90 protein-coding genes (1 of these 90 running past the window's edge) are annotated in these 96,654 nt (G+C 71.7%); 23 read left to right on the top strand and 67 right to left on the bottom strand.

Annotation, left to right across the window (positions count from 1 at the left end; genetic code table 11):
• Positions 1 to 357: 357 nt before the first annotated feature.
• The 9 genes from MRBLMI1_RS09700 to argC all read right to left on the bottom strand — a co-directional run bounded on the left by MRBLMI1_RS09700 (position 358) and on the right by argC (position 10,380).
• A complete protein-coding gene (locus MRBLMI1_RS09700; protein ID WP_367730809.1) occupies positions 358 to 1,185 on the bottom strand; it encodes a DUF4184 family protein in 828 nt (275 codons plus the stop codon).
• Position 1,186: 1 nt separating this feature from the next.
• Positions 1,187 to 2,500: a tyrosine--tRNA ligase gene (gene tyrS, locus MRBLMI1_RS09695; RefSeq protein ID WP_367730806.1), complete on the bottom strand. Its 1,314-nt coding sequence runs from the start codon at positions 2,498 to 2,500 to the stop codon at positions 1,187 to 1,189.
• 68 nt (positions 2,501 to 2,568) lie between these two features.
• Positions 2,569 to 3,999, bottom strand: coding sequence for an argininosuccinate lyase (gene argH, locus MRBLMI1_RS09690; protein WP_367730763.1), 1,431 nt, complete (start codon positions 3,997 to 3,999; stop codon positions 2,569 to 2,571).
• Positions 3,996 to 5,135 (bottom strand): heparan-alpha-glucosaminide N-acetyltransferase domain-containing protein, encoded by a 1,140-nt coding sequence (locus MRBLMI1_RS09685; RefSeq protein ID WP_367730761.1) that lies wholly within the window; start codon positions 5,133 to 5,135, stop codon positions 3,996 to 3,998. The genes argH and MRBLMI1_RS09685 overlap by 4 nt, the downstream gene beginning before the upstream one ends.
• The gene (gene argF / locus MRBLMI1_RS09680; RefSeq protein WP_367730759.1) at positions 5,114 to 6,037 is read right to left on the bottom strand and encodes an ornithine carbamoyltransferase; all 924 of its coding nucleotides are present in this window, start codon (positions 6,035 to 6,037) and stop codon (positions 5,114 to 5,116) included. The genes MRBLMI1_RS09685 and argF overlap by 22 nt, the downstream gene beginning before the upstream one ends.
• A complete protein-coding gene (locus MRBLMI1_RS09675; RefSeq protein WP_367730757.1) occupies positions 6,034 to 7,281 on the bottom strand; it encodes an acetylornithine transaminase in 1,248 nt (415 codons plus the stop codon). The genes argF and MRBLMI1_RS09675 overlap by 4 nt, the downstream gene beginning before the upstream one ends.
• Positions 7,278 to 8,180, bottom strand: coding sequence for an acetylglutamate kinase (gene argB / locus MRBLMI1_RS09670; protein WP_367730755.1), 903 nt, complete (start codon positions 8,178 to 8,180; stop codon positions 7,278 to 7,280). The genes MRBLMI1_RS09675 and argB overlap by 4 nt, the downstream gene beginning before the upstream one ends.
• The gene (gene argJ, locus MRBLMI1_RS09665) at positions 8,177 to 9,334 is read right to left on the bottom strand and encodes a bifunctional glutamate N-acetyltransferase/amino-acid acetyltransferase ArgJ (RefSeq protein WP_367730738.1); all 1,158 of its coding nucleotides are present in this window, start codon (positions 9,332 to 9,334) and stop codon (positions 8,177 to 8,179) included. Before argJ ends, argB begins: the two co-directional genes overlap by 4 nt.
• Positions 9,331 to 10,380: an N-acetyl-gamma-glutamyl-phosphate reductase gene (argC, locus tag MRBLMI1_RS09660; protein WP_367730736.1), complete on the bottom strand. Its 1,050-nt coding sequence runs from the start codon at positions 10,378 to 10,380 to the stop codon at positions 9,331 to 9,333. The genes argJ and argC overlap by 4 nt, the downstream gene beginning before the upstream one ends.
• A 741-nt stretch (positions 10,381 to 11,121) precedes the next feature.
• On the opposite strand from argC, the gene MRBLMI1_RS09655 reads away from it, so the two are divergent.
• The 3 genes from MRBLMI1_RS09655 to MRBLMI1_RS09645 all read left to right on the top strand — a co-directional run bounded on the left by MRBLMI1_RS09655 (position 11,122) and on the right by MRBLMI1_RS09645 (position 14,575).
• Positions 11,122 to 12,693 carry a hypothetical protein gene (locus MRBLMI1_RS09655; protein ID WP_367730734.1) on the top strand — a complete coding sequence of 524 codons (1,572 nt, stop codon included), beginning with the start codon at positions 11,122 to 11,124 and terminating at the stop codon, positions 12,691 to 12,693.
• 116 nt (positions 12,694 to 12,809) lie between these two features.
• Entirely contained in the window at positions 12,810 to 13,526 is a 717-nt protein-coding gene (locus MRBLMI1_RS09650; RefSeq protein WP_367730731.1) for a DUF5819 family protein, read from the top strand.
• Positions 13,523 to 14,575 (top strand): HTTM domain-containing protein, encoded by a 1,053-nt coding sequence (locus MRBLMI1_RS09645; RefSeq protein ID WP_367730729.1) that lies wholly within the window; start codon positions 13,523 to 13,525, stop codon positions 14,573 to 14,575. Before MRBLMI1_RS09650 ends, MRBLMI1_RS09645 begins: the two co-directional genes overlap by 4 nt.
• A 63-nt stretch (positions 14,576 to 14,638) precedes the next feature.
• On the opposite strand, the gene pheT is transcribed toward MRBLMI1_RS09645, so the two are convergent.
• The 10 genes from pheT to infC form a co-directional block, all read right to left on the bottom strand.
• On the bottom strand, positions 14,639 to 17,149 hold the full coding sequence (pheT, locus tag MRBLMI1_RS09640; RefSeq protein WP_367730727.1) for a phenylalanine--tRNA ligase subunit beta: 2,511 nt from the start codon (positions 17,147 to 17,149) through the stop codon (positions 14,639 to 14,641).
• The gene (gene pheS, locus MRBLMI1_RS09635) at positions 17,149 to 18,189 is read right to left on the bottom strand and encodes a phenylalanine--tRNA ligase subunit alpha (RefSeq protein WP_367730671.1); all 1,041 of its coding nucleotides are present in this window, start codon (positions 18,187 to 18,189) and stop codon (positions 17,149 to 17,151) included. The genes pheT and pheS overlap by 1 nt, the downstream gene beginning before the upstream one ends.
• 51 nt (positions 18,190 to 18,240) lie before the next feature.
• Entirely contained in the window at positions 18,241 to 19,158 is a 918-nt protein-coding gene (locus tag MRBLMI1_RS09630) for an amino acid ABC transporter permease (protein WP_367730669.1), read from the bottom strand.
• Complete coding sequence (locus tag MRBLMI1_RS09625; RefSeq protein WP_367730667.1) at positions 19,155 to 19,802, bottom strand: amino acid ABC transporter permease; 648 nt, start codon at positions 19,800 to 19,802, stop codon at positions 19,155 to 19,157. The genes MRBLMI1_RS09630 and MRBLMI1_RS09625 overlap by 4 nt, the downstream gene beginning before the upstream one ends.
• 60 nt (positions 19,803 to 19,862) lie before the next feature.
• Positions 19,863 to 20,765, bottom strand: a complete 903-nt coding sequence (locus MRBLMI1_RS09620) for a glutamate ABC transporter substrate-binding protein (RefSeq protein WP_367730665.1) — start codon at positions 20,763 to 20,765, stop codon at positions 19,863 to 19,865.
• A gap of 131 nt (positions 20,766 to 20,896) precedes the next feature.
• The gene (locus tag MRBLMI1_RS09615) at positions 20,897 to 21,661 is read right to left on the bottom strand and encodes an amino acid ABC transporter ATP-binding protein (protein ID WP_414685847.1); all 765 of its coding nucleotides are present in this window, start codon (positions 21,659 to 21,661) and stop codon (positions 20,897 to 20,899) included.
• Positions 21,662 to 21,736: 75 nt separating this feature from the next.
• Positions 21,737 to 22,534 (bottom strand): TrmH family RNA methyltransferase, encoded by a 798-nt coding sequence (locus MRBLMI1_RS09610; RefSeq protein ID WP_367730658.1) that lies wholly within the window; start codon positions 22,532 to 22,534, stop codon positions 21,737 to 21,739.
• Positions 22,535 to 22,638: 104 nt separating this feature from the next.
• Positions 22,639 to 23,022: a 50S ribosomal protein L20 gene (rplT, locus tag MRBLMI1_RS09605; protein ID WP_063257942.1), complete on the bottom strand. Its 384-nt coding sequence runs from the start codon at positions 23,020 to 23,022 to the stop codon at positions 22,639 to 22,641.
• 29 nt (positions 23,023 to 23,051) lie between these two features.
• Positions 23,052 to 23,246, bottom strand: a complete 195-nt coding sequence (gene rpmI, locus MRBLMI1_RS09600) for a 50S ribosomal protein L35 (protein ID WP_013583375.1) — start codon at positions 23,244 to 23,246, stop codon at positions 23,052 to 23,054.
• Positions 23,247 to 23,293: 47 nt separating this feature from the next.
• Complete coding sequence (gene infC / locus MRBLMI1_RS09595) at positions 23,294 to 23,962, bottom strand: translation initiation factor IF-3 (RefSeq protein WP_367730980.1); 669 nt, start codon at positions 23,960 to 23,962, stop codon at positions 23,294 to 23,296.
• 200 nt (positions 23,963 to 24,162) lie between these two features.
• Between infC and MRBLMI1_RS09590 the strand changes: the two genes are divergently transcribed.
• Positions 24,163 to 24,585, top strand: coding sequence for a DUF1844 domain-containing protein (locus tag MRBLMI1_RS09590; RefSeq protein WP_387055929.1), 423 nt, complete (start codon positions 24,163 to 24,165; stop codon positions 24,583 to 24,585).
• A gap of 148 nt (positions 24,586 to 24,733) precedes the next feature.
• Here MRBLMI1_RS09590 and MRBLMI1_RS09585 read toward each other — a convergent pair whose 3' ends face one another.
• From MRBLMI1_RS09585 to MRBLMI1_RS09560, 6 genes are read right to left on the bottom strand one after another with little or no spacing between them, the layout of a single operon-like run.
• A complete protein-coding gene (locus MRBLMI1_RS09585; protein WP_367730654.1) occupies positions 24,734 to 25,528 on the bottom strand; it encodes an SseB family protein in 795 nt (264 codons plus the stop codon).
• On the bottom strand, positions 25,512 to 26,258 hold the full coding sequence (gene priA / locus MRBLMI1_RS09580) for a bifunctional 1-(5-phosphoribosyl)-5-((5-phosphoribosylamino)methylideneamino)imidazole-4-carboxamide isomerase/phosphoribosylanthranilate isomerase PriA (RefSeq protein WP_367730652.1): 747 nt from the start codon (positions 26,256 to 26,258) through the stop codon (positions 25,512 to 25,514). The genes MRBLMI1_RS09585 and priA overlap by 17 nt, the downstream gene beginning before the upstream one ends.
• 46 nt (positions 26,259 to 26,304) lie before the next feature.
• Positions 26,305 to 26,952 (bottom strand): imidazole glycerol phosphate synthase subunit HisH, encoded by a 648-nt coding sequence (gene hisH, locus MRBLMI1_RS09575; protein WP_367730646.1) that lies wholly within the window; start codon positions 26,950 to 26,952, stop codon positions 26,305 to 26,307.
• Positions 26,949 to 27,563: an imidazoleglycerol-phosphate dehydratase HisB gene (gene hisB / locus MRBLMI1_RS09570; protein WP_367730644.1), complete on the bottom strand. Its 615-nt coding sequence runs from the start codon at positions 27,561 to 27,563 to the stop codon at positions 26,949 to 26,951. Before hisB ends, hisH begins: the two co-directional genes overlap by 4 nt.
• Positions 27,560 to 28,654 (bottom strand): histidinol-phosphate transaminase, encoded by a 1,095-nt coding sequence (locus tag MRBLMI1_RS09565; RefSeq protein ID WP_367730642.1) that lies wholly within the window; start codon positions 28,652 to 28,654, stop codon positions 27,560 to 27,562. Before MRBLMI1_RS09565 ends, hisB begins: the two co-directional genes overlap by 4 nt.
• A gap of 38 nt (positions 28,655 to 28,692) precedes the next feature.
• Entirely contained in the window at positions 28,693 to 29,043 is a 351-nt protein-coding gene (locus MRBLMI1_RS09560; RefSeq protein ID WP_367730640.1) for a LysM peptidoglycan-binding domain-containing protein, read from the bottom strand.
• Between the two features lie 260 nt (positions 29,044 to 29,303).
• Here MRBLMI1_RS09560 and lexA point away from each other — a divergent pair, with 260 nt between their 5' ends.
• Both lexA and MRBLMI1_RS09550 read left to right on the top strand, forming a co-directional pair.
• Positions 29,304 to 29,993, top strand: a complete 690-nt coding sequence (lexA, locus tag MRBLMI1_RS09555) for a transcriptional repressor LexA (protein WP_367730638.1) — start codon at positions 29,304 to 29,306, stop codon at positions 29,991 to 29,993.
• 180 nt (positions 29,994 to 30,173) lie between these two features.
• Entirely contained in the window at positions 30,174 to 32,081 is a 1,908-nt protein-coding gene (locus MRBLMI1_RS09550) for a prolyl oligopeptidase family serine peptidase (RefSeq protein WP_367730636.1), read from the top strand.
• A gap of 57 nt (positions 32,082 to 32,138) precedes the next feature.
• Here the strand turns inward: MRBLMI1_RS09550 and hflX are convergent, their stop codons facing one another.
• Complete coding sequence (gene hflX / locus MRBLMI1_RS09545) at positions 32,139 to 33,656, bottom strand: GTPase HflX (RefSeq protein WP_367730634.1); 1,518 nt, start codon at positions 33,654 to 33,656, stop codon at positions 32,139 to 32,141.
• Between the two features lie 87 nt (positions 33,657 to 33,743).
• Here hflX and MRBLMI1_RS09540 point away from each other — a divergent pair, with 87 nt between their 5' ends.
• Positions 33,744 to 34,388: a class I SAM-dependent methyltransferase gene (locus MRBLMI1_RS09540; protein ID WP_367730632.1), complete on the top strand. Its 645-nt coding sequence runs from the start codon at positions 33,744 to 33,746 to the stop codon at positions 34,386 to 34,388.
• A gap of 3 nt (positions 34,389 to 34,391) precedes the next feature.
• On the opposite strand, the gene dapF is transcribed toward MRBLMI1_RS09540, so the two are convergent.
• Genes dapF through miaB form a run of 4 tightly spaced genes read right to left on the bottom strand, consistent with a single transcriptional unit; the run spans position 34,392 to position 38,235 of the window.
• Complete coding sequence (dapF, locus tag MRBLMI1_RS09535) at positions 34,392 to 35,246, bottom strand: diaminopimelate epimerase (protein ID WP_367730630.1); 855 nt, start codon at positions 35,244 to 35,246, stop codon at positions 34,392 to 34,394.
• A gap of 33 nt (positions 35,247 to 35,279) precedes the next feature.
• Entirely contained in the window at positions 35,280 to 35,729 is a 450-nt protein-coding gene (locus MRBLMI1_RS09530) for a GNAT family acetyltransferase (protein WP_367730628.1), read from the bottom strand.
• Positions 35,726 to 36,688, bottom strand: coding sequence for a tRNA (adenosine(37)-N6)-dimethylallyltransferase MiaA (gene miaA, locus MRBLMI1_RS09525; RefSeq protein WP_367730976.1), 963 nt, complete (start codon positions 36,686 to 36,688; stop codon positions 35,726 to 35,728). The genes MRBLMI1_RS09530 and miaA overlap by 4 nt, the downstream gene beginning before the upstream one ends.
• Positions 36,685 to 38,235, bottom strand: a complete 1,551-nt coding sequence (gene miaB / locus MRBLMI1_RS09520) for a tRNA (N6-isopentenyl adenosine(37)-C2)-methylthiotransferase MiaB (RefSeq protein ID WP_367730626.1) — start codon at positions 38,233 to 38,235, stop codon at positions 36,685 to 36,687. The genes miaA and miaB overlap by 4 nt, the downstream gene beginning before the upstream one ends.
• A 210-nt stretch (positions 38,236 to 38,445) precedes the next feature.
• Here miaB and MRBLMI1_RS09515 point away from each other — a divergent pair, with 210 nt between their 5' ends.
• Positions 38,446 to 41,055: a helix-turn-helix transcriptional regulator gene (locus tag MRBLMI1_RS09515; RefSeq protein ID WP_367730624.1), complete on the top strand. Its 2,610-nt coding sequence runs from the start codon at positions 38,446 to 38,448 to the stop codon at positions 41,053 to 41,055.
• Between the two features lie 15 nt (positions 41,056 to 41,070).
• Here MRBLMI1_RS09515 and MRBLMI1_RS09510 read toward each other — a convergent pair whose 3' ends face one another.
• The 9 genes from MRBLMI1_RS09510 to dapA form a co-directional block, all read right to left on the bottom strand.
• Positions 41,071 to 42,024 carry a regulatory protein RecX gene (locus MRBLMI1_RS09510; RefSeq protein ID WP_367730622.1) on the bottom strand — a complete coding sequence of 318 codons (954 nt, stop codon included), beginning with the start codon at positions 42,022 to 42,024 and terminating at the stop codon, positions 41,071 to 41,073.
• 101 nt (positions 42,025 to 42,125) lie between these two features.
• Positions 42,126 to 43,175, bottom strand: coding sequence for a recombinase RecA (gene recA, locus MRBLMI1_RS09505; protein ID WP_367730617.1), 1,050 nt, complete (start codon positions 43,173 to 43,175; stop codon positions 42,126 to 42,128).
• 224 nt (positions 43,176 to 43,399) lie between these two features.
• A complete protein-coding gene (locus tag MRBLMI1_RS09500) occupies positions 43,400 to 43,624 on the bottom strand; it encodes a DUF3046 domain-containing protein (RefSeq protein ID WP_367730615.1) in 225 nt (74 codons plus the stop codon).
• 18 nt (positions 43,625 to 43,642) lie between these two features.
• Positions 43,643 to 43,951 (bottom strand): helix-turn-helix domain-containing protein, encoded by a 309-nt coding sequence (locus tag MRBLMI1_RS09495; RefSeq protein ID WP_367730595.1) that lies wholly within the window; start codon positions 43,949 to 43,951, stop codon positions 43,643 to 43,645.
• Positions 43,952 to 44,119: 168 nt separating this feature from the next.
• Positions 44,120 to 44,647 (bottom strand): CinA family protein, encoded by a 528-nt coding sequence (locus MRBLMI1_RS09490; RefSeq protein WP_367730593.1) that lies wholly within the window; start codon positions 44,645 to 44,647, stop codon positions 44,120 to 44,122.
• Complete coding sequence (gene pgsA / locus MRBLMI1_RS09485) at positions 44,644 to 45,231, bottom strand: CDP-diacylglycerol--glycerol-3-phosphate 3-phosphatidyltransferase (RefSeq protein WP_367730591.1); 588 nt, start codon at positions 45,229 to 45,231, stop codon at positions 44,644 to 44,646. The genes MRBLMI1_RS09490 and pgsA overlap by 4 nt, the downstream gene beginning before the upstream one ends.
• Positions 45,231 to 47,924: an FtsK/SpoIIIE family DNA translocase gene (locus tag MRBLMI1_RS09480; protein WP_367730589.1), complete on the bottom strand. Its 2,694-nt coding sequence runs from the start codon at positions 47,922 to 47,924 to the stop codon at positions 45,231 to 45,233. Before MRBLMI1_RS09480 ends, pgsA begins: the two co-directional genes overlap by 1 nt.
• A 207-nt stretch (positions 47,925 to 48,131) precedes the next feature.
• Positions 48,132 to 49,808, bottom strand: a complete 1,677-nt coding sequence (locus MRBLMI1_RS09475) for a ribonuclease J (protein WP_367730587.1) — start codon at positions 49,806 to 49,808, stop codon at positions 48,132 to 48,134.
• 76 nt (positions 49,809 to 49,884) lie between these two features.
• Entirely contained in the window at positions 49,885 to 50,862 is a 978-nt protein-coding gene (gene dapA, locus MRBLMI1_RS09470; RefSeq protein ID WP_367730585.1) for a 4-hydroxy-tetrahydrodipicolinate synthase, read from the bottom strand.
• A gap of 164 nt (positions 50,863 to 51,026) precedes the next feature.
• On the opposite strand from dapA, the gene MRBLMI1_RS09465 reads away from it, so the two are divergent.
• Positions 51,027 to 51,563, top strand: a complete 537-nt coding sequence (locus MRBLMI1_RS09465; RefSeq protein WP_367730583.1) for an NUDIX domain-containing protein — start codon at positions 51,027 to 51,029, stop codon at positions 51,561 to 51,563.
• Between the two features lie 39 nt (positions 51,564 to 51,602).
• Here MRBLMI1_RS09465 and MRBLMI1_RS09460 read toward each other — a convergent pair whose 3' ends face one another.
• From MRBLMI1_RS09460 to MRBLMI1_RS09450, 3 genes are read right to left on the bottom strand one after another with little or no spacing between them, the layout of a single operon-like run.
• Positions 51,603 to 52,364 carry an SDR family NAD(P)-dependent oxidoreductase gene (locus tag MRBLMI1_RS09460; protein WP_367730581.1) on the bottom strand — a complete coding sequence of 254 codons (762 nt, stop codon included), beginning with the start codon at positions 52,362 to 52,364 and terminating at the stop codon, positions 51,603 to 51,605.
• A 2-nt stretch (positions 52,365 to 52,366) separates the two neighbouring features.
• Complete coding sequence (locus tag MRBLMI1_RS09455) at positions 52,367 to 52,864, bottom strand: dihydrofolate reductase (RefSeq protein WP_367730579.1); 498 nt, start codon at positions 52,862 to 52,864, stop codon at positions 52,367 to 52,369.
• Positions 52,861 to 53,670, bottom strand: a complete 810-nt coding sequence (locus MRBLMI1_RS09450; RefSeq protein WP_367730577.1) for a thymidylate synthase — start codon at positions 53,668 to 53,670, stop codon at positions 52,861 to 52,863. The genes MRBLMI1_RS09455 and MRBLMI1_RS09450 overlap by 4 nt, the downstream gene beginning before the upstream one ends.
• A gap of 154 nt (positions 53,671 to 53,824) precedes the next feature.
• Between MRBLMI1_RS09450 and MRBLMI1_RS09445 the strand changes: the two genes are divergently transcribed.
• The 4 genes from MRBLMI1_RS09445 (at position 53,825) to MRBLMI1_RS09430 (ending at position 56,404) form a co-directional block, all read left to right on the top strand.
• On the top strand, positions 53,825 to 54,277 hold the full coding sequence (locus tag MRBLMI1_RS09445; protein ID WP_367730575.1) for a TlpA family protein disulfide reductase: 453 nt from the start codon (positions 53,825 to 53,827) through the stop codon (positions 54,275 to 54,277).
• Positions 54,270 to 54,773 carry a DUF4395 domain-containing protein gene (locus MRBLMI1_RS09440; RefSeq protein ID WP_367730573.1) on the top strand — a complete coding sequence of 168 codons (504 nt, stop codon included), beginning with the start codon at positions 54,270 to 54,272 and terminating at the stop codon, positions 54,771 to 54,773. Before MRBLMI1_RS09445 ends, MRBLMI1_RS09440 begins: the two co-directional genes overlap by 8 nt.
• Positions 54,774 to 55,071: 298 nt before the next feature.
• Positions 55,072 to 55,497: an OsmC family peroxiredoxin gene (locus MRBLMI1_RS09435; RefSeq protein WP_367730571.1), complete on the top strand. Its 426-nt coding sequence runs from the start codon at positions 55,072 to 55,074 to the stop codon at positions 55,495 to 55,497.
• Positions 55,490 to 56,404: a TIGR01777 family oxidoreductase gene (locus MRBLMI1_RS09430; RefSeq protein WP_367730569.1), complete on the top strand. Its 915-nt coding sequence runs from the start codon at positions 55,490 to 55,492 to the stop codon at positions 56,402 to 56,404. The genes MRBLMI1_RS09435 and MRBLMI1_RS09430 overlap by 8 nt, the downstream gene beginning before the upstream one ends.
• A 42-nt stretch (positions 56,405 to 56,446) precedes the next feature.
• Here MRBLMI1_RS09430 and MRBLMI1_RS09425 read toward each other — a convergent pair whose 3' ends face one another.
• Positions 56,447 to 56,899, bottom strand: a complete 453-nt coding sequence (locus tag MRBLMI1_RS09425) for a hypothetical protein (protein ID WP_367730567.1) — start codon at positions 56,897 to 56,899, stop codon at positions 56,447 to 56,449.
• The gene (gene dapB, locus MRBLMI1_RS09420) at positions 56,896 to 57,708 is read right to left on the bottom strand and encodes a 4-hydroxy-tetrahydrodipicolinate reductase (protein WP_367730565.1); all 813 of its coding nucleotides are present in this window, start codon (positions 57,706 to 57,708) and stop codon (positions 56,896 to 56,898) included. Before dapB ends, MRBLMI1_RS09425 begins: the two co-directional genes overlap by 4 nt.
• Before the next feature lie 77 nt (positions 57,709 to 57,785).
• Between dapB and MRBLMI1_RS09415 the strand changes: the two genes are divergently transcribed.
• On the top strand, positions 57,786 to 58,262 hold the full coding sequence (locus tag MRBLMI1_RS09415) for a GNAT family N-acetyltransferase (RefSeq protein ID WP_367730563.1): 477 nt from the start codon (positions 57,786 to 57,788) through the stop codon (positions 58,260 to 58,262).
• Between the two features lie 46 nt (positions 58,263 to 58,308).
• Here MRBLMI1_RS09415 and MRBLMI1_RS09410 read toward each other — a convergent pair whose 3' ends face one another.
• The 5 genes from MRBLMI1_RS09410 to MRBLMI1_RS09390 form a co-directional block, all read right to left on the bottom strand.
• Positions 58,309 to 58,488: a hypothetical protein gene (locus tag MRBLMI1_RS09410; protein WP_367730561.1), complete on the bottom strand. Its 180-nt coding sequence runs from the start codon at positions 58,486 to 58,488 to the stop codon at positions 58,309 to 58,311.
• A gap of 717 nt (positions 58,489 to 59,205) precedes the next feature.
• Positions 59,206 to 59,808 (bottom strand): histidine phosphatase family protein, encoded by a 603-nt coding sequence (locus MRBLMI1_RS09405; RefSeq protein WP_367730559.1) that lies wholly within the window; start codon positions 59,806 to 59,808, stop codon positions 59,206 to 59,208.
• Positions 59,809 to 59,944: 136 nt separating this feature from the next.
• A complete protein-coding gene (locus MRBLMI1_RS09400; protein ID WP_367730556.1) occupies positions 59,945 to 60,970 on the bottom strand; it encodes an aldo/keto reductase in 1,026 nt (341 codons plus the stop codon).
• A 238-nt stretch (positions 60,971 to 61,208) separates the two neighbouring features.
• Positions 61,209 to 63,497, bottom strand: a complete 2,289-nt coding sequence (locus tag MRBLMI1_RS09395; protein WP_367730553.1) for a polyribonucleotide nucleotidyltransferase — start codon at positions 63,495 to 63,497, stop codon at positions 61,209 to 61,211.
• Between the two features lie 312 nt (positions 63,498 to 63,809).
• A complete protein-coding gene (locus MRBLMI1_RS09390; RefSeq protein ID WP_367730551.1) occupies positions 63,810 to 65,774 on the bottom strand; it encodes a GDSL-type esterase/lipase family protein in 1,965 nt (654 codons plus the stop codon).
• A gap of 122 nt (positions 65,775 to 65,896) precedes the next feature.
• On the opposite strand from MRBLMI1_RS09390, the gene MRBLMI1_RS09385 reads away from it, so the two are divergent.
• Entirely contained in the window at positions 65,897 to 66,502 is a 606-nt protein-coding gene (locus MRBLMI1_RS09385) for a DedA family protein (protein WP_367730494.1), read from the top strand.
• Between the two features lie 141 nt (positions 66,503 to 66,643).
• On the opposite strand, the gene MRBLMI1_RS09380 is transcribed toward MRBLMI1_RS09385, so the two are convergent.
• Entirely contained in the window at positions 66,644 to 67,411 is a 768-nt protein-coding gene (locus MRBLMI1_RS09380) for a fructosamine kinase family protein (protein WP_367730492.1), read from the bottom strand.
• A 46-nt stretch (positions 67,412 to 67,457) separates the two neighbouring features.
• Here MRBLMI1_RS09380 and MRBLMI1_RS09375 point away from each other — a divergent pair, with 46 nt between their 5' ends.
• A complete protein-coding gene (locus MRBLMI1_RS09375; RefSeq protein WP_367730490.1) occupies positions 67,458 to 68,240 on the top strand; it encodes a DNA/RNA non-specific endonuclease in 783 nt (260 codons plus the stop codon).
• A 232-nt stretch (positions 68,241 to 68,472) separates the two neighbouring features.
• On the opposite strand, the gene MRBLMI1_RS09370 is transcribed toward MRBLMI1_RS09375, so the two are convergent.
• A complete protein-coding gene (locus MRBLMI1_RS09370; RefSeq protein WP_367730488.1) occupies positions 68,473 to 69,117 on the bottom strand; it encodes a CE1759 family FMN reductase in 645 nt (214 codons plus the stop codon).
• 1 nt (position 69,118) lies between these two features.
• Positions 69,119 to 70,324 carry an LLM class flavin-dependent oxidoreductase gene (locus tag MRBLMI1_RS09365; RefSeq protein ID WP_367730974.1) on the bottom strand — a complete coding sequence of 402 codons (1,206 nt, stop codon included), beginning with the start codon at positions 70,322 to 70,324 and terminating at the stop codon, positions 69,119 to 69,121.
• Positions 70,325 to 70,488: 164 nt separating this feature from the next.
• On the opposite strand from MRBLMI1_RS09365, the gene MRBLMI1_RS09360 reads away from it, so the two are divergent.
• Positions 70,489 to 71,571 (top strand): acyltransferase family protein, encoded by a 1,083-nt coding sequence (locus tag MRBLMI1_RS09360; RefSeq protein WP_367730486.1) that lies wholly within the window; start codon positions 70,489 to 70,491, stop codon positions 71,569 to 71,571.
• Between the two features lie 172 nt (positions 71,572 to 71,743).
• On the opposite strand, the gene efeB is transcribed toward MRBLMI1_RS09360, so the two are convergent.
• Genes efeB through efeU form a run of 3 tightly spaced genes read right to left on the bottom strand, consistent with a single transcriptional unit; the run spans position 71,744 to position 75,305 of the window.
• Positions 71,744 to 73,042: an iron uptake transporter deferrochelatase/peroxidase subunit gene (gene efeB, locus MRBLMI1_RS09355; protein ID WP_367730484.1), complete on the bottom strand. Its 1,299-nt coding sequence runs from the start codon at positions 73,040 to 73,042 to the stop codon at positions 71,744 to 71,746.
• Entirely contained in the window at positions 73,039 to 74,268 is a 1,230-nt protein-coding gene (efeO, locus tag MRBLMI1_RS09350) for an iron uptake system protein EfeO (RefSeq protein ID WP_367730482.1), read from the bottom strand. Before efeO ends, efeB begins: the two co-directional genes overlap by 4 nt.
• Complete coding sequence (gene efeU, locus MRBLMI1_RS09345) at positions 74,265 to 75,305, bottom strand: iron uptake transporter permease EfeU (protein ID WP_367730480.1); 1,041 nt, start codon at positions 75,303 to 75,305, stop codon at positions 74,265 to 74,267. Before efeU ends, efeO begins: the two co-directional genes overlap by 4 nt.
• A 303-nt stretch (positions 75,306 to 75,608) precedes the next feature.
• On the opposite strand from efeU, the gene MRBLMI1_RS09340 reads away from it, so the two are divergent.
• On the top strand, positions 75,609 to 76,625 hold the full coding sequence (locus tag MRBLMI1_RS09340) for an isopenicillin N synthase family dioxygenase (RefSeq protein WP_367730478.1): 1,017 nt from the start codon (positions 75,609 to 75,611) through the stop codon (positions 76,623 to 76,625).
• A gap of 144 nt (positions 76,626 to 76,769) precedes the next feature.
• On the opposite strand, the gene rpsO is transcribed toward MRBLMI1_RS09340, so the two are convergent.
• Positions 76,770 to 77,039 carry a 30S ribosomal protein S15 gene (gene rpsO / locus MRBLMI1_RS09335; protein ID WP_071642334.1) on the bottom strand — a complete coding sequence of 90 codons (270 nt, stop codon included), beginning with the start codon at positions 77,037 to 77,039 and terminating at the stop codon, positions 76,770 to 76,772.
• Positions 77,040 to 77,200: 161 nt separating this feature from the next.
• Between rpsO and MRBLMI1_RS09330 the strand changes: the two genes are divergently transcribed.
• The gene (locus MRBLMI1_RS09330; protein ID WP_367730475.1) at positions 77,201 to 78,517 is read left to right on the top strand and encodes an MFS transporter; all 1,317 of its coding nucleotides are present in this window, start codon (positions 77,201 to 77,203) and stop codon (positions 78,515 to 78,517) included.
• Between the two features lie 93 nt (positions 78,518 to 78,610).
• Positions 78,611 to 79,522, top strand: coding sequence for a DMT family transporter (locus MRBLMI1_RS09325; RefSeq protein ID WP_367730473.1), 912 nt, complete (start codon positions 78,611 to 78,613; stop codon positions 79,520 to 79,522).
• 439 nt (positions 79,523 to 79,961) lie between these two features.
• On the opposite strand, the gene MRBLMI1_RS09320 is transcribed toward MRBLMI1_RS09325, so the two are convergent.
• From MRBLMI1_RS09320 to MRBLMI1_RS09310, 3 genes are all read right to left on the bottom strand, one after another.
• The gene (locus MRBLMI1_RS09320) at positions 79,962 to 80,522 is read right to left on the bottom strand and encodes a YceI family protein (protein WP_367730430.1); all 561 of its coding nucleotides are present in this window, start codon (positions 80,520 to 80,522) and stop codon (positions 79,962 to 79,964) included.
• A gap of 146 nt (positions 80,523 to 80,668) precedes the next feature.
• On the bottom strand, positions 80,669 to 81,034 hold the full coding sequence (locus MRBLMI1_RS09315) for an FKBP-type peptidyl-prolyl cis-trans isomerase (RefSeq protein WP_367730428.1): 366 nt from the start codon (positions 81,032 to 81,034) through the stop codon (positions 80,669 to 80,671).
• A gap of 167 nt (positions 81,035 to 81,201) precedes the next feature.
• Positions 81,202 to 82,362: a PrsW family intramembrane metalloprotease gene (locus MRBLMI1_RS09310; RefSeq protein ID WP_367730426.1), complete on the bottom strand. Its 1,161-nt coding sequence runs from the start codon at positions 82,360 to 82,362 to the stop codon at positions 81,202 to 81,204.
• 84 nt (positions 82,363 to 82,446) lie between these two features.
• On the opposite strand from MRBLMI1_RS09310, the gene MRBLMI1_RS09305 reads away from it, so the two are divergent.
• The gene (locus tag MRBLMI1_RS09305) at positions 82,447 to 83,313 is read left to right on the top strand and encodes a fumarylacetoacetate hydrolase family protein (protein WP_367730424.1); all 867 of its coding nucleotides are present in this window, start codon (positions 82,447 to 82,449) and stop codon (positions 83,311 to 83,313) included.
• Between the two features lie 76 nt (positions 83,314 to 83,389).
• Here the strand turns inward: MRBLMI1_RS09305 and MRBLMI1_RS09300 are convergent, their stop codons facing one another.
• From MRBLMI1_RS09300 to MRBLMI1_RS09285, 4 genes are all read right to left on the bottom strand, one after another.
• The gene (locus tag MRBLMI1_RS09300) at positions 83,390 to 84,856 is read right to left on the bottom strand and encodes an aspartate ammonia-lyase (protein ID WP_367730422.1); all 1,467 of its coding nucleotides are present in this window, start codon (positions 84,854 to 84,856) and stop codon (positions 83,390 to 83,392) included.
• 192 nt (positions 84,857 to 85,048) lie between these two features.
• The gene (locus tag MRBLMI1_RS09295; RefSeq protein WP_367730420.1) at positions 85,049 to 85,948 is read right to left on the bottom strand and encodes a phosphodiesterase; all 900 of its coding nucleotides are present in this window, start codon (positions 85,946 to 85,948) and stop codon (positions 85,049 to 85,051) included.
• Positions 85,949 to 85,979: 31 nt separating this feature from the next.
• Positions 85,980 to 86,309 (bottom strand): peptidase, encoded by a 330-nt coding sequence (locus MRBLMI1_RS09290; RefSeq protein WP_367730418.1) that lies wholly within the window; start codon positions 86,307 to 86,309, stop codon positions 85,980 to 85,982.
• Entirely contained in the window at positions 86,306 to 87,535 is a 1,230-nt protein-coding gene (locus tag MRBLMI1_RS09285) for an inorganic phosphate transporter (RefSeq protein WP_367730416.1), read from the bottom strand. Before MRBLMI1_RS09285 ends, MRBLMI1_RS09290 begins: the two co-directional genes overlap by 4 nt.
• 232 nt (positions 87,536 to 87,767) lie before the next feature.
• Here MRBLMI1_RS09285 and MRBLMI1_RS09280 point away from each other — a divergent pair, with 232 nt between their 5' ends.
• On the top strand, positions 87,768 to 89,882 hold the full coding sequence (locus MRBLMI1_RS09280) for a S9 family peptidase (RefSeq protein ID WP_367730414.1): 2,115 nt from the start codon (positions 87,768 to 87,770) through the stop codon (positions 89,880 to 89,882).
• Between the two features lie 380 nt (positions 89,883 to 90,262).
• Positions 90,263 to 91,156 carry a hypothetical protein gene (locus MRBLMI1_RS09275; RefSeq protein ID WP_367730412.1) on the top strand — a complete coding sequence of 298 codons (894 nt, stop codon included), beginning with the start codon at positions 90,263 to 90,265 and terminating at the stop codon, positions 91,154 to 91,156.
• A 250-nt stretch (positions 91,157 to 91,406) separates the two neighbouring features.
• Here MRBLMI1_RS09275 and MRBLMI1_RS09270 read toward each other — a convergent pair whose 3' ends face one another.
• The 4 genes from MRBLMI1_RS09270 to MRBLMI1_RS09255 all read right to left on the bottom strand — a co-directional run.
• Positions 91,407 to 92,435 (bottom strand): 6-phosphofructokinase, encoded by a 1,029-nt coding sequence (locus MRBLMI1_RS09270; protein ID WP_367730410.1) that lies wholly within the window; start codon positions 92,433 to 92,435, stop codon positions 91,407 to 91,409.
• Between the two features lie 387 nt (positions 92,436 to 92,822).
• Positions 92,823 to 94,985 (bottom strand): DEAD/DEAH box helicase, encoded by a 2,163-nt coding sequence (locus MRBLMI1_RS09265; RefSeq protein WP_367730408.1) that lies wholly within the window; start codon positions 94,983 to 94,985, stop codon positions 92,823 to 92,825.
• A 162-nt stretch (positions 94,986 to 95,147) separates the two neighbouring features.
• Positions 95,148 to 95,780, bottom strand: a complete 633-nt coding sequence (locus MRBLMI1_RS09260) for a hypothetical protein (protein ID WP_367730406.1) — start codon at positions 95,778 to 95,780, stop codon at positions 95,148 to 95,150.
• A 55-nt stretch (positions 95,781 to 95,835) separates the two neighbouring features.
• Positions 95,836 to 96,654, bottom strand: the 3' portion of a protein-coding gene (locus MRBLMI1_RS09255; RefSeq protein WP_367730404.1) for a heavy metal translocating P-type ATPase. Its footprint extends 1,611 nt past the window's final position; 819 of the gene's 2,430 nt are visible here — the last part of the coding sequence; the start codon falls outside the window, past its right edge; it ends in the stop codon at positions 95,836 to 95,838.

Genomic DNA, 96,654 nt, shown 5'->3' with positions numbered 1-96,654 from the left:
CGCAGTCCGAAGACCGACGAGGAATAAATTGGCATTTGACAAGTGCACGCTGTTGAGTTCTCAAGGAACGGACGCACCCACAGAAACGATCTCTCGACCTACCCGTGAGGCAACTTCACTACCTTATATGCCGCACTCGATCTGTCAAGTCAACATCGAGCCGCTCTGACGAGCAGGAGAGTCGAGGACAAGTGCCGAGTGGCGGGTTCCTCATCGTAGACCTTCGAGCCGAAGCTCTCAAGTGCTGTGATGGGGACTCGTTCACCGCTTGAGAGGACGCGGGGCCTTCCGGCCGCTCCGCTCTCCCCTGTGGGGCGAACAAGTAATACTTTACGTGCGTCCCCACGGTCTGGCCAATCAGGCCCGATCCCGGGCGTGTCGCAACCCGGATTCCGCGTCTTTCCGCGGTAGTGTCCTCCGTCGGCGCTCTTGCAGGACGATGCAGGCGAGGAGGCTGGCGACGCCCCACACGGCGCAGGCCTGCGGCAGGGTCGCATAGGCCAGATGCGCCGGAGTGAACTCCCCGTCGAACGGGCCGAGCGTCACGAGGCCCACGACCGACGCGACGATCAGAGCGGCCGGCAGCGACGCCCACCACACGACGCGCGCCGCCGACGGCAGCACACGGGAGACCGCGCGCGGACGACGCCGCGCGAGCCAGACCGCACCGGCGACGGCGAGGATCACCAACCCGACGGCGCTCGAACCGTGCTGCAGCCACTTGATGCCGAGCAACGGTCCCCACTGCTCCTCGAGCACCGGGAACAGGTCGGTCCCCGCGCGGCCCTCGTGCGTGAACACGTCCCACACGATGTGAGAGAGCACGCCGATCGCGAGCGACAGCACGAGCAGCAGGAGACCGCGCACTCCCCCGGCGAACGTCTCCCGCGCACCGGCACGCGCTCCCCCCTCCCACTCGCTGGGGAGACGGCTCGCGACGACGCCCGGGACGAACTCGGTCACCGCGGGTCGCAGCACGCACCGCCACGCGAGCAGCAGCACGAGGGCGATGGTCACGGTGAGCGGCATCCAGACCGGGTCGTGCGTCATGCCGTAATGCGGCACCATGCCGCGGAGGAACAGCGGCAGGTCGGGGGTCATCGCCCCGACCGCGATCGTCGCCGGCACCAGCGGCGTCCGCACGAAGGGGAGTGCGACGACCGCGTGGCTCGGCGTGAACGGCATGTCAGCCCAGGAAGATCCCGGCGAGGGTCTTCTTTCCTCGACGCAGGACGGACACCCCGCCCGGCAGCGTCCCTTCGACGACCGCGTCGTCGGCGGCGACCTTGGCGCCGTCCAGCGACACCCCGCCCTGTCCGATCGCCCGGCGCGCCTCGCTCAGGCTGGTGACCAGACCGCTCGCCAGCAGGGCCTCGACCACGGTGCTGCCCGCGGGGACCGTCGCGTTCGGCAGCTCCTCCAGCGCGTCCCGGAGGACAGCGGCATCCAGGCTCCTCGGATCCCCCTGGCCGAACAGCGCCTCCGTCGCGGCGATGACCGCGTCGGCCGCGTCGATGCCGTGCACCGTCGTGACGACCTCGCGAGCCAGGCGCTTCTGCGCGGCGCGGCGGAAGGGCTCCTCTTCGACGAGGCGGGCGTAGCCGTCGATCTCGTCCTTGGCGAGGAAGGTGAAGACCTTCAGGCGGGAGATCACGTCGCGGTCGTCGGTGTTCAGCCAGAACTGGTACATCGTCCACGGGCTGCACATCTCGGCATCCAGCCAGATCGCGTTGCCTTCGCTCTTGCCGAACTTCGTACCGTCGCTGTTCGTGATCAGCGGGGTGCCGATGGCGTGCACCGAGGTGCCCTCGACCTTCCGCACCAGGTCGGTGCCGCTGGTGAGATTGCCCCATTGGTCGCTGCCGCCGGTCTGCAGCATGCAGCCGTAGGCGCGATGCAGCTCGAGGTAGTCCATCCCCTGGAGGATCTGGTAGCTGAACTCCGTGTAGCTGATGCCGGCCTCGGAGTTCAGGCGGGCGCTGACCGCGTCCTTCTTGAGCATCGTGCCGACGCGGAAGTGCTTGCCGATCTCGCGCAGGAAGTCGATGGCGCTGAGCGGCGCCGTCCAGTCGAGGTTGTTGACCATGCGCGCGGCGTTGTCGCCCTCGAAGTCGAGGAAGCGCTCGACCTGCGCGCGCAGCCGGTCCACCCAGGCGCCGACGGTCTCGGGGGTGTTGAGCGTGCGCTCCGCGGTCGGACGCGGATCGCCGATGAGGCCCGTCGATCCGCCGACGAGACCCAGGGGACGGTGACCGGCCAGCTGCAGACGGCGCATGGTGAGCAGCTGCACGAGGTTGCCCAGGTGCAGGCTCGGAGCGGTCGGGTCGAAGCCGCAGTAGAACACGATCGGGTCGCCCCCGAGCATCTCGCGCAGCTCGGCCTCGTCGGTCGAGACGTGCACGAGGCCGCGCCACTGCAGCTCGTCCCAGACGTTCTCGAACGACGGGTCGTTGGCGGGGGCGAGGGCGCTCACGGGCGCGGCGTCGATCGGGGCGGACACCCCTTCAGGCTATCAGCGGGCCGGCGGCGCACCCGGCCCGCGGGGCTCGCGCGCCGGGCGCGGCGTCGTCAGACGCCGACCGCGCGCGCTGCGGTCTGGGCGCGGTGCACGAGCTCGGTGCGCTGCTCCCGCACGCGATCCGGCGCGGTTCCTCCGGCGCCGGTGCGGCTGGCCACCGAGCCCTCGACCGACAGGACCTCACGGACCTGCGGGGTGAGCAGGGACGAGACCGAGACGAGCAGGTCGTCGTCGGCGTCCTCCAGCCCGATGCCGCGCTCCTCGCAGGCGCGGACGAGGGCGCCGGAGATCTCATGCGCGTCCCGGAACGCGACGCCCTGACGCACGAGCCACTCGGCGACGTCCGTCGCCAAGGAGAACCCCTGCGGGGCGAGCTCCGCCATGCGCTCGGTGTGGAAGCGCAGCGTCGAGATCATCCCCGAGAACGCGGGGAGCACGAGCTCCAGCGTGCGGACGGAGTCGAAGACCGGCTCCTTGTCCTCCTGGAGGTCGCGGTTGTACGCCAGCGGCAGGCCCTTCAGGGTCGCGAGGAGCCCGGAGAGGTTGCCGATGAGACGGCCGGCCTTGCCGCGGGCCAGCTCCGCGATGTCGGGGTTCTTCTTCTGGGGCATGATGCTCGAGCCCGTCGAGTAGGCGTCGTCGAGGGTGACGAAGCCGAACTCCCGGGTGTTCCAGAGGATGACGTCCTCGGACAGACGCGACAGGTCGACGCCGATCATCGCGGCGATGAAGGCGAACTCCGCGACGACGTCGCGGGAGGCGGTGCCGTCGAGCGAGTTCTCGGCCGGACGCGCCAGACCGAGACGGTCCGCCACGAGCTGCGGGTCGAGACCGAGCGTCGCTCCGGCGAGCGCTCCCCCGCCGTACGGCGAGACCGAGGCGCGGACGGTCCAGTCCCGCAGCCGCTCCAGGCCGCGGGTGAAGGCCCAGCCGTACGCCTGCAGGTGGTGGGCGAGGAGCACGGGCTGCGCGTGCTGCAGGTGGGTGCGGCCCGGCATGACGGCGTCCTCGTGGGCGGACGACTGGGCGACGAGCGCGTCGATGAGACGCAGCAGCTCGCGGGAGATGGTCCGGGCGTGGTCGAGCAGGTACAGGCGCACCAGCGTCGCGATCTGGTCGTTGCGGCTGCGTCCCGCGCGCAGCTTGCCGCCGAGGGCGGGTCCCACCGTCTCGATGAGGACGCGCTCGAGCGCACCGTGGACGTCCTCGTCGCCGGGCGCGGCGACCAGCGTGCCGGCGCGCAGGCGAGCGGCGAGGTCGTCCAGGCCGTCGCGCATCGCGGCGGCCTCGTCGGCGGTCAGGTAGCCCGCCGCCTGCAGGGCGGCCGCGTGCGCGTGCGAGCCGGCGATGTCGTACAGCGCGAGGTCCCAGTCGAAGTGGGTGGAACGGCTCAACGCCGCCAGCTCGGGAGACGGTCCGCCCGAGAAGCGGGCGCCCCAGAGGGCGCCCTCGTTCGTGCCGTGTCCGGTCTCGCTGCTCATTGCTCCAGCCTATCGACGCTGCGCGGCTGCTCCCGGCGGGCCCCGGGTCCGACGACGAAGCGGACCGCCGCGTCGATGAGCCTCTCCAGGGGTCCTCGCCCGAGGAGCAGCGCCCACGCCGTGCATCCCAGCACGAGTCCGATGGTGAGCGGCCAGAACAGTCCGGCATCCCGGATGCCGTAGAGGTCGGTCGTGTCCCCGAGCACGACCAGCGCGACGACGGCCCACACGAGGAGCTGGGCGACGTAGGCCGTCAGCGGCATCGACCCCACGGCCCGCAACGGCAGGGCGATCCACCGGAGCGGGGTGCGGCAGACGAGGAGGCAGACGCCGATGACGGCGACGGCGAAGCCGCCCGATCCGACGACCTCCCACAGACCCGACGAGTGATCGAGCGCCGTCCACACCTCGGCCATGTAGACGCTCTGCAGGGCGAAGGCCGTGGTCGCCGCGGGCACGGTGTAGCCGATCACGGCGAGGACAGCCCCCGAAACCGCCAGCACGGCGGGGGCCCGGATGCCGCGGAGGTCGAGGCGGCCGACGCCCATTCCGGCGAGGAGGAACGCGATCCAGACGGTGAAGGGGTACGCCCAGCCCACGCCGAGGAAGAGCTCGACGCCGAGCGCGCCGGACCAGATCGGAGCGGCATCCAGGAACGGCTGCACCCACGGCATGACGAGGCCGAACGCAGCGGCGGCGAGGAACAGCGGTCCCGCCGACCACCCGAGGAAGGGCAGGGCCAGGAGGAAGAGCACGGCGTACGCCGGGAGGATCACGTAGACGGGCACGCCCGTCGTGATGAGCAGGATGCCGATGACCCACAGCACTGCGGCCCGCACGGCCAGACGTGCGGCCGCGCGGGGCCGGTCGGCGGACGGCAGCGGCCGGGGGCCGCCCGTGACGAGGGCGATCGACACTCCGGCGAGCGTCGCGAAGAGGATCGAGGACCGCCCGTTGACGATGTCGAGCCAGGTCGAGGGGTCGCCCGGGTCGAACAACTCGATCGTGAGCAGGTGTGCGGCGAGCATGCCGAGCACCGCGAGCCCGCGCGCGAGGTCGATGCCCGTGAGCCGTCCGGGGCCGTCGAGTCGCCGCCACGCGCGGCGGGCCGGGGTCACGACTGGCGCAGCAGCCACACCAGCAGCGCCTTCTGCGCGTGCAGGCGGTTCTCGGCCTCGTCCCAGACGACGCTCTGCGGTCCGTCGATCACCTCGGCGTCGACTTCGTAGCCACGGTCGGCGGGCAGGCAGTGGATGAAGATCGCGTCGTCGTCAGCCTGCGACATCAGCTGCGTCGTGACCTTGAACCCGCCCAGGTCGCGGATGCGCGCGATCTTCTCCTCCTCCTTGCCCATCGACACCCAGGTGTCGGTGACGACGACGTCGGCTCCGGATGCCGCCGCCTCGGGGTCGTCGCTGAGGGTGATCGACCCGCCGGTCTCGGCGGCGATCCGCTCGGCATCGGCGATGACGTCGACGCGCGGGGCGTAGTCGGCCGGGGCGGCGACGCGCACGTGCATGCCCGCGGTGACGCCGGCCAGGACGTACGAGTGCGCCATGTTGCTCCGCCCGTCGCCGAAGAACGACAGCGTGAGGCCCTTCAGCTCGCCCTTGTGCTCGCGGATCGTGAGCAGGTCGGCGAGCAGCTGGCAGGGGTGGAATTCGTCGCTCAGCGCGTTGACGACCGGGACCCGGGTGCCCCGCGCCATCTCCTCCAGGCCGGCCTGGGCATAGGTGCGCCACACGATGGCGGCGACCTGGCGCTCGAGCACGCGCGCGGTGTCGGAGGGCGTCTCCTTGCCGCCGAGCTGGCTGTTGGCGGTGGAGATGATCAGCGGCGAGCCGCCGAGGTCCGCGATGCCCACGGCGAAGGACACGCGCGTACGGGTGGAGGACTTGTCGAAGATCACCGCGACCGTCTGCGGACCCGCGAGCGGCTTCTGCGCCCAGCGGTCCTTCTTGAGCTCGATCGCGAGGTCGAGGATCTCGGCCTGCTCGGCCGGGGTCAGATCGTCGTCGCGCAGAAGGTGGCGGGTCACGCGGGGGCTCCTTCGAGGATGAGGGCATCGGAGACGGTGGCGAGCGCGGCACCGAACAGGTCGAGGAAGGCGGACACCTCGGCATCCCCGATCGTCAGGGGCGGGGCGATGCGGATCGTGGTGTCGTTCGCCGCGTTGACGATGAGCCCGTGCTGCTGGGCGGCGGCCACGACGGCCTTCGCCACCGGGCTGGTGAGCGCGATGCCGAGCAGCAGGCCGCGGCCGCGGACGCCGGCGACGAGCGGGGAGCCGATCGCGGCGATGCCGTCGCGGAGCTGGGTCTCGCGGTGCGCGGCGTTCTGGACGAGCCCGGCGTCCTCGATCTCCTGCAGCACGGCGCCGCCGACGCCGGTGCCGAGGGCGTTGCCGCCGAAGGTGGAGCCGTGGGTGCCGGGGAAGAACAGGTCGCTCGCCGCGCCGAACGTGATGAGCGCACCGATCGGGAAGCCGCCGCCGATGCCCTTGGCCACCGTGATGGCATCCGGAACGATCCCGGCGTGTTGGAACCCGAACCACGCGCCCGTGCGACCGGCGCCGGTCTGGATCTCGTCGACGATGAGCAGCGCGCCGTGGCGTGCGGTCAGCTCGCGGGCCGCCTGGAGGTACCCCTCCGGCAGCTCGACGACGCCGGCCTCGCCCTGGATGGGCTCGACCAGGAGGGCGGCGACCTTCTCGTCCACGGCGGCCTCGAGGGCCTCGACGGTGGCGTCGATGTGCTCGACGCCCGGCACCATGGGCAGGAAGTCGGCCTGAAGCGCGGGCTTGCCCGTCAGGGCGAGGGCGCCCATGGTGCGGCCGTGGAAGCCGCCCTTCAGGGTCAGGATGCGGGTGCGGTCGGTTCCACGACCGTGCAGCCGCGCCAGCTTGAGCGCGGCCTCGTTCGCCTCGGCGCCGGAGTTGCCGAAGTACACCCGGCCGGACTCCCCCGTCCCGGCGAGGCGCTTCAGACGCGCCGCCATCGCCAGCTGCGGCGGCGTCGCGAAGTAGTTGGACACGTGCGCGAGAGTCGCCGCCTGCGCGCTGATCGCCTCCACGAAGACCGGGTGCGCGTGGCCGAGGGCGTTCACGGCGATGCCCGCGAGGAAGTCCAGGTACTTCGTGCCCTGGTCGTCCCAGACGTACGCGCCCTCACCGCGGACGAACAGCGCCATGCGGTCGCCGAAGCTGCGGACCAGGTCGCGGCCGGCGTCCTCCTGCCAGGTGGCGCGCTGCGCCGTGGGTTCCTGAGTCGTGTCCGCGTTCACGCGACCACCTCCGTTCCGATTCCCTTGTTGGTGAAAAGTTCGACGAGCACCGAGTGCGGCACGCGTCCGTCGATGATGGCCGCGGTCGGCACTCCCCCGTCGACGGCGTCGAGGCACGCCTGCATCTTGGGGATCATGCCCGACTCGAGCGTCGGCAGCATCGCGCGCAGCTCCGTCGAGGTCAGGTGCGACACGAGCGAGTCGCGGTTGGGCCAGTCGGCGTAGAGCCCCGGCACATCGGTCAGCACGACGAGCTTCTTCGCATCGAGCGCCGTGGCGAGCGCCGCAGCAGCGGCATCCGCGTTCACGTTCAACGACGAGCCCGGGTGGTCCAGGTCGGGAGCGATGCTCGACACGATCGGCACGCGTCCGGCGGCGAGATGGTCGAGCACCGGCTGCGGGTCGACGGTCACCACGTCGCCGACGCGACCGAGGTCGTGCTCGACCCCGTCGACGACGACACCGCGGCGGCGGCCGCCGAAGAGACCTGCGTCCTCTCCGCTCAGGCCCGTCGCCAGGGGTCCGTGAGCGTTCACCTTGGCGACCAGCTGCGGGTTGATCTGACCGGTGAGGACCATGCGCACGACGCCGATGGCCTCGGTCGAGGTGACCCGGTAGCCGCCCCGGAACTCGCTGGGGATGTCCAGCCGGTCCAGCATGGACGAGATCTGCGGGCCTCCGCCGTGGACGACCACGGGCTTCACCCCGACGTACCGGAGGTAGGCGATGTCGGCGGCGAAGGCGTCCTGCAGCTCCTCGCTGACCATGGCGTTGCCGCCGTACTTCACCACCACGACCTGGTCGCGGTACTTGCGCACCCACGGCAGCGACTCGACGAGAGTCACCGCCCGCTCGCTCGCGGCGGTGGGATCGGTGTCCTGAAGATCGACGTGGGTCATGAGGAGTAGGCGCTGTTCTCGTGGACGTAGTCGTGCGTGAGGTCGTTGGTGCGGATGGTCGCCGCGGCGTCGCCGACGCGCAGGTCGATGACGAGGTCGGTCGCCCGCGGGGTCAGGTCGACGTCCTCGCGGGGCCGGTCCGGGCCGCCGGCGGTGCACACGCGGACGCCGTTCATCCACACGTCCACGTCGTACGGGTCGAACGCGGCGTCCGTGGTGCCGATCGCGGCGAGCACGCGGCCCCAGTTCGGGTCGTTGCCGAAGATCGCGGCCTTGAAGAGGTTGTTCCGGGCGACCGAGCGGCCCACCTCGACGGCGTCGTCCTCGGTCGCGGCGTTCACCACGCGGATCGTGATGTCGTGGCTCGCGCCCTCCGCGTCGCCCTGCAGCTGGGCGGCCAGGCCGTCGCATACCGAGACGAGCGCGGCCGTGAAGACCTCGGGATCGACCTGGATGCCACTGGCCCCGCTCGCGAGGAGGGTGACCTGGTCGTTGGTCGACATGCAGCCGTCGGAGTCGAGCCGATCGAAGCTGACGCGCGTCGCCGCGCGCAACGCGGCATCGGCCTGGGCGGCATCCATCACGACGTCCGTGGTGAGGACGACGAGCATCGTCGCCAGCCCCGGGGCGAGCATGCCCGCGCCCTTGGCCATGCCGCCGATGCTCCAGCCGTCGCCGGCGTGGACGACGCGCTTGGGGCGGGAGTCCGTCGTCATGATGGCCAGCGAGGCGTCCTCCCCGCCGTCCGCGGACAGCTGGGCGACGCCCTTCTCGACGCCGTCGAGCACCTTGGCGCGGAAGACCTCGTCGCCCGTGCCGATGAGACCCGTCGAGCACACCACGACGTCCCCCGCGCCGACGCCGAGGAGATCGGCGGCGCGCTCGGCCGTCTGATGCGTGGTCTGGAACCCGAAGCTGCCGGTGAAGCAGTTGGCGCCGCCCGAGTTCAGGACGACCGCCTCGACCACGCCGTCGCGGACGACCTGCTCCGACCACAGGATCGGGTTGGCCTTCGCGCGGTTGGAGGTGAACACCGCGGCGCCGACCTTGAGCGGTCCGCGGTTGACGACGACGGCGACGTCGCGCGCACCCGTCGACTTCAGCCCGACGGCGACCCCGGCCGCTTCGAATCCTGCGGGGGCGGTGACGCTCACGGGGCGACTCCATTCACGGGGAGGGCGGTGGTCTCGGCGCGGCCGAGCGCGATGTTCATCGATTGGACGGCGGCGCCGGCGGTTCCCTTGACGAGATTGTCGACGGCGGCGACGACGACCACGCGGTTCGCCGCGCGGTCGATCGCGAGTCCCATCAGCGCGGTGTTCGCGCCGAGGACGTCCGCCGTGCGCGGGAACTGCCCCTCCGGGAGGACGTGCACGAACGGCTCGTCCCCGTACGCGGCCTCCCAGGCCTCCCGGATCTGCTCGTCGGTCGCCCCGGGCCGGATGGGCGCGCTGGAGGTCGCCAGGATCCCTCGCGCCATCGGCACGAGCACGGGGGTGAAGGAGATCCGGATGCCATCGGCCTCGGCCCCCGCCGCCGCCAGAGCCTGGCGGATCTCGGGGATGTGGCGATGTGTACCGCCGACGGCATATGGGTTCGCGGTCCCCAGGATCTCGCTCGCGAGGAGGTTCGTCTTCGCGGCCTTCCCGGCCCCGCTGGGGCCGACGGCCAGGACCGAGACGATGTCTCCCGGGTCGATGACTCCCGCCGCGACGCCCGGGGCGAGGCTGAGCGACACGGTGGACGCGTTGCACCCGGGGGCCGCGATGCGCGATGCCCCACGGAGCAGCTCGCGCTGCTTCGTCGATCCCGTCGGCAGCTCGGGGACCCCATACGCCCATGGCTCCGCGTGGTCCCCGCCGTAGAACGCCGCCCAGTCCGCGGACGAGGTGAGCCGGTGGTCCGCGCCGGCGTCGATCACGAGGGCCGTGTCGGCGAGCGCGTCGGTGTACTGCGCCGACTGGCCGTGCGGCAGGGCGAGGAAGACCACGTCGTGGTCCGCCAGGGCCTCCGGCGTGGTGGCCTCGAGCTGCAGGTGCGCGAGCGAGCGCAGGTGCGGGTGATGCGCGATGAGCGGCTGACCGGCATTGGAGTGCGCGGTGGCTGTGCGGATCTCGACATCGGGATGGTCGGCGAGGAGGCGGAGGATCTCGCCGCCCGCATAGCCGGAAGCGCCGGAGACGGCGACCGAGAGGGTCATGTTTCCACCTTAGGAGTCGGGGCTGTGGCTGAACTCAGCGTGAACCGGGGCGGCGACGCCCGTATGCCCCACCTGCGGCGGGTTACCAGGTCGCCGAGACTCGGCGTGCGACCCGACGTCGACGCACGGCAACGGTGCTCACGGAGAGCCCCTCGTTGCGGGTGACGGTCGACGACATGGGCCGAGGTTATCCGCCCGCGAGGAGGCACCGCAAATCACGGGGCGTGTCGCCGGAGTCGGACCGATGCTCAAGATTGGCGCAGGAAACCCCTCATGTCCCCCAAATGGGGGACACGGTACGCCTATGCTGGAGACCTGCCCTCATCGCCGGGCACTTCCGACTGCCCCCCTTATCCGGCGATGAGGGCAGATCCATGCCCGCGTCGGTCTGCTCTCCGGGGCGCAACCGGCCGGCGCGCCGGCTCGCCGGTGGGGCGAGGTGCTGCGGCGGCGGTCGTGTCCCACGCGCTCGTCCAGCACTCCTCCGTGTCCGCGGCCGCGGACGCGCACACGGACGCGCACACGCCCGTCTGCGCGCGTTCCGCGCGGGAGCGCGCGATAATTGCAAACGGGCGATGCCGATGTCAAGTGGGCCGGGGGGTTCAGGTCGTTTCCCTACTTTCGTCACCACGGTGCATCTAGGGGGGCCTAGACAACCGGGGGAAAGCAGTGCTTCGCACTACTCATCGAGATGCGCGCAGTCAGGGACCGCGCGGCATCCTGTTCCGAACTCTCGCCATCGTGGCGCTGGGTTCACTGGCCGCTTTCGGCGCGCCGCTCAGCGCGTCGGCCACGACGGACGCGGTCGCCGAGAGCACGACGCAGACGTCGACGGACGGCGGTCACACGGACGGTTCTTCGGGCGGCGGACACAGCGACGCGTCCGCCGACGGGACCAGCCACGACGGCAGCCACACCGACGGGACCAGCCACGACGGCACCACCGATGGCAGCCACCACGATGGTTCCACGGAGGCCAAGGACAACCACGACGGCACGAGCCACGACGGCTCGACCGAGGCCAAGGACAACCACGACGGCACCTCGGACGCGAAGGACGTCAAGGACTCCACCGACGCCAAGGACAACCACGACGGCTCCACCGACGCCAAGGACGTCAAGGACTCCACCGACGCGAAGGACGTCAAGGACTCGACTGACGCCAAGGACTCCCACGACGGCTCCACCGACGCCAAGGACAACCACGACGGCTCCACCGACGCCAAGGACAGCACCGACGCCAAGGACTCGACGGAGTCGAAGGACAACCACGACGGGTCCACCGACGCGAAGGACGTCAAGGACTCCACCGACGCCAAGGACAACCACGACGGCTCCACCGACGCCAAGGACGCCAAGGACTCCACCGACGCCAAGGACAGCCACGACGGCTCCACCGACGCCAAGGACGTCAAGGACAGCACCGACGCCAAGGACTCGACGGAGTCGAAGGACTCCCACGACGGGTCCACCGACGCCAAGGACGTCAAGGACTCCACCGACGCCAAGGACAGCCACGACGGCTCCACCGACGCCAAGGACGTCAAGGACTCCACCGACGCCAAGGACGTCAAGGACTCCACCGACGCCAAGGACGTCAAGGACTCCACCGACGCCAAGGACGTCAAGGACTCCACCGACGCCACGGACGCCAAGGACTCCACCGACGCCAAGGACGCCAAGGACTCAACCGACGCCACGGACGTCAAGGACTCCACCGACGCCACGGACGCCAAGGACTCCACCGACGCCACGGACGCCAAGGACTCCACCGACGCCACGGACGCCACCGACGCCAAGGACGCCAAGGACGCCAAGGACAGCACCGGCGCCAAGGACGCCGCTGACGCGAAGGACTCGACCGACGCGCAGGACGCCACGGACTCCACCGACGCGACCGACGGGACGACCGACGCCACTGACGCGACCGAGACGCCCCGACTGGTGGGCGTGACGTTCGCGGCGGCTGCTCCGGCACCGGCACCCGCCCCGGCGGCGCCGACCGCTCTCGCGGCGACCGGCAGCGACGCGGCGATCACGGGCGGCCCGCTGAGCCTGCTGGCCGGCGCCCTGCTCCTCGGTGGACTGTTCCTCCTCGTGCAGCGGCGTCGATCCGCGGCGGTCGCCTCGACCGGCGCGCAGCGCACCGCTCCGCGGGACGAGGCCGATGCGGCGAGCGTCCGCACCGAGCGACGGTCCGCTCCGGCGGCATCCGTCCTCGCACCCCCGCTCAACGCGGAGGAGATGACGCGGATTCGTCGTCGCGATGACGGCCGGAGGGCCGGAACCGACCCCGGGGCCTCGAACGGCTGACGATGTCCTCACGCAGATCCGGGGCCGGTCGCGCACCGCGGCCGGCCCCGGCGAAGCGCCCCACCGCGATCGAAACGCCTCGCCGGCTCGCGCCGACGATCGCGACGATCGCGGCCGTGGGCGTCATCGGTGCCTACGTCTTCGTCAGCGCGACGTTCACGATTCCCGACGCGCCCGCCCGGGCGGCCGTCGCGGACGGCTTCGCGCCCTACTTCTCCCAGCGGTGGGACGTGTTCGCCCCGAAGATCCTCCGCGTCAACAGCGCGATGCAGATGCAGGCGCAGTGGCGCGACGACGACGGCGAGCTCGTCACCGGGGACTGGATCGACGTCACGGACATGGAGTTCGCCGCCGTCCGCGGCGTCCCGGCGCCCTCCCGGGTCTCCAAGAACAGCGTCAACGCGCTCGGGGCCTATCTCGAGCGGTACGACGAGGTGAGCGAACAGCAGCAGGAACGGGTGCAGGACACCTTCATCCAGCGTGACGGCGACGGCGGTTTCGAGGCCATCCCCGACGAGGACCTGCTGGCCGAGCTGGACGAGCTGGGCGACGATCCGGATGCCGTGGTCTCGCTCATCCGTTACGACTACATGCTGACGCGGTACCTCACCGTCTTCGGCGAGGCGTACTACGACCGTCCGATCGAGCGCGTGCGGTGGCAGGCGCAGTACGACCGGCCGAACGACTTCCTGCACCGCTTCGACGACGAGCGTCAGTTCCCGCTGTCGACGACGACGTTCGGGTGGCGGCAGGCGCAGGCGCCCGATGACCCCTCGCTCATCGCCGTGTTCGACGAGGTGCAGGATCGTTACGCCGGGGAGGACCGCTCATGATCACCGGCGCTCCCCCGCGGCTCGGACGCGCGCAGCGGCTGCGGCCGGCCGCGATCCTCGGCCGCTTCCAGACGTGGATGACGTCCGCGCCGCACGCGACGATCGGCTTCTCGCTGCTGCGGATCATCTTCGGCGTCGCGATGCTGCTGGTGCTGCTGCCGAGCTTCGCCGACCGTCACTACCTGTGGGGCGCGGGCTCCTGGTGGGTCGAGCCCGAAGCACGGCGTCGTGGCTGGTGGGAGCCGTTCCGTGCGGTCTTCTCCAAGGACGACCCGGTGCTGTTCGACATCGCCTTCTTCGCGCTGATCGGCCTCGTGCTGCTGTTCATCGTCGGCGTGAAGACGCGGTGGGTGACCCCGTTCCTGCTGCTCATGTGGGTGGGACTGTCGACGAACTCGACCCTGCTGACCAACGGCGGCGACACCCTCATGCGGATCGTGCTCGTGTTCGCCCTGTTCGCGGACCTCAGCCGTCACCTCTCGGTGGACGCGTGGCTGCGTCGCCGCCGCGGCGAGCGTCCCGGTCGCTTCGCGCGGGTGACCGACCGGATGCCGCCGTGGCTGTCGCCTCTCCTCCACAACACCGCGTTGGTGCTGTGCTGCTACCAGATCCTGCTCGTCTACCTCGTGTCGTCGATCCTCAAGCTGCAGGGCGTGGAGTGGCTCGACGGGACCGCGCTCTACTACGCACTGGCGTTGACGGAGTTCCAGGTCCTCCCCTCCCTGAGCGAGGCCGCCTGGCAGGTCACACCGCTGGTGCAGCTGGGCACGTGGTTCGCCCTCACCGCCCAGCTGCTGTTCCCCCTCGCCCTGCTGTGGAAGCCGAGCCGGTACGTCGCGGTCGCCGGCCTGACGCTGACGCACCTGGGCATCGGCCTGCTCCTGGGACTGTGGCCGTTCTCGCTGGCGATGATCGCCCTCGACCTGCTGCTCGTGCGCGACGCCTCCTGGCTGCGGCTGCGCGCCGCGGTCGCCGGCGTCCGGCGACGCCTCCGGAGGCCGGGGACCGACGACGAGGTCCCCGCGCCGGGACCGCGGCTGGCGGCCTGACCGCCGCGACGGACACGAAGGGGCGCCCCCGGCCGAGCCGTGGGGCGCCCCTCTCGTCGTCCGTCAGTCGCGGATCGCGGCGCCGAAACGCTCCGCCGCCCGGGCGACGCCGGCCATCTTGGCCTCCGTCGCCTCGGCCGCGGTGAGCGTGCGGTCCGGCGCGCGGAAACGCAGCGCGAAGGTCAGGCTCTTCTGGCCCTCGCCGACACCGGTGCCGCGGTAGTCGTCCACCAGACGTGCACCCTCGAGCAGCGGCGCCCCGCCGTCGACGAGCGCGGCGCGCACCTCCCCCGCCGGCACGTCGACGGGCACGACGAGCGACACGTCCTGCGTCGCGGCCGGATACCCGGAGAGGGATGCCGCGACGACGCGGGTCTGCGCCGCCTCCAGCAGCGCGTCCAGGTCGATCTCGGCCACGAGCACGCGCCCCGGCAGGTCGGCCGCGGACGACACGGCCGGCAGCACTTCGCCGACGTAGCCGATCTCCGTGCCGGCGACGAGCACGCGCGCGGTCCGCCCGGGGTGCAGCGCCGCGCGCTGCGCCTGCACGAGCTCGATGTCGGCCCCGGCCGCGGCCGCGAGGACGCGCACGGCGTCCACGGCATCCGCCAGATCCGCGGGCACCGCCGCCTGGCCCGGCTGCTTGGCCACGAGGCTCCCCGTGAGCAGCACGGCAGCGAAACGGCGCTGCGGCGGGATGGCGGCATCCAGGGCCGTCAACGTCGCCGCGTCGGGACGCACCGCCAGCGGCGGGACGGATGCCGTGCCGTACTGCACGCCCGGGGCGGGGAGGAAGACGGTGCCGATCTCGAACAGCGCGAGGTCGGTGATGCCGCGCGAGACGTTGCGGTGCGCGACCTGCAGCAGCGCCGGCACGAGCGAGCGGCGCAGGAACGGCGCGAGGCCGTCGAGCGGGTTCGCGAGCTTGACGCTCGGCAGCTTCTCGCCCGTCGCGGACCCGTGCAGGTCGTTGTTCTCGGCGGTGGTGAAGGGGAACGACGGCGTCTCGACGAACCCGGCCGCGGCGAGGGCGTTGGCGACGCGGCGCCGTCCCTGCTGCGCCGTCGTCAGTCCCCGACCCGACGGCGGGGTGGGCAGCACCGAGGGGATCCGGTCGTACCCCTCGATGCGGGCGACCTCCTCGGCGAGCGTCCACTTGTCGGTCAGGTCGTGGCGCCAGGACGGCGGGACGACGCTCCATCCGGCCTCGCGGGCCTCGACGTGGCATCCGATCAGGCGCAGCGCGTCCTCCGTCTCGGTGTCGGTGTAGTCGACGCCGATCAGTCCGGCGACGAAGCCGTTCGGCAGGGTGATCGCGTCGCGGGAGTACTCCACGCCCAGCGATCCGCCCAGCTCGGTGTCCAGAGTGCCGCCGGCCAGCTGCACCATGAGTCCGGCGACGCGCTCGGCCGCCACGTAGGCGACGAGCGGGTCGACGCCGCGCTCGAAGCGACGCGACGCCTCGGACGGCAGCTTGTGGCGCCGGGCCGTGCGCGCGATCGACACCTGGTCGAAGGTCGCCGCCTCGATGAGGACGTTGCGGGTGTCGGGTCCCATCTCGGTGGGGCCGCCGCCCATCACGCCGGCGAGGCCGATCGGGCCCGACTCATCGGTGATGAGCAGGTCCTCGGTGTCGAGCGTGCGCACCTGGCCGTCGAGGGTCTCGAGCTTCTCGCCCTGCTCCGCGCGACGGACCGTGATGCCGCCCTGCAGGCGGTCGAGGTCGTAGCCGTGGATCGGCTGGCCGAGCTCGAGCATCACGTAGTTCGTGATGTCGATGAGCACGCCGAGCGAGCGGATCCCGGCGAGGGACAGGCGCGTGATCATCCACGGCGGCGTCGGACGCGACGGGTCGACGTCCCGGACGATGCGCGCGACGAACTCGCGGGCACCCACGCGGCCGCGGATCGGCGCACGGTCGTCGACCGCGACCGGGAATCCGGAGGGCGCCCGGGTCACGGCCTCGTCGTGACCGGCGCCCGGGTCGCGGAACGACGCGCCGGTGGCGTGGGAGTACTCCCGCGCCACACCGCGCAGCGACAGGGCGTAGCCGCGGTCGGGCGTGACGTTGATCTCGACGGCGACGTCGTCCAGGCCGAGCAGGGCGATCGCGTCGGTGCCGACGGGCGCGTCGATGCCCAGGTCGACCAGGCGCAGGATGCCGCTGTGCTCGCTGCCGAGCCCCAGCTCCTTCGCCGAGGCGATCATGCCGTCCGACACGTGACCGTAGGTCTTGCGCGCGGCGATGGGGAACGGGCCGGGGAGGACCGAGCCGGGCAGGGTCACCACGACCTTGTCGCCTTCGAAGAAGTTGCCCGCGCCGCAGACGATGCCGCGGACGCCGCCGTGCTCCGCGCCCACGTCCACCTGGCACCACCGGATGGTCTTGCCGTTGGACTGCGGCTCGGGGACGAACTCGACGACCTGGCCGACGACGATGGGGCCGGACAGCTCGAAGCGGTGCACGTCCTCCTCTTCGAAGCCGACCGACACGAGGGCGGCGAGGACGTCGTCGGGCGTGGCCTCGGCGGGGACGTCGACGTACTCCCGCAGCCAGGACAGAGGGACGCGCATCAGACCACCATTCCGAACTGCTCACTGAAGCGGACATCGCCCTCGGCCATGTCGCGCATGTCCTGCACGTCGCTGCGGAACATCAGCGTCCGCTCGATGCCCATGCCGAACGCGAAGCCCGAGTACTCCTCGGGATCGATGCCGGCGGCACGCAGCACGTTGGGGTTCACCATCCCGCAGCCGCCCCACTCGATCCAGCGCGCCCCGCCCTTGAAGGTGGGATGCCACAGGTCGAGCTCGGCGCTGGGCTCGGTGAACGGGAAGTAGTTCGCACGGAAGCGCGTCTTCGCCTCAGGGCCGAACAGCACGCGAGCCGCGTGGTCGAGCGTGCCCTTGAGGTGGGCCATCGTGATGCCCTTGTCGATCACGAGCCCCTCGAACTGCGTGAACACGGGCAGGTGCGTCGCGTCGAATTCGTCGGTGCGGTAGACCCGCCCCGGGCAGAGGACGTAGATCGGCAGGTCGCGCTCGAGCATCGACCGCACCTGGACAGGGCTCGTGTGCGTGCGCATGACGAGGTGCCGGGCGACCGGGTCGACGAAGAACGTGTCCTGCATCTGCCGCGCCGGGTGGTCCACGTCGAAGTTGAGGGCGTCGAAGTTGAACCACTCGTGCTCGAGCTCCGGCCCTTCCGCGATCTCCCAGCCCATGCCGACGAAGATGTCCGACACCTGCTCCTGGAGGAGGGAGATGGGATGCCGCGCCCCCACGCGCGCGCGCTGCGGCAGCGCCGTCACGTCGATGCGCTCGGCCTCCAGCTGCGCGGCGGTCTCCGCCTCGGCGAGCTCGGCCTCTCGGGCCGTCAGGGCCTGGTTCACACGGCCGCGGGCCTGGCCCACCAACTTGCCGAAGGCGGCCTTGTCCGCGGGGGCGACGTTGCGCAGCTGGGCGTTCAGACGCGCGAGCGGGGACTGCTCCCCCGTGTGCGCGGAACGGGCCGCTTTGAGGTCGGCGGTCGTCGCGGCGGCGGCGATCGCCGCGAGAGCGGCGTCGACGGCGGAGGCGACGGCCTCGGGCGTGATCTCGGGTGCGTCGGACACGAGATGAGAGTCTACCGACGGGCGGGGTGCTCCCCCGCCCGTCGGCGGGTGTCAGACGCTGGTGCCGTCGTGCCGACCGAGGCCGCGCTGTGCGGCGATGAGCTCTGTGTCGGTGGTCGTGCCACCGACCGGGGCTGCAGCCGCGGGCGCGCCCCCGCGCATACGCGGGGACTTGCGCAGGCGGATCTCGACGTACTTCGCGATACCGGAGAGCACGAGGCAGAGCGCGATGTAGATGACCGCGGCGATCATGCCGGCCTGCAGGATCGGACGGTCGTACTGCGCCTGCGTGCCGAGGAGGCGCGCGTAGTAGAGCAGCTCGTTGTACGTGATGATGAAGCCGAGCGCCGTGTCCTTCAGGGTGACGACCAGCTGCGCGATGATCACGGGCAGCATCGCCCGGATGGCCTGCGGCAGCAAGATGAGGCGCATGACCCCCGCCTTGCCGAGGCCGATCGCGTACCCGGCCTCGCGCTGACCGCCCGGGAGGGACTCCACGCCGGCACGGATGACCTCGGCGAGGACCGAGCCGTTGTAGATCGTCAGGGCGATGACGACGGCCCAGTAGGCCTCGACGCGGACGCCGATGACCGGGAGGCCGTAGTAGATGAGCATCATCAGGATGAGCACCGGGACGGCGCGGAACAGCTCGACGACGACGGTCGCCGGCCAGCGCACCCAGCGGTGGTCGGAGAGGCGGCCCAGCGCGAGGACGAAGCCCAGCGCGAGCGACAGGACCGCCGCCGCGGCGAAGGCGGCAAGGGTGCGCCCGGTGGCCGCGAAGATCTGCTCCCAGACCGTGCTGAAGGTGAAGATGTACCACTTCTCGGCGGAGAACTGGCCCGTGAGGATGAAGCGGTAGGTGACGAAGCCGACGACGGCGAGGATGACGAGGACCGTCACCACACCGAGGATGCGGTTGCGCAGGACGGCCCGGGGGCCGGGGACGTCGTACAGGACCGAGGTCATCGCGCGACCCTCCACTTGTTCTCGAGGTAGCGCTGCAGGAACGACAGCAGCAGCACCATGACGATGAAGATGACGGCCACCCACAGCAGCACGACGAGGGCGTTCTCTCCGCGTTCGCTCAGGTTGGCGCGGATGACGCCGAGCTCGGCGACCGAGAACCCGGCGGCGACCGTCGTGTTCTTCAGCAGGGCGATGAAGACGCTCATCATCGGGGGCACGACGGAGCGGAACGCCTGGGGCATGACGACTTGTCCCATGACCTGGCCGAAGGTCAGGCCGAGGGCGCGGGCGGCCTCGGCCTGCCCGACGGGGACGGTGTTGATCCCCGAGCGGAGGACCTCGGCGACGTAGGTCGCCGTGTAGATGCCCAGCGCCCACATGGCGAGGACCGTGTAGCCCGGGTTCGGCAGGTCGAGTGCGGGATAGCCGAAGGCGAAGAAGAAGAACACCACCGTGAGCGGGGTGTTGCGGACGGTGTTCACGTACAGCGTGCCGACCGCGCGGGCGATCGGCACCGGGGAGACGCGCATGGCTCCCACGATCGTGCCGAGCACGAGCGCGATGACGCCGCCCACCAGGAACAGCAGAAGCGTGTTCCCGAGAGCCGTCTGCCACAGATCGAGGTGATCGGTGATCACGTTCATCGGCGGGTCCTTCCGGGGAGGAGGGGCGGGTGGCCTGCGCCACCCGCCCCGTCAGTGTTCTCAGTACGCGTCGACAGCGGGCTGGTCGACGGTGATGCCGGAGGCACCGAGGTTCTTGTCGAAGATGGCCTGCCAGGTCTCGCCACCGTCGGTGAAGAGGGTGTTGATGTGCTCGCGCAGCGCGTCATCACCCTTCTCCAGGCCGACGCCGTAGCGCTCCTCGCTGAAGGGCTCGCCGACGACCTTCAGCTCACCCTCGTAGAGAGCGGCGTAGCCGATGAGGATCGCCTGGTCGGTGGTGACCGCGTCGACCTGACCGTTGAGCAGCGCCTCGACGCACGCCGAGTAGACGTCGAACTCCGTCGTGGGAACGCCGGGGAAGTTCGACTTGATGTTCTGGATCGGGGTCGAACCGGTCACCGAGCACACGTTGGTGTCCGCGGAGAGGTCGGCCTCGCCGGTGATGTCGCTGTCTTCCGCGACGAGCAGACCCTGGCCGGTCACGAAGTACGGACCGGCGAAGTCGATCTGTTCCTTGCGGGAGTCGGTGATCGAGTAGGTGCCGACGTAGTAGTCGATGTCACCGTTGACGATGGCCTGCTCGCGGTTGGCCGAGGCGATGGGCTGGAACGTGATGTCGTCCTCGCCGTAGCCGAGCGAGCCGGCGATCCAGCGGGCGATGTCGACGTCGAAGCCGGTGCGCTCACCGGTGGTGACGTCGAGGAAGCCGAGACCGGGCTGGTCCTCCTTGACGCCGACGACGACGCCGCCGCGGTCCTGGATGCGGTCGAAGGTCGGGCTGCCCTCGATCGAGACGTCGCTGGCGATCTCGAAGAGCTCCTCGTCGCTGGAGCCCTCGGAGGCTCCGGGAGCGGCGCCGGGGGTGCCGCTGTTGCAGGCCGTCAGGCCCAGCAGGCCGGCGGCGACGATGCCGACGCCCGCGAGAAAACGAGTCTTACGCATGTGATTCTCCTTGGTTACGTGTGCTGTGTGTGCTGTGCGGATATGGGTTCGGAAGCCCCGGCGACCGACCGAGCGGCGGCGGGGCGGAGCGGGAGCGGCGGCGGACCTCCTCGTTCGTCGCCGACGATGACTCAGTGCGTGATGAGCTTGGAGAGGAAGTCCTTCGCGCGGTCGGACCGCGGGCTGGTGAAGAACTGCTCCGGCGGCGCCTGCTCGACGATCTGACCGTCGGCCATGAAGACGACGCGGTTCGCCGCCTTGCGGGCGAAGCCCATCTCGTGCGTGACGACGATCATCGTCATTCCCTCGGCGGCCAGCCCGACCATGACGTCGAGGACCTCGTTGATCATCTCCGGGTCGAGGGCCGAGGTCGGCTCGTCGAACAGCATGACCTTCGGCTTCATCGCGAGGGCGCGGGCGATGGCGACGCGCTGCTGCTGACCGCCGGACAGCTGCGCGGGCAGCTTGTCGGCCTGGTGACCCACGCCGACCCGGTCCAGGAGCGCGCGCGCCTCCTTCTCGGCATCCGCCTTCTTCATCTTGCGGACCTTCATCGGTCCGAGCGTGACGTTCTCGAGGATCGTCAGGTGCGCGAAGAGGTTGAACGACTGGAACACCATGCCCACGTCGGCGCGCAGCGCGGCCAGGCCCTTCCCCTCTTTGGGAAGCTCCTTGCCGTCGATCGTGATGACGCCGCTGGTGATGGTCTCGAGGCGGTTGATCGTGCGGCACAGCGTCGACTTGCCGGAGCCGGACGGGCCGATGACGACGACGACCTCGCCGCGGTCGACCGTGAGGTCGATGTCCTTCAGAGCCTGGAACTGCCCGTAGTGCTTCTGCACATCGGAGATGACGACCAAGGGCTCGGAGCCCGTGGGGGGAACGGGTGTGGACATGCACTCACCCTACGAGAGGGGCACCGCCGCAACCACATCGGAACGCACGCCTTAACCGTTCCGTAACAGCCCGCCTCAGCCGGCGCGCTGCGCGAACGCGGTCTCGTAGAGGCAGACGCTGGCGGCCGTCGCGAGGTTCAGCGACTCCGCCCGCCCGTAGATCGGCAGGCGCAGCGCCTGGTCGGCGTGCGACAGCGCGGCCTCGTCCAGACCCCGCGCCTCGTTCCCGAACAGCCAGGCCGTCGGCTCCGCGAGACGGTCCCGGGATGCCACGAAGTCGTCGCCGTCGACGTCCGCGGCGACGACGCGGAGACCGGCATCGTGGATGCGCTCGACGACGTGGGCGAGCTCGAGGTCCACCGCGACGGGCACGTGGAACAGGGACCCGGTCGTGGAGCGGACGACCTTCGGGTTGTAGGGGTCGACCGTGCGGCCCGTGAGGATGACGGCGTCGGCCCCGGCCGCGTCGGCGGCGCGGATGATCGTCCCCAGGTTGCCGGGATCGCGCACCTCCTCGCAGATCGCGATGAGGCGCGGCTCCCCCGCGAGGATGTCCTTCAGGGCGGTGGGCGCCTGCCGGGCGACGGCCACGATCCCCTGCGGGGTGACGGTGTCGGCCATGGCATCCAGGACCGCCTCCGTCGTGAACTGCAGGTCGACGCCCGCCTCCTCGGCAGCCTCGCGGACGTCGGCGTGCTTCTCGAGCGCCGTCGGGGTGCCGTAGAGCTCGAGGACGGTGCCGGGCGCCCACGCGAGCGCCTCGCGCGCGGCCTGCGGGCCTTCGAGCAGGAACAGTCCGGTCTCTTGACGCGCCGCCCGCTTGCTCAGCTTCGCGACGGCGCGCACGCGCGGGGATCGGGGGTTCTCGAGCACGCGATCAGTGTAGGTCGGGCGCGGGCCGCGGCCCGGTCGCCGCGCTCGGGAACGCCGAACGGGCGCCCTCCGAAGAGGACGCCCGTTCGTGATGAGGACGCGTGTTACGCGGTCTTCGCAGCGTTGACGTCGCTGGGCAGCGCAGCCTTCGCGGTCGCGACGAGCGACGCGAACACGGCCGGCTCGTTGACGGCCAGCTCGGCGAGCATGCGACGGTCGACCTGGACACCCGCGAGGCCGAGGCCCTGGATGAAGCGGTTGTACGTCAGGCCGTTCTGGCGGCTCGCGGCGTTGATGCGCTGGATCCACAGACGACGGAAGTCGCCCTTGCGCTTGCGACGGTCGCGGTAGGCGTAGACGAGGGAGTGGGTGACCTGCTCCTTCGCCTTGCGGTACAGGCGCGAACGCTGACCCCGGTAACCGGAGGCGCGCTCGAGGATGACGCGACGCTTCTTGTGGGCGTTTACTGCCCGCTTGACTCTAGCCATTTCTCATTCTTCCTAACGTGCGTCGGCGCTCAGAGACCGAGGAGCTTCTTGGCGACCTTCGAGTCGCCCTTGGCCAGGACCTGCTCCTGGTTCAGGCGACGGGTGCGCTTGGAGGCCTTGCCCTCAAGGTTGTGCCGCATGCCAGCCTGCTGCTTCATGAGCTTGCCGCTACCGGTCAACTTGAAACGCTTCTTGGCGCCCGAGTGGGTCTTCTGCTTCGGCATGTCTCTTCCTTCGTTGTGTGTCCCGCCCGGGCGGGAGTCGTGGGGCCTTACTCGGCAGGGGCCGAGGAGGGCTCGTCCGGAGCGGCCGCATCTCCGCGAGACGCGCTGCGGGCCGCTTCGCGGTTCGCCGCGCGCTGCGCGTTCTGCTCGGTCTTCACTTCGGACTTGTTCTTGTGAGGGGCGACCACCATGACCATGTTGCGACCGTCGATCGTGGGGTTCGACTCCACGGTGCCGAGCTCGGCCACGTCCTCCGCGAACTTGCGCAGCAGACGCACACCCTGCTCGGGACGCGACTGCTCGCGACCGCGGAACAGGATCATGGCCTTCACCTTGTCGCCGGCCTGGAGGAAGCCCTCGGCGCGCTTGAGCTTGGTGATGTAGTCGTGCGCCTCGATCTTCAGACGGAACCGGACCTCCTTGAGGACGGTGTTCGCCTGGTTACGACGCGCTTCCTTGGCCTTCTGAGCGGCCTCGTACTTGAACTTGCCGTAATCCATGATCTTGACCACGGGCGGCTTGGAGCTCGGAGCGACCTCGACCAGGTCGAGGTCCGCTTCCTGGGCCAGGCGCAGCGCAGCTTCGATTCGGACGATGCCGACCTGCTCGCCGTTGGGTCCGACGAGACGGACCTCCGGGACTCGGATGCGCTCGTTGGTGCGGGGATCGCTGATGCGGGACTCCTCTTGTCTTCGTTGATGGCCGCCGCGATCCATTGGGACCACGGGCGAAGAGAAGTCACACCACCCGGCACGGTGCTGTCAGCACCGGCTTCTGCACCCTGACGACCCCGTGCGAGACGGAGCGGAGTGCGGGAACCCGGTAGCCTGGAGCGGCAAGCGCGGGTGGGATGAAATCCTCTTTCGTTCGGAGCAGAACACTCCGAAGCCCGCCATAGTCTAGCAGAGAGATACACGTGGACACGATCCCCTCCGACCCGCACGACCACGACGCCGCGAACGGCTCCGGTGAAGACGCCGAACGCCTGGCCCGCTGGGAGGAGCAGGAGCGCGTCTCCGCCTCCGCGACGCGCGACATCGCCGACGTGCCGGCGGTCGAGGTCATCACGACCACGGCGGTCCACCTCATGAGCGCCGCGGCGGTCAAGGTCGGCCTCGCCGACGACCCGCAGCACCAGACCGACCTCGATGAGGCCCGCAAGCTCATCAACGCCCTCGCCGGCCTGATCACCGCCGGAGCCGCCGAGATCAGCGACATGCACGCCCGGTCGCTGCGCGACGGCCTGCGCTCCCTGCAGCTCGCGTTCCGCGAGGCGTCCGTCATCCCCGACCCCATCGGCAAGGGACCGGGCGAGAAGTGGACGGGCCCCGTCACCTGATCGAGGGTCGCCGCATGCCGCCGGGGCAGGCGGGGGCACGAGGACAGGACGATCCCACGGCCGACAGCATGTCTTCGGCTCGGAGCCTGTCTCGGTGACGGTGCGGGCGGGACCGATGCCATCGGCACCTCCCCCACGACGGTCGGGGTCAGGCGTCCTGACTGCGGTGGAGCTTGACCGTCAGCGAGTCGACGAGCACCGCGACGCGGTCGTCGCCGGCCCAGCGCCGCGCGAGGCGCGCGAGGACCGCGTCCAGCTCCTCCTGCTCCAGGCCCGACATGAGCTGCAGGTGCACGACGAGCTCGGGACCGCGCAGGCGGCCGGTCGGGTCACCGGGCTGCACGGCGAGGTCCAGCACCGCCAGCTCGCCGGAGATGCTCTCCTGCAGTCCGGTGAAGACCGCCGGCGAGGTGTGGGCCGACTCCCAGGCCTCCCCCTGGGCGATGGCCCAGACCGCCGGACGGCGGAGGACGAACTCCGTCTCCGACGCGGGGTCGATGACGATCAGCTCGGTGTCCTCGTTCGCGGCGGCCAGCGCCGTGCGCCGACCGTCCGCCGGCACGGGGCGGGCCGCGGCGTCCCACCGCTGCAGCGCGTCGACCGATGTGAACACCGGCAGCACCTTGCGGCCGTCCGGGGCCGCGACCGTGACGATCGACAGCTCCTGCGTCTTGTCGACCTCCAGGCCGTGGGGGCCCACACCGTGGTCGCCCTTCTCCGCGACGAGGGGGATCAGCAGGCGCGCGTCACGGTAGGCGTCCACGACCGCGCGTGCCTCGCCGTCTCCGGTGTGGAACGCCAGCAGCGCGGACAGCAGCGCCGGGTCGGCCGATCCGTCGTCGCCGGAGTGCGGGTTCTGCTCGAAACGCCGCCCCTCCCAGGGCACGCCGGCGGAGTCCGCCCCGTGCCCGTGGCCGTGCGGTCCGTCAGCCTCCGGCGACATCCAGAGCCTCTGCGAGCGTGAACTGGCCCGCGTAGAGCGCCTTGCCGACGATGGCGCCCTCGACGCCGAGGGGGACGAGCTCGCGCAGCGCGGCGATGTCGTCGAGGCTGGACACCCCGCCCGAGGCCACGACCGGCTTGGGCGTGCGCTGGGTCAGCTCGCGCAGCAGCTCGAGGTTGGGTCCGCGCAGCGTGCCGTCCTTGGTGACGTCGGTGACGACGTAGCGGCTGCATCCGGCGTCCTCGAGGCGGTCCAGGACCGTCCACAGGTCGCCGCCGTCGCGGGTCCACCCGCGCGCCGCGAGCGTCGTCCCGCGCACGTCGAGACCGACGGCGATGGCCTCGCCGTAGCGGTTGATGACGTCGGCGGCCCACTCGGGGTTCTCCAGGGCGGCGGTGCCGAGGTTGATCCGGCTCGCACCGCTCTCGAGGGCGGCCTCCAGGGACCGGTCGTCGCGGATGCCGCCGGAGAGCTCGACCTGCACGCCGCGCACGTTCTTGATGACCTTGCGCATGACCGCCGCGTTGCTGCCGCGGCCGAAGGCGGCATCCAGGTCCACCAGGTGGATCCAGGTCGCTCCCTGACGGGCGAAGTCGAGGGCCGCGTCGACGGGGTCGCCGTAGCTGGTCTCGGTGCCCGCTTCGCCCTGGGTCAGGCGGACGGCCTTGCCGTCGGCGACGTCGACCGCGGGAAGCAGCACAAGTTCGGGCGTGGACGCGAAATCGTTCATGGCTCCTCGTGCCCGGCGGCGCGTCTCGCCTGCCCTGGGCACGAGGTCACACAGTAGTCGTGCGCAGGCCGTCGATCCAATTCGCCAGCAGGCGGATGCCCGCCTCGCCGGACTTCTCCGGGTGGAACTGCGTCGCCGCCAGCGGCCCGTTCTCGACCGCCGCGAGGAACGGCGCGCCGTAGGTGCACCAGGTCAGCGTCGGCTCCGGGAAGGGCGGGGTCACCTCGAGGGACCAGTCCTGCGCCCCGTACGAGTGCACGAAGTAGAAGCGCTCCTTCTCGATGCCCTCGAACAGGCGCGAGCCCGCGCCCGCGTCGACGGTGTTCCAGCCCATGTGCGGCAGGACCGGCGCGGCCAGCTCGGCGACCGTTCCGGGCCACTCCCCCAGTCCCGCGGTGTCCGCGCCCCGCTCGACACCGCGTTCGAACATGACCTGCATGCCGACGCAGATGCCGAGCACGGGACGACCGCCCGCGAGGCGTCGGTCGATGATCTCGCCGCCCCGGCTGGCATCCAGGGCCCCCATCACGGCGCTGAAGGCGCCGACACCGGGGACGAGGAGACCGTCGGCGTCCATGAGCAGGGCGCGGTCGCTGGTCAGGCGCGCGTCGGCGCCGGCCTCGATGAGCGCCTTGACCGCCGAGTGGACGTTGCCCGACCCGTAGTCGAAGACCGCGACGACCGGACGGCTCACAGGGCCCCCTTGGTGCTCGGGATGCCGTCGACGAGCGGATCCAGCGCCTTCGCCTGGCGGAAGGCGCGGGCGAGCGCCTTGTACTCGGCCTCCGCGATGTGGTGCGGGTCCCGGCCACCGAGAACGCGGACGTGCACCGTGAGACCGCCGTGGATCGAGATGGCCTCGAAGGAGTGGCGCACGAGCGAGCCGGTGAAGTGGCCGCCGATCAGGTGGTGCTCGAAGCCGGCGGGCTCACCGGTGTGGACGAGGTAGGGACGGCCGCTGATGTCGACGACCGCCTGCGCCAGCGCCTCGTCGAGGGGCACGAGCGCATCGCCGTAGCGGGCGATGCCGGACTTGTCGCCGAGCGCCTGACGGATCGCCTGGCCGAGCACGATGGAGACGTCCTCCACGGTGTGGTGGGCGTCGATGTGGGTGTCGCCGGTCGCCCGGACCCGCAGGTCGGTCAGCGAGTGCTTCGCGAACGCGGTCAGCATGTGGTCGAAGAACGGCACGCTCGTCGAGATCTCGCTGTGGCCACGGCCGTCCAGGTCGAGCTCGAGCTCGACGTGGGACTCGCTGGTCTCACGCGAGATCGAGGCGGAACGGGGCGAGGCGGAGCCGGTCATGCCCGCGATCCTACCGAGGCCAGCGCGTCCAGGAACGCGGTGGTCTCGTCCGCCATACCGGCGGTGACGCGCAGGTGGTGCGGGATGCCGACGTCGCGGATGAGCACACCGCGGTCGTACAGGCCCTTCCACGTCGCGGCCGGATCGTCGACTCCGCCGAAGAGGACGAAATTGGTCCACGACTCGTGCGCGACGTAGCCCAGGGCCGACACGGTCGCGGAGATCCGGTCGCGCTGCGCGACGATCTCATCGACCATCGACAGCATCGTCTCGGCGTGCGCGAGAGCGGCGGTGGCGGCCGCCTGCGTCAGAGCGGACAGGTGATAGGGCAGCCGAACGAGGCGGAGCGCGTCGACGACCGCCGGGTCCGCGGCGAGATAGCCCACGCGCGCCCCGGCGAAGGCGAACGCCTTGCTCATGGTGCGCGAGACGACCAGACGCGGGCGGTCCGGGAGGAGCGACACGGCGGACGGCTCGTCGCGCGGGGCGAACTCCTCGTACGCCTCGTCCACGATGACGATGCCGTCGGTCGCGGCGTACACCGCTTCGACGACGTCGAGACGCAGCGGCGTTCCCGTGGGGTTGTTCGGCGCGCAGAGGAAGACGATGTCGGGCCGCTCGCGGTCGACCTGCTCCGCCGCCGACTCCGCGGTGAGGGAGAAGTCGTGCTCGCGCGTCCCGGCGATCCAGGTGGCGCCGGTCGAGCGGGTGAGCAGCGGGTACATCGAGTAAGTCGGCGCGAACCCCATGGCCGTCCGCCCGGGACCGCCGAACGCCTGCAACAGGTGCTGGAGGACCTCGTTCGAGCCGTTCGCCGCCCAGATCTGCTCACGGTCGAGGCCGTGCCCGAGGTAGTCCGCGAACGACTCGCGCAGCGCGGTGAACTCGCGGTCGGGGTAGCGGTTGACGTCGCGGAGCGCACGGGCGACGGCGTCGAGGATGTCGTCGGCCACCTCGGAGGGCACCGGATGCGTGTTCTCGTTGACGTTGAGGGCCACGGGAAGGGCGGCCTGGGGCGCTCCGTAGGGGGTCATGCCCCGGAGATCGTCGCGAAGGGGGAGGTCGTCGAGCCGAACAGTCACCTCACCCATCGTAGGCGGCGGCGCGGCCGTCAGCGTCGGCGCCCCGCTCAGCGCTGGACGGTGTACTCGGACGGGATCGCGATGCGCTGACCGGCCGACACGACGCCGTTCTCGAGCGCGTTCAGGCGGGTGATCTCCGCGACCACGTCGCGAGGATCGGCGCCCGGGGCCACGTCCTCGGCGATCGACCAGAGGGTCTCGCCGCTCATGACAGTGACCTCGGTGAACGAGCCCGCCGGTGCGCCGCTGTCGAGCGAGGCGAGTGCCGCTCCCCCGCCCAGCGCGGCCACCGTCAGCGCGATGAGCACCGGCAGCGCGGCCAGGAAGGCCACGACGCGGCGACCGCGGACGGTCAGGCGCAGGCGGGTGGTCGGTGCGGGGGCGGCGATGCTGGTCATGGTGTGCTCCTTGAGGGGGAGAGATTCGCACCCCGCCCTCGGCCGGGAGGACGGTGGTGCGAATCTGTATTCCGAATCTATCTTCGATACAGTTCGAGTGTCAACACCGCTTCGCTCGGAATCCAATCGAACGCGACACGCGCGCGGTCCACAGGATTCGCCTCTCTGAGCGGATACGGTTTCGACACGGAGACCTCACCACGAACCTCCGACATTCGAATTTCCGCCGCATGCCCCGTGCGGCGCGAGGGGAGCAGACGATGACCGACGCGACGACCGCGGGCGGGCGCGACAGGCCGCAGACCCGTCGGCGCAAGAACCTCAGCGACAAGCAGCTGGCGATCCTCGAGGTCATCCAGCGCTCGATCGCGCGGTACGGCTACCCGCCGAGCATGCGCGAGATCGGCGACGCCGTGGGGCTGAAGTCGCTGTCGAGCGTCACCCACCAGCTCAACCAGCTCGAGCTCAGCGGATACCTCCGCCGCGACCCGGGCAAGACCCGCGCGATGGAGGTGCTGATCGACCTCCCCGGCGCCGCCGCCGAGAACCCCGCCGACACCGCGCCCGCCCTCGGCGACGCCGCCCTCGTGCCGCTCGTCGGGCGCATCGCCGCCGGCGTGCCCATCACGGCCGACCAGCAGGTCGAGGAGATCTTCCCCCTCCCCCGCCAGCTCGTGGGCAAGGGCGAGCTGTTCATGCTCAAGGTGTCCGGCGACTCGATGATCGACGCCGCCATCTGCGACGGCGACTGGGTCGTCGTCCGCTCGCAGGCCACCGCCGAGAACGGCGAGATCGTCGCCGCCATGCTCGACGGCGAGGCCACCGTCAAGACGTTCCGCCGCCGCGACGGCCACACGTGGCTGCTCCCCCGCAACTCGGCGTTCGAGCCGATCCTCGGCGACGAGGCCGTGGTGCTCGGACGCGTGGTGGCGGTGCTGCGCGCGGTCTGACCGCGAGCCGACACGACAGAGGGCCGGATGCCGCCGGGAGGGGTGGCATCCGGCCCTTCGTCATGTCGCCGGGCGCGCGGAATCGGAGGACGGCCGCGGAATCGGACCAGACGCGGCCCCCGGTCCGAATCCGGCGCCGTCATCCGACGGCGCGCCCCGCGCTTTTCGTAGGCTGGGCCGATGGACACGCTCCCCTACGGTTCCTGGCCCTCCCCCGTCACCGCCGAGGCGGTCTCGCGCGCGACGCCGCGCGTGGACGGCGCACGACTCGTCGGCGACGAGGTGTGGTGGGGCGAGTCGGTCCCCGCCGAGGGCGGCCGCGTGGCCGTCAAGCGCCGCCGGGCCGACGGCGTCGTCGACACGATCCTCCCCGCCCCCGCGAACGCACGGTCCTCGGTACACGAGTACGGCGGCGGCGCCTGGACCGCCTCCGACGACGGAGAGCTGTTCTACGTCGAGAAGACCGACCAGCGGGTGTACGGGCTCCGCCCCGGTGCGGAGGCGCGTCCGCTCACGCCGGCGTCCGACACGGACCGCCACGGCGGCCTGACGTGGCAGCACGGCGCCCTGCTCGCGGTGCGCGAGCGGCACGGCGACGGGCGCGTGCCCGACCGGGCGATCGTCCGCATCCCCACCGACGGCTCCGGCGCGGAGGACGCCGACGCGGTCGCGACGCTCGCCGCGGGCAGCACCTTCCTCGCGCAGCCCGCCCTGTCGCCCGACGGCTCCCGTCTCGCGTGGATCGCGTGGGACCATCCCGACATGCCGTGGGATGCCACGCGCCTGCGCGTCGCGGACCTCTCGACGGGCGAGGTGCGCGACCTCGCCGGCGGCGAGCGTCGCGCTCCCCTGCAGCCGGTGTGGCTGGCCGACGACGAGCTGCTCTACGCCGACGACCCGGACGGGCGCTGGAACCTCGTCCGGCACCGTCTCGACGGCGCGCCGCAGCCGGTGGCGCCCGCGGACGCCGACACCGGCGGCGGACTCTGGGTGCTCGGCACGCGGTGGTTCGATGCGACGGCCGACGGCCGCATCGTGGCCGTGCGCACGAACGGCGCCGACGACGTCGTCGAGATCGCCCCCAGCGGCATCCGTCCCCTCCCTCTGCCCGTGGTCGCGGGGGCCGCCGTCGAGCACGCCCGCGACGCCCGCGTGCTGGTGTCGGGGGCGGACGCGCACGGACGGTCCGGCCTGTGGCTGATCGACCTCGACGCCCCGGAGTCCGTCCTGCCGGTGGCCGGCGGCGACGCCGCCTGGGGGGACGAATGGATGCCGCCCGCCCGCGCCCTCGTCACCGAGGGGCCGCACGGCCCGGTGCACGCGTTCGCCTACGCGCCGACGAACCCGGGCGTCGTCGCCCCCGCCGACGAGCGCCCGCCCTACGTGGTCCTCGTCCACGGCGGCCCCACCTCGCACGTGGGACCCGCGCCGTCCGCGAAGACCGCCTTCTTCACCAGCCGCGGCATCGGCGTGCTCGACGTCAACTACGGCGGGTCCACCGGGTACGGCCGCGCCTACCGGGACCGCCTCAAGGGCCAGTGGGGCGTGGTCGACGTGGACGACGTCGCCGTCGCCGCATCGGCCCTGTCGGAGGCCGGACTGGCCGACCCCGGCCGCATCGCCATCGCGGGCGGCTCCGCGGGCGGGTGGACGGTGCTGGCCGCGGTGACCACCACCGACGTCTTCGCCGCCGGGATCTCGCGCTACGGCGTGGGTGACGCCCGCGCCCTCGCCGAGGACACGCACGACTTCGAGGCGCGCTACCTCGACGGGCTCATCGGTCCGCTGCCCGCCGCGGAGGACGTCTACCTCGAGCGCTCCCCGCTGAGCCACCCGGAGCGGTTCCGTGTCCCGCTCCTCATCCTGCAGGGGTCCGAGGACCGGGTCGTCCCGCCGTCGCAGGCGGAGGCCATCCGGGACGCCCTCGTCGCCCACGGCGTGCCGCACGCGTACGTGCTCTACGAGGGCGAGGGGCACGGGTTCCGCCGCGCGGAGACCGTGGTCGACTCGCTGCAGCGCGAGCTCGCCTTCCTCGGCGCCGTCTTCGGCTTCGCGACGCCCGGCGTGCCGGCTCTCGTCCTCGACTGATCCCGGATGCCACGGACCCCCGCCGATGCGTGATCGACGGGGGTCCGTGGTCTCGGGTCAGGCCGCGAAGGGCTCCAGCTCCGCCGCGAGGCGGGCGCCCACGTGGGCGTGGAGGAAGGTGCCCTGCTCGCGGTGCTCCTGCGCCACGATGAGGCCGGTCTCGTGCACCGCGGAGACGAGGTCGCCGCGGTCGTAGGGCACGACCGCCTGCACCTCGACCGCGGGGAGCGGCAGGGCCTCCTCGACGGCCGCGCGCAGCTCGTCGATGCCCTCGCCGGTGCGCGACGACACGAACAGCGCCTGCGGCGCGAGTCCGCGCAGCACGAGCCGGTCGTCGGGGGCGAGCAGGTCGGCCTTGTTGAACACGACGATCTCGTGGCCGAAGTCCGCGTCCACGTCGCCCATCACGTCACGCACCGTCGACAGCTGCGCCGCCGGGTCCGGGTGCGACGCGTCCACCACGTGCAGGATGACGTCGGCGCCGCCGACCTCCTCCAGCGTGGAGCGGAACGCCTCGACGAGCTGGTGCGGCAGATTGCGCACGAACCCGACGGTGTCGGTCAGCGTGTACACGCGGCCGTCGCTCGTCTCGGAGCGCCGGACGGTGGCATCCAGGGTCGCGAACAAGGCGTTCTCGACGAGCACGCCCGCACTGGTCAGCCGGTTCAGCAGACTCGACTTGCCGGCGTTGGTGTACCCGGCGATCGCGACGGACGGGATCGTGTGGCGCTTGCGCTCGGCGCGCTTGGCCTCGCGAGCGGGCGCGAAGTCGCGCAGCTGCTTGCGCAGGAGCGCCATCTTCGTGCGGATGCGACGACGATCGAGCTCGATCTTCGTCTCACCCGGTCCGCGCGAGCCCATGCCCGCACCGCCCGCGCCGACCTGTCCACCGGCCTGACGCGACATCGAGTCACCCCATCCGCGCAGTCGCGGAAGGAGGTACTCGAGCTGGGCGAGCTCGACCTGCGCCTTGCCCTCGCGGCTCTTCGCGTGCTGGCTGAAGATGTCGAGGATCACCGTGGTGCGGTCGATGACCTTCACCTTGACGACATCCTCCAGCGCGCGGCGCTGGCTGGGCGCGAGCTCAGTGTCGGCGATGACGGTGTCGGCGCCGACGGCCGCGACGATGTCGCGCAGCTCCTGGGCCTTGCCGCGGCCGACGTACGTCGCCGGATCGGGGTGCGGACGGCGCTGGAGGACGCCGTCGAGCACCCGTGCACCGGCCGTCTCGGCCAGGGCGGACAGCTCGCGCAGCGAGTTCTCGGCATCCGTCTGCTCCCCCTGCGGGTGGACGCCGACGAGCACGACGTTCTCCAGGCGAAGCTGGCGGTACTCGACCTCGGTGACGTCCTCGAGCTCCGTGGACAGCCCCGGGACGCGGCGCAGCGCCGCGCGCTCCTCGCGATCCCACTGGTCGCCGTCGGTCTCGCCGCCGTACGCGGTGGTGGCATCCTGGAGCGCCTGGGCAGCACCGAAGACCCGGACCCCGCGATGCGCATCGGCGCGCGAGAGCACGCGGTCCACCGGGTCCACCGGCGACGCGTCCGTGCTCAGGGGTGTGGTCTGATCGGTCATGTGTTCCTTTCGTCCGCGGGCGTCCCGCGGCATGTTGGCACTTTAGCTCCCCCGGCATCCGGGGTCGCCGTCGGCTACGCTTTCGGCATGGGGAGCGACCACTACTTCAGCGCGTCGCCGTCGAGTCCCGAACAGCTCCGCCGTCTGCGCGTCGCCCTCGCCGGGCGCGACCTCGAGGTCACCACCGCCGGCGGCGTCTTCAGTCCGGATCGTCTGGATGCCGGGACGTCGGTGCTGCTGGCGAACACACCTCCCCCGCCCGCCGGTGGAGACCTGCTCGACCTGGGATGCGGGTGGGGTCCGATCTCACTGACGCTGGCGATGGACGCACCGCACGCCACCGTCTGGGCCGTCGACGTCAATGAGAGGGCGCTGGACCTCGTGAGGCGCAACGCGGAGCGTCACGGCCTCGAGAACATCAACGCCGTCCGGCCCGAGGATGTTCCCGACGACGTCGTCTTCCGCACGATCCGGTCCAACCCGCCGATCCGCGTGGGCAAGAACGAGCTGCACGGCATGCTCGAGCACTGGATCCCCCGGCTCGCGGAGCGCTCCGACGGCTGGTTCGTCGTCCAGCGGAACCTGGGGTCGGACTCGCTGCAGCGATGGCTCGCGACGACGTTCCCCGACGGCTTCGGCGTCACGCGGGCCGCGACCGGCCGCGGCTACCGCGTCCTGCGCGTGCGCCGCCACGGCTCGCCGCCGAGCGGGCCGATCGACGTCGTGTCCTGAGCCTCAGGCGAGGGCGACCTCGCCGGTGAAGACGAGGGATGCCGGACCGGAGAGGTAGACGCGACCCTCCGACACGCGCACGCCGAGCGTGCCGCCGGGGGTGTCGACGATCCAGGAGTCCGGGGCGGCCGAGCCCGCCCAGTGCCGGACGGCCAGCGCCGCGGCGGCGACGCCGGTGCCGCAGCTGAGGGTCTCGCCGACGCCGCGCTCGAACACCCGCAGGCTGATCGCACCGACGCCCTCGCGGACGAGGGGGTCGGCCGGGACGACGAACTCGACGTTCGCGCCGTGGCGGGGAGCCGGGTCGAGGACCGGCTGGAAGGTGAGGTCGAGGCCGTCGAGCTCCGCCTCGGACGACAGTGCGACGACGACGTGCGGGTTGCCGACGTCCACGCCCACGCCGGGACGGGCGACGGGGAGTCCCTTCGCACGGACGAGGGTCTCCTCGGCCTCGATCGCGAACGGTCCCAGGTCGACCTCGTAGCCGCGCTCGCTCCGGGTGAGCGTCTTGATGCCGGCGCGGGTGCCGATACGGAGGCCGCCGTCCAGCGAGGCGAGTCCGGTGTCGCTGAGGTAGCGGGCGAAGACGCGGGTGCCGTTGCCGCACATCTCGGCCGCGGAGCCGTCGGCGTTGCGGTAGTCCATGAACCATTCGGCGCCGGCCGCGGCGGCATCCGCCCCCTCCGCGATCGCCGTGGAGCGCACCACGCGGAGCAGGCCGTCCCCGCCGATGCCGAAGTGGCGGTCGCAGAGGGCCGCGACCTGGCCGTCGGCGAGGTCGAGCTCGCCGTCCGGGTCCGCGATCACCACGAAGTCGTTGCCCGTGCCGTGGCCCTTGGTGAACGCGAGAGTCGCCATGCCCTCCAGTCTAGGCAGGACCGCCGAGGGCGCTCACGCGAGGGCGGGCGGTCCGCCGGGACCGTCGACGATGAGCCGACGGCCCGTCGCCCAGATCTCGAACGGCTCGTACCCGAGCGCGTCGTAGAAGCCGCGGGCGCCGGCGTTGTCGGGGCGCACCATGAGCTGCACCTTGGGGCAGCCCATCGCCTCGAGCAGCCGCTCCGCCTCCGCGACGAGGCGGCGACCGATGCCCTGCCCGCGGTGCGACTCCGCGGCGGCCAGGTAATACAGCCATCCGCGGTGCCCGTCGTACCCGGCCATGACGCTGCCGACGACGGCATCGCGATCGACGGCGACGAGGAACAGCTCCGGCTGCACGATGAGCTTCCGTCGGATGTCGGCGCGGGGGTCGTTCCAGGGCCGGGTCAGCCCCGCCTCCTCCCACAGCGCCACCACGGCGTCCTCGTCGGCGGCCGCGAAGGCCCGGATCTCGACGGTCATCGCGTCTCTCCCTCCGCGGATGCCAGGTCGACGGCATCCACTCTCCGCGCATCGACCCAGCGGGCCCAGGCATACCGCCGGAACCACGACACCTGACGGCGCGCGTACCGCCGGGTGAGCGCCTGCGTCTCGGCCACGGCCTCGTCGCGCGTGAGGTCGCCGCGCAGCTGACCGAGGGCCTGCGCGTACCCGATGGCCCGGCTGGCCGTCACGCCCCGCTCGAGCCCCTGGGCGCGCAGCTGCGCGACCTCCTCGAGAAGGCCGTCCGCCCACATCCGCTCGACCCTCGCGTCGAGCAGCGGGACGAGCTCCTCGCGGTCGATCGCGGTCGCCACGATGGTCGTCTCCGGATGCCAGAGCGACGGCGCCGCGGGAAGCGCACCGCCGTGCGTCTCGCCGCCCTGCGCCAGGACTTCGAGCGCGCGGACGACGCGGCGGCCGTTGCGGGGGTCGATGCGTTCCGCGGCGGCCGGGTCGGCCTCACGGAGCCGTGCGAAGAGAAGGCCCGCGCCGTGCTGCTCGAGCTCGGCCTCGAGCTCGGCGCGCAGCCTCTCGTCGCGAGGCGGGAAACGGAAGTCCCACAGCACGCTGGACACGTACAGTCCCGAGCCGCCGACGAGGATCGCGTCGGCGCCGCGGCTGTGGATCCCGGCGATCGTCGAGCGCGCCTCGTCCTGGTACCAGGCGACGGCGGCCTCGTCGGTCACGTCGAGCGCGTCGAAGAGGTGGTGCGGGATGCCGCGCCGTCCGGCATCCAGGATCTTCGCGGTCCCGATGTCCATTCCGCGGTACAGCTGCATCGCGTCGGCGTTCACGACCTCGGCCGCGCGGCCCCGCTCCGCCAGCGCCTCGGCCAGGTCGAGGGAGAGACCGGTCTTGCCGGTCCCCGTGGCACCGACGACGGCCCAGAGGCGCGGGGCGCTGGTCCGTTCCGTGGCCGCGGCCGCGACCACCGTCAGACGCCGACGCGCAGCGTGGGCAGGCCGAGGGAGACCGCGCGCGGCGCCCCCGCCTCTCCCGCCGGCGCCGGGACACCGCAGGACTCCGCCTGCGAGCGGTCCCAGGCGTCACCCGCGCGCGTCCGACGGATGCGCAGCGGCGCACCGTCCGGGGCGTCGGCGAGGAGGTGGAAGGGAGCGGCGTGCGTGACCGTGACCGACACGACGTCGCCGGGACGCGGCAGCGGCGAGCCCGCCGGGACCTCGAAGTGCACGAGACGGTTGTCCTCCGCGCGCCCGGTCAGCCGGTGCGTCTCGGCATCCTTCTTGCCCTCGCCCGTGGAGACGAGCACCTCGAGGGACCGGCCGAGCTGTCTCTGGTTCTCCTCGGCGGAGATACGGTCCTGCAGGGCCACCAGACGCTCGAAGCGCTCCTGGACCACGGCCTTCGGCACCTGGTCGGGCATGGTGGCCGCCGGGGTGCCCTCGCGGATGGAGTACTGGAACGTGAAGGCGCTCGAGAATCGGGACGCCTCGACGACGCGCAGCGTCTCCTCGAAGTCGGCGTCGGTCTCGCCCGGGAACCCGACGATGATGTCGGTCGTGATGGCGGCGTTCGGGATGCGCTCGCGCACCCGGTCCAGGATGCCGAGGAACCGGTCGCTGCGGTACGACCGTCGCATGGCCTTGAGGATGCGGTCGGACCCCGACTGCAACGGCATGTGCAGCTGCGGCATGACCGCGGGGGTCTCGGCCATGGCGGCGATGACGTCGTCGGTGAAGGCCGCGGGGTGCGGGCTCGTGAAGCGGATCCGCTCGAGACCCGGGATCTCCCCCGCCGCGCGGAGCAGCTTGCCGAAGGCGAGGCGGTCGCCGAACTCCACGCCGTAGGAGTTGACGTTCTGCCCGAGCAGGGTGACCTCGATCGCCCCGTCCTCGACGAGGAGGCGGATCTCGTTCAGGATGTCGCCGGGGCGGCGGTCCTTCTCCTTGCCACGGAGGCTCGGCACGATGCAGAAGGTGCAGGTGTTGTTGCAGCCGACCGAGATCGACACCCACCCGCTGTGGACGGAGTCGCGCTTCGTCGGCAGCGTGGAGGGGAAGACCTCGAGCGACTCGAGGATCTCCAGCTCGGCCTCGCCGTTGTGCCGCGCCCGCTCCAGCATGCCGGGCAGCGAGCCCATGTTGTGGGTGCCGAACACGACGTCGACCCAGGGCGCCTTCTGCTGGACGGCGTCCTTGTCCATCTGGGCGAGGCAGCCGCCGACGGCGATCTGCATGCCCTCGTGCTTGTCCTTGCGGGACTTCAGGTGCCCCAGCGTCCCGTACAGCTTGCCGGCGGCGTTGTCGCGCACCGCGCAGGTGTTGATGACCACGACGTCGGCCTCGACGCCGGCGTCGGCGCGGACGTACCCGGCGCTCTCGAGCGAGCCGGAGAGGCGCTCCGAGTCGTGGACGTTCATCTGGCAGCCGAACGTGCGCACCTCGTAGGTGCGCGATCGACCGTCGGCGGCCTGGGCGGCGAGGGACGGCGCGATCAGCGTCGGGGTGGAAAGAGGGGTCGTCATGATGCGAGCCATTCTAGGCGCCGCCGTCCGCGACGACCCCGGCGGAGCCCCCCAGGTGTGGACGGGATGCCGCCCCGCAGGGGTGTCGTGAACAGGTTGATTCCGTGCGCGCCACGGCCGGACGCGACCTGACGCCGCCGCTTATCCTGACGAAGCGCATCCCCCCATGCGCATCGTTCGCGTGCCCGCGAGCATCGACGAAGGGACCCTGTGAGAGACGAGCGCGCCTGGACCTGGTCCGATCCGCTCGTCGGCGATGACCGGGACGCGGCGGCCTCGGCGGCCCGACTCCTCTCCGGCACCTCTCTCGTCCTGGCCGGGCCGCGCGGCAGCGGTCGCAGCCACCTCGTCCGGGCGATCATGACCGAGCTGCGCTCCCGCGGGGTGTCCCCCGCCGTGGTCCGCCCGTCCGCGATCCTGGGCGACGTCCCCCTCGCCGCCCTCGACTCGTCCGGGGATCCGCGCATCACGGCGCTCCGCGCCGGCGAGGCCGCACCCGAGCCGGCGCCCATCGTCGTCGTGGACGACGCCCAGCTCCTCGATCACGCCTCGGCGACCGCCCTTGCACGAGCCGTCAGCGGCGGCCGGGCGGTTCTGCTCCTGTCGGTCATGGTTCCCCGGGCCCGGGCCCGGCACGCACCCGCCGGCGACACGGGCGTGGGCCGCGTCATGATGCGGCTGTGGCTGGACGGCTTCGCCGACCGGGACGACCTGCGCGAGATGACCACGGAGGACGCCGAGCGCCTGCTCTCCCTCTTCCCGGGTTCGGCCACGCTCGACGCCGCGACCACCGCCGGCCTGGTCTGGCGGGCGGACGGCTCGCGACGTCTGCTGCGCGAGCTCGTCGCGGAGGCCGTGCAGGCCGCCTCCGCCGGTCGGGACCCTCTGCTCGCGGTCCGCGAGCCCCCCGCGCACAGCAGGCTCGCGGGCGCGGTGGAGCTGCACGTCGCCGACCTTTCCGACGACTCCCGCAGGACCCTCGCCTTCCTCTGCCGCGTTCCCCACATCTCGATGGTGGATGCCACCCGCTTCCTGCCCCAGGACGTCCTGGAATCCCTGCTGGCGTCCGGTCTGCTGTACGCCGACGACAGTCCGGCCCGGCGTCTTACGGCCAACGAGTTGCTCGCCAGGGAATCCGCCCGGCAGCTGGGCGCGGAGCGCGTGGACGCCCTCGTGGAGCGGGCCGGCACGCGGATGCTGCGGGAGAGCGAAGAGTGGTGGAGCACGCCCATCTCCGTCGCCGTGGCCGACCGGTGGCACCGGGGCGAGTCGACCTCCCCCGAGATGGACGACATCCCGGCGGCGGTGCGCGCGCGCGTCGCCCTCGACGCCGCCCGGGCCGCCAACGACGCGGGGGACGTGGCGCGCGCCCTCGCGCACGTCGCTCGCGGGCAGCGGGCGGCGGACACCCCCGACCTCCGCGTCGAGCGTCTGTTCGCCACGGCCGTCCTCGACCCGCGCGACGGCGACGCCTTCGCGGATGTGGACGAGCAGACCCTCGCCCCCGTGACGCGGCGGCGCCTGCACCGGCTCCGCGCCGTGCTGGCCGACCGCGGCTTCTCCGCGCCGCTGCTGTCGGCGTCGGACGCGGGCACGGATGCCGAGGTGGAGGATGTGCTCGCCCGGGCCGCGCGGCACGGCGAGCAGCTGGACTGGATCTCCGCCGCGGCGGACGCGACCCTCGCCACCCGGCTGGAGGCCGCACCGGCCACCCGGCTGCGCGCCCTCGCGGCCGCGGGCATGGCGGAGACGTTCCTCGGGCGGTGGACGGTTGCCCAGTCCCACTTCCGCGCCGTGGAACGCCTGCTGGACGCCCGGACGCGTACGACGAACCTGGGCACTCTGGACCGGCTCGGCGCCATCCTGGTGCTGCTGTCGAGCGCCCAGCTGGCGGGGGCGGACGGCGGCGGAGCCGCTCAGAGGCTGCTGGCGGAGCGGATCGTCGCCGCCCGCGAGGGCGACGGTGTCGGCCTCACCGTCGCGGGGATCGCCGCCGCGATCGCCGACACGAACCTCGATCGTCCGGCGCGCGCGCTCCTGGAGCTCGAGACCGCGCTCGGTCGCGGACCGCGCACCCTGACCGGACCCGATCTCGCCCTCGTCGAGCTCGGCGTCGCCGAGGCGCTCGCGACGGCCGGCCGGGTCGAGGACGCGCGGCTGGTCTTCGACCGCGTCGAGGTCGGGGACGCCCCGCAGCTGCAGCACGCGCGCGCCTCGGTGGAGGCGACGCTGCTGATCGCCGAGGGCCGCCGGGCGGAGGCTGTCGGGCGCGCCCGCGACGCCGCGACGCTGACGCGAGGCCGGGCGGTCCCCCCGATGCGACTGAGGGATCTTTTCACGCTGCTCGTTCTCGGGGAGCTGTCGGACGCCGAGCGCGCCGAGCTCGAGCTCCTCGCCGCCGACAGCGAGCTGCCGCTCGCGGCTGTGACCCGCGAGCGCATCGCGGCGTGGGACGGCTCCGGTCCGGACCGCGACCCCCGCGAGGAGCTCCGCCTGCACCCGCACTGGGTGCCGACGGAGGCCACGGCGACGGGCGGACCGATCGGTCGGCTGTCACCGGTTCCCCTCTCCGCGGCGGGGGCGGCCGCGGGCGGCGGTCTCGAGCTCACCCGCCGGGAGCGGGAGATCGCACTGCTCGTCGACCAGGGACTGAACAATCGTGAGATCGCGGAGCGCCTTTATCTCTCCGTCCGCACGGTCGAGTCGCACGTCTATCAGGCTCGACAGAAGGTGGAAGCCAGCTCCCGCTCCGACCTGGGGCGGATCGTCGCCCGGGCCGACGCGTCACGGGGCGCCGACCCGTCGCGGTCGCGCATGTGACGCGAGCCGCGCGGCTCAGTCCTCGTCGGGGGTGAAGCGGACGCCGGTGGCGGGACGCGCCGACGGACGAGCACGCCCGATCCCCGCCTCGGCCAGAGCGGCTCGCGCGGCGTTGAGAGAGACGGAGGACGGGTATCCCCGTCTGGACAGCTGTCCGGCGAGTCGACGCAACGCCGTCTCGTAGTCCTGACCGGTCATGGCCCGCGCTTTGCCCCGTGCGAACTCGAGGGCGCGATCGTCGTCGTCGTCCGGGAGGGCGTCCACCGCGGCATCCGCCACGTCGCGCGGGATCCCCCGCTTGAGCATCGTCTGGACGACCGCGCGTCGGCCCTGTCCCTTGCGCTCCACCCCGGAGAGGGCGAGCTGCTCGGCGAGCGCTCCGTCGTCCAAGTAGCCGAGGTCGACGAAACGGTCGATCAGCTCGGTGACGAGGGCGTCGTCGACGCCCTCCACGCCGCGCAGGGCCATACGCGACTCCGACAGCGAGAGCGATCGCGTCCGCAGCTTGCGCAGCAGGACCGCCTCCGCACGGTCGCGGACCTCGTCTGGACTGGGCGCGTCCTCGTGCGCCGCCGCCGTCGCATCGCGGAATCGGGCACGGCTCTCCGCATGACGGTCCTCGTCCGTCGGCTGGGGCAGCGCACGGATCGAGGGTCCTCCCCCGGCGGAGGGGTGGTCCGCCCGCGCCGGCGAACGCAGCCACGTGGTGTGCCAGGTCGAACGCTCATCGGCGTCGGCGACATCGGACACCGGGTCGGCGCCGTCCGCGTCCCCGCCGGCGTCCCCGTCCTCGTCGGACCCGACCACCGTCGCCGTCGCCGTCCGCGCCGCCGTGCGGGCCGGGCCCGCATCGCCCGCGATGTCGTCGCCCCGGTCCCGGTCGCCGCCCTCCCGGACGGCCGCGTCGTCGTCGCCGTCCGGGTGGAGGCCACGGCGCCGGGCGGCACCCGCACCGAACAACGGGATCACCGGGGCGAGGCCGTCGTCGCCTCGACCGGCGCCTTCCCGACCCGCGGCGGGGCGGTCCTGCGCCCCGCCGCGGTCAGATCCTCGTCCGTCGCCGTCGACCATCAGGCCGGGCGACGAGCCGCCAGCTCGTCCGCGGCGGGAGCCGCCGCCGGCGCCCCGCCGATGCCGAGCTTCGTCTTGATCTTCGACTCGATGTCGGCGGCGATGTCGGGGTTCTTCAGCAGGAAGTTGCGCGCGTTCTCCTTGCCCTGGCCGAGCTGCTCGCCCTCGTAGGTGTACCAGGCCCCGGACTTCTTGACGATCGCGTGCTCGACGCCGAAGTCGATCAGGCTGCCCTCTCGGGAGATGCCGACGCCGTAGAGGATGTCGAACTCCGCCTGCTTGAAGGGCGGCGCCATCTTGTTCTTCACGACCTTGACGCGGGTGCGGTTGCCCACGGCCTCTGTACCGTCCTTGAGCGTCTCGATACGGCGGATGTCGAGGCGCACCGAGGCGTAGAACTTGAGCGCCTTACCGCCGGCGGTGGTCTCGGGCGATCCGAAGAACACGCCGATCTTCTCGCGCAGCTGGTTGATGAAGATGGCGGTGGTCTTGGTGGTGTTCAGTCCACCGGTGAGCTTGCGGAGGGCCTGCGACATCAGACGCGCCTGCAGACCGACGTGCGAGTCGCCCATCTCGCCCTTGATCTCCGCCTCCGGCACCAGGGCCGCGACGGAGTCGATGACGACGAGGTCGATCGCACCCGAGCGGATCAGCATGTCCGCGATCTCGAGGGCCTGCTCGCCGGTGTCGGGCTGCGACACCAGCAGGGCGTCGATGTCGACGCCGAGCTTCTTGGCGTACTCGGGGTCGAGCGCGTGCTCGGCGTCGATGAAGGCGGCGATACCGCCCGCGCGCTGCGCGTTCGCGATGGCGTGGAGCGTCAGCGTGGTCTTACCGGAGGACTCGGGACCGTAGATCTCGATGATGCGACCGCGCGGCAGGCCGCCGATGCCGAGCGCAACATCGAGGGCGACCGAGCCGGTGGGGATGGTCTCGATCGGTGCGCGGTCGTCGCTGCCCAGTCGCATGACCGAGCCCTTTCCGAACTGCCGGTCGATCTGGGCGAGGGCCGATTCGAGGGCCTTCTCGCGCTCTGCGGGTGAGGGCATGACGTGCTCCTAATGCTCGCGTTCCGTCGCCTATAGGCTGTCGCGCTCCCCATCGACGATGAGGATGCCCGACAAGGCGTTCAGGGTGTCGTTCGACGCTGCCCACGTTACGGAGGGCCTCCGACATCGACGCCGGCGCACCCCCGTTCCGGGGACAGGTTCGCAAGAAACCCTGTTGTGAAGGAGACTACGCCGAAATCGAACGGATATTCGACGACACGCCGTCAGCGCTGACGCGGCTCGATCCGCCCCACACCGTAGCGGCGCTCGAGCGGGACGTCCGTCTCCTGACAGAGCGCCAGCCAGACGTCGCGGGGCTCGACGCCGGCCGCGAGGGCTTCGGCACTCGTCCGCCCCCCGACGGCCGACAGGACGAGATCGGAGACCAGGTAGCCGCCTCGAGCCCCGAACTCGTCCGTGACGGCGCGATCGAATTCGCTACGACGCATCGGTCGGCAGGCCGCCGATCAATGGAGCGAGAGCTCGGGCTCGACCGCCGCGACGAGCTCGTCGGGAACGACATCGGGGAAGGTCTGCAGGCCCTCGAGGACCGAGAGCCGGTCGCCGACCTCGCGCATGATCGTGGAGATGGGAACGTCCAGCGCCTCGGCAACGGACGCCAGGATCTCGCTCGATGCTTCCTTCTGACCGCGCTCGACCTCGCTGAGGTACCCCAGCGCGACGCTCGCGCGGCTGGCGACCTGACGGAGGGTGCGCCCCTTCTGCTGACGAAGGTCACGCAGGACTTCGCCGATCTCTTGACGAACCAGGATCATTTGGGCCCCTCCTCACTGCTGATTCCTGTGCTGTCCGGGTGGACAACGGTACAACACCGATACGGTCACCCTAATGCCGCGCGCTGGGCAGAGGATGGGAATCGCCTACTCGAACCGGAATGTGTCATCATTCATTCCCGCACGTCGCCCCGCGGCATCCGGAGCCCGTCACAAGGCCATGAGAGCGCGCCGGAGGGCGATGTGAGCGGTCTCCCGGCGGATGCGATCCCGATCCCCCTGGATGACGAGGGAGTCCACGCGCGTACCCAGCGGCGTGGCCACGGCGATGTGCACCGTGCCGACGGGTTGGCCGTCCTGCTCGTCCGGACCGGCGACCCCCGTCGTCGCGATCCCCATGTCGGCGGCGCGCCCGTCCCTCCCGAGGACGTCGCGCACCCCGCGCGCCATCTGCCGCGCCACACGGGGGTGGACGGCGCCGTGCGCCTCGAGCAGCGCCGGATCGACGCCGAGCACGCTGTTCTTGACGTCGGTGGCATACGCGACGACCCCTCCCCGCAGCACCCGCGAGGCCCCGGGCACATCCACGAGAGTGGAGACCACCAGGCCTCCGGTCAGGGACTCCGCGACCGCGACGGTCCAGTTGAGCTCGGCGAGCCGGTCGATGAGCAGCGCCGCCGTCTCGCGGGGATCGCGGACGAGCGTCTGTTCGAGATCGTCGGGCACGCCGTCGATCATGAGGCCCGGCGCTTCCGGCGCGCCCCGCGCACCTCGCTCACGATGTAGTCGATCCCGGACGCGATGGTGAGCACGACCGCGATCGTCATGGTGACGACGCCGGCCCACCAGACGCCCGAACGCCAGGTGTCCGCGTCGACGAGGGCGTCCAGCGGCAGGAGCGCGATGGACAACGCGACCGCCTGCGCGACCGTCTTGAGCTTGCCCATCCATGCCGCGGCCAGCACGTGGTCGCTCACGACCATCAGGCGGTACACGGTGATCCCGATCTCCCGGACCAGGACCACGACCGTGATCACCCACGGCAGCTCGCCGAGGAGGGAGAGCCCGATGAACGCCAGCCCCGTCAGCGCCTTGTCGGCGATGGGGTCCAGGAGCTTTCCGAGGTCGCTCACGATGTCGTACTTGCGCGCGATGTAGCCGTCGATGCCGTCCGTCGCGATCGCCACGATGAAGAGGATCGCCGCCGCCCAGCGCAGACCGCCGTCCGCGCCCCCGTCGGCGAGGAGCAGCCAGAGGAAGACGGGAGCGCAGAGGATGCGCGCGATGGTGATCGCGTTGGGCAGCTGCCGCGGGACCGCCATCAGTCGCGTCCCGTCAGCTGCCAGGCGTCCTCGCTGCCGTCGTCGTCCTCGACGACCGGCAGCCCGTCGTATTGCGCGGCGACCGCGTCGGGACCGTACCGGTCGTCGGCCGCGGACGGCGCCGCCGGCTCGTCCTCCCCGCGCATGCGCGCGAGCACGGACGGGAGCTGCTCGTTGGTCACCAGCACGTCGCGGGCCTTGGAGCCCTCGGACGGTCCGACGATCTCGCGCGACTCCAGCAGGTCCATGAGACGGCCGGCCTTGGCGAAGCCGACCCGCAGCTTGCGCTGCAGCATCGACGTCGAGCCGAACTGCGTCGACACGACCAGCTCGGCCGCCGCGAGCAGCAGCTCGAGGTCGTCGCCGATGTCTGCGTCGATCTCCTTCTTCTCCGCCGCCGCCTGCACGTCGGAGCGGTACTCCGGACGGGCCTGCTGGGTGACGTGCGCGACGACCTTCTCGATCTCCTGCTCGCTCACCCAGGCGCCCTGCACGCGCAGCGACTTCGACGCGCCCATCGGGAGGAACAGCCCGTCGCCCTGCCCGATGAGGCGGTCCGCGCCCGGCTGGTCCAGGATGACCCGGGAGTCGGTGACGCTCGTCACCGCGAAGGCCAGTCGCGACGGGACGTTCGCCTTGATCAGGCCCGTGACGACGTCGACCGACGGCCGCTGGGTCGCCAGGACCAGATGGATGCCGCTGGCGCGCGCGAGCTGCGTGATGCGGACGATCGAGTCCTCGACGTCGCGCGGGGCCACCATCATGAGGTCCGCGAGCTCGTCGACGACGACCAGGAGGTACGGGTACGGCTTGAGGACCCGCTCGCTGCCGGCCGGCAGCGTGATCTCGTCGGCGACCACCGCGCGGTTGAAGTCGTCGATGTGACGGAAGCCGAACGACGCGAGGTCGTCGTACCGCATGTCCATCTCCTTCACGACCCACTGGAGCGCCTCGGCGGCCTTCTTGGGGTTCGTGATGATGGGGGTGATGAGATGCGGCACACCGGCGTACGACGTGAGCTCCACGCGCTTCGGGTCGATGAGCACCATGCGCACGTCCGAAGGCTTCGCGCGCATGAGCAGGCTCGTGATCATCGAGTTGACGAAGCTCGACTTGCCGGAGCCGGTCGAACCGGCCACCAGCAGGTGGGGCATCTTGGCCAGGTTGGCCACGACGTAGCCACCGCCGACGTCCTTGCCGACGCCGATCGTCATCGGGTGCGTCGAGCTCGTCGCGGCCGTCGACCGCAGGACGTCGCCGAGCGTGACGATCTCGCGGTCGGCGTTCGGGATCTCCACGCCGATGGCGCTCTTCCCCGGGATGGGCGCGAGGATGCGGACCTCGTTGGATGCCACGGCGTACGCGATGTTGTTCGTCAGCGCCGTGATGCGCTCGACCTTGACGCCGGGGCCGACCTCGATCTCGTACTGCGTGACGGTCGGTCCGCGCGAGAAGCCGGTGACGCGGGCGTCGACCTTGAACTGCTCGAGCACGCTCTCGATGGCGCGCACGACCGCGTCGTTCGCGGCCGACCGCTCGAGGTGCGGCGTCCCCGCGGCGAGGGAGCCGACCGCCGGCAGACGGTAGTTCGCCGAGGGCGGGACACCGTTGTTGTCCGCGCCGAGTCCCGAGATCCCGGGCAGATCGTCCTCCGCGCCCTCGTCCGCGGGCGAGTCGTCGCGCAGACCGCGGCCGGAGGCGGCGGCCATCGCCGCCGGGTCGAACGCCTCGGTGACGGCGTCGGGCGTCGGAGGGAGCGGCGGGACCGGGGGCGCGGCGGGCGCAGAACGCTCCGCCTCGACGAAGGCCGAGTCGAAGCCGCCCTGCGTCGTGCCCGGGCTCAGCAGCTCGGTGAGGTCGTCGGATCCGAGCGAGCCGTCGGCATCCTGCTCCCGACCGCTGCGGTTGCGTCGCCACCACGGCAGCGACTTCTCGGCGGGCTCGTCGTGGTCCGCCGGGAGGACCTTGGTCGCGGGGTCGGGGCGCTCGCTCTTCTCGGCGCCGAACATCCAGGCGTACAGGTCGCCGAGGCGCCGACCGATGCGGTTGGGCGGGGTCTTCGTGAGGATGAGGACGCTGAGGGCCGCCAGCAGTGAGAGTGCGATGTAGGCGCCGACGTCCTGCAGGACGGTCGCGAGCGGCTCGCCGACGATCCACCCGAAGATGCCGCCCGCCGGGCTGAGGACAGGCGGTCCCCCGTCGCTGGGCGCCGGTCGACCGCCGGCGACGTGGCAGAACCCGGACAGCGCGATGACGAACAGGCCGAATCCGATCCCGACGCGTCCGTTGTCGTGGACGGACGACGGATGCCGGAAGAGCCAGCCGGCCAGCAGGATGAGCAGGACCGGGAGCACGAAGGCGACACGGCCCACGATGAGGCCGAACGAATAGGCGCTGATCAGCGCAGCGGCATCCGTCCCGATGAAGAACCACTCCACGACCGCGCCGATGACGGCGAGGACGACGAGGAAGAACGGGAAGCCGTCACGGCGCTGCTCCCGATCCAGGGTCTCGGAGCCGAAGGCGCGGAACATCCCGCCGACGCCGTGGGCGACGGCCATCCAGGCGCGGGCGGCGACCGGCGGCTTCTCGGGCTCGTCGACGTAGCGCTTCGGCGCAGGAGCCGGGGCTTTCGATCGCGACGACCCCTTCGCGGGGGCGCGACCGCCGGACGGGGACGAGGTGCGAGCCATCCTCCCACGGTAGGCCGGACCCCGGACATTCGCGCGCGCCCACGCGGGGATGCCTCCAGACGCCCGCCCGTCGCACGGCTGAGGTGCGGGTCACGAGACGCCCGCCCCAGCGGCCCCGGAGACGCGGCTCAAGAGACGCCCGCCGAGGGACCTCCCCCGACGAGCCGGCGGCGCGGCAGGAATCGGCCCCGTCGCGCCGCCACGCGGTCACGCCTCGATGACGAGGGGGACGATCATGGGACGGCGCCGCAGGGACTGGTTGACCCAGCGCCCGATGGTGCGGCGGACGACCTGCGAGAGCGCGTGCTTGTCGCGCACGCCCGACTGCGCGGCCTCGGCGAGCGCCGCCGCGATCTTCGGCTTGACGCTCTCGAACACTGCGGCGTCCTCGGCGAAGCCGCGAGCGTGCACCTCCGGTCCGGAGACGATCTTGCCCGTCGCCGAGTCGACCACGACGATGACCGAGATGAAGCCCTCCTCGCCGAGGATGCGGCGGTCCTTCAGGTCGGCATCCGTGATCTCGCCCACCGACGAGCCGTCGACGTAGACGAAGCCGATGTCGAGCTGGCCGACGACCTCCGCGGTGCCGTCGCGCAGGTCCACGACCGTGCCGTTCTCGCCGAGGATCGTGTTCTTCTCGGGGATGCCCGTCTCCTGCGCCAGCTTCGCGTTGGCCATGAGGTGGCGATACTCGCCGTGGACCGGGAGGACGTTCTTCGGCTGCAGGATGTTGTAGCAGTAGAGCAGCTCGCCCGCGGCGGCGTGACCCGACACGTGCACCTTCGCGTTGCCCTTGTGCACGACGGTCGCGCCGAGCTTGGTGAGGCCGTCGATCACGCGGTAGATCGCGTTCTCGTTCCCGGGGATCTGACTGGATGCCAGGATGATCGTGTCGCCCTCGCCGGGCTCGATCGCGTGGTCGAGGTTGGCCATGCGGCTGAGCACCGCCATCGGCTCGCCCTGGGAGCCGGTCGACATGTAGACGATCTTGTCGTCGGGCAGGTCGCGGGCCTTCTTGTAGTCGATCAGCACACCGTCGGGCACGTTGAGGTACCCGAGGTCGGCGGCGATGCCCATGTTGCGCACCATGCTGCGTCCGAGCAGGGCCACGCGGCGGCCGTTGGCGTGCGCGGCGTCGAGGACCTGCTGCACGCGGTGCACGTGGCTCGAGAAGCTGGCCACGACGACGCGGCGGGGCGCCCGGGCGATGACCTGGTCGAGGACCGGGCCGATGCCCCGCTCCGTCGCGGTGAACCCGGGCACGTCGGCGTTCGTGGAGTCCACCAGGAAGAGGTCGACGCCCTCTTCCCCGAGCCGCGCGAAGGCGCGCAGGTCGGTGATGCGGCCGTCGAGCGGCAGCTGGTCCATCTTGAAGTCGCCGGTGGCCAGCACGAGGCCCGCCGGTGTGCGGATCGCCACCGCCAAGGCATCCGGGATCGAGTGGTTCACCGCGACGAACTCGAGGTCGAACGGTCCGACCTGCTCGCGCTGCCCCTCCTTCACGGTCAGCGTGTACGGCCGGATGCGGTGCTCCTTCAGCTTCGCCTCGATGAGCGCGAGCGTCAGTCCGGAGCCGATGAGGGGGATGTCGCTCTTCAGACGCAGCAGGTACGGCACGGCGCCGATGTGATCCTCGTGGCCGTGCGTCAGGACGACGCCGACGATGTCGTCGAGGCGGTGCTTGATGGGCTCGAAGTCCGGCAGGATCAGGTCGACCCCGGGCTGGTGCTCCTCGGGGAAGAGCACGCCGCAATCGACGACGAGCAGCTTCCCGTCGAACTCGAACACGGTCATGTTGCGTCCGACCTCGCCGAGGCCGCCGAGGGGGATGACGCGCAGAGTCCCCTTCGCGAGGGCGGGCGGGTCGTAGACGTTCGTGGGCATTGGTGCCTCCTCGGATGCCACGATGTGGCATCCCTTCGTGTGGCGTCCCTGGCCGCGGATCGGCGGACGCCGATGCTTATCTCGTGGTGCCGTGCACCTTCGGCAGGGCACCGCCGGCGGCCGCGTTGCGGTCGGGACGGAAGTTGGAGAAGTCCGCGCCGGGGACGTCGCGGACGAGGGCGAGCTCGTCCTCGATGACCGCGGCCTCCCACTCCTCCGGGCCGACGAGCGGCAGGCGCACGCGCGGGCTGCCGATGCGGCCGAGGCCGTGCAGGATGTACTTCGCCGCGACCGTGCCGGGGACGTGCGTCATGACGGCGCGCACGAGCGGCTCGAGGCTCTTGTGCGCGGCGGTGGCCGCGGCGAGGTCGCCGCGGTTCACGGCGTCGACGATCGTGCGGTACGGTCCGGCGGCGATGTTCGCCGTGACGCCGATGAGGCCGCTCGCGCCGATGGCCATGTGCGGGAGCACGTTGGCGTCGTCGCCGGAGAAGTAGAGCAGGTCGGTCTGGTTGAGCACGCGGCTGACCTCGCTGAAGTCGCCCTTGGCGTCCTTGATGGCGAGGATGTTGGGGTGCTTGGCGAGGCGCAGGATGGTCTCGTACTTGATGGGCACGCCCGTGCGACCCGGGATGTCGTAGAGGATGACCGGCAGGTCGGTCGCGTCGGCGACGAGGCGGAAGTGCGTCAGGATGCCGGCCTGGGTCGGCTTGTTGTAGTACGGCGTGACGATCATGATGCCGTCGGCGCCGGCCTTCTCGCTGGCCTTGTAGAGCTCGATCGCGTGCGCCGTCTCGTTCGAGCCGCCGCCGGTGATGATCTTGGCGCGGCCGGCCGCGACGTCCTTGCCGACCTCGACCAGACGCAGCTTCTCGGGGTCGGTGAGGGTGGAGGTCTCGCCCGTGGTCCCGGTCACGACGATGCCGTCGGCACCGGCGCTGACGACGTGGTCGATGTGCTTCTCGACGGCGGGCCAGTCCACCTCGCCGTCGGCGGTCATCGGGGTGATGAGCGCGACGAGCACCTGACCGAAGGGATTGCCGGAGTGCGTCATGGTCCCAGGTTATCGGGTCGTCGGGGTGCGACCGGGGCGCGGACCAGCGGAATCACCCGACCGGCGGGGCGGCCGCCGTTCTGCAGGACCGGTGGGGCGGAGGATGCCGCACCCCGGCACCCACGACCAGTCGACGTACCGGGCGGCCGCTCTAGGGTGAGCGCATGGCCTGGCACACCCGCGCGACGCGCACCGTCTACGAGAACCGCTGGATCCGCGTCCGCGAGGACGACGTGACCGGCCCGCACGGCGACGGCATCTACGGCGTGGTCGAGATGCAGCAGCCCGCGGTGTTCGTCATCGCCCTCGACGAGCAGGAGCGGGTCTGCCTGGTCGAGCTCGAGAGGTACACGACCGGACGCTCCCTCGAGGTACCGGCGGGCGGGACGGACGGGGAGGACCCCCTCGTCGCAGCCCGTCGCGAGCTGTTCGAGGAGACCGGCGTCGAGGCGGCGGACTGGCGCCCCCTGGGACGCATGAACGCCCTCAACGGCATCGCCGCCGCACCGGAGCACGTCTTCCTGGCCCGGGAGCTGACGATCCGGGATGCCACGGCGTCCCAGCGCGAGGAAGGGATCGACGCGGTGCGGTGGGTCCCCTTCGCCGACGTCCTCGCCCTCATCGCCGACGGTGGGATCACGGACGGCGAGTCGATCGCCGCGCTCGCCTACGCCGGCATCGCCCTGGGGCGTTTCGCCTGAGCGGGCGGTCCGACCGGGGCCGGCCGGGCGCCGGCGTTCTCAGCGCCCGCGTGATGCGGCCGCGACCACGAGGCGGTCGGGTAGCAGTCGCGACGCGGCGACGAGCACTTTGTAGCGGAGCGACGGCACGGACACCGACCGGCCCCGCGCGGCGTCGCGCAGCCCCTCCCGGACGACGTCGGCGGCATCCAGCCACATGCCCGCGGGCACCCCTTCCGCACCGGGCGGGAGACCCAGCCGCTCGTGGAAGCTCGTGTGGACGAAGCCCGGACAGACCGCGGTCGCCGTGACGCCGCGTCCGCCGTAGACGACGTTCATCCACCGGCTGAAGGAGATGAGCCAGCCCTTCGCCGCACCGTAGGTGCCGCGGGGCACGAACCCCGCCACGGACGCGACATTCACCATGCGACCGCCTCCCCGTTCGAGCATTCCCGGGAGGACCGCGTGCGTGAGGCGGAGGGCGGCCTCGACGTGCAACCGGAGGTGGCGGACCTCGTCGACCACGGGGTTCTTCTCGAAGGCGAGGTCCAGACCGAAACCGGCGTTGTTGACGAGGAGATGGACGGGTCGCCGGGCATCGCCGAGCCGCTGCTCCACCGCGGCGAGCGCGTCGGCGTCGAGCAGGTCGGCCGGCAGCACCTCCGCGCTCCCCCCTGCGGCGCGGACGGTCTGGGCGACCTCGTCGAGGGCGGAACGGTCGCGGGCGACGAGGACGACATGCGCACCCTGCGCTGCGAGCTGACGCGCGAACTCCGCTCCCAGACCGGAGCTCGCTCCGGTCACCAGCGCCGTCCGCGACACGATCAGCCCTCCCGCTCGTAAGTCTCGAAGCGGTATCGCGTTCCCGTCCGGGACGTGTGCCACCCCTCGGACGGGTCGGAGCGGACCCGGTCGAAGCCGTCCGTGCCGGGGGCGTAGGTGTCGCCGTCGATGTCGAGGTCGAGGCGCGTGACCTCGAGCACGTCGCCCCGGGCGATCGCGTCGGTGTAGAGCCGGCCCCCGCCGATCACCCAGACCGTGTCGCTCGACGCGGCGGCCAGAGCGGCGTCGAGCGAGTCGGCGCGCTCCGCACCCTCCGTCGGATAGTCGTCGGAGCGGGTGACCACGATGTTCCGCCGCCCCGGCAAGGGCCGGAAGCGCGGGGGGAGCGACTCCCAGGTGCGGCGACCCATGACGACGTCGTCGGACCCCGTGACTTCGCGGAAGTGCGCGAGATCCTCGGGGACGTGCCATGGCATCCCTCCGTCGGCGCCGATGACGCCGCCGTCGGCCTCCGCCCAGACGAGCCCGACGCGGGTCATACGGCTACGGCCGCCCGGATCGCGGGGTGGTGCTGGTAGCCCTCGACGACGATGTCGTCGTAGGTGTAGTCGAGGATCGACGCGGGCGTGCGGGCGAAGCGCAGCGTCGGGTACGGATAGGGCTCGCGGGAGAGCTGCTCCGCCACCTGCTCGCGGTGGTTGTCGTAGACGTGGCAGTCGCCGCCGGTCCAGACGAACTCGCCGGGCTCGAGGCCGGTCTGCTGGGCCACCATCAGGGTGAGCAGCGCGTAGGACGCGATGTTGAACGGCACGCCGAGGAACATGTCCGCGCTGCGCTGATAGAGCTGGCACGACAGCTTGCCGTCGGCGACGTAGAACTGGAAGAGCGCGTGGCACGGCGCGAGCGCCATGTCGGGGATGTCGGCCGGGTTCCACGCGGAAACGATCAGGCGACGCGAGTCCGGGTCGCGCCGGATCTGCTCGACGACCTGGGTGATCTGATCGATCGCCCCGCCGTCGGCGGTGGGCCAGGACCGCCACTGCACGCCGTAGACGGGCCCCAGCTCCCCCGCGGGGTCCGCCCATTCGTCCCAGATCGAGACGCCGTGCTCCTGCAGCCACGACACGTTCGATTCGCCGCGGAGGAACCACAGCAGCTCGTACACGATCGACTTGAGGTGCACGCGCTTCGTCGTGATGAGCGGGAACCCCTCGGCGAGGTCGAACCGGATCTGCCGGCCGAACACGCTCGTGGTGCCGGTACCGGTGCGGTCGGCCTTGTGCACGCCGGTCTCGAGCACGTCGCGGAGCAGGTCTTCGTACGGAGTGGGGATGTCGCGCGTCACGGCAGTCACGATACCCGCGTCTCCCCTCGCGACGACGTGTCGGACGGCGATCCGTGGACGCTCGGACGCTCCGTCGAGATGGGGAGGAGAGGACCGTCCGTCACGGGAGGACGCACGGCCCCGCATGTCCGCGGCCTGGGCTACCGTGTCGGCTGTGGACCTGCCCGTCGCTCTCGCTCTCGTCGTCGCCCTCGTGGGCGTCGCGACGGTGCTCGGCGTCCTCTTCCAGCGCTCGCAGGGCCGGCTCCGGCGACGGGATGCCACGGGGGTCGCCCCCGCGCAGGCGGTCGACCCGTCGGTGCTCGAGAGCGGCCCTCTGGGCGACGAAGCGACACTGCTGCAGTTCAGCACGGAGATGTGCGCTTGGTGTCCCGGCGTGCATCGGATGCTGTCCACCGTGGCCGACGCCCGCGACGGCGTCCGCCACCTCGACGTCGATCTCACCCACCGGCCCGATCTCGCCCGGCGCTTCCGTGTCCTGCAGACCCCGACCACCCTCGTCCTCGACCGCCGCGGCGTCGAGCGCTCCCGCTTCGGCGGACCGCCGAGCCGCGCCGCCGTCGAGGCGGAGCTGACCCGTCTCACCCAGGAGGCCCGCCATGGCTGACGCCCCTCGTATCGATGTCCGCGGCCCGAGGTTCGTGGCATCCACCACCGCCGTCCTGCTCCTGGTCGCGACCGCTCTCGCGCTCGTCGGGAGCTCGACCGGTGCCACCACCGGCTCGTTGGCGGAGCGCGCAGCCGACCCCGGCTTCCTGCTGCTGGTCGTGATCGCCGCGCTGTTCCTGTGGAGCGTCGTCTCCCCGCGCACCGCGCCGTGGGCGGTGCTGTTCCGTCGGGTCGTGCAGCCGCGCCTCTCCCCCGCCACCGAGTTCGAGGACGCCCGGCCCCCGCGCTTCGCCCAGGGCGTCGGTCTCCTCGTGACCGGCGCCGGACTGCTCCTGCATCTCGTCGGGGTGCCGTGGGCACTGCCGATCGCGGCCGCGGTGGCGTTCGTCGCCGCGTTCCTCAACGCGGTCTTCGGGCTGTGCCTGGGATGCCAGCTCTACCTGCTCCTCCAGCGCACGGGCCTCATCGGTCGCGGCCCATCCGCGGCCACCTGAACGCGCCCCACAGGTCCACGGAGCTCGACGCGCTCCCCCGTCGCGCCCCGGCCGACGGCCCGCGCAGACGGCCCCGACGGACCACGCACGGGTCCCGGTCACGCCCCGTCCGACGGCCCGCGCAGACCGCCCCCGCGGAACCACGCACGGGTCCCCGTCGAGCCAGACCGACGGCCCACGCAGACCGCCCAGGCGGAACCTGACGCGGGTCCCTGTCAAGACCCGGACGCCGTCCGGGCCCCTGGCTAGGCTGACCCCGCCGCGGCCACTCGGGTCGCGTGAACACCGGGAGGTCTGCATGTCCGTCACGAGCGAAGCCACCACCGCCTGGAAGGGCAGCCTGTTCGAGGGATCGGGCGAAGTCACCTTCACGTCGTCGGGTATCGGCACGTTCGACGTCAACTGGAAGGCGCGCAGCGAGGGCTCGAGCTCCGTCACGACGCCGGAGGAGCTGCTCGCCGGGGCCCACTCGTCGTGCTTCAGCATGGCGCTCTCGAACGCGCTGGCCGACAACGGCACCCCGCCGGAGTCCGTCGACGCCACCGCGTCCGTCACCTTCAAGCCCGGCACCGGCATCACCGGCAGCCACCTGAACGTCAACGCCGTCGTCCCCGGCATCGACGACGAGACCTTCCAGAAGATCGCCCAGGATGCCAAGGCGAACTGCCCCGTCTCGCAGGCCCTGACCGGCATAGAGATCACCCTCGAGGCCACGCTTGCCTGAGACCCCGGCCCGGCGCGTCGTCATCTCCGGCGCGTCGGGCCTCATCGGCTCCGCCCTCGTCGAGGCGCTGACGGCGGACGGCGTCGCCGTCACGTCGCTCGTCCGCCACGAGCCGCGCGGTCCGCACGAGGTGCAGTGGCTGCAGGATGCCGCTCCCCTCGATCCCGACGTCCTGGCCGGCGCCGACGCGGTGGTGTGCCTGAACGGCGCCTCCATCGGCCGTTTCCCGTGGACTCCGTCGTACAAGAGCACGCTGCTGTGGTCCCGCATCACCCCCACCCGCACGCTCGCGACGGCGATCCGCGCCCTCGGCGACGACGCTCCGGCGCTGATCAACGCCAGCGCCACCGGCTTCTACGGCTCGCGCCCCGGAGAACGGCTGACCGAGGACTCCGCCCGCGGCGAGGGCTTCCTCGCCGACATCTGCGGCGAGTGGGAGACCGCTGCGCGCACGGCCGGCGACCGGGCCCGCGTCGCCCTGCTGCGCACCGCCCCCATCGTGCACCCCGAGGGCGTGCTGAAGCCTCTCCTTCTCCTCACCAAGCTCGGCGTCTCCGGCCCCATCGGGCGGGGAACGCAGGTGTGGCCGTGGATCACGCTCGACGACGAGGTCCGCGCCATCCGTCACGTCATCGACGCCGACATCGACGGACCCGTCAACCTGACCGGGCCGACGCGGGCGACCGCGAACGACCTGGGTTTCGCCCTCGCGCGGCGCATGAACCGGCCGTACGTCCTGCGTGCGCCCGTATGGGGCATGAAGCTCGCCCTCGGACGCGACGCGACGGATGCCATCCTCATCTCCGACGCCGACGTGAAGCCGACGGTGCTCGAGGACTCCGGGTTCGACTTCCTGCACGAGACGGTCGACGACGCCGTCGCGTCCGCGGTCCCGGCGCACTCCTGATCCGGCGCGGCCCGTCGTCACCGCGACACGGGCCCGTCGGGCTCAGCCCGCGCGGCGCTCCTCGGACTCCAGACGGATCGCCCGGCGGACGGCCTCGCGTGCGCGGCGGCGGTCCGACGCGGCGTCGTAGGCGAGTCCGAGGCGGTACCACGCCCGCCAGTCGTCGGGGTGCTCCTCCGCGTCCGCCCGGTAGGCCGGGAAGATCGCGTCGCCGTCGTCCCGCGTCAGACGCCCGCTCGGCCGGACCTCGACCTCCTCGTCGGGCAGACCGCCCTCGGCATCCAGTCGTTCCCCCAGCCGCTGCGCCCGCACGCCGAACCAGAGCTCGCGGCCGATCGCCCACAACGCGATGAGCGGCAGGACGAGCAGGGCCAGCCCCATGACGACGCCCACCGTCTGCCCGCTCGCGAGCAGGACGAAGGCCCGCTGACCGGCGAGGACGATGTAAAGCAGCAGCAGCACCGTCATGACGGCGACGGCGACACGGACCCTCATGCGCGCGTGGCGCCCGCGACCTGCCCGGACACCGCGTCCTCCGCCACGGGCTCGCCCGCACGGACCGGCTGCGTGCGCACCCCGATGTCGATGAAGCTGTCCAGCCCCACGACGACTCCGGTGGCCTCCCGCGCGGCGGCGAGGGCGATGCGGATCCCCGGCGCATAGGCGGTGGCGGGGTCGATCGTGTCGTGGACGATCGTCAGCGCCTCGCCGGGCCCCGACAGCACCGTCTCCTGACGGGCGACGACCCCCGGCCGTCGCAGCGAGTGGATGGGGACGGATGCCACCTTCTGACCGCGCGCCCGCTGATCGACGTGCGGCGACTCGACGGGTCCCACCTCGGACCGGGCCGCGGCGATCAGTTCGGCCGTGCGGACGGCGGTGCCGCTCGGGGAGTCGACCTTGGTCTCGCGGTGGGCCTCGACGATCTCGATCGATGGGAAGAACGGCGCCGCCGCGGCGGCGAGGGCGCTGCCGATCACCGAGCCCAGCGAGAAGTTGGGGATGAAGACGACGCCCACGTCGGCGGCATCCACGAGGGGACGGACGAGCGCGATGCGCTCGCTGGACCATCCCGACGTGCCGACCAGCACGTTGATGCCGCGGTCGATCGCGGCGCGGACGACGTCGATCGACACGGCCGGAGTGGACGCGTCGATGACGAGGTCGGACCCGTCCATCTCGGCGAGGTCCGAGCGGGACGAGAGGACGGCGGACACCTCGTACCCGTCCTCCGCCTCCACGACCTCGCGGATCACGCCGCCGAGCTTGCCGGTCCCACCCACGATGGCCACACGCGTCGTCATGCCTCCCACCCTAGGCGGGGCGGCCCGTCCACGGCCGACGGGGCGGGCGAACGCGCCGCAGGATCTAGCATCGGAACGTGGTCTCGCTCCGTCCCTCCGCCGTCGATGCTCCCGATGCCCGCGCGCTCCTCGAGGAGTACTTCGCGCTGCGCGCCGCCATCTTCCCGGGAGGCGCCTACCGCACGGTCTTCCCGTCCCCCGAGACGTTCATCGAGCCGGCGGGCGTGTTCGTCGTGCTGGACGACGACGAGGGGCGTCCTGTCGGGTGCGGTGGCATCCGTCGGATCGCGGACGGCCCGCACGGTTCGCGCGACGAGGTGAAGCACCTGTTCGTGCGCGACGGCGGGCGCGGTCAGGGCTGGGGTCGGGCGATCCTGGAGGAGCTCGAGCGGCGCGCGCGCGAGCGCGGTGCGGCGGAGCTGGTCCTGGACACCCACCACACCCTCGAGGCGGCCGGCGGGCTCTACGCGCGATCCGGGTTCACCTCGATCGAGGCGTACAACGACAACACCAACGCGACCCGCTGGTACGCCAAGCCGCTGACCCCGCAGTGACGGAGGGCCGCCCGTTCCGGACGCGACATCTCGGCCGCCGGAGCAGTCAGCCGTCGCTCTCCGGGGCCGCGGACGCCGGGTCGTCGCTCATGATCCGCTGCGCGGCGAGATCCTCGGTCGGGTCGTACACGGGTGTGCTGCAATTCTCCGCCCCGCCGGCCACGCCCGCGGCATCCGCGATCCTGACGCCCCGGAATCGGATCGAGACGCCGGAATCGGATGCCACGGCTCCCTGCGTCCGAATCCACGACCGGCGTCCGAATCCGGCGTAGCAGCGGACCCGCGCCGGGTCGTGCCGCCGGTCCCGCTACATTGTGGGGGTGCCCTCGGAGACGCCGCGCTCTCCGGATGGCTCGCTCGCGCCATCCCACGGTGGGGGCCGGGTGGTCACGCGCGGAGAAGGGACAGCCGGCCGCGGCGATCCTCGGACCGGGCTCGATCTCTTCGCCCGGCTGCCGCGATCGGAGCAGGTGCGCATGCCGGCAGGACCTGGCATCGGCCACGATGACCTCTGACCTCCCGACGCGCACGGCGCGGGACAGCCGGTCCGACGCCCCGACGACCTCCCGTGCGGCTGTGGAACCGCCCCGACGCATCCGCTACCGCAGGACGCCGAGGTGGTGGCTGGTTCCCCCGTCCCGCGGATTCGCGTGATCCCCGACGGGGAGCGAGCGCGCCTGCGTCGTGAACGAAGGAGGGCGGATGCCGCGAGGTGACCTCGCCGAGGCCATCGCCTGGTGGCGGATCGGGACGGCGGACGGCCGCCGTGTGCTCGTCGACGCAGCCGTCGACGCCGTGGTGAACGGAGCGGCACGAGCCGCCGTGGTCCGGAATCGGACGGAGACGCCGGAATCGGATGCCACGGCTCCCTGCGTCCGAATCCACGACCCGCGTCCGAATCTGCGACCGGTGCCGCACCGGCCGCGGCTGAGCGAGAAGCGCGTCAGACCGGAAGCGGGTCGACCAGGCCGGTGCGCAGCTCGACCGGCAGGTGGGCCAGGTCGTTGTGCGAGAGCAGGGTCCAGGGACGGCCCTTCTTCTGCGCGATGACCGTCAAGCCGCAGAAGGCCTGGTTGATCGTCATCCAGCGCCAGTCCGGGGCCTGCAGCACCTCGCGGACGAACCACGAGATGACGAAGTTGTGCGTGATGAGCAGCTCGTGCACCTCGCCGGTCCGGCGGGCGAGGAACTCCGCGGTGGCGTCGGCCATCTGGGCACGACCGGCGTCGATCTCGGCCTCCGTGACGCCCCCGAAGAACGGCTCGTAGGCGGCCGGGGTCTCGGGGGTCATCCCGGTGGGGACGCAGTCGAACAGCAGCGCGGTGGGTTCCGGCGAGACGGAGGGCAGACGCTCCGCGACGGCACGCGCCGTCTGAGCCGCACGCTCCAGGGGAGAGTGCCAGACCGCGTCGAGGGGCAGTCCGGACAGGCGGTCGGCCAACAGGGCGGCCTGGCGCTGACCGCGCGGCGACAAGGGCCCGTCGGTCAGTCCGTGCTCGGCATCCTGGTGCTCCCCATGGCGCACAAGATAGATGTAGTGCGTCACATCAGCTCGCTTCGTCGTCGGAATCCGGTGCCGGTGGGCACGCTTCCCAGCCTACGTCACCCCTCCGACACGAGCCCGAAGCTCACCCGGAGCGGGTGATGCCGACCGGCGCGAGACCGGGCGGTGCCCGCGCGGGTCACTCCGCGGCGCGGGCGATGTCCGACAACTGGGAGCGGCTCAGGCGCACGCCGACGGCGCGCATGCACTCGACGACGTGCCGCGGCGCGAGCGCGTTCACGATGGGTGCGGTGACGATCTTCTGCGCGAGCAGCCAGGCCACGGCGACCGCGGCATCCGGGATCCCCAGCTCCGACCCGACCGCGTCGAGCGCGCGGAGGACGCGGGAGCCGCGACGGTTCAGGTTGGCCGCGAGCTGCGTTCCGCGGGCCGAACGGGACTGCGCGTCGCGCGTGCGCGTCTCGCCCGCGAGGAAGCCGTGCGCCAACGGGTGCGACGGCGTCACGGCCATCCCCTGAGCGCCCGCGACGAGACGCAGGTCGCCCTCGAACTCTTCGCGGCGCAGCACGTTGTAGGGCACGTCCAGGACCGTGATCCGCGGGTACCCGGCGGAGGACAGGATCCGCGCCTCGACCAGCTGCGCGGCCGTGTAGCCGTGTGCGCCGATCGCCCGGACCTTGCCCGACTCGACGAGCCATTCGCTCGTCGCGAGCGTGTCCTCGAGCATCGCGGGGTCGCCGGCCGCGGCGTCCAGCGACAGCACGTCGATGCGGTCCGTCCCGAGACGGGTGAGGGACGCCTCGACCGCGCGCACCAGGTTGACCGAGTCGAGGCCGGGATTGTCGGGGTGCCGCCCGACGCGCACCGTGAGGACGATCTCGTCCCGGGCGCGGCGGCTCCGCAGCCACGACCCGACGATGTACTCGCTGCGTCCCGCGGCGAAGCTGTCGGCGGTGTGGACGGCGTTCCCGCCCAGCTCGCCGTAGGTGTCGAGGATCTCGAACGCCGTCGTGGCGTCGACGTTCCAGCCGAACTCGCCGGCGCCCAGGAAGAGCGGGAAGACGTCGAAGCCCGTCTCGCCCAGCGGCACGCGCACGTGGGCGCCGAGCCCGGGGCCCTGCAGGGTGATGGGGGCCGAGGGGTGCGGCGCACGGTCCCGGCGCAGGCGCGGCGAGGCCGTCTCGTCGACGCCCGAGCCGCTCATGATGGGTCCCCTCGCCGTGCCGGGGTGACGTCGCGGACCTCTGCTGAGCCGCACGCCCCCCGACGCGTACTTCGAGGGTAGAGCCTCGATCGACCGCCTCCGCGCACCGGCCCGCCGAGGGGGTAAACATTCCATAACGTCTGGGGCGGTGGCATCCCTCCGCCCCCTTCAGCCCCTTCCGTCACATGCGAGATGCCCGCCCCGCACACGGCGGGACGGGCATCCGGTGACGCGGGGATCAGCCCTCGGCGGGAGCCTCCGGGCCCTCGCTCGACGCGGCCGAGCTCTGCTGGTCGGCAGGCTCCGGCGTCTCGTCGAGCACCGGCTCGAGCGACAGCTTGCCGCGGTCGTCGATCTTCGTGATGCGGACGAGGATCTTGCGACCGACCGAGAGCACGTCCTCGACATTCTCGACGCGCTTGCCACCGGCGAGCTTGCGGACCTCGCTGACGTGCAGCAGTCCGTCCTTGCCGGGGAGCAGCGAGATGAACGCACCGAAGGTCGCGATCTTGACGACCGTTCCCAGGAACTGCTCGCCCACCTCGGGGTTGGTCGGGTTGGCGATCGCGTTCACCTGGGCGCGGGCGGCCTCGGCCGAGGGGCCGTCGGTCGCGCCGATGTAGACGGTGCCGTCGTCCTCGATGGAGATCTGGGCGCCGGTCTCGTCCTGGATCGAGTTGATCGTCTTGCCCTTGGGGCCGATGAGCTCGCCGATCTTGTCGACGGGGATCTGCACGCTGATGACGCGGGGCGCGGTGGGCGCCATCTCGTCGGGGGCGTCGATCGCCGAGTTCAGGACGTTGAGGATCGTCAGACGAGCCTCCTTGGCCTGCGTGAGCGCGGCGGCCAGGACCGACGACGGGATGCCGTCGAGCTTGGTGTCGAGCTGGATCGCGGTGATGAACTCGCTCGTGCCGGCGACCTTGAAGTCCATGTCGCCGAGGGCGTCTTCAGCGCCGAGGATGTCGGTCAGCGCGGCGTAGCGCGTCTGTCCGTCGACCTCGTCGGTGACCAGGCCCATGGCGATACCGGCGACGGGGGCGCGAAGGGGCACACCCGCGTTCAGCAGCGACAGGGTCGAGGCGCACACCGAGCCCATCGACGTCGAACCGTTGGAGCCGAGGGCCTCGGACACCTGACGGATCGCGTAGGGGAACTCCTCGCGGCTGGGCAGCACCGGCACGAGCGCGCGCTCGGCGAGGAAGCCGTGCCCGATCTCGCGACGCTTGGGCGAACCCACACGGCCGGTCTCACCGGTCGAGTACGGCGGGAAGTTGTAGTGGTGCAGGTAGCGCTTGCTCGTGATGGGCGACAGCGAGTCGATCTGCTGCTCCATCTTGAGCATGTTCAGCGTGGTGACGCCCAGGATCTGGGTCTCGCCGCGCTGGAAGATCGCCGAGCCGTGGACGCGCGGGATGACCTGCACCTCGGCGTCGAGCGGGCGGATGTCCGCCAGGCCGCGACCGTCGATGCGCACGCCGTCGGAGAGGATGCGTCCGCGCACGATCTTCTTCGTGACGGACTTGTAGGCGGCCGAGAACTCGATCGGCGCGCCCGCGGGCAGCTCGCCCGCCTCGACGGCGGCGATGAGCTCGCCCTTGACGCGGTCCTTGACGGCGTCGTCGGCGTTCTGGCGCTCCTGCTTGTCGGCGATCTGGTAGACGCCGACGAGGTCGTCGTAGGCGCGACCGGCGACGAAGTCGTAGACCTCGCTGCTGTAGGCGGGGAAGACCGGGTAGGCCTGGATCTCCTTGGCCGCGGTGCGCGCGACCTCGTTCTGCGCGTTCACCAGCTGCGTCAGGAACGGCTTGGCGGCCTCGAGGCCCTCGGCCACGACCTGCTCGTTGGGCTTGGTGGCGCCGCCCTTGATGGCGTTCCAGCTGCCCTCGGTCGCCTCGGCCTCGACCATCATGATCGCGACGTCGCCGTCCGGGAGGACGCGACCGGCGACGATGAGGTCGAACACGGCCTCCTCGAGCTGCGTGACGGTCGGGAACGCGACCCACTGGTCGGCGTGCTCGCCGTGGCCCGGGATGAGCGCGAGGCGCACGCCGGCGATCGGACCCGAGAAGGGCAGACCCGAGATCTGGGTCGACAGCGACGCGGCGTTGATCGCGAGGGCGTCGTAGAACTCGCCGGGAGCGATCGAGAGCACGGTGACGACGATCTGGACCTCGTTGCGGAGACCGTCGACGAACGACGGGCGCAGCGGGCGGTCGATGAGGCGGCAGACGAGGATCGCCTCGGTGGAGGGGCGACCCTCGCGGCGGAAGAACGAGCCGGGGATCTTGCCGGCGGCGTAGGAACGCTCTTCGACGTCGACGGTCAGCGGGAAGAAGTCGAATCCTTCACGCGGGTGCTTGCCGGCGCTGGTGGCCGACAGGAGCATGGTCTCCTCGTCGAGGTAGGCGGCGACTGCGCCCTGAGCCTGCTGAGCGAGGCGTCCGGTCTCGAACCGGACGGTACGGGTGCCGAAACGGCCGTTGTCGAGAACGGCTTCGGCGGCAGTGATTTCTGGACCTTCCAAGAGGTCCCTCCTTCTTTGTTTAGGCTCGCCGTCCCGTGTGGACGACGAGCTGACATGCGAAGGAGCAGGAACAGGCAGAAAGGGCGCGCCGACGCGTCGGCACGGGATTCCCGGCGACTGGCCACCAGTAGACGACCACCCGGCGAGACGACGGGGAGTCCACCACAGGGGACCAGCGTCTGCCGGCCTGCTCCGTGAGCTCATATGGAATTGAGCGGATGCCATGGCGGCAACCCGTCCGAGCCTATCAGCGTCCGTGATCTCCGGGTGGTTCCCGCGCACGTGCGATCCGGACGGCGAGCGCGACCCACCTCACACCGCGCGGGAGCGCTCGCGATCGCCGCGCGACGGCAGCTCCACGTACGTCGCGTGCTTCGCGACGACGCCGTCGCCGGCCGTCCGCCCCCGCACCCGCCGCCACACCCACGGCAGCGCGTCCCGCGTCAGCCAGCCGGGACGCGGCTCGTCGTCGTCGGCGTGGAGGGCCTCGTCCAGTCCGAGCAGCGCGCCCGCATCGGGCACGCCGAGCGCCTCCGCCGCGCGATACGCCACGAGGCGGTGCCCGCGCGAGCGCAGGTGCACGAGGTCGTCGGCCCACACGGGGAGCTCCCCGATCTCGCGAACCGCCTCGAGATCGAGCAGCAGCGCCCCGTGCGCCCGTGCGATCCGCCGCAGCTCGGTGTTGTAGGCGGCGAACCGCCGCGCGAAGATGCGGGCCGCCGCGCGACGCGGGAGGAACGTCGTCACGAGGAGCACGTCCGCCCCGGTCCGGCGGACGGCCCGCACGGCCGACTCGACCTCGGCCGCGAGCGCGGGGATCACCGGCGCCGGGCCGACGAGGTCGTTCGCCCCGATGAGGATGGACACGAGGTCCGGCTGCAGCTCCAGCGCCGCGGGGATCTGCTCGTCGATGAGGTGCCGCACGCGACGGCTGCGCACCGCGAGGTTCGCGTACCGGAAGGGGCCGGTCTCGCTCGTGTGGGCGAGCAGCTCCGCGAGGCGGTCCGCCCAGCCGCGGTACTGCCCCGACGGCATGCGGGAGGCGTCGCACAGCCCCTCGGTGAGCGAGTCCCCGAGAGCGACGAACCTCGTCCAGCGACGGCGCGGGAGGGATGCCACGGGCGCGGCGACCCGCTCCCCACCGCGCACCAGCATGCCGTCGTCGATGGCGCGCAGGGAGGCGGCATCCCGGTAATGGTCGACGAGGTCGCGGGTGAGCGCCTCCCACGTCCGTCCGGACACGGCCTCGCGGGCCGCGCGGGCGAACGCGTCGCGCTTGGCGTCGTCGCCGACGAGGTCCGCGACCCGCGCACGGAGGTCGACCAGGTCGCCGGGCCGGTACAGCCATCCGTCGACGCTCGAGCGGACGAGGTCGACCGGTCCGCCCACCCCCGTGGCGACGACGGGGACCCCGCTGGCGAGGGCCTCCTGGATGGTCTGCCCGAACGTCTCGCTCTCCCCCGGGTGGACGAACACGTCGAAGCCGGCCATGGTCGCGGCGAGCGCGTCGCCGGAGAGGTGGCCCGTGAACAGCGCACCGGGCAGCGCCTTCTCCAGCGCGGCACGCGACGGCCCGTCGCCGACCACGACGAGGCGGGTGCCCGGCAGGTCGGCGAGCACCCGCAGGTCGTCGACCTGCTTCTCGGGCGCGAGCCGTCCGACGTAGCCGACGATCCGCTCCCCGTGCGGCGCGACCTCGGCCCGCCACGCGTCGTCGCGTCGCTCGGGCGTGAAGCGGGCGGCATCCACTCCCCGTCCCCACCGGCGGACCCGGTCGACGCCGAGGTCGTCGAGCTGGCGGACGGATGCCGACGACGGGGCCAGCGTCAGGGTCGCGCGGCGGTGCAGGCGCGCGACGTGTCCGGCGACGAGCGCCGTGGCGTGCGGGAGCCCGTACTTCTGCGCGTAGGCGACGACGTCGGTCTGGTACACCGCGACGGACGGGATCCGCAGCGCGTCGGCGGCGGCGAGCCCCTGCCAGCCGAGCACGAACGGCGAGGCGAGGTGTACGACGTCCGGGTCGAACGCGCGCAGCAGAGCGGTGAGCCGCGCCGCGCGCGCGAACACCACGCGCACCTCGGGGTACGACGGCAGCGGCACGGAGCGCAGCAGCTCGGTGCGGGCGCCGTGCAGGTCGGCGGTGACGTCGCCCGCCTTCGGGGCGATGACGAGCGTCTCGTGCCCCGCCTCGGCGAGGTGGCGCAGGACGTGGAGGACGGAGCCGGTGACCCCGTTCATGTGCGGGAGGAAGGATTCGGCCAGGAGCGCGACTCTCACGCTTCCAGAGTGGGACCACGGATGCCGCCGTGTGGCCGCATCGCACGATGTTCACCCGATGCTCGGTGCGACGTCACCGCCCGGTCGACCCCGCGTCCGCTCCCGCGGCGGAGAGTGGCGCCATGGACGTGGACGCGTGGCTGCTGACCGTCGCCGCGAGCCCGTGGGCGCTGCTCGGGATGGCCGCTCTCGTGTTCGCGGACGCCTTCCTCGTGGTGGTCCCGGGTGAGACGGCGGTCACCGCGTTCGGGGCGCTCGCCGCCGCCCACGGCGTCCCGACGCTCGGCGGGGTCATGCTCGTGGCGGCCGGCGCCGCGTTCGCCGGGGACCTGTGCTGTTACCTCCTCGGCCGGGCCGTCGGGGTCGAACGGTGGCGGTGGATGCGGGGACCGCGGGTGCGCGCGGCGCTGGACGGGGCCCGGTCCCGCCTGGAGCGCAACGCCGCGGCCGTGCTGTTCACCGCCCGGTTCGTGCCGTTCGCGCGGCTGGCGGTCAACCTCGCCGCCGGCGCGGCCCGGCTCTCCCCGCCCCGCTACCTCGGTGTCGCCGCGCTCGCCGCGACGGCGTGGGCCGCGTATCAGGCGGTCATCGGAGCGGTGGTCGCCGCGCTCGTCCCGGGCCGGGCCGGGGTGGCCGTCCTCGTGTCGATCGTGCTCGCCGTGGGCATCGGGGCGGGGATCGACGTCGTGGCGGCGCGTCGGGCGCGGCGGCGGGCGCTGCGCGGCTGAGGCGGTGGCGGGCTGCGCGCCCGGAATCGGACGGCAGCGCCGGATTCGGAGGGGAGAGCCCGTGGCATCCGATTCCGACGCCCTGGTCCGATTCCACCGCGCCCTCAGGCCGGACCCGGGATGCCACGGCCCCCGGCCCCGTCACTCCCCGGCGAGCGCGAGCGTCTGGACCGCCGCGTCGACGAGCGCGCGGCCGTACGACGGTCCGTGTCCGGCGGCGTGCACCGCCAGCGGGTGCAGCTGATGCACGGGAACGCGGTCCCGCCAGCCGTCCCGCAGGGGGTGGCGCTCCTCGTACCCGGCGAGGACGCGGTCGAGGAACGGGCACCCGAAGAGGGCGAGCATGGCGAGATCCGTCTCACGGTGTCCGCCGTGCGCGGCGGGGTCGATGAGCACGACCCCGTCCGGCGACCACAGGACGTTCCCCGCCCACAGGTCGCCGTGCAGGCGCGCCGGCGGCTCGTCGTCGTCGAACACCCCCTCGGCGATGAGCGCGCACGCGCGCTGGACGGTCCGGGCCCCGGATGCCTCGAGGTTCCCCGCCGCGACGGCGGTGGCCAGGAACGGCTCGACCCGCTGCGTCGCGTAGAACGCGCCCCAGGTCCGGGTGGGCCGTGCCGGCTGGCTGCGGCGGCCGATGAAGATGTCGCCCTCCCACCCGGGCGGCGGTGAGCCGAACGCCGCGGCACCGGCCTCATGGGTCGCGGCGAGCGCCGCGCCGAAGGCCGTCGCGGCGTCGGAGGTCGGACGGGTCTCGGCGATGCGTTCCAGTGCGATGCGGTCCTCGGTCACCTCGCCGACACGGGCGATGCGCACCCCGCCCGCCGCGGCCAGCCAGGTCAGTCCCGCCGCCTCGGCGGCGAAGAAGCCCGCGGGTGCGTCGGCGCGTGTTTTCACGTGCTGTTCCATTGCGCAAGTCTGTCCCGATGTCGGGGGTGAAGGCCACGATGGACGGATGAGCGACGGCTACGACTCGGACTTCCTCGGCATCCCCCTCCCCCTCCCCGCGCCCTCCGTCCCCGCGACGCGGCTGGACTACCCGCGGTTCTCGGTGCTCCTCGACGAGGAGCGGCGCCTCGCCGCGGTGACGGCGGTCGTCATCGACGGCGCGACCCTGCGCGACCTCCCCCGCAGCGGCGAGTGGCGGCTCGACCCGCGGGTCGACGCGGACGCGCAGGCCGGGCCCGAGGTCTACAGCCGCAACGACCTCGACCGCGGGCATCTCGTCCGTCGGCGCGATCCCGGCTGGGGGTCGACGGAGGAGGCTCGGGATGCCACCGAGGCGACGTTCTTCTACACCAACGCGGCCCCGCAGGTCGCGGGCTTCAACCAGTCCAAGGAGCTGTGGCTCGGCCTCGAGGACCACGTGCTGGAGTACGCCGAGACGACGGACCAGCGCATCTCGGTCTTCACCGCGCCGGTGCGGGGAGAGGACGACCCGCCGTACCGCGGCATCCGGGTCCCCCTCCGCTTCTGGAAGATCGCCGCGTGGCGCCAGGGCGACGCGCTCGCCGCCGCCGGCTTCGTCCTGGACCAGAGCGACCTCGTCGACACCCGGCAAGGCCTCACGGTGCCCCCGCTGGGGGCGTTCCGCACGTTCCAGGTGCCCATCGGCGGCATCGCGGACGAGACCGGGATCGACCTCGGCCCTCTCCCGACGGCCGACGTCCTCACCCGCCCGGGTCTGCGTCCGGCGGAGGTGCGGGAGCTGGCATCCCGGTCCGACATCGTGCTCTGAGGCGGGCGCGCCGACGGGAGGAGATGACGGGACCGGAGGATGCCACCGGCCCCACCCGTCCTCCCCTCCCTGCATCCCCTCCCCCCGCTGTCCGCCCCACCGGCGCCGACGGGAGGAGATGACGAGACCGGAGGATGCCACCGGCCCCACCCGTCCTCCCCTCCCTACATCCCCTCCCCCGCGAACACGACGACGCCCCGCCGGAGAACCGGCGGGGCGTCGGGGGGACGGGTCATTCGCCCGACAGACCACCCAGGAGGTGACCGAACGAGCGGCCCTCGCCGAGGTACGACGACGGGTCGAACGGGTCTGCGTCCCGCACGGGCTCGCGAACGGCGATGGCGTCCGCGAGCTCCCGGGCGCCGCGCTCGACGCGCGAGCCGAGCGGCGCGACCTCGTCGGCGTTGGCGCCCCAGTCGCTCGACGCCGCGAAGACGCCGGTCGGCACCGGGTTGGCGTGCAGGTAGGTGAACAGCGGACGGATCGCGTAGTCGATCGCGAGCGAGTGCCGGGCGGTGCCGGCGTTCGCGCCGATGAGCACGGGCGTGCCGCTCAGCGCCTGCGGGTCCAGCACGTCGATGAACGACTTGAACAGACCCGAGTAGCTCGTCGAGAAGATCGGCGTGACCGCGATCACGGCATCCGCCGAGACGACCGTGTTGATCATCTGCTCGAGGGCGGGCGGGGCGAAGCCCGTGAGCAGGTTGTCGGTCAGGTCGTGGGCGTAGTCGCGCAGCTCGAACACGTCGCTGGTCGCGTCGATGCCGCGCTCGCGCAGCTCGGCGAGAACCGCGTGCGCGAGCCGGTCGCCGAGCATGCGCGTCGACGACGGCGTGGACAGACCCGCGGTGACGACGGCGATGCGGCGGGCGGCCATGTCAGGCCCCCACTCGCGTCGCAGCGGCACCGAAGGCGCTGCCCGAGCGAGGAGCGGCGTCCTGGTACGGGCTGCCCGCGACCATGTTGTCGCCGCGGTTCGCGCCGGGGACGGCCTGACGCGGGGCGGCGCCGGCGTAGATCTTCTCGATCAGGTTGGCGTGGGTCGGCGCGTCGGGCACCTCGGCCGGACGGTTCTTCTGCAGCTCCTTGCGCAGCACCGGCACGACCTCGCCGCCGAGGATGTCGACCTGCTCGAGCACGGTCTTGGTCGGGAGGCCGGCGTGGTCGATGAGGAAGAGCTGGCGCTGGTAGTCGCCGAACGTCTCGCGCATCGCGGCGTAGCGGTCGATGATCTGCTGCGGCGAGCCGACGGTCAGCGGGGTCATCTCGCTGAAGTCCTCGAGGCTCGGGCCGTGGCCGTACACCGGCGCGTTGTCGAAGTACGGACGGAACTCGCGCACCGCGTCCTGCGAGTTCGCGCGCATGAACACCTGGCCGCCGAGGCCGACGATCGCCTGCTGGGGCGTGCCGTGGCCGTAGTGGGCGAAGCGCTCGCGGTACAGCGTGATGAGGCGCTGGTAGTGCTCCTTGGGCCAGAAGATGTTGTTCGCGAAGAAGCCGTTGCCGTAGTAGGCGGCCTGCTCGGCGATCTCGGGGGTACGGATCGAGCCGTGCCATACGAACGGGGGCACCCCGTCCAGCGGACGCGGGGTCGAGGTGAAGCCCTGCAGCGACGAGCGGAACTTGCCCTCCCAGTCGACGACGTCCTCGCGCCACAGCTTGTGCAGCAGGTCGTAGTTCTCGATGGTCAGCGGCAGGCCCTGACGGATGTCCTTGCCGAACCAGGGGTACACCGGGCCGGTGTTGCCGCGGCCGAGCATGAGGTCGGCGCGGCCGCCCGACACGTGCTGCAGCATCGCGAAGTCCTCGGCGATCTTCACCGGGTCGTTCGTGGTGATGAGCGTCGTCGACGTCGTGAGGATGAGGCGCTCGGTCTGCGCGGCGATGTACGCGAGCGTCGTCGTGGGCGAGGAGGACCAGAACGGCGGGTTGTGGTGCTCGCCGAGGGCGAAGACGTCGAGGCCGACCTCCTCGGTGTGCTTGGCGATCGTGAGCGTGTCCTTGATGCGCTGGGCCTCGCTCGGGGTCTTGCCCGTCGTCGGGTCCTGCGTGATGTCGCTGACCGTCATGACACCGAACTGCATGCCCGGCCAGTTGCTCGTCTCGTTCACGATGCGCCTCCTGTTTGTATGCATCTGAATGTACCTGATGGAACGCACGACCGCAGGGATTATTCCGCCATACCCCACCGGCATCCCCTCGCTACACCCGTCGACCCGCGGAGCGCACCGGGCTAGCGTGACCGCAGATGAGACGAATGGATGCCGCCCCCCGCACTGCTGCGACCGCGAAGACGCGTGTGCCGTTCTGGGACAACGCGCGATTCGCCGCGATCGTGCTCGTCGTGTTCGGCCACGCGATCCAGCGCCTCACCTACGATTCGGATGCCGCCGAGGCGCTCTACCTGCTCGTCTACGCGTTCCACATGCCGTTGTTCGCCCTCGTGGCGGGGTTCTTCTCCTCGTCGGCGGAGCCCACGCGGGCCAGGATGGCCCGGCTGTTCACCGATCTGCTGGCGCCGTACCTCATCTTCGAGACGCTGTGGACGGTGCTGCGGTTCCTCCTCACCGGGCGGACGAACCTCGACCCGACGCAGGCGTCCTGGACGCTGTGGTTCCTGCTGGCCCTCGCGATCTTCCGTCTCGTGCTGCCGTACCTGGCGCTCCTGCGCGGACCGGTGGTCTGGGCGGTGGCCATCTCGATCGTGACGGGATACCTGCCGAGCATCGACTCCACCTTCTCGCTGTCCCGCGCGCTCGGGCTGCTGCCGTTCTTCACCATCGGGTGGTGGCTGCGCGACCGCGACGTCGTCGAGCGGTTCGGCCTTCTCGCCGCGCGGCCGGTGTGGCTGCGGGTGGCCGCGGCGGCCGTCCTCGCGGGTGCGGGGGTCGTGGCGTTCGCCTTCGTCGACCTCTGGCGGGTCGTGCGCCTGGGCACGTGGCTGTTCTTCGTCGACCCCTATGTCGACCTCGACGCCGGGCACTGGTGGGCGGGGCTCGTGCGCCTGGGCCTCATCGTGCTCGCGCTGACGCTCATGGCGGCGTTCCTGCTCCTCGTCCCCCGCCGCGAGACCCGCTGGACGCACCTGGGGCGGTACACGATGTACGTCTACCTCCTCCACACCTTCGTGCTCTACCCGTTCCGGCAGTCCGGGGTGCTGCGCGACCTCGAGCCGGTGGGGCTGTGGCTTCCGATCATCGCCGTCGCGAGCGTCGCGATCGCCGTCGGCCTGTCGAGCCGACCGGTGCGGCGCCTCACGCGCCCGCTGGTGGAGCCGCGCCTCCCCTGGCTGTTGCGCGACCGCTCCCTCGGCGCCGGCCGCGCGGGCTGACCCCGGCGCCGGCCGCGCGGGCTGACCTTCGGCGCCGGCCGCGCGGGCTGACCCCGGCGCCGGCCAGGAGGGCTGACCCCGGTCCCCAGGAAACGCTCTCGCGCGGCGGAAACGGCGTGGCACGGCGTTTCCCTCGCGCCGGAGCGTTCACTGGACCGGAACCGACGGGAGCTCACACGCCGAGCAGCCCGGCGCCCACCGACGCCCCCGCGGCGGGAGCCGGCGGCACCGCCCACAGTCCCGAGCCGACATGGCGGAGGTACTCCCCCATGGCATCCGTCGACAGGGACCGCTGCACCGTGATGTAGCGCTCGGGGCTCTTCTGGAACGACAGGAAGAACAGCCCGGCGTTCAGCCGGCCGAGGTCGGTGGTCCCGTCGACGAAGTTGTAGCCGCGGCGCAGGAGTCGGATGCCGCCGTTCGCGTCGGGGTGAGCCAGACGCACGTGGCTGCGCGGGTCGATGCGGGGCGAGCCGGCGGCATCCGTCGCCGAGAAGTCCGGCGGCGTGAACTCGTCCCCGCCCGACAGCGGCGCCCCCTGGCCCTTGTCGCGCCCCACCACGCGGTCCTGTTCGGCGAGCCGGGTGCGGTCCCAGGTCTCGATGAGCATCGCGATCCGGCGGGCGACGAGGTACGAGCCGCCCGCCAGCCACGCCGGACCCTCGGATGCCGACACCCAGACGTTCTCGTCGAGGGCGGCACCGTCGTCGGCGAGGATGTTGGCCGTCCCGTCCTTGAACCCGAAGAGGTTCCGCGGCGTCGACTGCTCGGACGTGGTCTTCGACGTGCGTCCGAACCCGAGCTGCGACCAGCGGATCGTGGCCCGCCCGAAGGCGATGCGGCTGAGGTTGCGGATGGCATGGACCGCGACCTGCGGGTCGTCCGCGCAGGCCTGGATGCACAGGTCGCCGTCCGACCGCAGCGGATCGAGGTCGTCGCCGAGGAACGCCGGCAGTCGTTCGAGTCCGGCCGGCCGCCGACCCTCGAGTCCGAACCGTCCGTCGAAGAGCGAGGGACCGAAACCGAACGTGATGGTGAGGTTGCTGGCCGGAAGCCCGACGGCCTCGCCCGTGTCGTCCGGCGGCGCCTCCGGCGAGCCGCCCACGGCGCCGGTGGCGCTGACGTCGAGCCCCTGCATCATGCGGTTCGCCGCGTAGGTCCAGTCGGACAGGAGCTCGGCGAGGTCGTCGCGGGTGGTGCGCGCCATCATGTCGTACGCCGCGAAGTGCAGGTGATCCTGCACCGGGGTCGTGATGCCGGGCTGATGGATGCCGGACCCTCCGGCCGCGGCATCCATCGTCTGCCGTTCCCGCTCGCGCCCCAGGGCGACGCCGCCGACCAGGCCGCCCCCGGACCCGACGGCCAGACCCGCGGCACCGGCACCGATGGCGAGGCCGATCAGTCCGCGGCGGGAGAGGCCGGTGGCATCCGCCGCCCCCTCCGGAACGCTGCTCTGCTCGCTCACGGTCATTCGAGAACGGTCACCGTGAGCTGCGAGAGCGGCTCGGCCAGCGCGTTGATGAGATCGGTGAGCTGGCGCTTGTCGGCCTCGGTCAGCTGCGCGTACGGGACGAAGCCCGCGTCGGCCGAGCCGTGCGCGGCGAGCGCGGCCTCGAGGTCGGCGTACCCGGTGTCGATGCGGGCCACCAGCTCGGCTCCCTTGTCGCCCTTCGACTCCGCGAAGTCGCGCACGAGGGAGAACGCCATCTTCGAGCCCTCCACGTTCGCGGCGAAGTCGAAGAGGTCGGTCCCCGACCACCAGTCCTCCTCGCCGCTGATCTTGCCGCTGGCGACCTCGTCGAGCAGGGCGATGGCGCCGTTCGAGATGCCGGCCACGCCCTGCGTCTCCAGCGCCTGCAGGAACTCCTCGCCGTGCACGTAGTCGTACAGCTCCTGCGTGTCGGAGATGAGCTTGTCGCCGTACGTCGCGCGCTCGGCCGGGGTCGACGGCGTCCAGTCCTTCCATGCCGGCGTCTCGCCGTCCGCGTTCAGCGCGTCCTGCGCGGGGACCCACAGGTCCTTCTCGATGCGATGGAAGCCGGTCCAGTCCAGGCCCTCCGCGACCGCGTCGACCTCCCGGTAGTCGATGCGCGGGTCGAGGTCGCCGAGCGCCTCCGCGATCGGCTCGATGCGCTCGTAGAAGGCGCGCACCCGCGGGAACTGCTCGCGCGCGGCCGCGTCGTCGCCGGCCTCGTAGGCCGCGGCGAACGTCTCGACCGCGGGCAGCAGCTGTCCCGCCTGGTCCTTCACGAACGCGGCGTAGAGGTCGACCGCCTGCTGCTTCTGCTCGGCGTCCGCGCCCTCGACGGCGACGGCGTCCCCCGTCACCGAGAAGCTCGCCCGCCCCACGCCGTCGCCGACCATGCCGGGCTTGCACAAGGTGAAGTAGTCGCCCGGCTGGGCCACGACGGTGAGGTTCCGCGACGCGCCCGGGGCGATGTTCTCGACCTCGCCGACGATGCGCAGGCCGTCGGATGCCAGGAGGTAGAACTCCGTGACCTGGTCGCTCTCGTTGCTCACGTCGAAGGCGACGGTCCCGCTCGGCGCGGACGCCGCGGAGACGGCGCAGCCGTCGGCGGTCGAGGTGACCGCGAGCGCGCCGGAGGCGGCGGCATCCGTCTTGGCGACGCAGCCGGAGAGGACGAGGACGGCCGCGCCGGCCACGGCCGTGGCCGCGAGGAGGCGAGTCGAGGTCATGATGCTCCATTCGGATCAGGGGCGGAGGCCGCCGCGTCGGGCACGCGGGCGGCATCGGAGGCGGGAAGGGCCGCGTCGCGGGCGGCGGGGACACGGGCGTCGGCGGGGATCGGCGTCGGGGCGGGAGTCTCCCGGGGTGCGGACCCGCGGGGGCGGCGATGGGCGCGGACTCCGCGCACGAAGAGGGGGACGACGACGGCGAGGTACACGACCCAGGCGACGACCTGCAGCCACGTCATCGCCGGCATGAAGCCGACGGTCGCCTGCAGCAGGGCCGCGATCGGGCTGGTGGGGGCGATGCGGTCCGAGACGTCGAACGCCCACCCAAACGGGAAGCCGGCCCAGCCCGTCACGACGAGCCCCGTGGCCGGGTCGACCGGCGCCCCCGCGCGGAACGGCCCAGGGAGGGCCCCGGCCTCCTGCAGGTCGTGGACGGCGTACGCGAGGACGCCCGCCGCGACCACGACGAGGAAGCCGCCGGTCCAGGTGAAGAACCGGCCGAGGTCGAGCCGCAGCATGCCGCGCGCGATGAGCCAGCCCAGCAGGACGGCCAGGACGAGACCGAGGAGCGCGCCGACGAGCGCGACCGGCTCCGAGCCGAACGACTGCACCATCGACCACAGCAGCAGCGTCGTCTCGACGCCCTCGCGGGCCACGGACACGAAACCGATCGCGACGAGGGCCCAGACGCCGCCGCGCAGCGCCGTGTCCACGCCCCTCTCGAGGCCGGCCTTCAGCGACCGACCGGCCCGTTGCATCCAGAAGATCATCCAGGTCACCATCGCGACCGCGAGGAGCGAGAGTCCTCCGCCGAGCAGCTCCTGCGCCTCGAACGTGAGCATGTAGGCGCCGAAGGTGAAGACCGCGCCGACCGCGACCGCGAGGGCGACGGCGAGTCCCACGCCCGCCCAGAGCCGCGGAAGCGTGTCGCGACGATCGAGGCGCGTGAGGTAGGCGACGAGGATGCCGACGACGAGGGCGGCTTCGAGGCCCTCGCGGAGGCCGACGATGAACGTGGCGAAGAAGCTGGCAAGCACGGGTGATATCCGACTTTCGGGACGGGGTGGAACACCGCGGCACTGCGGGAGGTAAGGACAGCCTCACCTGACCCGGAAACGATACGCAGGATCGTGCCGCGTCCACACCCCGCCGATCGGCGGGGTTTATCCGCCACCCGGCGGGGTCTCAGAGCGGGCGTAACACGGGCTCCGCCGCAGGATCACGCGGATCCCGGCCCGTCCGAGGGGGCCCGGCGACCCTCGGGCGTCGTCGCGCGCTCCCCGCGGGTAACGCCTCGCAACATTCGCCCCGGGCCCCTCCCGGCGATCTAGCCTCGTCGCATGTCCGACCTGAACCTCCCCGTCCTCGACCTCTCCCAGCTCGACCAGGGCCCGGATGCCGCCGCACGCTTCCGCGACGACCTCCGAGCGGCGACGCATGACGTGGGGTTCTTCTACCTCACGGGGACCGGCGTCAGCCCCGCGCTCGAGGAGCGCCTGCTCCAGGCGGCGAAGGACTTCTTCGCGCTGCCCGAGGCCGAGAAGCTCTCGATCGAGAACGTCACGAGCCCCCACTTCCGCGGGTACACGCGCGTGGGCGGCGAGCGTACGCAGGGACGCGTCGACTGGCGCGAGCAGATCGACATCGGTCCCGAGCGGGAGCCCATCGTCGACCCGGACGGCCCCGGCTTCAACCGCCTGGTCGGCCCCAACCTCTGGCCGGCCGCGCAGCCGGAGCTGAAGGACGTCGTCGCCGAGTGGCACGAGCACCTGACCGGGGTCGCCCGCCGCCTGCTGGGCGCCTGGGCGGTCGCCCTCGGCGCAGACGAGCACTTCTTCGACGACCACTTCGGCGACCCGCAGACGCTCATCAAGATCGTCCGCTACCCCGGCACGGACGACCCCACGCCTCAGCAAGGCGTCGGCGCCCACAAGGACTCGGGCGTCCTCACGCTGCTCTGGGTCGAGCCCGGCAAGGGCGGCCTGCAGGTGCAGCGCGACGGCGAGTGGGTCGATGCTCCCCCGGTGCCCGGCGCGTTCGTCGTCAACATCGGCGAGCTCCTCGAGCACGCGACGCAGGGGTACCTGACGGCGACGAACCACCGCGTCATCTCGCCGACCTTCCCCGACGAGCGGATCTCGGTGCCGTTCTTCTTCAACCCCGCGCTCGACACCCGCCTGCCGATCATGGAGCTCCCCGCCGAGCTGGCGGCGCAGTCCCGCGGCGTCACGCAGGACCCGTCGAACCCCATCTACGCCACGTACGGCGAGAACGCGCTGAAGTCCCGCCTGCGGGCCCACCCCGACGTCGCGGAGCGCTGGCACCCCGACCTGGTCGCCGCGCGCGCGGCATCCTGAGCCGTCCCCGCCGCCCGCCCGGGCGCCCGTCCGGCGCGGCCGTCAGGATGGATGCCACCGGGTGGCATCCGGGAACGCCGAAGGCCGCCCCACACCGTGGGGCGGCCTTCCAAGAATGTTTTGCGCGATAGAACGCTGGTGCGCTCAGCGACGCAGACCGAGGCGCTCGATGAGCGAGCGGTAACGGTTGATGTCGACGTCCTGCAGGTAACCCAGCAGGCGACGGCGCTGACCGACGAGCAGGAACAGGCCACGGCGCGAGTGGTGGTCGTGCTTGTGTGCCTTGAGGTGCTCGGTGAGGTCCTTGATGCGCTGCGTCAGCATTGCGACCTGCACCTCGGGGGATCCGGTGTCACCGGGGTGCGTCGCGTACTCTTCGATGATCGCCTTCTTGACGTCTGCTTCGAGTGCCATAGATGGGATCCCCTTCCTTCTCATTGCGCGGCGCCCGGCACCTGATGTGCGAGCTCTCTTTATCCGCGGCCGATCGAACGGCAACCGCATGAGTCTACCAGTCCGCGGCCGAGGCGAGGAACGTAAGCTCGACAGGTGATCCCCTCCCCCACCTTGCGCTCGTGAGCAACGAGACGACCGAACGGCACGCGCGCTTCATCGACCTGCGGCCCCTCACGCACTCCCCCGCGTTCGCGCGACTGTGGATCGGCTCGACCCTCGCCGGCCTCGGCGGTCAGCTGACCATCGTCGCGATCATGCTCCACGTGTTCGAGCTGACCGGCAGCACTTTCGCCGTGTCCATGGTCGCCGTCGCCGGACTGCTGCCGATGGTGCTCGCCGGCCTCTACGGCGGCATGCTCGCCGACGCCTTCGACCGCCGGACGGTCGCCCTGATCGCCGCGACCGTGACGTTCTCGTCGACGGTGCTGCTGGCGGTCCTCGCCTGGACCTCGAGCGAGACGGTCTGGTCCCTGTACGCGCTCAGCATCGTCAACGCCGCCGCGAACTCCATCGTCATGGCCACCCGGTCCGCCATCGTGCCGCGCCTGATCCCGCGCGACCTGCTCCCTGCGGCCGCCGCGCTGCAGGGCGTCGGGGCTGGGCTCATGGTCATGGCGGGACCCGCGCTGGCCGGTGTCCTCGTGGCCGTCTCCGGCTACGCCTGGACGTACACCGTCGACGTCGTCCTCATGCTGGGCCTCTTCCTCGGCCTGTGGACGCTCCCGCGGATCCGCCCCGAGGGGCCGGTGTCGCGCGTCGGGCTCGAGTCCCTCCGCGACGGGTGGGACTTCCTCCGCCGCGCGGGCAACATCCGCCTGCAGTACATCCTCGACATCATCGCCATGACCTTCGGGCAGCCGCTGACCCTGTTCCCCGCGATCGGCGCCGTGCTGCTGGGCGGCGGGGCGGTCACCACCGGGGCGCTCACCGCGTCCGTCGCGGTCGGCGTCCTCGTCTCGAGCCTCTTCTCGGGCCCCATCGGCCGCGTCCGGCGCCAGGGCCTCGGCATCGAGAGGGCGATCCAGGGCTACGGCGTCGCGATCGTGCTGTTCGGTCTCGTCCTCGTCGCGGCGTCGATGGGTAGGTTCGCTCCGGATGCCGTCGACGAGACGCACGCCAACGTCACGCTGATCGTGTGCGCGGCGGTGGCCATGGCGTTGGCCGGGGCGGCGGACAACGTCAGCGCGATCTACCGGTCGACGATGATGCAGGCCGCGGTGCCGGATGCGATGCGCGGGCGCCTGCAGGGCATCTTCATCGTCGTGGTCGCAGGCGGTCCGCGCGTGGGCGCTCTCTACGCCGGGACCCTGGCCACCTTCGCGGCCCTGTGGTTCCCGCCGCTCCTGGGCGGCGTGATCATCCTCGCGCTCGTCGGTCTGCTCGTGCGGCTCTCGCCGCGCTTCCGCCAGTACGACGCCCGGCATCCCGAGCCCTGACGCGTGGCGCGGGACGGACACGATCCGGCGGAAAACGGACGTCGCAGCCGACCGCCCTCGGCGGGGCCGGGGAGGGGGCCTATCGTCGGGACCGTGGCATCCCCCTCGTCTCCGTCGTCCGCCTCCGTGGCCGTGCAGTTCGTCCTCACCGGCCTCGTGTGGGGGTCGAGCTTCCTTCTCATCGCGATCGCCTTGACCGGGCTCTCCCCCGCGCAGGTGGCGGGCGGACGGCTGCTGTTCGGGGCGCTCGCGCTGGGGGCGATCGTCCTTCTCAAGAGGGAGCGGATGCCGCGCGCTCCGCGCACCTGGGCGCACCTGTGCGTCCTCGCCGCGTCCTTCTGCGTCGTGCCCTACCTGCTGTTCGCCTGGGCGCAGCAGCATGTGCCGTCGGGCCTGGCGAGCATCTTCAATGCGACGACGCCCATCATGACGGCGATCCTGGCGTGGGCCGTGTTCCGCGTGGAGCGGCTGCGGCGCGGACAGCTCGCCGGGATCGGAGTCGGCATCGCCGGAGTGGTCGTCATCATCGCCCCGGGCACCGCCGCCGCGGTCGCCGAGAGCACGATCGCGCAGATCGCCCTCCTCGGGGCGACCGCCTGCTACGGCTTCAGCCTCGCGTACATGCGGCGCTTCCTCGGGGACAGCGGGCTGTCGGGCACCGTCTTCGCGTTCGGCTACATCGCCCCGGCGGCGGCGTTCATGCTGCTGCTGTCGCCGCTGATCCTGGCCGAGCCGATGGACCTCACCCCCGCCGTCGTGCTCAGCGTGATCGCGCTGGGCGTGCTGGGGACCGGCGTCGCCTACGTGTGGAACCAGAACACCCTGCGGGCATGGGGACCGACGCGCGCGTCGACCGTCACGTACATCACGCCGGTGGTGGGCGTCGCGCTGGGCATCGTCGTGCTCGGCGAGCGGCTGACCTGGAACGAGCCCGTCGGTGCGGTCATCGTCTTCGCCGGCATCCTGCTCGTCCAGGAGCGGCTGCGGTTCCGCGTCCCCGCCTGACGCGGCGCCGTCCGCGGCGGGAGGACATGTCGTCGAAGGGAGGACCCCTGACCGGCGGAAGCCCCTCCCTTCCCCGCATCTCCTCCCCCGCCCGACACCGGGCGCCGTCCGCGACGGGAGGAGATGTCGTGAAGGGAGGACCCCCGACCGGCGGAAGCCCCTCCCTTCCCCGCATCCCTCCCCCACCCGACACCGGGCGCCGTCGGCGGCGGGAGGACATGTCGCGAAGGGAGGACCCCCGACCGGCGAAAGCCCCTCCCCTCGCCGCATCACCTCCCCCGCCCGACACCGGCCGCCGTCCGCGGCGGGAGGACATGTCGCGAACGGAGGACCCCCGACCGGCGGAAGCCCCTCCCTTCCCCGCATCTCCTCCCCCACCCGACACCGGATACGACGAAGGTCCCGGATGCCATGGCATCCGGGACCTTCGAGATCAGGCTCAGGCCTGGTGGGCGAGCTGCAGGTCGAGCTCGATGGTGACGTCCTTGCCGACGAGCACGCCGCCGGTCTCGAGCGCGGCGTTCCAGGTGAGGTCGAAGTCCTCGCGGTTCACGACCGTCTTGGCGGTGGCGCCGGCCTTGTAGTTGCCCCACGGGTCGGTGCCGAAGCCGCCGAAGTCGAGCGAGAAGGTCGCGGGCTTGGTGATGCCGCGGATGGTCAGGTCGCCGTCGACGAGGAAGTCGCCGTCCTCGACGCGGACACCGGTCGAGCGGAAGTCCATGGTCGGGTAGGTCTCGACGTCGAAGAACTCGGCGGAACGCAGGTGCTGGTCGCGACCCTCGTCCTTGGTGTCGACCGAGGTGACGTCGACGGACGCCTCGACGGTGGCCTCGAGGGGGTTCTCGGGGGCGACGATCGTCGCGCTCTTCATGCCGAAGGTGCCGCGCACCTTCGAGATCATCATGTGGCGCACCGAGAAGGTGACCTCGCTGTGGGCCGGGTCGAGGACCCAGGTGCCGGCCTTGTAACCGGGGATGTCGAGGGTGGTGGTGTCGGTCATGTCACTCCTTGAGGTCTCGGGAGCCGTGTCGGCGTCCTGGGAGGATCAAACTCCCATTCACACGAATGTATTCCACGATCGAGGAAAACACGAACCCGAGGGGGTACGGATCCTCCTCGGGTTCGTGAACGTCAGATGACGACGGGTCAGCCGACCTTGAGCAGGTCGATGATGAAGATGAGGGTCTTGCCGCCGAGGAAGTGGCCGCCGGCGGGGCCGTAGGCCAGGTGCGGCGGGATGACGAGCTCGCGGCGCCCGCCGACCTTCATGCCCGGGATGCCGTCCTGCCAGCCCTGGATCAGGCCGCGCAGCGGGAACTGGATGCTCTCGCCGCGGCCCCACGAGGAGTCGAACTCCTCGCCGGACTCGTACTCGACACCGGCGTAGTGCACCTCGACGGTGTCGCCGGGCTTGGCCTCGTCGCCGTCGCCGACGATGATGTCGCGGACGACGAGGTCGGAGGGGGCGGGGCCGGTCGGAGCGTCGAACTCCGGCTTGGTGCGATCAGTCATGGGACCATCCAAGCACGCCCCGGCGAGGGCTCGAACCCCCCTGGACAAAGACTCAGCGCCCGGTGCCGCGGCGATGCCTGCGTGTCTCCCGGGCGCTGAGCTGGTCTTCTTCGATGGTGCTCCTGTCTCCGAGGAGTGTCAAGAGCCGGTCGGAGTGCGCCCGGGCCTCAGCGGGCGAGCAGCGTCGCCCGCGCGGCGCCGGTCCGCTCCAGCAGCCGGCGCTCCTCGGCGGGCGCCTGCGCATCCCGACCGGACAGCGAGCGCTGGCGCGCGGCCGCGAGAGCCGTGGCATCCACGATGAACTGCTTCATGGCCGCCGTCCGGTCCCCCGGCAGGGTGCGCGCCCACGCGAGCGCCGAGCGACGCCCCGCGCCGGTGGCGAGCATGTCGACCTCCTGCGGCGTGAACCACCCGGCCGCGGCGTACTCGCCCAGCCGTGCGCGGGTGAGTCGCGCCTCCTCTCGGCGGAGGACCAGGATGCCGAGGACGAAGAGCACGAAGAGCGGCACCTGCAGGGTGGCGTAGAGCTCGAAGAAGTCGAAGAGGACGGCGGAGCCGTTCCAGAGCCCGTGCAGCACGATGGCCCCGAGGAGGCCGACGAGGCCGTAGCGCAGCGCCGCGCCGGTGGAGAGCGACCGGCGCGCGGCGAGTCCGAAGGCGAAGCCGATGAGGCTCGTGAACATGACGTGCGCGAACGGCGACAGGATCGCGCGCAGGAAGAACGTCGTGCTCACCTGCACGGCGCCACCCTCGATGAAGCTGATCGCGAAGTACTGGATGTTCTCGGTGAAGGCGAAGCCGGCCCCGATGAGCGCGCCGTAGACGATGCCGTCCACGGGTCCGTCGAACGAGCGGCGCGCGGCGGCGTACAGCAGCAGGAGCCCGAGGCCCTTGCCGACCTCCTCGACGATGGGGGCCTGGATGACCGAGCTGACCGGAGCGCCGAGCCCGCCGACCGTCAGCTGCAGGACGAGGTCGACGCCGAGGGCGAAGGCGACGGATGCCACGGCGCCCCACAGGACGGCGAAGAGGAGGAGCCGACGCGGCTCGGGCTCCCATCGGTCGATCAGACGGACCGCGAACCACACGACGGCGAAGGGCACCGCCGCGAGCACGAGACCGACGATCGAGGCGGCCGGCCCGAGGAAGCGCAGGAAGTACACGACGAGCACCCCGAGCACCGGCAGCAGAAGCGCGGCGACGATCCAGAGCGCGAGACCGGACCGGCGGGGGCGCGGCGGGGCCGCCGAGGCCGGGGGGCGCGGCGCGTCCGAGATGCGGGCCGGTTCCCCCGCGCCGGGCTGCCACAGCGGGGAGGGGTAGCTCATGCGCTCAGCCTAGGGTCGTTCGACACCGGGGCTTCCGGGGCTTGCGCGCCCGGGGGCCCGGACCGTTCGCGATAGCGTGGAGGCATGCGTTTCGCCCACGTCCGTCCCCGGGAGGCGGCGAAAGCCCCTCGACTCGTCAGCGTCCACGGCGAGGAGCTCACCTTCGTCGACGAGCTCTTCGACGGCGCGCCGGCCACCCTCGAGGCCCTGATCGCCGGCGGCGACGAGCTGCTGGACCGGGTCCGGGATGCCGCGGCCACGAGCGAGCGGCATCCCCTGTCCGGCGTGGAGTTCGCCTCGGCTGTGCTCGCTCCCCCGTCGATCCTCGCGGTGGGGCTGAACTACGCCGCCCACTCCGGCGAGCTGGGGCTGAAGACCGACGCGGGCCCGACGGTGTTCGTGCTCTGGCCCAACTCGCTCACCGCCCACGGCGCGACGACATCGTGGCCGCGCTCGCTCAGCGAGGCGGTGGACTACGAGGCCGAGCTCGGCGTGATCATCGGGCGCCCCGGCCGCGACGTGTCCGAGGAGGACGCGCTGGAGCACGTGTGGGGCTACACCGTGGTCAACGACATCACGGCGCGCAACATCCAGTTCTCGGAGGCGCAGTGGTCCCGCTGCAAGTCCTTCGACGGGTTCACCCCCACCGGCCCCTTCGTGGTGACCGCGGACGAGATCCCGGACCCGCAGGACCTCCACATCTGGACCGTCGTCGACGGGCACACCGTGCAGGACGCCTCGACCGGTCAGATGGTCCGCTCGGTGCGGACCCTCATCGCACGGCTGTCCGAGTCGGCGACGCTGCTGCCCGGCACGCTCATCTCGACCGGCAGCCCCGGGGGCGCCGGCTACTCGCGCGACCCGCAGATCTTCCTGCGCGACCGCTCGACCGTCACGGTCGGCATCGACGGCATCGGCGAGCTCACGACGCACTGCCGCATCCTCGACTGAGGGCGGCGCGAGCCGGTCACCCGCACCGGCTCCGGCCGGAGCGGGGTGCCGACACCGCGGGCGGCGCCGATGCGCCTCAGTCCTCCTCGACGACGCTGTCGGCGGCGCGGACGATCGGGATCGCCTCGGTGATCGCCTGCAGGCCCGACAGCCGCATCGGCGACAGCTGCTTCGTCACCTCGTCGCGCGACATCAGTCCCGCCTCGACCACCAGGTCGGCGACGTTGCGGTGCGTCAGCAGCGCGGTCTTGGCGAGGGCCGCGGATGCCGCGTAGCCGATGAACGGCGTCAGGGCGGTCACGACGCCGACCGATGAGCCCACCATCGCGCCGAGCCGCTCGCGGTTGGCGGTGATGCCGTCGACGCAGTTGACCCGCAGGGTCCACATCGCCTGCCGCATCCAGGTGATGGACTGGAAGATCGAGTGCGCGATGACGGGCTCGAAGGCGTTCAGCTGCAGCTGGCCGCCCTCGACGGCCATCGTCACGGTGGTGTCCGCGCCGGCCACGGCGAAGGCGACCTGGTTCACCACCTCGGGGATGACGGGGTTCACCTTGCCCGGCATGATGCTGGAGCCGGCCTGACGCGGCGGCAGGTTGATCTCGCCGAGACCGGCCTGCGGGCCGCTGGAGAGCAGGCGGAGGTCGTTGCAGATCTTCGACAGCTTGATCGCGTTGCGCTTGAGCGTCGACGAGAACGACATGAAGGACCCGGTGTCGCTCGTGGACTCGACGAGGTCCGTCGCCGTCTCGAGGTCGAGCCCGGTGATCTCCCGCAGGTGGCGGAGCACCGCCTTGCTGTAGCCGGCGTGCGCGGTGATGCCCGTGCCGATGGCCGTCGCGCCCATGTTGATCTCGTAGAGGAGATAGGCGTTCTCGGTGAGGCGGTTGTAGTCCTCGCCGAGGGTCGTGGCGAACCCGTGGAACTCCTGTCCGAGGGTCATCGGCACGGCATCCTGAAGCTGGGTCCGGCCCACCTTGAGCACGTCGTGGAACTCGCCCGCCTTGTCGAGGAAGGACTGGCGCAGCAGGCGCAGCTCCTCGAGCAGGCTGACCAGGGTCAGCGAGAGCCCCACCTTGATCGCCGTCGGGTACACGTCGTTCGTGGACTGGCTGCGGTTGGTGTCGTCGATCGGCGAGAGGAACGCGTAGTCGCCCTTCTCCCGCCCGGCCATCTCGAGGGCGATGTTCGTGATGACCTCGTTGGCGTTCATGTTGGTCGAGGTGCCCGCCCCGCCCTGGATGACGCCGACGGTGAACTCGTCGTGGAACTCCCCGTCGATGACGCGCTGCGCGGCGCGGTCGATGAGGACGGCCTTGTCGTGGTCGAGCACGCCGATCTCCGCGTTGGCCCGAGCGGATGCCTGCTTCACCATGGCCAGCGCGCGCACGAGGTCGGGATAGACCGAGATCGGCCGCTTCGCGATCGGGAAGTTCTCCTGCGCCCGCGCGGTGTGGATCCCCCAGTACGCGTCGGCCGGGATCTCGAGGGATCCCAGGGAGTCGGTCTCGGTGCGGGTGCGCGTCATCGCGTCCAGTGCCATTCGGTGTCCTCGTGGGGTGTCGTCACGGCTGTCAGGGTCGTCCCGAGCCTAACGACAGCGGCATCCGGGGTCGCTGGCCGCTGCGGCCGGTCGCCCGATCGGCACCGTCCACGCCGTACATCCTCGGATGCCGTCGGGCGGGCACCAGGAGCGGCGGTGCGGAGCCGGACAGCGTCACCGCGCCGGGCCGCGTCAGCGCTTGCGCGAGAACGCCTCGAGCCGCTCCGCCGGCGACATCGCCGCCATGCGCGCGACCCACTCCGGCGAGAAGTAGTCCGACCCCTCCGCGTCGACGACCGGGACGACGGCGTGCGTCACCGTGTCCTCCCACACGTGCACGAGATGGAACGACCGTCCGGCATCCATCCCGTTCACCTCGTCCGCCGGGCGCGCGAGGTCCATCGTGTAGCAGGACGCGGCGGCGACGCTCACCGGGATGCCGGCGAACGTGCCCGACGTGGAGTAGTGCAGGTGCCCCGCCAGGATGCCGCGGACGTCGCTACCCGCGATGGCGGCCGCCAGCCCCGGCTGATCGCGGAGCTCCAGGATGTCGAAGAAGGGGATGTGCGTCGGAAGGGGCGGGTGGTGCAGCGCGAGGAGGGTCCCGAAGGGCGCCGGCTCGGCCAGGACGTCGCGCAGCCACGTGAGCTGGGACGCGTCCAGGTCCCCGTGGTGCCAGCCGGGAACCGTGGAGTCGAGCGCGATGAGTCGCAGCCCCCCGAGGTCCCAGACGCCGGTCACCGGCTCCTCGGTGGGCTCGGCGTCGAGCAGCCCCTGCCGCAGCGCGGGCCGCTCGTCGTGGTTGCCCGCGACCCAGACCACGGGAGCGCCCAGGCGCGCGGCCCACGGCTCCACGGCGTCGCGAAGCGCGCGGTAGGCCTCGGGCTCGCCGAGGTCGGTCAGATCGCCGGTGAAGACCACGGCATCCGGTCGCACCCCCGTCGCCTCGGCGGCGTCTAGCGTCCGCTGCAGGTGCCGCGCCGAGTCGTACCGGTCGCCGAGGAGACGGTCGCCGCCGAGCAGGTGCGTGTCGCTGAGGTGGAGGATCACGCGCGCGGCGGGCGCGTGCTGACCGAACTGCACGGATGCCATGGCCACAGCCTAGGCCGGGGGGTCCGAGGGGTCAGTGGTTGAACAGGATGAGCAGCAGCGCGCCGAGCACCGCCGCCGCGCACACGCCGAAGCACGCGAACGCCCCGATCAGCGACAGGCGCTTCTGCTCCTCGCTCAGCGGGTTCTTCGCCGCGGCCTTGGCCGCCGCCTTCGTCGCGCGGCGCTGTTGCTTGTCGGTGAGCACCGTGATGGCATCCGTGAACTCCGCCGGGGCGACGACGGGCGGGCGCCCGCCGCGGACCAGCAGCCGCAGCCCCAGCGCGTAGAACCCGACGACGACCACGGCGCCGACGAGCGCCGCGACGAAGACGTGCAGGAAGGCCTCCCAGTCGATGATCATGCGTCGCCCTCTCCCCCGCGTCCGGCCGCCTGGCGCTCGACGCGGCGCTGCCGCCACGTCGGTCCGGGCTTGCGCGGCACCTTGACCGCGGCGCCCGAGTCGGCCACCTCGCTCATCGCGTTGGCCGAGGTGACCTCGTCGCGCCGCGAGCGCAGGAAGAGGCCGAGGATCACGGCGACGGCGATGACGGCGTCGACGGCGACGCCCCAGCCGCCGAGCCAGACGACGATGAGCGCGGCGGCGGCACCGACCGCGCCCGCGGCGGGCAGGGTGAGAACCCAGCCGATCATGATGCGTCCGACGGTGTTCCAGCGGACGGTCGAGCCGCGGCGCCCGAGCCCCGAGCCGATGACGGAACCGGATGCCACCTGGGTCGTCGACAGCGCGAAGCCGAGGGCGCTCGAGGCGAGGATCGTCGCGGCGGTCGAGGTCTCGGCCGAGAATCCCTGCGCCGGCTTGACGTCGGTCAGACCCTTGCCGAGCGTGCGGATGATGCGCCACCCGCCCATGTACGTGCCGAGCGCGATGGTGATCGCGCAGGCGAAGATCACCCACAGCTGCGGGTCCGGGTTCGACGACGACTGCCAGCCGACCGTGATGAGCGCGAGGGTGATGACGCCCATCGTCTTCTGGGCGTCGTTCGTGCCGTGCGCGAGGGCCACGAGCGACGAGGTGAAGATCTGCCCCCACCGGAAGCCGTCGCGTCCGTCCGCCTTCATGTCGTAGCGACGCGTCACGCCGTAGGCGATCTTCGTCACCGTGAAGGCGATGATGCCGGCCGTCAGCGGGGCGATGAGCGCGGGGAGGATGACCTTGCTGAGCACGACGCCCGCGTCGATCGCCATCGCGCCGACGCCGACGAGCGTCGCCCCGATGAGACCGCCGAACAGGGCGTGCGAGGAGCTGGACGGCAGGCCCAGCAGCCACGTCAGCATGTTCCACGTGATCGCGCCGATGAGCCCGGCGAAGATGATCGACGGGAAGATGTCCGCCGAGATCTGGTCTTCGCGGATCATGCCGCCGGAGATGGTCTTGGCCACCTCCGTCGACAGGAACGCGCCCACGAGGTTCAGGCACGCCGCCAGCAGGACCGCGACCTTCGGCTTCAACGCGCCCGTGGCGATGGGCGTGGCCATCGCGTTCGCGGTGTCGTGGAATCCGTTGGTGAAATCGAAGAAGAGTGCCAGCGCGATGACCAGCACGATGACGAGGGCTGCGCTCTCCACCGTTCGCTTTCCGTGAGGGAGGGGGAAGGGATGCCGACGGGATCGGCGCGACGAACGAAGAGTTCACCTGACGTTCGACCCTCGTTCACCGACGGTCGCGCAGTCATCCTCGCACCGTGCCCCACCGCGGTCAAACCGGACGCGGGCGCGACACCGGACCGGCGGAGGACCGAGCCGGCGGCATCCGTGATCCGCACCGCCCCGGCGCGCGGCGGAGCGTTAGCGTGGAGGGGTGACCGACACCGACGCACGTCCCGTCCCGCCCGTCGCCGACCGCCGCCCCGTCGCGCGCACGCATCACGGGGACACCTTCCACGACCCGTACGAGTGGTTCCGGGCGAAGGACGACGCGGACGTCACGTCCCACCTCGAGGCCGAGAACGCGTACACGCGCGAGCGCACCGCCCACCTGGCGGGGCTGCGCGAGACGATCTTCACCGAGATCAAGGGCCGGACCCTCGAGACGGACCTGTCGGTGCCCACGCGCCGCGGAGACTGGTGGTACTACGGCCGGACCGTCGCGGGGGCGCAGTACGGGATCCAGTGCCGTGCGCCCTTGGCATCCCCCGAGGACTGGACGCCCCCGGAGCTCGTCCCCGACGAGCCCGTCCCCGGCGAGCAGGTCCTCCTCGACGCCAACGTCGAGGCCGAGGGCCAGGAGTTCTTCTCGCTCGGCAGCTACAACGTCAGCGACGACGGCACCCTGCTGCTCTACGGCGTGGACGTCGCCGGCGACGAGCGGTACACCCTGCGCGTGCGCGACCTGCGCACCGGCGAGAACCTCCCCGACGTCATCCCCGGCACGTTCTCGGGCGCGAGCTTCTCCCCCGACGCCCGTTTCATCGTCTACACGACCGTCGACGACGCCTGGCGCCCCGACACCGTCTGGCTGCACGAGCTCGGCACGCCCGTGACGGACGACACGAAGCTGTTCCACGAGCCGGACGAGCGCTACTGGGTCGGGGCCGGCTTCACCCGCAGCGACAAGTACCTCGTGATCGAGGTCGGCTCGTCCATCACGTCGGAGGAGCTCCTCGTGGATGCCGCCGACCTCCGGCAGCCGCCCCGTCCCGTGTGGCCGCGGCGCGAAGGCGTGGAGTACTCGGCCTCCCACGCCGTCGTGGACGGCGAGGACGTGCTCTACGTGCTGCACAACGACGGTGCGCTCGACTTCGAGCTGGTGAAGGTGTCCGCCGCGGATCCGCAGGGCGCCCGCGAGGTCGTCATCCCCCACCGCGGCGGCGAGCGCCTGCTGGGCGTCGACACGTTCCGCGACTGGGGGGTCGTCGGCTACCGCAGCGGAGGGCTCGAGCGCCTCGGTCTGCTGTCGTACGAGGACGGCTCCGTCTCCGAGATCACCTTCGACGAGCCGCTCTACACCGTCGGGGAGTCCTCGAACAGCGAGTGGGCGCCGCCGCTGCTGCGGCTCGGCTACGGCTCGTTCGTCACGCCCGGGACGGTGTTCGACTACGAGATCGCCACGGGCGAGCTGCTGCTGCGCAAGCGCCAGCCGGTGCTCGGCGGCTATGACCCGGAGGACTACGGCCAGGCCCGCGTCTGGGCGACCGCCGACGACGGCACGCAGGTGCCGGTGTCGCTCGTGTGGAAGCGCTCGTTCGGCGAGCCCGGCGACGCGCCGCGGCCCGTCCACCTCTACGGCTACGGCTCCTACGAGCACTCCATCGACCCGGGCTTCTCGGTCGCACGCCTGTCGATGCTGGACCGCGGCGTCGTCTTCGCGGTGGCCCACGTCCGCGGCGGCGGCGAGATGGGGCGCCAGTGGTACGAGGACGGCAAGATCCTCGCCAAGCGGAACAGCTTCACCGACTTCGTCGCCGTCGCGCGGCACCTCGTCACCGCGGGGTACACGACGCCGGACCGCCTCGTCGCCGAGGGCGGCAGCGCGGGCGGCCTGCTCATGGGCGCCGTCGCGAACCTCGCGCCGGAGCTGTTCGCGGGGGTGCTGGCGAGCGTGCCGTTCGTGGACGCCCTGACCACGATCCTTGACCCGTCGCTGCCCCTCACGGTCATCGAGTGGGACGAGTGGGGCGACCCGCTCCACGACGCCGAGGTGTACGCGTACATGAAGTCGTACACGCCGTACGAGAACGTCCGCTCCGACGCGGCCTACCCGCGGATCCTCGCCGTCACCTCGCTGAACGACACCCGCGTGATGTACGTCGAGCCGGCGAAGTGGGTCGCGCGCCTGCGCGAGGTCGGCGCGGACGCGCTGCTGAAGTGCGAGATGGTGGCCGGGCACGGCGGCGTCAGCGGCCGCTACAACTCCTGGCACGAGCGGGCGTTCGAGCTGGCCTGGCTGCTCGACGTGCTCGGCCTGGCGGACTAGCCCTCCCTCCCCTCTCCCGGCATGTCCCACTTTGTGCAGGTTTCAGCCTCCTGAGCCGCACAAAGTGGGACACGCCCCGCGGGCGTCCGCCCCACCACCGTCCCCTCTCCCGGCATGTCCCACTTTGTGCAGGATTCAGCCTCCTGAGTCGCACAAAGTGGGACACGCCCCGCGGGCGTCCGCCCCACCACGCCGCACCGGCGCCTCCCTCCCGGCATGTCCCAATTCGTGCAGGATTCAGCCTCCTGAGTCGCACAAAGTGGGACACGCCTCGCGGGTGTCTGCCCCATCTCTTCTCCCCGGCAGGCGGGACGGCGTCACCGTCCGCAATCGAGGGTTCCGCCCGCGGTCCGTCGTCTCCCGGCCGTCAGACTCGACCGATGTCCGATGTGCCGCAGATCTTCTCCGTTCGGGATGCCATGGCTCACGGCCGCTCACGTTTCGCGCTGCGCCATGTCGGACTGCGGTCCCCCCACAGCGGAATCCGTTCGTCCGCACCGCCGCCCGGGCGCAGGGACCTTCGAGCTCGAGCCGCCGAGTACGCACCCCGGCTCCGCAAGGGACAGTTCTTCAGCCACGAGACCGCGCTGGCTCTGCTCGGAGCGCCGGTCCCGCGACCTCCACATGTCGTGGGTCTGCACGTCTCGGCTCACCGCCCCCGACGCGAGCCGCGCGTTCCCGGCATCCACGGGCATCGGCTGCAGACCCGCGAGCCGACTCTGTGGCATACCCCGGAAGGCTGGCCGGTGGAAGATCCCGTGCGTGCATGGCGGCAAAGTGCGTCGCTGTGGGAGATCGATGACCTGGTCGCTGCGGCGGATTTCCTCCTGACGGAGATGCGCCCTGTCATCGATGCGGACGATCTCCGTGCAGAGATCGAGATGATGGGCGACACCCGTCGGCACGCACTTCGGCGCGCTCTCTCGCTGAGCCGTCACGGGCCTCGCTCGGCTTCCGAGACGCATCTGCGACTGCTGCTCGTTCGCAACGGTCTGCCCGAGCCGGAGATCTCCTGGATCCTGCGCGATGTCGCGGGGAGGTTCGTCGCCGAGCTCGACCTGGCGTATCCGCTTTGGAAGGTCGCCACCGAGTACGACGGACGCGTCCACGCGGAGGACCTGCGGCAGTTCGCACGCGACGCCGACCGGTGGGATGCCATCCGCGCATGCGGATGGGATCACGTGCGCATCCTGTCCCATCACATGCGGGGCGGGGGGCGGCGGGCCGTCCAGAAGGTCCGCGACGCCCTCCGGCGTGCGGGGTGGTCCGGCTGACCGTGTCCCACGATGTGCGAACTCCAGTGCCTCGCGCTGCACAAAGTGGGACACGGTAGCGACGGAAGCGCTGACCTCTCCTTCAGCCCAGCGAGCGTGTCCCACTTTGTGCAGATTCTGGCTCCCAGAACTGCACAAAGTGGGACATGCGCATGACGGAGGGACCGACCTGGGACGCGCCCGCGATCTGAGCGCCGACCTGCGACACGCCCCGCCCGCGCGAGGCGGACGGGGCGTGTCGAGGCGGGGGTCAGCCGAAGAGGGCGGCGGCCTCCTCGTAGCGGTATAGCGGCACGGTGTTCAGCTCGCCGAGGGCGTCGGCGAAGGGCACGCGCACGATGTCGGTGCCGCGCATCGCGACCATCTGGCCCCACGCCCCCTCGTGCAGGGCGTCGGCGGCGTGCAGTCCGAGACGCGTCGCCAGGACGCGGTCGAAGCCCGACGGCGAGCCACCGCGCTGGATGTGACCGAGCACGGTGGCGCGGGTCTCGATGCCGGTCAGCCGCTCGATCTCGGGCGCGAGCATCTCGCCGATGCCGCCGAGGCGGGGGCGGTTGAAGGCGTCGAGGCCCTTGTCGCTGAACGCCTCGTCCATGCCCGTGAGCTTGAAGCCCTCGGACACCACGACGAGGGGCGCGCGGCCGCGGTCGTGCGCGCGGGTGACCTGCTCGACGATCTCCTCGATCGACATGGGCACCTCGGGGATGCAGATGACGTGCGCGCCCGCGGCGATGCCGGCGTGCAGGGCGATCCAGCCGACGTGACGGCCCATGACCTCGGCGACCATGCAGCGCTGGTGCGAGTCGCCGGTGGTGCGCAGACGGTCCATGGCATCCGTCGCGATGTTGACGGCAGTGTCGAAGCCGAACGAGTAGTCGGTCGCGCGCAGGTCGTTGTCGATCGTCTTCGGGACGCCGAGGACGTTGATGCCGTCCTTGGACAGGCGGTCGGCCGCGGCCAGCGTGCCCTCGCCGCCGATGGCGAGGATGCCGTCGATGCGGTGGCCGTACATGGTCTTCGAGATGTTCTCTGCGCCGCCGCGGGTCCCCTCGTAGGGGTTCGTTCGGCTCGTGCCGAGGATCGTGCCGCCGACTTTGGACAGGCCCTTCACCTCGTGGCGGGTGAGCGGGAAGAAGTCGCCGTCCACGACGCCGCGCCAGCCGTCGCGGATGCCGACGAACTCGATGTCGTAGTTCGTGGTCCCCTTGAGCACGACACCGCGGATGACCGCGTTGAGCCCGGGGCAGTCGCCGCCGCTGGTAAGGATGCCGATCTTCATTGGCTGGATTCCTCGCTGTGGTTCGGGTGAGGGGGCGGCGCCGTTGCCGTCTATGACCCTATCGCCGCGGGCGAGTCCGGTGCGACACGGCGGGAAGGGGATGGATGCCACCGGCTCGCGTCCCCGGTCCTCTCCGGCCGCGGCCGTCCCGCGGAGTCCGCACCCGACACGCCGTCCGACCGAGCCGCCGCCCGGGCGCACCGCCGCTCGAGTCCGCAGGACGGCACAGGGCGGCCCGCCGCATGACGGCGCAGGGCGGCGCCACGCCGCCGCAGGACTGCCTCGGAGGCACGTCGCCGAACGACCCGCCCACAGAACGGTTCCCGGCCGCGACCGAACGACGAACGCCCCGGGGCGGTGACCCCGGGGCGTTCGATGCGGTGCGCGTCAGGCGGCGCCGAGCGCCTGGCGCAGCAGGTGCATGAGCGCGGACAGCTGCACCGAGTCGCTGGAACCGGGCTCGACCGCCTGGCCGTCGAGGGCACGCTGGGCGAGCCCCTCCTTGGAGTCGATGAGCTCCGCGATCTTCGTGTCGATCGTGTGCGCGGCGATGATGCGCCACGCGGTGACCGGCTCCTCCTGACCGATGCGGTGCACGCGGTCGATGGCCTGCGTCTGCTCGGCCGCCGTCCACGACAGCTCGGCGAGCACCACGTTCGAGGCGGCCTGCATGTTCAATCCCACGCCGGCGGCGGTGAGCGAGCACACCGCGATGCCGACGCCGGGGTCGGTGTTGAACGCGTCGATGGCGGCCTGGCGGGCGGTCGAGGTCTGCTCGCCGCGCACCGAGACCGCACGGAGACCGGATGCCTTGAAGTGGGCCTCGGCGGCATCCATGACGTCGATGTGCTTGGCGAAGAACACGACCTTGCCGACCGACCGCTGCAGCTGCACGGCGTAGTCCGCGGCGAGCTGCGCCTTGGCCTGACCGATGCGGCGGACCATCGTGAAGACGTTCTCGGACCCGGTGCCGGCGGCCTTGGACTCCTCGAGCTCGCCGTGCGCGACCAGGCGCACGATGTCGTCGTCCACCTCGCCGGGGGCCAGGCCCCGGTCGCCGCGCGCCTCGATGATGCGCCGGTACTTCGCGGCCAGACGCGCACCGAGCTCGCGCTCGGCCTGCCGGATGGACCGGCCGAACTCGTCGTCCAGCTCGACGGGGAGGTCGGCGACGAGCTTGTCGGGCAGGTCGGCGGCGACGTCCTTCTTCTTACGGCGGACGATGCCCATCGAGATGACGGCCTCGCGCGCCTCGGGGTAGAAGGCCTTGTCCGCGGGGGTCAGGCCGGTGGCATCCAGCTTCTCCATCAGCTCGGGGCCGGGCTTCTCGCCGTTCGTCCACCCGAGGAAGCGCCAGATCGCGTCGAAGTCCTCGACGTCGTTGATCAGCGGCGTCCCCGTGAGGGCGAGCATGAGCGGATCGCGGGTCTGCTGACGGACCCGGGATGCCAGGGCGAGCACGTTCTGCGAACGCTGCGACGTGAGGTTCTTGATGAAGTGTGCCTCGTCGACGACGACACCCTTGAGACCGATGGACGACAGCCAGGAGAGGTGCCGGTCGAGGATCTCGTAGTTGACGATGAACACGTCGGCGAACGCGTCGATGTCGGCTCCGCCGCCGGAGATGACGGTGGCCCGGCGGTGCGGCGTCCAGCGCTGCACCTCGCGCGCCCAGTTCATCTTCACGACGTTGGGTACCACGACGAGCAGCGGGTACGCGTCGGCGACGGATGCCGCGAGCACCGACTCGGCGGTCTTGCCGAGTCCCGGCTCGTCGGCCAGCAGGAACGAGCGGTGGCCCTGGCGGACGGCCTCGAGGAAGCGCGACTGGTGCGGCATGACCTCGAGCCCGCGCGGCGAGAGCCGGTCGAACTCGGGGACGGGAGGCAGCTCCATGCTGGCCGCCGACCCGCCGGCGCCGGTCTCGAACGCCTTGTACAGCGGCCCCATCAGCTCCCAGCCGTCGAGGCGACGACGCGGGGCGTCCCCGGTCGCGCGCGGCGTGAGGTCGGGCGGCAGGAAGGGGTTGGCCATCTGCCGCGCCTCGATCGACGGCGGCACGACCTGGCGCTCGGCCAGCGCGGCCGGCACGACGGTCGTCGCCGCGGCGGGCGCGGTGTCGGTGATGATGAGCTCGTCCGGCGGCAGCTCGGCCCCCGCCTCGAGGAGCCAGTCGCGGCGCATGCGCCGAGCCACCGGCGACGTGGCCTGGTCCACCTCGAGCAGCTGGATGAGCGAGGTGTCGCGCGCGGCGGTCTTGGCGAGGATCGTCGCGACGCCGTCGAGCCGCTTGAGCAGCTCGGCGCGCGCGGCGTCGGTGAGCTCGCCGTCCGCCTTGACGCGGGCGCGCTCCTCGCGGACGAGGAAGGCGATCACCTGGAACTTGACGCGGTTGGTCGGCCCGAGCTTTCCGCGCTGGGCCTTGGCTTCGACCTCGCGCACCTTGCGCGCGAGGATGGGGATGACGGGGGCCTCGTCGTCACGACGGGATGACGAGGACTTCCTGCGCCGCTGGGTCGAACCTCGAGCGGCGGTCGCCGTGGTCGGCATGCTCCTCCTGAGCGTGTCCTTGCGGACAGGGTCCGGGACGTCCGGCCGAAGCCGGTGAATGCGTGACCCCGAGGAACTGCCGCGGGCTGATGGCGCCGGAAGGGCGGCTCACGCGGGAACGATGACGGGATCGCCACCCATTCTAGCGGTTCCGCGCGGTGGTCACTCCGCCACGGTGGCGAGGATGTCCTCGGTGTACCCCTCGGGGTCGAAGTTGATCCACGACGTGGACACCCACACGTCCCCACGGAGCGCCTGCACCTCGCCGCGCTCGTAGGGGACGTCGTCCAGCGAGACCCCGCGCTGCTCGATCCGGCAGACGGTGGCGTCGCCGCTGTCCTCGCACCCGAACCCCGTGGACGTCAGGGTGTCGCGGATGGTCGTCGCCTGAGCGGCATCCACGATCGACACGTTCGTCGCGAGACCCCGCTCGCTCGGCGTGCCCCAGGAGCACCGCAGGGTGGGCACGGCGTCCAGCAGCTCCAGGAGCGGCGCCTGCTCGGTCGAGAGCAGGGTCACCCCGGGGTCGTTCAGCGGCGGGTTCTGCTCCTCCAGCGTCGCGCGCATCGCGTCCGAGTAGATCTCGTCGCACGACGCCGGTGCCGCGGTCGTCGGGGTGGCGGACGGCGTCGGGCTGGCGGCCGAGGTCTCGGCGGGCGCCGCCGAGGAGGACGAAGTGGATGCCGTCGGGGTCGGCTCCGCGCCCGGCTCCGGCTCGGGGACGCAGGCGGACAGGGCGAGGGTCAGCGTCGCGGCGGCGGAAGCGGCGACGAGGACACGGCTGAGGGGGGACATGACACCTCCGGGGTCGTCTCGACCCTAACGCCCGGCCGCGGCGACCCCCGGGGTGTCAGCGGGCGCGTCGCAGGCGCAGGCTGTTCAGGACGACGAACACGCTCGAGAAGGCCATCGCGGCGCCCGCCAGCATCGGGTTGAGGAACCCGAGCGCGGCCAGCGGGAGGGCGGCGACGTTGTAGGCGAAGGCCCAGAACAGGTTGCCGCGGATGACGCGCATCGTGCGGCGGCTGAGGGCCACGGCGGTGACGACGCCGCGGGGGTCGTCGCGCATGAGCGCGATGTCGCTGGCGTGCAGCGCCGCGTCCGTCCCGCCGCCCATCGCGATGCCGAGGTCCGCCGTGGCGAGGGCCGCGGCGTCGTTGACGCCGTCGCCGACCATCGCGACGGTCCGCCCCTCGGCCCGGAGCCGCGAGATCTCGTCCACCTTACCCTCGGGCAGCACGCCCGCGCGGACGGCGGTGATCCCCAGCTCGGCGGCGACGACGCCCGCGATGCGGGGGTTGTCGCCGGTGAGGAGCACGGGCTCGAGCCCCATCTCGCGGAGGCGGGCGACGGTCTTCGCGCTCTCCGGCCGGACGGTGTCGGCGATCTCGATCACCGCACGCGCCCGGTCGACACCGTCGGCGTCGGCCCATCCGACGACGACCACGGTCCCCCGCTCCTCCCCCGCGGCGACGGCAGCTTTCAGCTCGGCGGGCAGCGACGCGCCCCGCTCCGCGGCGAGCGCGGGGCGCCCGGCGAACACGCGGACGCCGTCCACGGTCCCGACGACGCCGCGTCCGGGCAGGGCCTCCAGGTCGCGGGCGACGGGGCCCGCGCCCGCGGCCGCGACGATCGCGTGGGCGACGGGGTGCTCCGACCCGCGCTCGAC

The sequence above is a fragment of the Microbacterium sp. LMI1-1-1.1 genome, assembly GCF_040815675.1.
Lineage (GTDB): Bacteria > Actinomycetota > Actinomycetes > Actinomycetales > Microbacteriaceae > Microbacterium.
Note: the sequence above shows the minus strand (reverse complement) of the source record. Positions and strands in the feature narration are given on the sequence as shown.

Bases quoted from the DNA above. Each gene is read 5' to 3' on its own strand.
- MRBLMI1_RS09380 (WP_367730492.1), bottom strand. From the start codon at position 67,411: ATGGAACAGCACGTGAAAACACGCGCCGACGCACCCGCGGGCTTCTTC.
- lexA (WP_367730638.1), top strand. From the start codon at position 29,304: ATGACCGACGCGACGACCGCGGGCGGGCGCGACAGGCCGCAGACCCGT.
- MRBLMI1_RS09465 (WP_367730583.1), top strand. From the start codon at position 51,027: ATGGCCTGGCACACCCGCGCGACGCGCACCGTCTACGAGAACCGCTGG.
- efeO (WP_367730482.1), bottom strand. From the start codon at position 74,268: ATGACCTCGACTCGCCTCCTCGCGGCCACGGCCGTGGCCGGCGCGGCC.
- MRBLMI1_RS09645 (WP_367730729.1), top strand. From the start codon at position 13,523: ATGATCACCGGCGCTCCCCCGCGGCTCGGACGCGCGCAGCGGCTGCGG.
- MRBLMI1_RS09365 (WP_367730974.1), bottom strand. From the start codon at position 70,324: ATGCAGTTCGGTGTCATGACGGTCAGCGACATCACGCAGGACCCGACG.
- dapA (WP_367730585.1), bottom strand. From the start codon at position 50,862: ATGACGCACTCCGGCAATCCCTTCGGTCAGGTGCTCGTCGCGCTCATC.
- MRBLMI1_RS09625 (WP_367730667.1), bottom strand. From the start codon at position 19,802: ATGAACGTGATCACCGATCACCTCGATCTGTGGCAGACGGCTCTCGGG.
- argB (WP_367730755.1), bottom strand. From the start codon at position 8,180: ATGACCCACGTCGATCTTCAGGACACCGATCCCACCGCCGCGAGCGAG.
- MRBLMI1_RS09260 (WP_367730406.1), bottom strand. From the start codon at position 95,780: ATGTCCCCCCTCAGCCGTGTCCTCGTCGCCGCTTCCGCCGCCGCGACG.
- rpsO (WP_071642334.1), bottom strand. From the start codon at position 77,039: ATGGCACTCGAAGCAGACGTCAAGAAGGCGATCATCGAAGAGTACGCG.
- MRBLMI1_RS09475 (WP_367730587.1), bottom strand. From the start codon at position 49,808: ATGCCCACGAACGTCTACGACCCGCCCGCCCTCGCGAAGGGGACTCTG.
- MRBLMI1_RS09480 (WP_367730589.1), bottom strand. From the start codon at position 47,924: ATGGCTCGCACCTCGTCCCCGTCCGGCGGTCGCGCCCCCGCGAAGGGG.
- MRBLMI1_RS09490 (WP_367730593.1), bottom strand. From the start codon at position 44,647: ATGATCGACGGCGTGCCCGACGATCTCGAACAGACGCTCGTCCGCGAT.
- MRBLMI1_RS09270 (WP_367730410.1), bottom strand. From the start codon at position 92,435: ATGAAGATCGGCATCCTTACCAGCGGCGGCGACTGCCCCGGGCTCAAC.
- MRBLMI1_RS09275 (WP_367730412.1), top strand. From the start codon at position 90,263: ATGTCCGATGTGCCGCAGATCTTCTCCGTTCGGGATGCCATGGCTCAC.
- priA (WP_367730652.1), bottom strand. From the start codon at position 26,258: ATGAACGATTTCGCGTCCACGCCCGAACTTGTGCTGCTTCCCGCGGTC.
- MRBLMI1_RS09360 (WP_367730486.1), top strand. From the start codon at position 70,489: ATGAGACGAATGGATGCCGCCCCCCGCACTGCTGCGACCGCGAAGACG.
- MRBLMI1_RS09315 (WP_367730428.1), bottom strand. From the start codon at position 81,034: ATGACTGATCGCACCAAGCCGGAGTTCGACGCTCCGACCGGCCCCGCC.
- MRBLMI1_RS09700 (WP_367730809.1), bottom strand. From the start codon at position 1,185: ATGCCGTTCACGCCGAGCCACGCGGTCGTCGCACTCCCCTTCGTGCGG.
- MRBLMI1_RS09305 (WP_367730424.1), top strand. From the start codon at position 82,447: ATGCGTTTCGCCCACGTCCGTCCCCGGGAGGCGGCGAAAGCCCCTCGA.
- infC (WP_367730980.1), bottom strand. From the start codon at position 23,962: ATGGATCGCGGCGGCCATCAACGAAGACAAGAGGAGTCCCGCATCAGC.
- MRBLMI1_RS09400 (WP_367730556.1), bottom strand. From the start codon at position 60,970: ATGAGCGGCTCGGGCGTCGACGAGACGGCCTCGCCGCGCCTGCGCCGG.
- hisB (WP_367730644.1), bottom strand. From the start codon at position 27,563: ATGACCGGCTCCGCCTCGCCCCGTTCCGCCTCGATCTCGCGTGAGACC.
- argC (WP_367730736.1), bottom strand. From the start codon at position 10,380: ATGACCCTCTCGGTCGCCGTCTCCGGCGCTTCCGGCTATGCGGGCGGC.
- MRBLMI1_RS09440 (WP_367730573.1), top strand. From the start codon at position 54,270: ATGGCTGACGCCCCTCGTATCGATGTCCGCGGCCCGAGGTTCGTGGCA.
- MRBLMI1_RS09560 (WP_367730640.1), bottom strand. From the start codon at position 29,043: ATGACCAGCATCGCCGCCCCCGCACCGACCACCCGCCTGCGCCTGACC.
- MRBLMI1_RS09530 (WP_367730628.1), bottom strand. From the start codon at position 35,729: ATGACCGTCGAGATCCGGGCCTTCGCGGCCGCCGACGAGGACGCCGTG.
- MRBLMI1_RS09265 (WP_367730408.1), bottom strand. From the start codon at position 94,985: ATGCCGACCACGGCGACCGCCGCTCGAGGTTCGACCCAGCGGCGCAGG.
- MRBLMI1_RS09620 (WP_367730665.1), bottom strand. From the start codon at position 20,765: ATGCGTAAGACTCGTTTTCTCGCGGGCGTCGGCATCGTCGCCGCCGGC.
- argH (WP_367730763.1), bottom strand. From the start codon at position 3,999: ATGAGCAGCGAGACCGGACACGGCACGAACGAGGGCGCCCTCTGGGGC.
- MRBLMI1_RS09290 (WP_367730418.1), bottom strand. From the start codon at position 86,309: ATGATCATCGACTGGGAGGCCTTCCTGCACGTCTTCGTCGCGGCGCTC.
- pheT (WP_367730727.1), bottom strand. From the start codon at position 17,149: ATGCGCGTCCCTCTGTCCTGGCTGCGGGAGTACGTCGACGTCCCCGCC.
- MRBLMI1_RS09340 (WP_367730478.1), top strand. From the start codon at position 75,609: ATGTCCGACCTGAACCTCCCCGTCCTCGACCTCTCCCAGCTCGACCAG.
- dapF (WP_367730630.1), bottom strand. From the start codon at position 35,246: ATGGCGACTCTCGCGTTCACCAAGGGCCACGGCACGGGCAACGACTTC.
- MRBLMI1_RS09320 (WP_367730430.1), bottom strand. From the start codon at position 80,522: ATGACCGACACCACCACCCTCGACATCCCCGGTTACAAGGCCGGCACC.
- efeB (WP_367730484.1), bottom strand. From the start codon at position 73,042: ATGACCGTGAGCGAGCAGAGCAGCGTTCCGGAGGGGGCGGCGGATGCC.
- hflX (WP_367730634.1), bottom strand. From the start codon at position 33,656: ATGACCGATCAGACCACACCCCTGAGCACGGACGCGTCGCCGGTGGAC.
- rplT (WP_063257942.1), bottom strand. From the start codon at position 23,022: ATGGCTAGAGTCAAGCGGGCAGTAAACGCCCACAAGAAGCGTCGCGTC.
- miaB (WP_367730626.1), bottom strand. From the start codon at position 38,235: ATGACGACCCCTCTTTCCACCCCGACGCTGATCGCGCCGTCCCTCGCC.
- MRBLMI1_RS09630 (WP_367730669.1), bottom strand. From the start codon at position 19,158: ATGACCTCGGTCCTGTACGACGTCCCCGGCCCCCGGGCCGTCCTGCGC.
- MRBLMI1_RS09295 (WP_367730420.1), bottom strand. From the start codon at position 85,948: ATGGCATCCGTGCAGTTCGGTCAGCACGCGCCCGCCGCGCGCGTGATC.
- MRBLMI1_RS09500 (WP_367730615.1), bottom strand. From the start codon at position 43,624: ATGCGTCGTAGCGAATTCGATCGCGCCGTCACGGACGAGTTCGGGGCT.
- MRBLMI1_RS09435 (WP_367730571.1), top strand. From the start codon at position 55,072: ATGTCCGTCACGAGCGAAGCCACCACCGCCTGGAAGGGCAGCCTGTTC.
- MRBLMI1_RS09455 (WP_367730579.1), bottom strand. From the start codon at position 52,864: ATGACCCGCGTCGGGCTCGTCTGGGCGGAGGCCGACGGCGGCGTCATC.
- MRBLMI1_RS09300 (WP_367730422.1), bottom strand. From the start codon at position 84,856: ATGGCACTGGACGCGATGACGCGCACCCGCACCGAGACCGACTCCCTG.
- rpmI (WP_013583375.1), bottom strand. From the start codon at position 23,246: ATGCCGAAGCAGAAGACCCACTCGGGCGCCAAGAAGCGTTTCAAGTTG.
- recA (WP_367730617.1), bottom strand. From the start codon at position 43,175: ATGCCCTCACCCGCAGAGCGCGAGAAGGCCCTCGAATCGGCCCTCGCC.
- MRBLMI1_RS09370 (WP_367730488.1), bottom strand. From the start codon at position 69,117: ATGGCCGCCCGCCGCATCGCCGTCGTCACCGCGGGTCTGTCCACGCCG.
- MRBLMI1_RS09495 (WP_367730595.1), bottom strand. From the start codon at position 43,951: ATGATCCTGGTTCGTCAAGAGATCGGCGAAGTCCTGCGTGACCTTCGT.
- MRBLMI1_RS09375 (WP_367730490.1), top strand. From the start codon at position 67,458: ATGAGCGACGGCTACGACTCGGACTTCCTCGGCATCCCCCTCCCCCTC.
- MRBLMI1_RS09615 (WP_414685847.1), bottom strand. From the start codon at position 21,661: ATGTCCACACCCGTTCCCCCCACGGGCTCCGAGCCCTTGGTCGTCATC.
- dapB (WP_367730565.1), bottom strand. From the start codon at position 57,708: ATGACGACGCGTGTGGCCATCGTGGGTGGGACCGGCAAGCTCGGCGGC.
- MRBLMI1_RS09385 (WP_367730494.1), top strand. From the start codon at position 65,897: ATGGACGTGGACGCGTGGCTGCTGACCGTCGCCGCGAGCCCGTGGGCG.
- pgsA (WP_367730591.1), bottom strand. From the start codon at position 45,231: ATGGCGGTCCCGCGGCAGCTGCCCAACGCGATCACCATCGCGCGCATC.
- MRBLMI1_RS09585 (WP_367730654.1), bottom strand. From the start codon at position 25,528: ATGTCGCCGGAGGCTGACGGACCGCACGGCCACGGGCACGGGGCGGAC.
- MRBLMI1_RS09550 (WP_367730636.1), top strand. From the start codon at position 30,174: ATGGACACGCTCCCCTACGGTTCCTGGCCCTCCCCCGTCACCGCCGAG.
- MRBLMI1_RS09540 (WP_367730632.1), top strand. From the start codon at position 33,744: ATGGGGAGCGACCACTACTTCAGCGCGTCGCCGTCGAGTCCCGAACAG.
- MRBLMI1_RS09310 (WP_367730426.1), bottom strand. From the start codon at position 82,362: ATGAGCTACCCCTCCCCGCTGTGGCAGCCCGGCGCGGGGGAACCGGCC.
- MRBLMI1_RS09425 (WP_367730567.1), bottom strand. From the start codon at position 56,899: ATGAGGGTCCGTGTCGCCGTCGCCGTCATGACGGTGCTGCTGCTGCTT.
- MRBLMI1_RS09565 (WP_367730642.1), bottom strand. From the start codon at position 28,654: ATGGGTGAGGTGACTGTTCGGCTCGACGACCTCCCCCTTCGCGACGAT.